This window comes from Rhizobium sp. CF080 (genome assembly GCF_000282095.2).
GTDB lineage: Bacteria > Pseudomonadota > Alphaproteobacteria > Rhizobiales > Rhizobiaceae > Neorhizobium.
In genome coordinates, this window is the sequence record NZ_AKKC02000004.1 from 855,506 (window position 1) to 970,848 (window position 115,343).

At 61.5% G+C, this 115,343-nt stretch carries 100 protein-coding genes and 1 pseudogene (2 of these 101 running past the window's edge); 51 read left to right on the plus strand and 50 right to left on the minus strand.

Going from position 1 to position 115,343, the window contains the following annotated elements:
* From PMI07_RS11115 to PMI07_RS11135, 5 genes are all read right to left on the minus strand, one after another.
* Window positions 1-226, minus strand: partial view of an ABC transporter permease gene (locus PMI07_RS11115; protein ID WP_007770172.1) — the start only. Its footprint begins 587 nt before the window's first position; 226 of the gene's 813 nt are visible here — the first part of the coding sequence; the start codon lies at window positions 224-226; its stop codon lies beyond the left edge, outside the window.
* Window positions 208-972, minus strand: coding sequence for an ABC transporter permease (locus PMI07_RS11120; RefSeq protein ID WP_007770170.1), 765 nt, complete (start codon window positions 970-972; stop codon window positions 208-210). The genes PMI07_RS11115 and PMI07_RS11120 overlap by 19 nt, the downstream gene beginning before the upstream one ends.
* Window position 973: 1 nt before the next feature.
* Window positions 974-1,828 (minus strand): ABC transporter ATP-binding protein, encoded by an 855-nt coding sequence (locus PMI07_RS11125; protein WP_007770168.1) that lies wholly within the window; start codon window positions 1,826-1,828, stop codon window positions 974-976.
* Window positions 1,829-1,832: 4 nt separating this feature from the next.
* Window positions 1,833-3,641, minus strand: coding sequence for a thiamine pyrophosphate-binding protein (locus PMI07_RS11130; protein ID WP_024163737.1), 1,809 nt, complete (start codon window positions 3,639-3,641; stop codon window positions 1,833-1,835).
* Between the two features lie 111 nt (window positions 3,642-3,752).
* On the minus strand, window positions 3,753-4,688 hold the full coding sequence (locus PMI07_RS11135) for a LysR family transcriptional regulator (RefSeq protein ID WP_007759305.1): 936 nt from the start codon (window positions 4,686-4,688) through the stop codon (window positions 3,753-3,755).
* A gap of 131 nt (window positions 4,689-4,819) precedes the next feature.
* Between PMI07_RS11135 and PMI07_RS11140 the strand changes: the two genes are divergently transcribed.
* The 10 genes from PMI07_RS11140 to PMI07_RS11185 all read left to right on the plus strand — a co-directional run bounded on the left by PMI07_RS11140 (window position 4,820) and on the right by PMI07_RS11185 (window position 17,105).
* Entirely contained in the window at window positions 4,820-5,833 is a 1,014-nt protein-coding gene (locus PMI07_RS11140; protein ID WP_007759303.1) for an amidohydrolase family protein, read from the plus strand.
* A 2-nt stretch (window positions 5,834-5,835) separates the two neighbouring features.
* Window positions 5,836-7,494, plus strand: coding sequence for an FAD-dependent monooxygenase (locus tag PMI07_RS11145; protein WP_007759301.1), 1,659 nt, complete (start codon window positions 5,836-5,838; stop codon window positions 7,492-7,494).
* A gap of 21 nt (window positions 7,495-7,515) precedes the next feature.
* Window positions 7,516-8,472: an ABC transporter substrate-binding protein gene (locus tag PMI07_RS11150; RefSeq protein ID WP_007759299.1), complete on the plus strand. Its 957-nt coding sequence runs from the start codon at window positions 7,516-7,518 to the stop codon at window positions 8,470-8,472.
* 83 nt (window positions 8,473-8,555) lie between these two features.
* Window positions 8,556-9,602, plus strand: a complete 1,047-nt coding sequence (locus tag PMI07_RS11155; RefSeq protein ID WP_007759297.1) for a hypothetical protein — start codon at window positions 8,556-8,558, stop codon at window positions 9,600-9,602.
* 53 nt (window positions 9,603-9,655) lie between these two features.
* Window positions 9,656-10,378: a class II aldolase/adducin family protein gene (locus tag PMI07_RS11160; RefSeq protein ID WP_007759288.1), complete on the plus strand. Its 723-nt coding sequence runs from the start codon at window positions 9,656-9,658 to the stop codon at window positions 10,376-10,378.
* Between the two features lie 51 nt (window positions 10,379-10,429).
* Window positions 10,430-12,469 (plus strand): tripartite tricarboxylate transporter permease, encoded by a 2,040-nt coding sequence (locus PMI07_RS11165; RefSeq protein ID WP_245277124.1) that lies wholly within the window; start codon window positions 10,430-10,432, stop codon window positions 12,467-12,469.
* A gap of 668 nt (window positions 12,470-13,137) precedes the next feature.
* A complete protein-coding gene (locus tag PMI07_RS33535) occupies window positions 13,138-14,067 on the plus strand; it encodes an ABC transporter substrate-binding protein (RefSeq protein ID WP_245277125.1) in 930 nt (309 codons plus the stop codon).
* Between the two features lie 47 nt (window positions 14,068-14,114).
* Window positions 14,115-14,900, plus strand: a complete 786-nt coding sequence (locus tag PMI07_RS11175) for a class II aldolase/adducin family protein (protein WP_007759279.1) — start codon at window positions 14,115-14,117, stop codon at window positions 14,898-14,900.
* A 50-nt stretch (window positions 14,901-14,950) separates the two neighbouring features.
* Window positions 14,951-16,150 carry a M24 family metallopeptidase gene (locus PMI07_RS11180; RefSeq protein ID WP_007759278.1) on the plus strand — a complete coding sequence of 400 codons (1,200 nt, stop codon included), beginning with the start codon at window positions 14,951-14,953 and terminating at the stop codon, window positions 16,148-16,150.
* A gap of 10 nt (window positions 16,151-16,160) precedes the next feature.
* A complete protein-coding gene (locus PMI07_RS11185; protein ID WP_007759275.1) occupies window positions 16,161-17,105 on the plus strand; it encodes a D-2-hydroxyacid dehydrogenase in 945 nt (314 codons plus the stop codon).
* 259 nt (window positions 17,106-17,364) lie between these two features.
* On the opposite strand, the gene PMI07_RS11190 is transcribed toward PMI07_RS11185, so the two are convergent.
* From PMI07_RS11190 to PMI07_RS11205, 4 genes are all read right to left on the minus strand, one after another.
* Complete coding sequence (locus PMI07_RS11190; protein WP_024163738.1) at window positions 17,365-18,144, minus strand: ABC transporter permease; 780 nt, start codon at window positions 18,142-18,144, stop codon at window positions 17,365-17,367.
* Window positions 18,141-18,890 (minus strand): ABC transporter permease subunit, encoded by a 750-nt coding sequence (locus tag PMI07_RS11195; protein WP_007774630.1) that lies wholly within the window; start codon window positions 18,888-18,890, stop codon window positions 18,141-18,143. The genes PMI07_RS11190 and PMI07_RS11195 overlap by 4 nt, the downstream gene beginning before the upstream one ends.
* Entirely contained in the window at window positions 18,887-19,738 is an 852-nt protein-coding gene (locus PMI07_RS11200) for an ABC transporter ATP-binding protein (RefSeq protein WP_007774627.1), read from the minus strand. The genes PMI07_RS11195 and PMI07_RS11200 overlap by 4 nt, the downstream gene beginning before the upstream one ends.
* 227 nt (window positions 19,739-19,965) lie before the next feature.
* Window positions 19,966-20,358: a RidA family protein gene (locus PMI07_RS11205; protein ID WP_007774625.1), complete on the minus strand. Its 393-nt coding sequence runs from the start codon at window positions 20,356-20,358 to the stop codon at window positions 19,966-19,968.
* A gap of 332 nt (window positions 20,359-20,690) precedes the next feature.
* Here PMI07_RS11205 and hpaD point away from each other — a divergent pair, with 332 nt between their 5' ends.
* The 8 genes from hpaD (at window position 20,691) to PMI07_RS11245 (ending at window position 29,312) form a co-directional block, all read left to right on the plus strand.
* Window positions 20,691-21,701: a 3,4-dihydroxyphenylacetate 2,3-dioxygenase gene (hpaD, locus tag PMI07_RS11210; RefSeq protein WP_024163739.1), complete on the plus strand. Its 1,011-nt coding sequence runs from the start codon at window positions 20,691-20,693 to the stop codon at window positions 21,699-21,701.
* A gap of 81 nt (window positions 21,702-21,782) precedes the next feature.
* Entirely contained in the window at window positions 21,783-23,078 is a 1,296-nt protein-coding gene (locus PMI07_RS11215; RefSeq protein ID WP_007757696.1) for an FAD-dependent monooxygenase, read from the plus strand.
* A gap of 96 nt (window positions 23,079-23,174) precedes the next feature.
* Window positions 23,175-24,218 (plus strand): amidohydrolase family protein, encoded by a 1,044-nt coding sequence (locus tag PMI07_RS11220; RefSeq protein ID WP_007757695.1) that lies wholly within the window; start codon window positions 23,175-23,177, stop codon window positions 24,216-24,218.
* Window positions 24,219-24,329: 111 nt separating this feature from the next.
* Window positions 24,330-25,784, plus strand: coding sequence for an NADP-dependent succinate-semialdehyde dehydrogenase (gabD, locus tag PMI07_RS11225; RefSeq protein WP_007757694.1), 1,455 nt, complete (start codon window positions 24,330-24,332; stop codon window positions 25,782-25,784).
* Between the two features lie 18 nt (window positions 25,785-25,802).
* A complete protein-coding gene (locus tag PMI07_RS11230; protein WP_007757693.1) occupies window positions 25,803-26,672 on the plus strand; it encodes a fumarylacetoacetate hydrolase family protein in 870 nt (289 codons plus the stop codon).
* Window positions 26,673-26,674: 2 nt separating this feature from the next.
* On the plus strand, window positions 26,675-27,478 hold the full coding sequence (gene hpaH, locus PMI07_RS11235; protein WP_007757692.1) for a 2-oxo-hept-4-ene-1,7-dioate hydratase: 804 nt from the start codon (window positions 26,675-26,677) through the stop codon (window positions 27,476-27,478).
* Between the two features lie 9 nt (window positions 27,479-27,487).
* On the plus strand, window positions 27,488-28,297 hold the full coding sequence (gene hpaI, locus PMI07_RS11240; protein WP_007757691.1) for a 4-hydroxy-2-oxoheptanedioate aldolase: 810 nt from the start codon (window positions 27,488-27,490) through the stop codon (window positions 28,295-28,297).
* 136 nt (window positions 28,298-28,433) lie between these two features.
* Entirely contained in the window at window positions 28,434-29,312 is an 879-nt protein-coding gene (locus PMI07_RS11245) for an IclR family transcriptional regulator (protein WP_245277160.1), read from the plus strand.
* On the opposite strand, the gene PMI07_RS11250 is transcribed toward PMI07_RS11245, so the two are convergent.
* Complete coding sequence (locus tag PMI07_RS11250; protein ID WP_007765106.1) at window positions 29,309-30,538, minus strand: DUF3500 domain-containing protein; 1,230 nt, start codon at window positions 30,536-30,538, stop codon at window positions 29,309-29,311. The two genes, PMI07_RS11245 and PMI07_RS11250, sit on opposite strands and share 4 nt — an antisense overlap.
* A gap of 150 nt (window positions 30,539-30,688) precedes the next feature.
* Between PMI07_RS11250 and PMI07_RS11255 the strand changes: the two genes are divergently transcribed.
* From PMI07_RS11255 to PMI07_RS11280, 6 genes are all read left to right on the plus strand, one after another.
* Window positions 30,689-31,393: a GntR family transcriptional regulator gene (locus PMI07_RS11255; RefSeq protein WP_024163741.1), complete on the plus strand. Its 705-nt coding sequence runs from the start codon at window positions 30,689-30,691 to the stop codon at window positions 31,391-31,393.
* 1 nt (window position 31,394) lies between these two features.
* Window positions 31,395-32,252 (plus strand): IclR family transcriptional regulator, encoded by an 858-nt coding sequence (locus tag PMI07_RS11260; RefSeq protein WP_007767816.1) that lies wholly within the window; start codon window positions 31,395-31,397, stop codon window positions 32,250-32,252.
* Window positions 32,253-32,404: 152 nt separating this feature from the next.
* Window positions 32,405-33,133: a dienelactone hydrolase family protein gene (locus PMI07_RS11265; RefSeq protein WP_007767813.1), complete on the plus strand. Its 729-nt coding sequence runs from the start codon at window positions 32,405-32,407 to the stop codon at window positions 33,131-33,133.
* A gap of 35 nt (window positions 33,134-33,168) precedes the next feature.
* Complete coding sequence (locus PMI07_RS11270; protein WP_007767810.1) at window positions 33,169-33,951, plus strand: SDR family oxidoreductase; 783 nt, start codon at window positions 33,169-33,171, stop codon at window positions 33,949-33,951.
* Window positions 33,935-34,351 (plus strand): nuclear transport factor 2 family protein, encoded by a 417-nt coding sequence (locus PMI07_RS11275; protein WP_007767809.1) that lies wholly within the window; start codon window positions 33,935-33,937, stop codon window positions 34,349-34,351. Before PMI07_RS11270 ends, PMI07_RS11275 begins: the two co-directional genes overlap by 17 nt.
* A 40-nt stretch (window positions 34,352-34,391) precedes the next feature.
* Window positions 34,392-35,246 (plus strand): fumarylacetoacetate hydrolase family protein, encoded by an 855-nt coding sequence (locus PMI07_RS11280; protein WP_024163742.1) that lies wholly within the window; start codon window positions 34,392-34,394, stop codon window positions 35,244-35,246.
* Window positions 35,247-35,318: 72 nt separating this feature from the next.
* On the opposite strand, the gene PMI07_RS11285 is transcribed toward PMI07_RS11280, so the two are convergent.
* From PMI07_RS11285 to PMI07_RS11380, 20 genes are all read right to left on the minus strand, one after another.
* Window positions 35,319-36,098, minus strand: coding sequence for a siderophore-interacting protein (locus PMI07_RS11285; RefSeq protein ID WP_007760748.1), 780 nt, complete (start codon window positions 36,096-36,098; stop codon window positions 35,319-35,321).
* A gap of 620 nt (window positions 36,099-36,718) precedes the next feature.
* Window positions 36,719-39,274, minus strand: coding sequence for a TonB-dependent receptor (locus PMI07_RS11290; RefSeq protein ID WP_024163743.1), 2,556 nt, complete (start codon window positions 39,272-39,274; stop codon window positions 36,719-36,721).
* 157 nt (window positions 39,275-39,431) lie between these two features.
* The gene (locus PMI07_RS11295) at window positions 39,432-40,424 is read right to left on the minus strand and encodes a FecR family protein (protein WP_007769155.1); all 993 of its coding nucleotides are present in this window, start codon (window positions 40,422-40,424) and stop codon (window positions 39,432-39,434) included.
* A 67-nt stretch (window positions 40,425-40,491) separates the two neighbouring features.
* Window positions 40,492-40,995, minus strand: a complete 504-nt coding sequence (locus PMI07_RS11300; protein ID WP_007769158.1) for a sigma-70 family RNA polymerase sigma factor — start codon at window positions 40,993-40,995, stop codon at window positions 40,492-40,494.
* 293 nt (window positions 40,996-41,288) lie between these two features.
* Entirely contained in the window at window positions 41,289-43,259 is a 1,971-nt protein-coding gene (fhuB, locus tag PMI07_RS11305) for a Fe(3+)-hydroxamate ABC transporter permease FhuB (RefSeq protein ID WP_024163744.1), read from the minus strand.
* Between the two features lie 13 nt (window positions 43,260-43,272).
* The gene (locus PMI07_RS11310) at window positions 43,273-44,157 is read right to left on the minus strand and encodes an iron-siderophore ABC transporter substrate-binding protein (RefSeq protein WP_007760628.1); all 885 of its coding nucleotides are present in this window, start codon (window positions 44,155-44,157) and stop codon (window positions 43,273-43,275) included.
* A 64-nt stretch (window positions 44,158-44,221) separates the two neighbouring features.
* Window positions 44,222-46,378 (minus strand): TonB-dependent siderophore receptor, encoded by a 2,157-nt coding sequence (locus tag PMI07_RS11315; protein WP_051484120.1) that lies wholly within the window; start codon window positions 46,376-46,378, stop codon window positions 44,222-44,224.
* 163 nt (window positions 46,379-46,541) lie between these two features.
* The gene (locus PMI07_RS11320) at window positions 46,542-47,426 is read right to left on the minus strand and encodes an AraC family transcriptional regulator (protein ID WP_007760641.1); all 885 of its coding nucleotides are present in this window, start codon (window positions 47,424-47,426) and stop codon (window positions 46,542-46,544) included.
* Window positions 47,427-47,581: 155 nt separating this feature from the next.
* Window positions 47,582-48,769 carry a hypothetical protein gene (locus PMI07_RS11325; protein ID WP_007760643.1) on the minus strand — a complete coding sequence of 396 codons (1,188 nt, stop codon included), beginning with the start codon at window positions 48,767-48,769 and terminating at the stop codon, window positions 47,582-47,584.
* Between the two features lie 5 nt (window positions 48,770-48,774).
* Window positions 48,775-50,004 carry an amidohydrolase family protein gene (locus tag PMI07_RS11330; RefSeq protein WP_007760646.1) on the minus strand — a complete coding sequence of 410 codons (1,230 nt, stop codon included), beginning with the start codon at window positions 50,002-50,004 and terminating at the stop codon, window positions 48,775-48,777.
* A gap of 14 nt (window positions 50,005-50,018) precedes the next feature.
* Window positions 50,019-50,504 (minus strand): GAF domain-containing protein, encoded by a 486-nt coding sequence (locus tag PMI07_RS11335; RefSeq protein ID WP_007760648.1) that lies wholly within the window; start codon window positions 50,502-50,504, stop codon window positions 50,019-50,021.
* 12 nt (window positions 50,505-50,516) lie between these two features.
* Window positions 50,517-51,491, minus strand: coding sequence for an oligopeptide/dipeptide ABC transporter ATP-binding protein (locus PMI07_RS11340; protein ID WP_007760651.1), 975 nt, complete (start codon window positions 51,489-51,491; stop codon window positions 50,517-50,519).
* Complete coding sequence (locus tag PMI07_RS11345; RefSeq protein ID WP_024163745.1) at window positions 51,484-52,461, minus strand: ABC transporter ATP-binding protein; 978 nt, start codon at window positions 52,459-52,461, stop codon at window positions 51,484-51,486. Before PMI07_RS11345 ends, PMI07_RS11340 begins: the two co-directional genes overlap by 8 nt.
* 57 nt (window positions 52,462-52,518) lie before the next feature.
* Complete coding sequence (locus tag PMI07_RS11350) at window positions 52,519-53,463, minus strand: succinylglutamate desuccinylase/aspartoacylase family protein (protein WP_007768280.1); 945 nt, start codon at window positions 53,461-53,463, stop codon at window positions 52,519-52,521.
* A gap of 47 nt (window positions 53,464-53,510) precedes the next feature.
* Window positions 53,511-54,356 (minus strand): ABC transporter permease, encoded by an 846-nt coding sequence (locus PMI07_RS11355; RefSeq protein WP_007768275.1) that lies wholly within the window; start codon window positions 54,354-54,356, stop codon window positions 53,511-53,513.
* Window positions 54,357-54,361: 5 nt separating this feature from the next.
* Window positions 54,362-55,342 carry an ABC transporter permease gene (locus tag PMI07_RS11360; RefSeq protein WP_007768272.1) on the minus strand — a complete coding sequence of 327 codons (981 nt, stop codon included), beginning with the start codon at window positions 55,340-55,342 and terminating at the stop codon, window positions 54,362-54,364.
* Window positions 55,343-55,376: 34 nt separating this feature from the next.
* On the minus strand, window positions 55,377-56,549 hold the full coding sequence (locus tag PMI07_RS11365; protein WP_024163746.1) for a Xaa-Pro peptidase family protein: 1,173 nt from the start codon (window positions 56,547-56,549) through the stop codon (window positions 55,377-55,379).
* A 10-nt stretch (window positions 56,550-56,559) separates the two neighbouring features.
* The gene (locus tag PMI07_RS11370; RefSeq protein WP_007753538.1) at window positions 56,560-57,735 is read right to left on the minus strand and encodes a Xaa-Pro peptidase family protein; all 1,176 of its coding nucleotides are present in this window, start codon (window positions 57,733-57,735) and stop codon (window positions 56,560-56,562) included.
* Window positions 57,736-57,830: 95 nt separating this feature from the next.
* Window positions 57,831-59,366, minus strand: a complete 1,536-nt coding sequence (locus PMI07_RS11375; protein WP_007753539.1) for an ABC transporter substrate-binding protein — start codon at window positions 59,364-59,366, stop codon at window positions 57,831-57,833.
* 45 nt (window positions 59,367-59,411) lie between these two features.
* The gene (locus PMI07_RS11380) at window positions 59,412-60,449 is read right to left on the minus strand and encodes a GntR family transcriptional regulator (protein ID WP_007753541.1); all 1,038 of its coding nucleotides are present in this window, start codon (window positions 60,447-60,449) and stop codon (window positions 59,412-59,414) included.
* A 181-nt stretch (window positions 60,450-60,630) separates the two neighbouring features.
* On the opposite strand from PMI07_RS11380, the gene PMI07_RS11385 reads away from it, so the two are divergent.
* Entirely contained in the window at window positions 60,631-61,605 is a 975-nt protein-coding gene (locus PMI07_RS11385; protein WP_007753542.1) for an aldo/keto reductase, read from the plus strand.
* A gap of 124 nt (window positions 61,606-61,729) precedes the next feature.
* On the opposite strand, the gene PMI07_RS11390 is transcribed toward PMI07_RS11385, so the two are convergent.
* Entirely contained in the window at window positions 61,730-62,371 is a 642-nt protein-coding gene (locus tag PMI07_RS11390) for a 3-oxoacid CoA-transferase subunit B (protein ID WP_007753543.1), read from the minus strand.
* Complete coding sequence (locus PMI07_RS11395) at window positions 62,371-63,084, minus strand: CoA transferase subunit A (protein WP_007753544.1); 714 nt, start codon at window positions 63,082-63,084, stop codon at window positions 62,371-62,373. The genes PMI07_RS11390 and PMI07_RS11395 overlap by 1 nt, the downstream gene beginning before the upstream one ends.
* A gap of 85 nt (window positions 63,085-63,169) precedes the next feature.
* On the opposite strand from PMI07_RS11395, the gene PMI07_RS11400 reads away from it, so the two are divergent.
* The 3 genes from PMI07_RS11400 (at window position 63,170) to PMI07_RS11410 (ending at window position 67,704) form a co-directional block, all read left to right on the plus strand.
* The gene (locus tag PMI07_RS11400; protein WP_155956438.1) at window positions 63,170-63,766 is read left to right on the plus strand and encodes a PAS and helix-turn-helix domain-containing protein; all 597 of its coding nucleotides are present in this window, start codon (window positions 63,170-63,172) and stop codon (window positions 63,764-63,766) included.
* A 140-nt stretch (window positions 63,767-63,906) separates the two neighbouring features.
* Window positions 63,907-66,027 (plus strand): carboxy terminal-processing peptidase, encoded by a 2,121-nt coding sequence (locus tag PMI07_RS11405; protein ID WP_007753551.1) that lies wholly within the window; start codon window positions 63,907-63,909, stop codon window positions 66,025-66,027.
* Between the two features lie 339 nt (window positions 66,028-66,366).
* Window positions 66,367-67,704, plus strand: coding sequence for an MFS transporter (locus tag PMI07_RS11410; protein ID WP_007753552.1), 1,338 nt, complete (start codon window positions 66,367-66,369; stop codon window positions 67,702-67,704).
* 42 nt (window positions 67,705-67,746) lie between these two features.
* Here PMI07_RS11410 and PMI07_RS11415 read toward each other — a convergent pair whose 3' ends face one another.
* Window positions 67,747-70,605 carry a winged helix-turn-helix domain-containing protein gene (locus PMI07_RS11415; protein WP_197032485.1) on the minus strand — a complete coding sequence of 953 codons (2,859 nt, stop codon included), beginning with the start codon at window positions 70,603-70,605 and terminating at the stop codon, window positions 67,747-67,749.
* A gap of 316 nt (window positions 70,606-70,921) precedes the next feature.
* Here PMI07_RS11415 and PMI07_RS11420 point away from each other — a divergent pair, with 316 nt between their 5' ends.
* The 8 genes from PMI07_RS11420 to PMI07_RS11455 all read left to right on the plus strand — a co-directional run bounded on the left by PMI07_RS11420 (window position 70,922) and on the right by PMI07_RS11455 (window position 79,156).
* Complete coding sequence (locus PMI07_RS11420; RefSeq protein ID WP_024163748.1) at window positions 70,922-71,803, plus strand: helix-turn-helix domain-containing protein; 882 nt, start codon at window positions 70,922-70,924, stop codon at window positions 71,801-71,803.
* Window positions 71,804-71,949: 146 nt separating this feature from the next.
* On the plus strand, window positions 71,950-73,065 hold the full coding sequence (locus PMI07_RS11425) for an SMP-30/gluconolactonase/LRE family protein (RefSeq protein ID WP_007756887.1): 1,116 nt from the start codon (window positions 71,950-71,952) through the stop codon (window positions 73,063-73,065).
* Window positions 73,066-73,205: 140 nt separating this feature from the next.
* Window positions 73,206-73,964, plus strand: a complete 759-nt coding sequence (locus PMI07_RS11430; protein ID WP_007756889.1) for an alpha/beta hydrolase — start codon at window positions 73,206-73,208, stop codon at window positions 73,962-73,964.
* Window positions 73,965-74,213: 249 nt separating this feature from the next.
* A complete protein-coding gene (locus PMI07_RS11435; protein ID WP_007756891.1) occupies window positions 74,214-74,423 on the plus strand; it encodes a 2TM domain-containing protein in 210 nt (69 codons plus the stop codon).
* 45 nt (window positions 74,424-74,468) lie between these two features.
* Window positions 74,469-75,728, plus strand: coding sequence for an MFS transporter (locus tag PMI07_RS11440; RefSeq protein WP_007756892.1), 1,260 nt, complete (start codon window positions 74,469-74,471; stop codon window positions 75,726-75,728).
* Between the two features lie 79 nt (window positions 75,729-75,807).
* Window positions 75,808-76,503: a RibD family protein gene (locus PMI07_RS11445; protein ID WP_007756893.1), complete on the plus strand. Its 696-nt coding sequence runs from the start codon at window positions 75,808-75,810 to the stop codon at window positions 76,501-76,503.
* Between the two features lie 62 nt (window positions 76,504-76,565).
* Entirely contained in the window at window positions 76,566-77,576 is a 1,011-nt protein-coding gene (locus tag PMI07_RS11450; RefSeq protein WP_007756894.1) for an aldo/keto reductase, read from the plus strand.
* Between the two features lie 425 nt (window positions 77,577-78,001).
* Window positions 78,002-79,156 (plus strand): hypothetical protein, encoded by a 1,155-nt coding sequence (locus PMI07_RS11455; protein WP_024163749.1) that lies wholly within the window; start codon window positions 78,002-78,004, stop codon window positions 79,154-79,156.
* A 150-nt stretch (window positions 79,157-79,306) separates the two neighbouring features.
* Here the strand turns inward: PMI07_RS11455 and PMI07_RS11460 are convergent, their stop codons facing one another.
* Genes PMI07_RS11460 through PMI07_RS11470 form a run of 3 tightly spaced genes read right to left on the minus strand, consistent with a single transcriptional unit; the run spans window position 79,307 to window position 83,737 of the window.
* Window positions 79,307-80,437 carry a siderophore-interacting protein gene (locus PMI07_RS11460; protein WP_024163750.1) on the minus strand — a complete coding sequence of 377 codons (1,131 nt, stop codon included), beginning with the start codon at window positions 80,435-80,437 and terminating at the stop codon, window positions 79,307-79,309.
* 14 nt (window positions 80,438-80,451) lie between these two features.
* Window positions 80,452-81,576 carry an ABC transporter substrate-binding protein gene (locus PMI07_RS11465; RefSeq protein WP_007759899.1) on the minus strand — a complete coding sequence of 375 codons (1,125 nt, stop codon included), beginning with the start codon at window positions 81,574-81,576 and terminating at the stop codon, window positions 80,452-80,454.
* Between the two features lie 10 nt (window positions 81,577-81,586).
* Entirely contained in the window at window positions 81,587-83,737 is a 2,151-nt protein-coding gene (locus PMI07_RS11470; protein ID WP_007759897.1) for a TonB-dependent siderophore receptor, read from the minus strand.
* A gap of 157 nt (window positions 83,738-83,894) precedes the next feature.
* Here PMI07_RS11470 and PMI07_RS11475 point away from each other — a divergent pair, with 157 nt between their 5' ends.
* Entirely contained in the window at window positions 83,895-84,536 is a 642-nt protein-coding gene (locus tag PMI07_RS11475) for a TetR/AcrR family transcriptional regulator (RefSeq protein WP_007759895.1), read from the plus strand.
* Between the two features lie 64 nt (window positions 84,537-84,600).
* Here PMI07_RS11475 and PMI07_RS11480 read toward each other — a convergent pair whose 3' ends face one another.
* Together PMI07_RS11480 and PMI07_RS11485 are read right to left on the minus strand one after the other, a co-directional pair.
* Window positions 84,601-85,350 (minus strand): glucose 1-dehydrogenase, encoded by a 750-nt coding sequence (locus PMI07_RS11480; protein ID WP_007759894.1) that lies wholly within the window; start codon window positions 85,348-85,350, stop codon window positions 84,601-84,603.
* Between the two features lie 239 nt (window positions 85,351-85,589).
* Window positions 85,590-87,290: an FAD-dependent oxidoreductase gene (locus tag PMI07_RS11485; RefSeq protein ID WP_007759892.1), complete on the minus strand. Its 1,701-nt coding sequence runs from the start codon at window positions 87,288-87,290 to the stop codon at window positions 85,590-85,592.
* A gap of 816 nt (window positions 87,291-88,106) precedes the next feature.
* On the opposite strand from PMI07_RS11485, the gene PMI07_RS11490 reads away from it, so the two are divergent.
* The 4 genes from PMI07_RS11490 to PMI07_RS11505 all read left to right on the plus strand — a co-directional run bounded on the left by PMI07_RS11490 (window position 88,107) and on the right by PMI07_RS11505 (window position 91,508).
* On the plus strand, window positions 88,107-88,880 hold the full coding sequence (locus PMI07_RS11490; RefSeq protein WP_007759890.1) for an IclR family transcriptional regulator: 774 nt from the start codon (window positions 88,107-88,109) through the stop codon (window positions 88,878-88,880).
* Complete coding sequence (locus tag PMI07_RS11495) at window positions 88,877-89,698, plus strand: IclR family transcriptional regulator (RefSeq protein ID WP_007759888.1); 822 nt, start codon at window positions 88,877-88,879, stop codon at window positions 89,696-89,698. Before PMI07_RS11490 ends, PMI07_RS11495 begins: the two co-directional genes overlap by 4 nt.
* Window positions 89,699-89,955: 257 nt before the next feature.
* Entirely contained in the window at window positions 89,956-90,663 is a 708-nt protein-coding gene (locus PMI07_RS11500; RefSeq protein ID WP_007759887.1) for an EthD domain-containing protein, read from the plus strand.
* 83 nt (window positions 90,664-90,746) lie between these two features.
* The gene (locus PMI07_RS11505; protein ID WP_197032486.1) at window positions 90,747-91,508 is read left to right on the plus strand and encodes a sulfite exporter TauE/SafE family protein; all 762 of its coding nucleotides are present in this window, start codon (window positions 90,747-90,749) and stop codon (window positions 91,506-91,508) included.
* Window positions 91,509-91,707: 199 nt separating this feature from the next.
* On the opposite strand, the gene PMI07_RS11510 is transcribed toward PMI07_RS11505, so the two are convergent.
* Window positions 91,708-92,658: an MBL fold metallo-hydrolase gene (locus PMI07_RS11510; protein ID WP_007757906.1), complete on the minus strand. Its 951-nt coding sequence runs from the start codon at window positions 92,656-92,658 to the stop codon at window positions 91,708-91,710.
* A gap of 324 nt (window positions 92,659-92,982) precedes the next feature.
* Here PMI07_RS11510 and maiA point away from each other — a divergent pair, with 324 nt between their 5' ends.
* The 5 genes from maiA to PMI07_RS11535 all read left to right on the plus strand — a co-directional run bounded on the left by maiA (window position 92,983) and on the right by PMI07_RS11535 (window position 98,870).
* Window positions 92,983-93,612: a maleylacetoacetate isomerase gene (gene maiA / locus PMI07_RS11515; RefSeq protein ID WP_007757905.1), complete on the plus strand. Its 630-nt coding sequence runs from the start codon at window positions 92,983-92,985 to the stop codon at window positions 93,610-93,612.
* A 579-nt stretch (window positions 93,613-94,191) separates the two neighbouring features.
* On the plus strand, window positions 94,192-95,385 hold the full coding sequence (locus PMI07_RS11520) for an ABC transporter substrate-binding protein (protein ID WP_007757904.1): 1,194 nt from the start codon (window positions 94,192-94,194) through the stop codon (window positions 95,383-95,385).
* A gap of 46 nt (window positions 95,386-95,431) precedes the next feature.
* A complete protein-coding gene (locus PMI07_RS11525) occupies window positions 95,432-96,355 on the plus strand; it encodes a branched-chain amino acid ABC transporter permease (protein ID WP_007757903.1) in 924 nt (307 codons plus the stop codon).
* Between the two features lie 3 nt (window positions 96,356-96,358).
* Entirely contained in the window at window positions 96,359-98,137 is a 1,779-nt protein-coding gene (locus PMI07_RS11530; RefSeq protein ID WP_007757902.1) for a branched-chain amino acid ABC transporter ATP-binding protein/permease, read from the plus strand.
* A 10-nt stretch (window positions 98,138-98,147) separates the two neighbouring features.
* Window positions 98,148-98,870, plus strand: a complete 723-nt coding sequence (locus PMI07_RS11535) for an ABC transporter ATP-binding protein (protein WP_007757901.1) — start codon at window positions 98,148-98,150, stop codon at window positions 98,868-98,870.
* 37 nt (window positions 98,871-98,907) lie between these two features.
* On the opposite strand, the gene PMI07_RS11540 is transcribed toward PMI07_RS11535, so the two are convergent.
* On the minus strand, window positions 98,908-99,342 hold the full coding sequence (locus PMI07_RS11540; protein ID WP_007757900.1) for a MarR family transcriptional regulator: 435 nt from the start codon (window positions 99,340-99,342) through the stop codon (window positions 98,908-98,910).
* A gap of 57 nt (window positions 99,343-99,399) precedes the next feature.
* On the opposite strand from PMI07_RS11540, the gene hmgA reads away from it, so the two are divergent.
* Window positions 99,400-100,755 carry a homogentisate 1,2-dioxygenase gene (gene hmgA / locus PMI07_RS11545; RefSeq protein WP_007757899.1) on the plus strand — a complete coding sequence of 452 codons (1,356 nt, stop codon included), beginning with the start codon at window positions 99,400-99,402 and terminating at the stop codon, window positions 100,753-100,755.
* A gap of 8 nt (window positions 100,756-100,763) precedes the next feature.
* Complete coding sequence (gene fahA / locus PMI07_RS11550) at window positions 100,764-102,071, plus strand: fumarylacetoacetase (protein WP_024163752.1); 1,308 nt, start codon at window positions 100,764-100,766, stop codon at window positions 102,069-102,071.
* A gap of 48 nt (window positions 102,072-102,119) precedes the next feature.
* On the opposite strand, the gene PMI07_RS11555 is transcribed toward fahA, so the two are convergent.
* From PMI07_RS11555 to PMI07_RS11600, 10 genes and pseudogenes are all read right to left on the minus strand, one after another.
* On the minus strand, window positions 102,120-102,773 hold the full coding sequence (locus PMI07_RS11555) for an EthD family reductase (RefSeq protein WP_007762457.1): 654 nt from the start codon (window positions 102,771-102,773) through the stop codon (window positions 102,120-102,122).
* A gap of 304 nt (window positions 102,774-103,077) precedes the next feature.
* Window positions 103,078-103,443, minus strand: a pseudogene (locus PMI07_RS35600) (methyl-accepting chemotaxis protein); the annotation flags it as partial.
* The gene (locus tag PMI07_RS11565) at window positions 103,444-104,112 is read right to left on the minus strand and encodes a cache domain-containing protein (RefSeq protein ID WP_007762454.1); all 669 of its coding nucleotides are present in this window, start codon (window positions 104,110-104,112) and stop codon (window positions 103,444-103,446) included. It abuts the pseudogene before it with no gap.
* A 139-nt stretch (window positions 104,113-104,251) separates the two neighbouring features.
* Window positions 104,252-105,010 (minus strand): ATP-binding cassette domain-containing protein, encoded by a 759-nt coding sequence (locus PMI07_RS11570; protein ID WP_007762452.1) that lies wholly within the window; start codon window positions 105,008-105,010, stop codon window positions 104,252-104,254.
* On the minus strand, window positions 105,007-105,948 hold the full coding sequence (locus PMI07_RS11575) for an iron chelate uptake ABC transporter family permease subunit (RefSeq protein WP_007762451.1): 942 nt from the start codon (window positions 105,946-105,948) through the stop codon (window positions 105,007-105,009). Before PMI07_RS11575 ends, PMI07_RS11570 begins: the two co-directional genes overlap by 4 nt.
* Complete coding sequence (locus PMI07_RS11580) at window positions 105,941-106,918, minus strand: iron chelate uptake ABC transporter family permease subunit (protein WP_007762449.1); 978 nt, start codon at window positions 106,916-106,918, stop codon at window positions 105,941-105,943. Before PMI07_RS11580 ends, PMI07_RS11575 begins: the two co-directional genes overlap by 8 nt.
* The gene (locus tag PMI07_RS11585; protein ID WP_007762446.1) at window positions 106,915-107,817 is read right to left on the minus strand and encodes a siderophore ABC transporter substrate-binding protein; all 903 of its coding nucleotides are present in this window, start codon (window positions 107,815-107,817) and stop codon (window positions 106,915-106,917) included. Before PMI07_RS11585 ends, PMI07_RS11580 begins: the two co-directional genes overlap by 4 nt.
* Window positions 107,818-107,868: 51 nt before the next feature.
* A complete protein-coding gene (locus PMI07_RS11590; protein WP_007762443.1) occupies window positions 107,869-108,168 on the minus strand; it encodes a DUF2218 domain-containing protein in 300 nt (99 codons plus the stop codon).
* 98 nt (window positions 108,169-108,266) lie between these two features.
* On the minus strand, window positions 108,267-109,877 hold the full coding sequence (locus PMI07_RS11595; protein ID WP_007762438.1) for an alpha/beta hydrolase-fold protein: 1,611 nt from the start codon (window positions 109,875-109,877) through the stop codon (window positions 108,267-108,269).
* Window positions 109,877-112,051 (minus strand): TonB-dependent siderophore receptor, encoded by a 2,175-nt coding sequence (locus PMI07_RS11600; protein ID WP_155956441.1) that lies wholly within the window; start codon window positions 112,049-112,051, stop codon window positions 109,877-109,879. Before PMI07_RS11600 ends, PMI07_RS11595 begins: the two co-directional genes overlap by 1 nt.
* Window positions 112,052-112,264: 213 nt before the next feature.
* Here PMI07_RS11600 and PMI07_RS11605 point away from each other — a divergent pair, with 213 nt between their 5' ends.
* From PMI07_RS11605 to PMI07_RS11615, 3 genes are all read left to right on the plus strand, one after another.
* On the plus strand, window positions 112,265-113,140 hold the full coding sequence (locus PMI07_RS11605; protein ID WP_007762433.1) for an AraC family transcriptional regulator: 876 nt from the start codon (window positions 112,265-112,267) through the stop codon (window positions 113,138-113,140).
* Window positions 113,141-113,705: 565 nt separating this feature from the next.
* Window positions 113,706-114,626, plus strand: a complete 921-nt coding sequence (locus PMI07_RS11610) for an ABC transporter substrate-binding protein (protein WP_007762431.1) — start codon at window positions 113,706-113,708, stop codon at window positions 114,624-114,626.
* A gap of 1 nt (window position 114,627) precedes the next feature.
* Window positions 114,628-115,343, plus strand: the 5' portion of a protein-coding gene (locus PMI07_RS11615; protein WP_007762429.1) for an ABC transporter ATP-binding protein. Its footprint extends 79 nt past the window's final position; only the first 716 of its 795 coding nucleotides appear in the window; it begins with the start codon at window positions 114,628-114,630; its stop codon lies beyond the right edge, outside the window.

A 115,343-nucleotide genomic window follows, 5' to 3' on the forward strand; every position in this document is an offset into this window, starting at 1 on the left:
CCAGCAGGTTGGCATAGAATGGGGAACCCGACAGCAGCCTGACCAGTGCTGCGGCGAGCGTCGCGATCGAAGGGATGACGTCCTTGAAGAACAGCCCGGAATGACTGGCTCCCTCCCACAGTGCCAGCATCACGACAATGATCGCAATGCGGATCGCCATGACCTTCGCCCTGTCGGTCGCAAGCAAGCCGCTCCGGGCCTCGACGCCTATCTTTGCGTAAGCCATTTCTCGATCCATTCGGTAAGCGTGAAGGCAAGCATGCTGACGGCGATCACGAAGATGATCGCGGCATAGGTGCCGGCGAGATCGTAACGTTCGGCAAGCTCGTTGATCAGCTGGCCAAGCCCGCCGAAATTGATCAGGAACTCCACGCCGACGATCTTCACCAATGCGAAGATCAGGCCGAGCCGGATGCCGACAAAGATGCTGGGGATTGCCGAGGGCACCATGATCCGCCAGAAGATCTGGCGGCGCGTCATGCTGTAGGCACGCCCGACATTGATGAGCACCTTGCGCGTCGCGGCAAGGCCATCGACCGTCTTCAGCACCACCGGCGGAATGCTGCCGATGACCGCAAGCGCCACGATGGCGCTGGCATTACGGCCAAAGAGCACCAGGAAAAGCGGGTAGGCGAGCACGATGGGTGCTGCGGCAAGCGCGCTGAACCAGCTTTCCGTCGCCTTGCGGACGAGGGGATTGCGCTGCAGCAGCACGCCGAGCGGCACGCCGATCGCGACGATCAGTACCAGCGAAGCCAGCGTCTCTCCGGCGGTGACCAGGAAGCGCTGGAACACGGCCTCCTCGCGGATGATCCTCGGGATCGCCGCGAAGACGTCGGACGGGTAGGGCATGATATGCGGATTGAGGATTTCCGCCCGAAGCAGAAGCTCCACGATGGCAACCGCCGCCGCCAGGGAGGCGATGCCGGTTGCCGCGGGGAGGAAACGGTCGGATCTGAGAAGCGACGCCATGTTACCGCCTCGCGCTTTCCGCATCCGACATGCCGCGCGTCGCTTCCTCGCGAAGATCGGCCCAGATTTCGGCGACATAGCGGCCGAAGGCCTCGCTGCCCACCACGTCGGCGGTGCGCGGCCGGTCGAGCTTGATGTCGAGGATCCGTTTTACCCGACCGGGGCGGTAGGTCATGATCAGGATGCGGTCAGAAAGCTGCACGGCCTCGCTGAGGTTGTGGGTGATGAGCAGGGTGGTTTGCTTCAGCCGCTGCTGGATCTCCATCACCTTTTCGCCGAGCAGCAGCTTGGTCTGTTCGTCGAGCGCGGCGAATGGTTCGTCCATCAAGAGGATGCGCGGTTCGTAGGCAAGCGTGCGGGCAATCGCGACGCGCTGCCGCATGCCGCCGGAAAGCTGCGCCGGCATGTGTCTTTCGAAGCCGGAGAGCCCCACCATGTCGATGAAGTGGCGCGCCCGGTCGAGGCGCTCGCTCTTGCCCATCCCCTTGAGCTCCAGAGGGAAGGCGACGTTGTCGATGACGTTGCGCCAGGGAAAGGTCGATTCCTCCTGGAAGACCATGCCGATCGATTCATGCGAGCCGGCGATCTTCGATCCGTCGATCCTGACCTCTCCCTCATAGTGACCGAGAAGCCCGCCGATGATGTTGAAGAGGGTGGACTTGCCGCATCCGGAAGGCCCGATGACGGTAAACACCTCGCCGGGCCGAACCGAGAAGGAGACATCGTCCACCGCCGTGACGCTCTGCTCGCCCAGATTGAATTTCATCGATACCCGCTCGACGACCAGTACGGGATCAGGCTCCGGCTTGGATACCTCGTTCACGTCGATCCGGTTCATGGATGCTGCAACCTTCATGTCCTCAACCTTTCGAGGCTGAACTGGGATTGGTCGAATTCGCCGCCGCTCCGCCTTCGTAACCGGGCGCCACCCGGACATCGACCACCGCGACGCCGCCGGCCTCGACCGTCGCGATGGCCTGTCTCAGGGCATTTTCGAGCTGGGCGTGGTCGGTAACCGGACCGAAGCCGGTCGCGCCCTGGCTTTCGACGAAGGCGGAAAGATCGATTGGCGGATCGGTGAGCCGCTGGCCGATCCAGCGGTTTTCCACCGGCCGGCCGCGAGTGCGGGCGACCCGTTCCTGGTGGATCTCGTCATTGTAGTAGGACTGGTTGTTGGCGATCACGATGAGCAGCGGCAGGTCGTAATGGACTGCCGTCCAAACTGCTGTGCCGCCCATCAGGAAGTCACCGTCGCCGAGGATGGCAACCGGCAGGCGGCCGGTTCCCTTGAGTGCCAGAGCACCGCCGACGGCCATGCCCGGCCCGCTCGCCAGCCCACCGCCGCCGTCGCTGCCAAGATAGTCGAGCGGATGCCGGAACGGCCATGAACGCGGATCCCAGGAGAGCGGCAGGCGGATGAGGCAGGTATCGCGATCGCCGACGGCGGTTCTCAAAGTCCTGCCGAGTTCCGATACGGTGATCTGCGGACCAGCCGATGCGGCAAAACCTGGCTCGCTCCGGGCGGCAATCTGTTTTCGCTCCGGCAATTCCTGCTGCAGCAGGGCTTTGACAAAGAGGTCCGGGGCGCAGGCGACATGCAGGTCGACGGGGGCGAGCGCCTGATGATCCAGGCTCCAACCATTGTGGATCGTGTGGTCGAGGCTGACATGCACCATATGGGCGCTCGCCGCCTTGCCGTATCCCAGCGCCGCGGACAGCGTGCCGGCGAGATCAACCCATTCGAAGGCGACGATGACGTCGGCGGACTTGATGGCTTCGGCAAGTTCCGGGTTCATGAACTTGAACGGCGTCGTCATGTGCAGGCCGTGGTCGGTCGGGAAGGCGGCGCCCACCTTGAGATCGGTTGCAACTCTTGCGCCGACGCGTTCCGCAAGCTCGATACGATTTGCCCAATCCGCCTCGCTGCGAGAAACCCGCCCCATCAGGAAAAGGACGTTGCCTGCGTTCCGCAGCCGCTCGGCGACGTCGTGCACGGCGTGAAGGGAAGGGCCTTGATCGACAGGCGAGCGATAGCGTGGTGTCTCGAAATCCGGCAGCGGCGCATCCAGCAGGGCTTCCTGCATCTCGCTGTCGAGATTGATGTAGACCGGCCCCTTTGGAAGTGTTTCGGCTATGCCGACGGCGCGGACGAGCGCTTCGCGGGCGGCACCCGCTGAGGCCGGCTGGTCGTCCCATTTGAGGAAGGGGCGAACGAGTGCGCCCTGATCGCGAGAGGTATGGATCCAGTCGATCCATGGCCGGCGACGCATCGCGTCCACCGGCCCCGTGGCGCCGATGACGAGCATCGGTTCGCGGTCGCACCAGGCGTTGTAGATTGCCATGCTGGCATGCATGAGCCCGATATTGGCATGCACGGCGGCGGCCATCAACCGGCCGGTGACCTTCGCATACCCATGCGCGATGGCGATCGCATGTTCTTCATGCAGGCAGACGAGAAGCCGAGGCTCCTCGTTGCCGAGATAGTTGACCAGGCTGTCGTGCAGGCCGCGGAAACTCGATCCAGGGGTGAGTGCGACGAATTCGATGCCCAGGGCGCGGATCGTCTCGGCGATGACGTCGCTTCCGTATTGACGGTTATCGGCTGGCCAGCGGACCGGTTGCTCGACGGCAAATGTGGTTTGCTGGCCCGACAGGGCGACAGTCTCCAAAATTCCTCCTCGCACCGGCGGTAACCAGTGTCCTCATTCCTCTTGTGGGAACCTATGGGGGGATCGAGAGCGCGGCAAATACAGATTTTCTTCGGAAGCTATTCAAGGAACTTATAGCTCGGCTTCCTGCTCCGCCGGTTCCCATCCGAGATCGCCACACTTGATCCGCTGGGCGACGGTGGTCTTGATCGAACGAAGAAGATAGGAACTGAAGGAATCCGGCAGGCCGGCGCGGATGGCGAGCTTCATGTTGCGGACGATCACCGGATTGCAGATCAACCGCGCCCGTACGCGATTCAGCTGGATTTCATCGAGGAACAGCCCGTAAGGGGCCACCGTGCAGCGGCGATGATGGACGATCATCTCCCGCTTCAGGTTGATCGGCTCCAGGTCGATGATATCCGGCTGCGGAAGTTTCTTGGCGAGGATGATCTGGTCGAAGACCTGACGAATGGTCTGAAAGCGGTTGTCGAGCAGCAGCGGCAGCTTCACGAGTTCGTCGAAATCGATCGGATCGGAAGAGGCGCCGATCAGTTCTTCCACGCCGATCCCCATCAGCGGTTCCCGGTAGAGCGGCACGAGGCGGATGCGTTCGGTCGATGGCGGATCGTAGCAGAAGGCGAGATCCAGATGGCCGGACATCACCTCGCTCAGCAGTTCGTTGCTCATGCCCTGACGTAAGGTGACATGCAGCCGCGTTTCCTCCGCGACGAGCTTCAGGAGTTCCGGCGCCAGCGCCCGGCCGGATGTCGGGGTCACGCCGATCGTGATGTCGCCGACCAGCTGGTTGCGGAAGCCGTCCATCGCGGTTTGCGCCCGCTCGACCGCTTTGAGGACGTCCTCGGCATGGCCCAGCAGCGCCTTGCCGGATTCCGTCATCGTCACGCCGCGTGCACCGCGCAGCAGCAGTTCGGTGCCGAGCGCATCTTCGAGCTGCTTGATCTGATAGCCGATGGCCGGCTGGGAAATATGCAGGACGCGCGAGGCCGCCACGAAGCTGCCCGACAAAGCGACGGCCTTGAAATATCGTAATTGCCTCAGGTCCAAGCTCGCCTCCCCTCGATCTGGTCCGAGGGCAAGCTATAGATGATTTTTATACCTTGCTACAAAAAACGGTATTTGTGCGAGGCGTAAACCAGCTCCTACGATCGGCGCATCCTTCAAATGGGAATATATTCATGCGCTATATCGATGCTTTCAACCACTTCTTTCCGAAACAGCTGTGGGACAAGATGTTGTCCTCCGGAGGGAATGCCAAAGACATCGGCAAGAGAATGCGCGGCGTGCCCGCCATCTACGATATCGACGAGCGGCTGCGCGTCGTCGATCGTTTCGACGACTACACCCAGGTCCTGTCGCTCGGCATGCCGCCGCTGGAATCGCTGGGCACCCCTCTAGAAACAGCGGAATACGCGAAGCTCGGCAATGACGGTCTTGCAGATCTGGTCGCCCGCTACCCCGATCGTTTCGTGGGCTTCCTGGCTTCGCTGCCGATGAACGACCCCGATGCTTCTGTACGGGAAGCCGAAAGGGCGTTCCGGCTCGGCGCCAATGGCCTGCAGATCCACACCAACGTCAACGGCGCGCCGCTCGACGAGGAGCGCTTTTTCCCGATCTTCGAGACGGCTGCGAAACACGGCAAGCCGGTCTTCCTGCACCCGTCCCGCGCCTCCGACATGCCGGACTACAAGACCGAGGACAAGTCGCGATACGAGATCTGGTGGACCTTCGGCTGGCCCTACGAGACGAGCGCGGCCATGGCGCGCCTGGTGTTCTCGGGGCTCATGGACCGGCTTCCGGAACTCAAGGTGCTCGCCCACCATCTCGGCGCCATGGTTCCCTATTTCGAGGGCCGCGTCGGCCCGGGATGGGACCAGCTCGGCAAGCGCACCTCCGACGAGGACCTGACCGAGGTTCTCGGCAGGCTGAAGAAGCGCCCGTTCGACTATTTCAAGGATTTCTATGCCGATACCGCCGTGTTCGGCTCGCGACCGGCCACCCTTTGCGGCCTCGATTTCTATGGCGCCGACCGCGTTCTCTTCGCGTCCGATTGCCCCTTCGATCCGGAAAAGGGACCAGGCTATATCCGCGACACGATCGCCGTGCTGGAATCGATCGACATGTCGAACGAGGATCGCGAGAAGATCAGCTTCAGGAACGCGCAGTCCCTGTTCGGGCTTGAACGGGTGTGACCATGACCGACGTCGATGTTTTGATCGTCGGAGCAGGGCCGGTCGGACTGACGCTGGCGCTCGATCTCGGCCGCCGGGGCGTTTCCGCCATGCTGACCGAGCAGAAGGATGCGCCGCAGTTCCTGCCGAAGATGGAGCGCTGCAACGCCCGCACGATGGAGATCTATCGCCGCCTCGGCGTGTCGGAAAAGATCAGGGCGGCCGGTTTTCCGTCCGACATGCCGATGGACGTCTTTGTGGTGAAGACGATGGTGGAAGAGCCGCTGCTGCATCTTCCCTATCCGTCGGTGGATGAGGCGCGCGCCAGGATAAAGGCCACCAATGACGGTTCGGAACCGCTCGAACCCTATCAGCTCGTGTCGCAATACACACTGGAGCCGCTGCTCAAGGAGGTCGTCGAAACCTTGGCCAGCATCGACGTTTCCTACGGGCACAGGCTGATCGACTTTGCCCAGGACAAGCATAAGGTCATCGCCCGCTTCGAGCGCAGCGATGGCAACGAAGTCAGCGTCAGCGCAAAATATCTGGTCGGCTGCGACGGCGGCGGCAGCACCGTGCGCAAGCAGCTCGGCTTCAAGCTCGAAGGCGACAGCAATCTCCTGGAGCTGTGGCAGGCGCTTTACCGCTCCGACGAACTGTTCGAAAAGATCCCGATCGCCAAGGGCCGGCACTATCACGTCGCCGACGACAAGGCGACCTTCCTGATCGTCCAGGACGACCTGAAACACTTCACGCTGCATTCGGTGGTGGAGACGCCGGAGGACATGAAGACGATGTTCGAAAAAGTCGTCGCCATGCCGGTCAAATACGAGATGCTTTATGCCGGCAAATGGCGGCAGAACCTGATGCTCGCCGACCGGTATCGCGACCGCCGCGTGTTCCTGGCCGGCGATGCGGCGCATCTCGTCATCCCGACGGGCGGGCTGGGCATGAATACCGGGGTCGGTGACGCGGTCGACATTTCCTGGAAGCTTGCGGCGACGCTGCAGGGCTGGGGCGGCGAGGGGCTGCTCGACAGCTATGAAGTCGAACGTCGCCAGATCGGCGCGCACAACGTGGCCGCTTCCCGCTTCGCCTCGCAGGGGCGACGGAAATGGCGATCCCAGTACCGGCCGGAAATGTACGAGGACACGGCCGCAGGCTCGGCCCTGAAGCGGGAATTCGTCGAGATCGCCGACCGGGAGCAGCGCAAGACCAACGAGATGATCGGCGCGGAACTCGGCTATCGATATGCGGCGAGCGCCATCATCACCGAGGAGGACGGCACGCCGCCGGAGCATGATTACATGGCCTACCAGCCGACGACCTGGCCGGGTGCGCGTCTGCCGCATGTCTGGCTTGCCGACGGAACGCCGATCCAGGACCGGATCGGCAGCGGCTATACGCTGCTTCGGCTGGACGGTAACGCAACGGCAGGCGATTCCTTTGTGGAAGCCATGCGAAATCGAGGCGCGCCGATCGACATACTGGACATCGACGATGCGACCGCCAAAAAGGTCTACGGACGCAGCTACCTCATTCTTCGACCGGATATGCACGTTGCCTGGCGCGGCGATGCGTTTCCCGATGACGTGGGGGCGCTTGCGGCCATGATTACCGGCAACGGCACGGCAAGGAGCGCGCAGGAGGCTCCGCCCGTTGGCCGGGCCATCAACAGTTGAACATGGATAGGGAGGAATGACATGTTTGCGTTAGGTAGGTTTTCCGGATTGATGCTGTCGCTCGCGCTCTGCGGGCTGGCAGGCAATGCGCTTGCGGCCGACAAGTTTGTCGTTGCCGTCGGCAACCAGGGCAACTGGGAGAATTCCATACCGGAACTCGGCCAGAAGCACGGCATCTTCGCCAAACATGGGCTGGATGTCGATGTGCTCTATACTCAAGGCGGGGCTGAATCGCAGCAGGCGGTGATATCGCGAAGCGTCGATATCGGCGCCGGCATCGGCCCGGCGGGTGCAATGGCGGCTTTCGCGCAAGGGGCGCCGATCCGCATCATCGGTTCGTCGCTGACCGGACCGAACGACCAGTTCTGGTACGTGCGCGCCGATTCCGCCATCAAGAAGCCGGAAGAGATGGCCGGCAAGACGGTGTCCTATTCGACCTCCGGCTCTTCGACCAACAGCGTTGTGCTCGCCTTCAAGCAGCGCTTCAAGATCGATTTCAAGGAAACCAAGACCGGTGCGGCCGCCGCGACCTTCACCCAGGTCATGTCGGGACAGGTCGATGTCGGCTGGGCCTCGCCGCCCTTCGGCCTCGAAGAGATCGACGGCGGCCGCATCCGCGTCGTCGCGAGGGCAAGCGACATACCCGAATTCCAGAACCAGACGGTGCGCGTGCTGATCGCCAATCCCGACGTCATGAAGGAGAGGGCGGATGTGTTCAAACGCTTCTTCACGGCCTATCGCGAAACGATCGACTGGATGTATTCGGACCCGGAAGCCCTCAAGCAATATGCGGCGATCGCCGGTGTTTCCCCGGCAATGGCGAAACGCATCCGCGACGAATTCCGCGACAAGAAGACCATCGAACCGGCGCAGTTCAGCGGTGCCGACGACATCATGAAGGACGCGATCAAGTTCGGCTACCTGAAGGCGACGCTTTCGCAGGACCAGCTCGGCAAGCTCGTGGAACTTCAGAAATAAGGCAGTTGCATGTGCGAATAGTCGGGCTTTCGGGATCCTGAGGAGGAGGCCTGAAAGCCGCCAGCGAAAAGGGGAGGAAGGAAATGGGTCTCTATTCCAGACTGAGCGGAGCCGCCGCGGCGATCGCCGTCGCTTTCGGTTTTTTCGCCGGCGCGCCAGCGAAGGCCACCGCCGACGATGCTGCAATCGCGAATTTCTACCGCGGCAAGACGATGGATCTCATCATCGGTTATTCGCCGGGCGGCGGTTACGACCAATATGCCCGCCTCGTCGGCCGGTTCCTCGGCAAACATATTCCCGGCAACCCCTCCATCGTGCCGCGCAATCTGCCGGGCGCCTCCAGCCGCACGGCGGCGGCGTTTCTCTATGCCAAGGCCCCGCAGGACGGCACGGTGATCGGCACTGCCGACCAGTCGCTCGCCTTGGCGCAGGTGATGGGCGACTCGACGCTCAGGGATATCGACACCGGCAAGTTTGGTTATGTCGGCAGCCCGACGATGGAGAACAACATCGTCATCACCTGGCACAAGTCGAAGGTCACCGATGTCGAGAAGGCGCGCCAGATCGCGGTGCCGATCGGGGCGACCGGCGGTTCGACGTCGTCGCAATATCCACTGATCATGAACAACCTTCTCGGCACCAGGTTCGAGATCATCATGGGATATCCAGGCGGCAACGACATCAACATGGCGATGGAAAACGGCGAAGTGGATGGCCGCGGCAGTGTCAACTGGGGTTCGGTCAAGCCGCTCGGCTGGGTCGACAAGAAGATGATCAACATCCTCGTCCAGGTCGGGCTGCAGCGGGAGAAAGAATTGCCGAACGTGCCGCTGCTGATGGATTTCGCGGCCAAGGACGAGGACAAGCAGATGCTGCGCCTGATCTCCGCACCGACCACCATCGGCCGTCCGATCTTCAGCACGCCGAACGTCCCGCCGGAGCGTCTGGATGCATTGCGCAAGGCCTTCGATGCCATGGTCAAGGATCCGGAATTCCTGGCTGCGGCGCAGAAAGAAGGGCTTCTCGTCGAACCGATCAGCGGCAAGCAGCTGGAGCAGATCGTCACCGAGATCGTCAGCACGCCGAAGGACGTGGGCGCCAAGCTTGCGAAGCTGATCGGGGTCCAATAGCGCCCGCTCCGAACGAAGAATGGTCGCAGCGACATCATGGGAGAAGAGCGTCAATGAGTGACAAGGCAAGACTTGCGCAGGAGATCGCCATGGCGACCCGCCTGCTCGTGCAGGAGGAGATCGTCGACTACAGCGGCCATATCTCGTCCCGTATTCCGGGTTCGCCGAATATCCTGATCCAGACGGCGACCCATTCCCGGGCGGAGTTGGCGCCGGATCACATCCTCGTCGTCGATCCTGAGGGGAACGTTGTCGAGGGGGAGGGCAAGGCGCCGCTTGAAGTCGTCCTCCATACGGAAATCCTGCGCGCCCGCCCCGAGGTGAACGCGGTGCTGCACAGCCATCCGGAAAAAGCGATCGCCTTCACGATGATGAAGGATACGCCGCTTTCCATCATGCGGGCGCGCGCCTTCGTCTTCGCGAGCGGCATTCCGACCCATAGCGATCCGCGGCTCATCCGGCGGGTCGAGCAGGGAAGGGCGCTGGCGAAGACGCTTGGGGTCCACAATGCGGCGCTGATCCGGGCGCATGGCATCGTCATGGCGGCGGAATCCGTGCCGGCGCTCTTCGTCGATGCGGTCCACTTCAAGGAAAACCTCGACATCAACATGCTGGTGCTGCAGGCGGGCAGGGAGCCTGCCCCGCTGACGGAGGAAGAAATCGCCGGGATCGACAGTCCGCGTGAATTCCACATCGACAAGCTCTGGAACTACTACGTCCGACGGGGGATGGCCGCCGGGCTCATTCCGCCGGAATGGAATTTGAACCTCTCCTGACGATCGGTCCTCCGGTACTCCAGCGAAGACGGAAATCTTATGGAAGCGAGCATGTTGGCGGCCGCCGCCGAAGCATTTGCGGTGCTGATGGATCCCTTGCGCCTGCTGCTTCTGGCCGGCGGCGTGTTGATGGGCCTCTTCCTCGGCATCGTGCCGGGGATCGGCGGACTGGCGGGAATGGCGCTGCTTCTGCCGTTTACCTATACGAGGGATCCGTACAGCGCCTTTGCCATGCTGCTCGGCATGGCGGCAGTCACCGGCACCAGTGACACGATCCCGGCCGTTCTCTTTGCCGTGCCCGGCTCGGCCGGGGCGCAGGCGACAGTCATGGACGGAAATCCCATGGCCAAACGCGGAGAGGCAGGCCGGGCGCTCAGCGCCGCCTACACGTCGTCGCTGATCGGCGGCCTGTTCGGCGCGCTCATCCTGGCGCTGACCATTCCGGTCCTTCGGCCGCTCATGCTGCATCTCGGCTCGCCGGAACTTCTCGCCTTGTCGATCTTCGGCATTTCCATGGTCGCCATCCTATCCGGCACCGCGCCGCTGCGGGGGCTGATCGCCGCCGGTCTCGGCATCATGCTGTCGATGATCGGTTCCGACCCGCAGACCGGCACGCTGCGCTGGACGCTGGACACGTTGTATCTCTGGGAAGGCCTCCCGGTCGTTCCGGTCGTGCTCGGGCTCTTCGCGCTGCCGGAACTCGCCGATCTGGCGATCAAACGGCAGGCGATCGCCTCCGACGCGAAGATCGACGTCCGCAGCGGCATGGTTCAGGGAATGAAGGATGCGCTGAACAACTGGTGGCTGATCGTCCGCTGCAGCGGCATCGGTGCGGCCGTCGGAGCCATCCCCGGGCTCGGGGCGTCGGTCGTCGACTGGATCGCCTACGGGCATGCGATGCAGACGGTGAAGGGTGCCAACGAAACCTTCGGAAAGGGGGACGTGCGGGGTGTGATCGCGCCGGAATCCGCCAACAACGCCATCACCGCCGGCTCGCTCGTGCCCACGATCGCGTTTGGCGTTCCCGGCTCGGCCTCTATGGCAATCCTGCTTGGCGTGTTCCTGATCCACGGCCTGATCCCCGGCCCCGACATGCTGACGAAGAACCTCAGCATCACCTATTCGATGATCTGGTCGATCGCCATCGCCAATATCCTCGGTGCAGGCATCTGCTTTGCCTTCAGCGGCCAGTTGGCCAAGATCGCGCTGCTGCGCTACACCGTCATCCTGCCGGGCGTCATCACCTTCGTGTTCATCGGCTCCTACCAGGCGACGCGCGACTGGGGTGATCTCTACACGCTGATCCTGTTCGCGATCCTCGGCTGGATCATGAAATTCCTCAAATGGCCGCGGCCACCCTTCATCCTGGGCTTCGTGCTGGGGGCGCTGATCGAGCGTTACATGTTCATCACCGCCACGCGTTATGGCTATGGCTGGTTTTCGAGGCCGATCGTGGTGATTTTCCTGGTGCTGTCGATCCTGCTGATCCTGAAGCCGGTGTTCCAGCACTGGCGCTCCATGGGCGGCCTGAAAGGCATCTCGGCCAATTTCGGCCGGCCGAAATTCCATTTCTCCGACCTGCTGCACGTCTTCGTCATTGCGCTGCTTGTCGCCATGTTCGTGCCCGCCTTTGCATGGCCCTTCGGAGCGGCCGTCGGTCCTCTCTTCGTTGGCGGGGTGAGCCTCGTCTTCGCGGTGGTCAGCCTGCTGAACCAGATATTTTCGCGGACGATCGTCACCAGCCGGGAAGAGCGCGGCGAACTGCAATCCCACACGATCCACATGGATATGCAGGTGAGCTATGAAGAGATGTCGCGGAAAGAGCTGGCGCTGAGGGTCGCGACCTTCTTCTTCTACCTCGTGCTTTTCCTCGTCCTGATCGCTGCGGTCGGTTTCATTCTGACGATCCCGATCTTTACCGCTCTCTACATGTGGTTCGAGGGTCGTGAGAACTGGAAGCCGATCCTTGGTCAAGCCGTCGGGATGACGGTACTGATCTACGTGGTGTTCGATACCGTGCTTCACGTGCTTTGGCCCGGGAGCCTTCTCGGCCAGCTGGTTCCGGCACTGCGCGTCATTCCTGCCGTCTGATACGGAGCGGTCGCGTGGTGCCGACACCGGAGCAGCAACAATCGTCGCGCGGGGCGGGGATGAATTCGCCCTGCGCGGAAGAAATTCCTGTTCTGTTTCAGGGGCCGGGCCGTGGAAATTTCTGCGGTCCGTCCCCGTCTTGCGGTTCGCTTCCATAATGGCGACGTCATCGGGCAGGGAGCCGGGTCGCGAACCGGTCTCTCCAAGGGGAGCAATCCGGCGTCCGGTGATGGTCGTTCAAGGCAGGTGAAGCGCCGTCAGGGCGCCAACCGCCGGAAGACAGTGGTGTCGCAATTCGGACCCTCCGGCACCTGGTCTTCTGGAAACGCTGCGGCGATCGGGCAGGCGGAATGCCTGACAATCCCATACCCAATACCGACTGCCTGCCCATCCCACCCCCCAACCGTGGCAAACCCTTTTGCCGCGGCCATCCGGCGTGCCTACGGTTGTCCTCACCGGCAACGGCAACGGCTTTTTCCGCAATGTGAACGATTTGACGGCCTTCTATTGCAATCGGACACTCGCTCGGGAACCTGTATGCGACAGGCGGTTCGATCTCCGCCCGGAAAAGAGGCCTCGATCAGGCGGCGTCACGCGCTGCGCATCAGAAAGCCCGTCCGGCGGAATCGATGCCCACTGAATGCAAATCGGCATCCTGGGAGGAGACCATGCCTATGCGCCTGAACGGATTATTCCATCGCCTGCCGCTTGCGGCCATCATCTGCCTCGGCATGGCGCTTCCTGCCATGGCACAGACCAAGGTGAAGGTCGCCTATCTCTTGGGCTCGCATTTCGACCTGCTGTTCGTGGCGAAGGACAAGGGCATGTTCGAGAAGAACGGCCTCGATGTCGCGCTCACCAACATGAACAAGCCGTCCGACCATCCGGCCGCGCTGATCTCCGGCAGCATGGACATCGGTTATGCCTCGCCGCTCGCCATTCTGCAGGCAAACCAGAACGGTCTCGATCTGGTGGCGCTCGGCGCGGTGGCGCGCGAGACGCCGGATCATCCCGATGTCGGCGTCGTCGCCCGCAAGGGATCCGGCATCACATCGCCGCAGGACCTGGCCGGCAAGAAGGTCGCCGTCTCGGGCATCAACAGCAACATGCACCTGATGCTGATCTACTGGCTGAAGCAGAAGGGCGTCGACACGTCGAAGATGCAGTTCGTCGAAGTGCCGATGGCGAACGGCGCCGATGCTCTGCGCGGCGGCAGCATCGATGCCATGGCGATCATCGAGCCCTTCCTGACGAAGGCCACGGCGGGCGGCGCGGGCGAGCTTCTCGCCAACTACATCGCGCAAGTTGAGCCGGGTGCGCTGATGGGTGTGTGGACCACGACCCGCCAGTGGGCGGAAAAGAACCGTGACACCGTCAAGAAGTTCAATGCGTCAATGGTCGAGGCCCTGAAATATGTCGAGCAGCATCCGGAAGTGATTGCCGAGGTCGAGAAGAAATATAACGGCTTCGTCTCCTCTTCCGCCCCGAGCTTCATCCTCGATTTCAAGCCGGTGGACTTCAACATCTGGATCACGGTCGGCAAAGCCGGCGGTGCGCTCAAGAACCCGCCGAACCCGGATACCCTGGCCTTCCAGTAAGGGCCAGGCCGGGAAATCTCATGCGGTCAACCGCCAGGAAGTCGCCGATGCTGCGTTCGGAAGATGTGAAGGGTTCTCGCTCGAGCGAGACGGTGGCGGAACTCGTGGCCGCAAACCACGTGCTCGCCATGCTGGGACTGGTGGATGCCTTCGGCCATATCTCGATGCGCGCTCCCGACAATGCGGACCACTTCCTGATGGCCCGTTCCATGGCGCCGGCGCTTGTGACCGAGGCGGATATCATCCGCCTCGGTCTCGATTCCAGACCGCTCGACGAGGCTGCCGGCAGCGCCTCGATCGAGCGGTTCATCCATGGTGAAATCTACCGGGCGAGGCCCGACGTCCTGTCGGTCGTGCACACCCATTCCCCGACGATCATCCCCTTCAGCGTCAGCCGCACGCCGCTCCGGCCCGTCTCGCATGTCGGTGCGTTCCTGTCGCCCGAGGTGCCGGTCTATGACACGCGGGACACGGTCGGCGCCAGCAATCTCCTGATCTCCGACAATATGCTCGGAAAGGCACTGGCGGAAAAGCTCGGGCTCGGCACCGTCGTACTGATCCGCGGCCACGGCAATGCGGTCGTGGCGCCGACGATCGGCATGGCCGTCTACCGTGCCTATTTCACGGAAAAGGGCGCGGAACTGCTGATGCAGGCCCGCCAGCTTGACGGGCCGATCGCCTACGTGCAGCCCGACGAGGCCGAACTTGCCAACAGTCTGCGCAACAACGGTTACGTCCGTCAGTGGGAGCTGTGGAAGGAAGAGGCGAACGTGAAGGGACACCGGGCGCAGGCGTTGCGCATCACCTGCACCTGCGGCGTCGCCCATACCTGAAGGCGCCGCCGCCCGGCGCCCGCCATCCAGCCACGAGAGGAAAACAAGCGATGGTAAGACCGCTCGACCGCGTTTCCGACGCCGTTTCGGAGACCGAACTGGAGCGCCGATGGACGGCGCTGCGCGAGGTCATCCGCGATGCCGGCGTCGATGCGCTGCTGGCCCAGGGCGCCAACCACGTGAACGGCGTCGGCGGTTATTCCCGCTGGATCACCGGCGGCGCTCTCTACGGTTCCTATCCCGAAACGACGATCTTCCCGAAGGACGGGCTGATGGTGAAGGTCGGCCATGGCCCGTTCGGCGGCGAGGCGGATTTTGGTGGCCGCAACCGGACCCAGCCGGGCACCGGCAGACGGCTTTCGACACCAACCTTCCCGGCCATCTCCTATTGCGACGCCTATGACGCGGAGCTCATCGCCAAGGAGGTCCGCCGGCTGGGCTTGCGCAGGATCGGGCTGGTTGGCCCGGGCACGATGTATTGGGGTTTTGCCAACGCGCTCTTCAAGCTGCTCGACGATGTCGAATTCACCGATGTGACGGATGCCGTCGATCACCTGCGCGCCGACAAGAGCCCGGAAGAGATCGACCTGATGCGCCGCGCGGCCAGGATGCAGGACGATATCTTCGCCAAGGTGCCGGAATTCTTGCAACCCGGCCTTCGCGACTACCAGCTGATGGCCCACGGCCAGTTCCACGGCGCATTGCAGGGCGGTGCGTCCGGCTATTTCCTCGGCGGCTCCGCCCCCGTCGGCGAGCCCGTCGGCATGAACCCGCGCCAGATGCAGGGCCGCGTCATCCAGGACGGTGACGTCGTCGTGTTCCAGCCGGAAAACTCCGGGCCGGGCGGTTATTTCGTGCATGCCTGCCGCATCTATGTGCTCGGCAAGGCGCCGCAGGAGCTTGTCGATCGCTGGGGCGACATGGTCGAGGCGCAGGATTTCACCGTCGGCCTGTTGCAGAACGGTGCCGACTGCGCCGAGATCTTCAGGCAATACAACGATTACATGCAGGCGCGGGGCTTCTCCCCGGAAGACCGCCTCTTCGCCCACAGCCAGGGCTACGACGTCGTCGAACGGCCGCTGATCCGCCAGGACGAAAGAATGGCGATCGGCCCGAACATGAATATCGGCATCCATCCGCGTTATGCCAACGAGCGGGTCTTCGTCACCGTCTGCGACAATTTCCTGACCCATGCGAGCGGTCCGGCCGAACGGCTGCACCGGACGCCGCGCGAAATCTTTGAACTCTGAGGCCCTTGTCATGACGAATGTCCTGATCTTCCCCGGCAAGGGCGGCAATCCGCATCTGGCCGGCCTGTTTCGCGCCGCCCATCCAGAACTCGATATCACCCATGTCACCAGCCTCGACGAGGCGGAGGCGAAAATCGGCGATGCGGAGATCTTCATGAGCTGGGGCCTGCCCCGCGACATCTTCGCCGGCGCGAAACGGCTTCGCTGGGTGAGTTCGCTCGGCACCGGCGTCAACGGCCTCGTCGATGCACCGTCGCTCCACCGCGACGTGATCGTCACCGCGACGCGCGGCATCCACGGCACGCCGATGTCGGAAGCGGCCTTCCTGATGATGCTGGCGCTGGCCCGCAATTTCGTGCGATCGGTTCGCCAGCAGGACGGCCAGGAATGGAAGCGTTTCCCGCCGCAATTGCTGAAGGGCAAGACGGTCGGCGTGGTCGGCACCGGTGCCATCGCCCAGGATTTCGCGCCGCGCTGCAAGGCGTTCGGCATGCGGGTCTTGGGCTTTTCGCGCACCGAGCGGCCGATCGCCGGTTTCGACGAGGTCCGCCGCCGCGAGGAACTGGCGGAACTGGCCGGAACGCTGGATTTCCTCGTGCTGCTGGTGCCGCTGGAGCGCGACACGCGCAACCTGATCGACGCGAAGATCCTGGCCGCCATGAAGCCGACCGCCTTCCTGGTCAACCTCGCCCGCGGCGCAATCATCGATGAGCCGGCACTCGCTGAAGCGCTGACTGCAGGGCAGATTGCCGGCGCGGCTCTCGATACGTTCGTGGAAGAACCGCTACCGAAGGGCCATCCGCTCTGGACCGCCCCGAACACGATCGTCACCGGCCATCTCGGCGGGTTTTCCGACGAGACCGAGCCCGGCATCGTCGCCCAGTTCTCGCAGAACCTGACGCATTTCCGGAACGGCGATTTTCATTTGATGAGCAATCGGGAAAACCGCAGGTAAATACGTGGGTTGCCCCGCACCTGGATCCTCGGGTCAAGCCCGAGGATGACGACCGAGGGGCGTGCCGTGCGCCAGAAAGGGCACGGCGTAAAGGTTTGTGCGACGAACGAGCAGGATGCTGTTGCGGATGCCTTCGGGACCCAAGAACTTCAAGCGGGTGGCGACGCTTGTTGCAGCGTCGACCCACCCACACGCTCCGTCATCCTCGGGCTCGACCCGAGGATCCATCACTTCCCGCTGCGAGGGGGCACGGCCACGGTTACCGGCTCGGCCGCCACCGCAGCAGCCGGCGGTCCATCATGTCCAGCAGCAAATTGCTGACGAGGCCGATCAGGCCGATCAGGATCACGCCGGCATAGAGGTTCGGCGCGTCGAACGAGCGGGCGGCAAGCAGGATGCTGTTGCCGATACCCTCGAGCCCCATCAACATTTCGCCGACAATGGTGAGGATCAGCGAGATCGTCAGGCCGAGCCGCATGCTGGCCAGGATATCCGGCACGGCGTTGGGCAGCGCGATCTTCCAGATCGTCTCCAGCCGCGACAGCTTCAGCACATGGCCGACTTCCGTCAGACGGGGATGGATCGCCGCGAAGCCGTGGATGGTGGCAAGCAACATCGGCCAGATCGTGCCGAACGCGATCAGCACCAGAACCGAGGCGTTGGAAAGGCCGAACAGCGTGATGGCGATCGGCGCGATCGCCGAGGCGGGCAGCGGCCTGATGAATTCCAGCGTCGGCCCGAAATAGCTGCGGGCAAGCGCCGAACTGCCGATCAACGTGCCGAGCGCCACGCCGAGAATGGAAGACAGTACCCAGCCGTAGATCATGCGTTCGACGGTGAGCAGAAGCTTGCCGCCGAGTTCGCCCGATTCGAAACCGGTGACGGCGGCATCGAAGGCGCGGTCCGGCCCCGGCAGGAAGACCGGCGAGATCAGCCGCATGTTGGCGATCAGCTGCCAGCCGGCAATCAACGCGGCCGCGAAGGCGAGGCTGGCGAGGAGCCAGAGGATTTTACCGGTGCGGGTCGTATTCTTGTTCATGAGCGGGCTCCGACGAGGGCGGCGCGGCCGAACAGGCGGTTCTGGGCAAACAGCAGGAAGGCGTTGAAGCTCCAGCCGATAATGCCGATCCACAGCAGCATGCCGAACATCAGGTCGGGCCGGAACGATTGCTGCGCGAACATCACCGCGTAACCGAGGCCGTAGGGATTGGTGGCGATCTCCACCGTGACGGCGATCGTCAGCCCGACGCCGGCGGCAAGTCGTAAGCCCACGAAGAGACGCGGCAGGGCTGCGGGCAGGAAGATCTTCCAGATGCGGGCGACCGGGCCGAGCTTCAGCATCCGGCTCACCTCCATCAGGCGCGGATGGATGCCGCGGATCGCCGCCCGCGTCATGATCAGGATCGGCCAGAAACAGCCCTTGGCGACGATCACCAGTTCCATGCGGTAGCCAAGCCCGAAGATCAGAAGCGCGATCGGGATCAGCGCTACCGACGGCACGGGGCGCAGGAACTCCAGTGAAACCGTGAGCAGCCGGTCGATCGGCTGAACGAGGCCGATGAGGAGGCCGAGGAGCAACCCGAGGGTGCCCCCGATGGCAAGCCCGCCGAGCGTCGTGCTCAGCGTATGGGATGCGGCCGTCAGCACGGTGCCGTCGAGTGCGGCGGTCCATGCCGCCTGCAGGACCGAGACGGGCGAGGCGAGGTTGTCGCTCTCTATGCCCCAGACCATCGCCAGAATTTGCAGGGCGACCAGCGCCACCAGAGGAAAGACGAGGCCCTTCACGCTTCCGACTCCTGCACGAAATCGAAGATCTTGCGGCGCAACCTCAGGAATTCGGGATCTTCGCGGGTGGTCAGCTGGTTGCGCGGCCGCGGCAGCTTGATGTCGAAGACTTCCGCAACGCGGCCCGGATTGGGCGCCAATGCAATCACCCGGTCGGCGAGGTAGATGGCCTCTTCGAGGTCGTGGGTGACGAAGAAGACGGTCGTGCCGCTCTGGTCCATGATGCGCAGCACCTGGTCCTGAAGATGCTGACGGGTCATCGCGTCCAGCGCGCCGAACGGTTCGTCCATGAGCAGGACCGAGGGCTCCTGCGCCAGGCAGCGAGCGATCTGCAGGCGCTGCTGCATGCCGCCGGACAGTTCGGAAGGGTAGGCTTCGCCGCGATTGCCGAGGCCCACTTTTTCGAGCAGGGCCGCGATGCGGTCGGGCCGCTCGGTGCGGGGCACGCCGGCCGCTTCCAGTGCCAGCGAGACATTGCCGGCGGCGGTGCGCCAGGGCAGCAGCGCATTGGTATAGTCCTGGAAGACGACCGCGATGTCGCGCGCCGGTTCCCTGACCGGCTTGCCGTTATAGACGATCTCGCCGGAGGTCGGCTGCAGCAGGCCGGCAATCAGCCGCAGCGTCGTCGTCTTGCCGCAACCGGAAGGCCCGACCACGCAGACGAATTCCTGGCGGCCGATCGACAGGTTGATGTCCTGAAGGATGCGCCGCCCGACGAAATCCAGGCACACGTTGCGGAAGGTGATCAGCGGTTCGGCGCTCTTCATGCCCTTGTCAACCTCGGTACCGGTAAAAAGCTGTTCCGAATTCTTGAGCTTCCTTGCTGAAGCCTGGTCGAAAGCAGTCATCAAAGCCTTCCTTGTGGTGTCTTGCGGAGGGAGGAGAAAGAAGCCGACAGAACGGGGACGCGAGCGCCCGGTGCGAAACCGGGCTGCGCGATTGTCCTTTCGTATCGTCCTTCTGGCTCCTCCCGCAGACGCATGCCGATAGCAGCATGATCTTGGTTTAGGGTGCGGCGCACTGGCAAGCCCGTTGTCCGTGGACTTTCACATTGTGAGAGCGGACCTGACATTCATCAATCGCCGTCGACGACGGCGATGAAGTCGCACTGGATCAGCATGCCGCTTTCCAGCTCGCCCTTCATGGCGTGGCGGGTGGGGCGGTGGGCCGGATCGGGAAACATCGCCTCCCAGTAGGGATTGACGAAGTGTCGTTCGGAGCGGTTCTGCATCCAGAGCGTCATCTTGATGATATCGCCCGTCGTGCCGCCCGCCGCCTCGATGATCGCGCGCACATGCCCGAACATCAGTTCGCACTGGCGATCCATGCCTTCGGCGGAAGCGAGCCCGGTCTTCGGGTCGAGCCCGTGGATGCCGCTCGAATAGACCATGTTGCCAATCCGGCAGGCGGCCGGCACCGGGTTTCGATGAGCAAAGCTTTCCACATAGATGCTGCGTCGCTTCTGCACGATTGTCTCCTCTGCATATCGCCGGGCGGGTCGCCTAAGTCATCGCGCCCATCGTCGTATTCGCGAGAAAAGAAGCACATTCGCCGATCTGCAACGCGAAAGGCCGGCAACTTTCACATTACGGAATGTGACCCGCCGCTTTCGCATGAAGAAGCCGGCGACAGGCCGTCCGGAGGCGGACAATCGGCCGCCGGGGCGGGAATTTTCGCTATGTGAACAAATCCGCGGTGCTTCCTTGCCCTCGACCGCGCTTGGCTCCAAGCCTCATCCTGGAAAGTCGAAATGACGGTTCCTGCCGCAAGACGGGAGCCGTTCGATGAGGGAGAAGAACAATGGCTATGGACGACTTCGTATTGAATCCGCCGTTCAACGTGACGCGGGCGAGCCATGTCGTGCTGACGGTCAGGGACCTCGATGCCAGCAAGGCATTCTATACCGATCTCGCCGGGCTGGTGGTCAGCGATGAGGATAGCGATGCCGTCTATCTTCGCGGAATGGAGGAAAACTGCCATCACAGCCTCGTTCTGCGCAAGGCCGGCAATACGCTGTGCAAGCGCATCGGCCTGCGCATGCAGACGGACGACGACCTGAAGAAGGCTGCGGATTATTTCGGCGCCCGGGGCGCGGAAACGCAGTTCGTCGATACGCCCTACCAGGGTCTGACGCTGCATGTGCGCGACAGCCAGGGCATGCCGCTGGAATTCTGCGCCACCATGGAATTCCGCCCCCGCCTGATGACGGCCTATGACCAGTATCGCGGTGCAAGCGCCCAGCGCCTCGACCATTACCAGATCCAGTCGAGCGACGTCCGCCGTGCCTATGATTTCTACCAGCCGCTCGGCTTCCGTACCAGCGAGTACACCTATTCGAAGAATGCCGACGGGACCGAGAACCTCTGGGGCGTCTGGATGCAGCGCAAGGGCAATCCGCACGATATCGTCTTCACCAACGGTCCCGGTCCGCGCCTGCACCATTTCGCCTACACGCTGCGCGATGCCAGCGACATGATCCGCGCCTGCGACGTGGCCGGAGCGCTTGGGCTCGGGCAGCGGCTGGAGCGCGGTCCCGGCCGCCACGGCATCAGCGGCGCGATGTTCGTCTACTTCCGCGATCCGGACGGCCACCGCATCGAGCTGTTCAACACCCATTACCAGCATATCGACATCGAGCCACCGATCGCCTGGGATCTGGCGGACCCCAAGCGGGCCGACCAGTGGGGCCTGCCGGCGCAGGAGAAATGGTTTGCCGAGGCGACCGCCTTCGAAGGCGCGGACATCGTGCCGCCGACGCTCAGCATCGAGCCGCCGACGCTGGAACGCTTCCTCAAGATCAAGGCGGCCTGAGGCACGGGCCGGCGATCCCACGAACACCGAAATCGAATGCGCCGCGCTGCGCGCGTGGCGGCCATAAAGGAGGAATAGTCGATGTTGAACATCGCAATCATCGGCGCGGGTCCCGGCGGTCTCGCTCTTGCGCTCAGGCTGCACCAGAAGGGCTTCAAACCGACGATCTACGAAGGCGTCAGGGAGCTGAAACCGCTCGGCGTCGGTGTCGACATCAAGGTCTACGGCGTCAAGGAAATCACCGAGATCGGCCTGCTGGAGGAGTTCCAGGCGATCTCGGTCGAAGCGATCGATTCGCTGTTCTTCACCCGCTACGGCCAGATGATCTACGGCGAAAAGTGCGGCAAGCACATGGGTTATCCGCACGAGCAGCGCTTCGTGCACCGCGGCACGCTGCAGATGATGTTCTACGACGCCGTCATCAAACGGCTCGGCCCGGAGGCGGTCGTGCATGGCGCCCGCTGCACCGGCTTCGAACAGGACGAGACCGGCGTCACGGTGCATTTCGAAGAGGCCGAGGGCGTTCCGAAATCGGCCCGCCATGACCTGCTGATCGGCGCCGACGGCATCAAGTCGGTGGTGCGCAACCAGCTTATTCCGTCCTCGGAAGGCAGCCATTATTCCGGCGTCGCCATGTGGCGCGGCGTCACCGTCATGCCGCCCTTCCGCAACGGCGGCACCATCCTTCATCTCGGCGATCCGATTGCCCAGGGCAGCATGATTGTCTACCCGATCCGCAACAATGTCGACGGCAAGGGCAACCAGCTCGTCAACTGGGTGGTCGAGCAGAACGGCAAGCCGAAGTCGATCGAGGACTGGAACCAGCGCGTCAGCCCGGACGAGATCGCCCACAAGTTCGACGAGACCAAGCTCGATTTCGTCGATGTCGGCGAGATGATCCGCAACGCGCGCGAAGTCTATCTCTACCCGCTGATCGACCGCGATCCGCTGCCGCAATGGTCGTTCGGCCGTGTCACGCTGATCGGCGACGCCGCACACGCCATGTATCCGCGCGGCGGCAACGGGCTCTGCCAGGCGCTGGTCGACTGCCGGGTGCTGGCCGAAAAACTTGCCGAAGTCGACGATCCGATCGAGGCTCTCGAGCAATACGAGGGCGCGCGGCGCGAATTCGTCAACCGCATCGTCATCGCCAATCGCGGCGAGGGGCCGGAAGTGGTCCGCCGCATCGTCGAGGAACGTTCGGGCGGCAAGCCGTTCGAGGATATCGAGACGATTTTTCCGCTGAAGGAATGCGAGGCGATCTTCCTCGAATACCACCGCATGGCCGGCATGCAGCGTCCCGACGACGCGGGTCCGGTCGGTTTCCGCGAAACCTTCTTCAGTGAAGACCAGGCAAGGAAGACCATCGTCCGATAGTGCCGCCGGCTGGTTTGCCAGCCTTTATTCGCCGTGGATGCGGTCATCGGACCGCCACCATGCGCACCCCATTGTTTGTTTCTGAAAGGACAAGACATGACAATCGTTGATGCCAACATGCACTGGCTGCCGGACACGCTGTTCACCGACCAGAAGCTGCAGGACGCCATGATGGCCTGCATTCCGCGCCAGCATGGACTGCATGCCCGCGTCGAGACGGTCGAAGGCAAGAACATCCGCCAGATCATCATCGAAGAGCCCAAGGGCTATGCGAACATCAATTACGCCGAGGGCCAGTACAATATCGAAAGCCAGCTGGAGGACATGGACAGGGCCGGCGTCGACAAGGCCGTGTTCCGCATTCCGGTCTGGCAGGAATGGCTGGACCTCGAATGCTCGAAACAGATCAACGATCGGCTGGCCGATTATGTCTCGCGCAGCAACGGCCGCTTCACGGCGCTTGCCGTGGCGCCGCCTTGGGGTGACCAGGCCTCGATCCGCGAAGTCGAGCGCTGCATCAACGAGCTCGGCTTCAAGGGCGTGCAGATGGCCTGCAAATATGGCGACATCTACCTCGATAACGAGGCGTTCTTCCCGTATTTCGAGTTCCTCAACGACCTGAACGTGCCGATCGTCGTGCACCACACCCCGTTGCCGGTGGACTACGGTTCGATCCTCGACTTCAACAACCAGCGCCGCCAGTACGGTCGCTGCATCGCGCAGGCAACCGCCGTCGGCCGCGAGCTGTTCTCCGGCCTGTTCGATCGCTTCCCGAACCTCAAGCTCAGCCATTCCATGCTCGGTGGCGGCTTCTTCGCCTTCGTCGACATGCTGGTGCCGAAGCCGAAGCACTCTTACGGAGATGCCGTGGACCGCTTCGATACGGGCCGGACGAGCCTGCGCGACCAGCTGCGCAAGAACCTGTTCTTCGACATTTCCGGCGCGCCGCAATGGGGCAAGGCGCAGCTCGAATGCGCCATCGAAGTGCTGGGCGAGGACAACATCCTCTACGGCGCCTCCTATCCGATCCGCAAGGACTGGTTCTTCGACGGCGTTGGGGCAGTGAAGGAACTCAACGTCTCTGACGAGGTCAAGGCCAAGGTCCTCGGCCTCAACGCCATCAAACTCTTCAATCTCTGAGCGACCCATGATTGCCGGCGGCTGGAAGATCCGGGCGCCGGTGATATGTTTTCCTTTGGAAAATGCGGCGGTGAGAACCGCCGCGGGGAAACGAGCCAAGGGAGATGACCTATGCAACTGAATGATCCGACCCTGTTCCGCGAAGCCGCGCTCATCGGCGACCGCTGGATCGATGCCGATCGATCGAACGCGATCGAGGTGAACAATCCCGCGACCGGCGAGATCATCGGCCTTGTGCCGAAGCTCGGTGCGGCGGAAACGCGGGCGGCGATCGAGGCGGCGCAGGCCGCCCAGAAGGGCTGGGCCGCGAAGACGGCCAAGGAGCGGTCCGGCATCCTGCGCAAATGGTTCGAGCTGATGATTGCCAACAAGGACGATCTCGGAAAGATCCTCACGCTCGAACAGGGCAAGCCGCTCGCCGAGGCGACGGGCGAGATCGTCTATGGTGCAAGCTTCGTGGAATGGTTCGCGGAAGAGGGACGCCGCATCTATGGCGACCTCATTCCCGGCCACCAGCCGGACAAGCGCATCCTGGTGATGAAGCAGCCGATCGGTGTGGTGGCGGCGATCACGCCGTGGAACTTCCCGAATGCGATGATTACCCGCAAGGCAGGCCCGGCGCTCGCCGCCGGCTGCGCCATGGTGCTGAAGCCCGCTTCCCAGACGCCGTTCTCGGCCATTGCGCTGGCAGTACTGGCCGAACGCGCCGGCCTGCCGAAAGGCCTGTTCAGCGTCATCACCGGCTCGGCCCGCGAGATCGGTGCCGAGATGACCGCCAATCCGATCGTCCGCAAGCTGACGTTTACCGGTTCCACCGAGATCGGCGCCGAGCTCTACAAGCAGTCCGCGCCGACCATCAAGAAGCTCGGGCTAGAGCTTGGCGGCAACGCGCCCTTCATCGTCTTCGACGATGCCGATCTCGACGCGGCCGTGGAAGGCGCGCTGATCGCCAAATACCGCAACAACGGCCAGACCTGCGTCTGCGCCAATCGCCTCTACGTGCAGGACGGCGTTTATGACGCCTTCGCCGGCAAGCTCGCGGCGGCAGTGGCCAAGCTGAAGACCGGCAACGGTTTCGACGAGGGTGTCGTCCTCGGTCCGCTGATCGACAAGGCGGCGCTCGACAAGGTCGAGGAACATGTGACAGACGCCGTCTCCAAGGGTGCGCGGGTCATCAGCGGCGGCAAACGCCATGCGCTCGGCGGCACGTTCTACGAGGCGACGGTGATTGCCGACGTCACCAAGGACATGGCCATGGCGCGTGAGGAGACGTTCGGGCCGGTCGCGCCGCTGTTCCGCTTCACCGACGAGGCGGATGTCATCGCCCAGGCCAACGACACCGAATTCGGTCTCGCCTCGTATTTCTACGCCCGCGACCTGTCGCGCGTCTTCCGGGTCGCGGAAGCACTCGAATACGGCATGGTCGGCGTCAATACCGGCCTGATCTCGACGGCCGAAGCGCCGTTCGGGGGCGTCAAGCTTTCCGGTCTCGGCCGCGAAGGCTCCCGCTACGGCATCGAGGAATTCACCGAAATCAAATATGTCTGCCTCGGCGGCATTGCATAGGGAGCGTTCAGGATTGCAATGACTTATCCAAGATTTGCCAGCTTTTCTGGCCCGCGCGGCGATGGCTACGGCCTCGTGACCGACAAGGGTATCGTCGATCTTGCGGGCCGCTACCGCGACCGCTGGGCGACCCTCAAGGACGTCGTCGCGGATGGCGCACTGACGCGGTTGGCAGGCGAAGCCGGCGGTCTTGGTGAGGATTTCGGCCTCGGCGATGTCCGCTTCGCGATCCCGATCCGGACGCCGGAAAAGATCATCTGCGTCGGGGTGAATTTCCCCGACCGGAACGAGGAATACAAGGACGGCAAGGCCGCGTCCTCCTATCCGTCCCTGTTTCCCCGGTTTCCGGGTTCCTTCACCGGCCACGGCCAGCCGCTGATCCGTCCGCCGGAAAGCGCCCAGCTGGATTACGAGGGCGAGATCGCCATCGTCATCGGCAAGAGCGGCCGGCGCATCCCGGAGGCAAGCGCGCTCGACCATGTCGCGGCGATCACGCTCGCCAACGAAGGCACGATCCGCGACTGGACGCGCCACGGCAAGTTCAACGTCACGCAGGGCAAGAATTTCGACCGCAGCGGCTCGATCGGTCCCTGGCTTGTGCCGTTTACCGACGAGGCGCAGCTGGCCGACATCCACCTCGAGACACGGGTGAACGGCGAACTGCGGCAGGAGGATCGGACGAGCCGCATGACCTTCTCGTTCCGTCACATCCTCGCCTACATCTCCACCTTCACGACACTTGTTCCGGGCGACGTCATCATCACCGGCACGCCGACCGGGGCTGGCGCGCGCTTCGATCCGCCGCGCTGGCTCAAGCCCGGCGACGTCATCGAAGTCGAGGCCGACGGGATCGGCATCCTGCGCAACACCGTCGCCGACGAGGCCTGACCATGCTCTCCGAAAAAGATATCGCCACTGCGGCGGAAGACCTCGACCGCGCCGAAAGAACCCGCGAGCAGATCGGCATTCTCTCGCTGAAACACCCCGGCATGACCATGGACGACGCCTATGCGGTCCAGGCCGCCTGGGTGAAGAAGAAGATCGCCGATGGCCGGCGGGTGGTCGGCTGGAAGATCGGGCTCACCTCCAAGGCGATGCAATATGCGCTGAACATCGACATTCCCGATTCCGGGGTGCTGTTCGACGACATGCTGTTCGAGGACGGCGCGACCATCCCCAAGGACCGCTTCATCCAGCCGCGCATCGAGGCGGAGATCGCCTTCGTCATGAAGGCGCCGCTCAAGGGTCCGAACATAAACGTCTTCGACGTGCTGAACGCCACGGACTATGTCACGCCGGCGCTGGAAATCCTCGACACCCGCATCCTGCGCGCCGATCCCGAGACGAAGAAGGCCCGCACCATCGTCGATACGATCTCGGACAATGCCGCCAACGCCGGCATCGTCATCGGCGGGCGGCAGATGCGGCCCGACCAGGTCGACATGCGCTGGATGGGTGCTATCGTCTCGCGCAATGCCGAGGTGGAGGAGACCGGGCTCGGCGCCGGTGTGCTCAACCATCCGGCGCGCGGCATCGCCTGGCTTGCCAACCGGCTTTCCGCCTATGGCGACCACATCGAAGCCGGCCAGATCGTGCTCGCCGGCTCCTTCATCCGGCCGATCGAGGCGCGGCACGGCGACACGATCACTGCCGATTTCGGCCCCTATGGGACCATAAGCTCCTTCTTCGCCTGAGGTTTTGCAATGCCCGCTCCAAAAAACAGCTTCAAACAGGCCCTGTCCGAAGGCAGGCCGCAGATCGGCCTCTGGCTGGCGCTCGCCAATCCCTATACGGCCGAGATCCTTGGCGGGGCCGGTTATGACTGGCTGCTTCTCGACGGTGAGCATGCGCCGAACGACGTGCCGCTGCTGACCGTGCAGCTGCAGGCGCTGGCCCGTTCCGAAAGCCATGCGATTATCCGGCCGCCGATCGGCGAGACGTGGCTGATCAAGCAATTGCTCGACATCGGCGCACAGACGCTGCTGGTGCCGATGGTGGAGAGCGGCGAACAGGCTGCGGCGCTTGTAAAAGCCGTACGGTATCCGCCGCATGGCGTCCGGGGCGTCGGCGCCGCACTTGCCAGGGCGTCCGCCTTCAACCGCATCCCCGACTACCTGCAGACTGCCAATGACGAGATCTGCCTCCTCCTGCAGATCGAAAGCCGGGCGGGCATTGCGGCGCTCGACGAGATCGCCACCACGGACGGCGTCGACGGCGTGTTCATCGGCCCGTCGGATCTCGCCGCCGACATGGGCTATCTCGGCCGGCCGGGTGCGCCGGAAGTGCAGGCGGCCGTGGAGGATGCGATCCGGCGCATCCGAACGCACGGCAAGGCGGCCGGCATCCTGACCGCCGACCAGGCCTTCGCCCGCCGCTGCCTCGACCTCGGCGCGACCTTCGTCGCCATCGGCAACGACGTGACGATGCTCGCAAACGCATCCTCGAAACTGCTCGCCGATTTCAAGGCGGAGGCATCGGTCGCCGTCACGGCAGCGAAGGACCCCTACGGCTGAAACGCAGGCCGCGCATTCACCATGTCGTCATTCTCGTCCGCCCTGCTCGGGGCACGGACATATTGTTCTTGGAAAAAAGCGCATTTCTGGCGCATTATGGCGGCATGAGGCAAGGAAGGAGGAGTCTTTGTCCCGCGTGCCGTTCGACTATCCGTCCCATGCCGATGATCCCGGTGAGGAGGCGCTGCTTGAAAATGCCGAGCCGGCCACCCGCGAGGATGCGTCGGGTGCGCAGAGCATCCATCGTGCCATGCAGGTGATGCGCATCCTTGCCGCCGAAGGCGAGGATGGTTTGCGGCTGACCGAGATCGCCCTTCGGCTGCAGCTGTCCTATCCGACCGCCCATCGCATCCTGAAGGCGCTGGAGCTGGAGGGCGTCGTCGAGCGGGCGCACGGATCGCGGCGTTATACGATCGGCACCGAAATGATGTGGTTCGGACTGCGCGCCTCCACGCGGTTTCCCATCAAGGCGGCGTCTGCCCAGACGCTCGACCGGCTGTCGGACGAGATCGGCGATACCATCCTGCTCACCGTCCGCAGCGGCCACGATTCCGTCTGCGTCGACCGCCGGGCGAAATCGTCGGCCGTGCACGTGACGGCCGCAGCCATCGGCTCCCGCCTGCCGCTCGGCGTGACGCCGGGAGGCCGGGCGATGCTCGCCTTCCTGCCGGAGCGAATGTCGCAATCCATCATCGCCGCCAACGCGCCGCATCTCGATGCCTATAATTCGTCCGAAATCAGCGTCGGCGAATATCTGAAGGCGACCAAGGCCAAGGGCTATGGCATCTGCGAGGGGCTGACGGTGCGCGAAACGCTCGCGCTCACCGTTCCGGTCTTCGATGCGGGCGGCGTACCGGTTGCGGCGCTCAGTGCGATCACCGCAAGGCGCCGCATGCCCGATCACCGGCTCGGCGAGGTCGTCCGGGTGCTGAGCCGGTCCGCCAAGGAAATTTCCAACGCGCTCCTGCGCAGCAATATCGAGAAATCGAAACTGGCCGGTCTGGCTGTCGGTTAAGCCTTGTCGCGATAAAGCTTCAGCAGCGCCTTGCCATAGTCGTTGCCGTTGGGGATGCGGCTGATGACGTGGATATGGTATTTGGCCGGTTCCTCGTTGGTCAGCCACATGCCGTTGTGGTGGTCGAATTCCAGCATGATCACCGGGCTCTGGATGCGGAAATAGAAAGGGTCCTCATCGCCTGACCCGCCGATCCAGCTCCACCATGTCTCGTCGAGATGGCTTGCGATCCGCTTGAGCTGTGCTGCGCGCGGCGCGTCGGGCAGGTGCTCGATGAAGGTCTCGATCAGCTGCATCAGCTTGGTCCGCTGCGCTGTCGTGAATTCCGAGGCGCGCACGCCTTCGAGCGGGATGACCCGGTTGTCCTGAAACGCACCGCCGAGATGGCGCTGGTCGGCGAAGTTGAAACGGCCCGGCGGCATGGCCGGGTCTTCCATCAGTTTGTAGATCGTTGCGCGGTCACGCAGCTCCGGTGCGAGCGACTGCATGAGTTCCAGCCCCAGCCGCTCCTCATCCTCGAAAAGCGTGAAGCAATTGCCGTTGCCGCGGTCGATGATATTGGGTTCGACGCCCATGAAGGTCGGCGAGATGACGATCTGGCGGCCGATGATGAAGCAGTTGAAGCCGACATGGTGACCATAGATGCTCCAGCCCCAGGGCTCGGTTGGCGACGGTTCTCCGAACATCAGGAAGTGATAGGTCCACTCGCTCATGATGTTGCGCAGGTCGTAGAGCTCGCCGAGATAGAGATTGGCGGAGAGCAGGTTTCTGATTTTCACGAAACCCTTGGCACTGGTGCAGGCCGCCAGCAGGCCGAGAAAGGCCGCGTGTGATTGCTCGGACGTATTTTCCAGCCGGATTCCATAGTCGTTGAACGGGATTTCCGGATTGTACCAGCCGCGCCACTGGGGCGCATCGACCGCATGGCTGGCCTTGTCACGCTGGTTGGCATCGAGCGTCGCAAGAAACGCTTCGGCGGCCTTCACGGCGCCTTCCACCGTAAAGCCTTCGTCGGCGAGTTCGAAAAGGCCGGGCGTCGCATTGCCATCGGCGGTGATGCCGACGAAGGGTTCGGAATAACGGGTCTGCCATTCGGCGTTGAGCGCGATTGCCCGCGGCGTTTCCAGGATCGGTTTCGCATACGTAAAGGGATCGAGCCCGCGCGCCGAGAGGATGCGCGGAGAATCCGTCGGGAGAAGATTGTCGCGAAAATCCTTGGGCGTCATGGCTCCATCCTCCTCATGCGAGCGGCCGCGACGATGGCGTTGCTGCCATCGCGGTCGCCGACATTTATCGGAAAAAATCTATTTTACAAATAAAATCTTTTTTCTTTCGTTTCCTCGGTTTTATGCTAGAGCTTGGCCGTGGAGGCGCGCATGGCAAACAGCAAGACGGCGGAAGTTTACGAGACGCTGAAGACCGAGCTGCTGGACGGTGTCCACGCGCCGGGAGCCAAGCTTGCGATCGACCAGATCGCCGAGCGCTTCAGCGTCAATCCCGGCGCGGTGCGCGAGGCATTGTCGCGGCTCACCTCGGACCGGCTGGTGATTGCCCAGCCGCAACGCGGGTTCGTGGTCGCGCCGGTTTCGGCCGGCGACCTTCTCGATCTGACGGCCGTTCGTATCGATATCGAGACCCGTTGCCTCAGGCATTCGATCGAGCTGGGCTCGATCGAATGGGAGGGCAGGCTGCTGGGCACCTGGCATCAGCTGTCGCGTACCCAGGCGGTCGGCGGCGGGCATGCCAATCCCGAATGGGTGAAGCTGCATGGGCAATTCCATGACGATCTCATCGCGGCCTGCGATTCCGTCTGGTGGCTGCGGCTGCGCGAGGCGCTCTACATGCAGGCCGAACGCTATCGCCGGATGATCCTGCCGCAGGCGCGCGGTGGCCGCAATGTCGAGGCCGAGCACCGGACCATCCTGGAACTCACGCTGTCGCGGGATGCCGAGCGCGCCTGTGCGGCTCTCACCGAACACCTGAACACGACGGCGGAAATCCTGCTGTCTTCCGGCGCGGACCTGCTCGGAGAAGCGCGGTCCGGGCGCGGGGCTCTCAAGAAACAGTTGGAGGAGAACTGACATGCCCTATTCCAAGCCAGACGACTTCGAACTCGATGACATGGAAATGGCCGCCAACGATCCGGCGCCGAAGCGCAGTACCCGCCGCGACGAATCCGGCACCCAGTGCATCCACCGCTCGCTTGGCGTCATGCGCCTTCTCGCAAGCGGTTCGCGACACGGCCTGAAGCTCGTCGATATCGCCGCGGCACTGGATCTTTCGCATCCCACCACCCACCGCATCCTCAAGGCACTGGAAGAGGAAGGTGTGGTCGAACGGGTGCATGGCTCGCGCCGCTATACGGTGGGCGCGGAAGCGGCCTGGCTCGGGCTTGCCGCGACCGACCGCTTCCCGATCAATGCGGCGGCCGCTCCCGTTCTCGACGGGCTTTCCAAGGCGATCGGCGACCCGGTGTTTCTCGCGGTCGCAAGCCGGCACGACACGATCTACGCCGACCGGCGGATCGGCGCTTTCCCGTCGCAGACGGTAAGGTTGTCGATCGGCGCCCGGCGTCCGCTCGGCGTCAGCATCGCGGGCCGCACGATGCTCGCCTTCATGCCGGAGCGGAAGGTGGACGAGGTGCTGACCACGAATGCGCCTCGTTTCGACGCCTATCAGTGCAATGCCGGCATCATACTTGAGGGCATGCGGGAGGCGCGCAATCGCGGTTACCTCTGCGCCGACAGCGTCACCGCCAGCGAGAACCGGGTGATTTCGGTGCCGGTGCTCAACATGGTCGGCGCGCCCGTCGCGGCAATCAGCATCATCGCCCCGCATCACCGCCTGCCCGCCTCGCGCATTCCCCGGCTGGTGCCGATGCTGCGCGCCGCCGCCCAGGATATTTCGCGCAGCCTGACGGAGAAGGCGAAGGTCGCCTGAACGGTTTGCGGATGGGCGGGGGAGGTCATGTCAGCCGACTTTTCGCAATGTGAACAAAGGCCGACTGCTTCGTTGCGCCGGGACCCGGCTCGCGAAATGGTGGGGTGAACCGGTCGCAGCATCTGACCCGCACCGGAGCATCCGGGTGAGGCATGACGCAGTTGCAGAGGCAGGACATCGAATATTTCCATGACGGCGTACGCATGGTCGGGGCCTTCCGGTCACCGGCGAACGATGGCCGGTCACGGCCGGGCGTGCTGGTGGTGCATGGCGCCGGCGGGCTGAACGAGCACGTCATCGGCTGCGCGGAACGCATTGCGGCACTTGGTTATGCGGTGCTGGCAATCGATCTCTGGGGCGACCGCCGGCTGCTGACCAATCCGGCTGACATCGGCCCGATGCTTGGCCGGTTCGCCGGCGACCGGGGTCTCTGGATGGGACGCTTCGAGGCGGCGCGCGTGGCTCTGGCATCCCAGCCGGGCGTCGATGAGGCGCGGATCGGGGCCGTCGGTTATTGCTTCGGTGGGGCGACGGTTCTTGAGCATGTCCGCACGGCCGGCAGATTGCAGGGCGTCGTCAGCTTTCACGGGGGGCTCGATCTCGTCGCCGACGACTGGTCTTCCGCCGGTCGCGGGACCGCCGTGCTGATCTGCACCGGCGCCGAGGACCCGATGGCAAAGCCTGCCGATCTCGACCGGGTCCAGCATGCCATGACCGGGGCCGGCATCCGCTGGGAGGCCGATCTCTACAGCCATGCCAAACATGCGTTCACCGAACCGGACCGGCCGGGCATGCCGCCTTTCGCCGCCTATGACGCACGGGCCGATCGCCGGTCCTGGAACGCCATGCGGTCGTTTTTCGAGGAAGTCTTCGCCGGCTGAAGGGCTGGGGATTGGAACAGGGAAGAGGAAACGGGATGGATCTCGGGATCAAGGGGCGCACGGCGCTGATATGCGCCTCGTCGCAGGGGTTGGGCCTTGCCTGCGCCAGGTCGCTGGCGCGCGAAGGGGTTTCCGTGACGCTGAACGGGCGGGATGCGGCCAAGCTCGAAACCGTCGCCGCGGGTCTCCGGGCCGAAATCGAGGGCGCGGCGGTGGATTTCATCGCCGCCGACCTGACGACGACCGAAGGACGCGCCGCGATCCTCGCCGCCAGGCCCGATGTCGACATTCTGGTGACGAACAATGCGGGTCCGCCGCCGGGCGGGCTTGAGGACTGGGACGAGGCGGCGATCCTCGGCGCGGTCGGCGCCAATTTCCTGCCGGCCATCCAACTGATGCGGGCCTATATTCCCGGCATGCAGGCGCGGCGTTTCGGCCGGATCGTCAACATCACCTCGGCCATGGTGAAATCGCCGCATTACATGATGGGCCTGTCGACCTCGGCCCGCGCTGGCCTGACGGCGATCAGCAAGGCGATCAGCCGGTCGGTCGTCGCCGACAACGTGACGATCAACAATATCCTGCCCGAACGCATCGACACACCGCGCCAGGAATTCATGGCGCAGCGGCTGATGAAGCAGCATGGCATCGACCGGGACGAGGCGCGCCGGCGCAGCGTCGAGACCATCGCCGCCAAGCGTTTCGGTCGGCCGGAGGAATTCGGTGATGCCTGCGCCTATCTCTGCAGTGCCCAGGCAAGTTTCATCTCCGGCCAGAACCTGCAACTGGATGGGGGCTCCTATGACGGCCTCATCTGAAAATCCGCGTGACGACGACATCGCGGAGATCGAGGAGACGGAAAAGGCCCGCCAGCGTGCGCTGACCTCGCTGGACGTTCCTGCGCTGGAATGGCTTCTCGCCGACGACCTGATCCATGTCCACAGCACCGGCATGGTGCACGACAAGCGGCAGTTCATCGCGCATGTGCAGCGCATGGGCGGGTTCCGGTCGATCAAGCGCGGGCCGCTGGATATCCGCGTCGATGGACCTATCGCCCTCGTCACCGGATCGACGGTCAACGGCGTGCGCTCGCCCGAAACCGGCGAGAATGTCGATCTGGAAGGGTTTTCGACGATCGTCATGCGCCGGGGCGAACCGGGATGGCAGATCGTGCTTTCGCAGCTCACCCTTTTCCGCAAGGCGCCGGGCTCGACATGAGCGGCAGCATCCGGATATTCAATCGAGGAGGAATACCATCATGAAGCTGGCTCGTTTCACCGAGGGCGGCCGCACGCGCATCGGCAAGGTCGTGGAGGAGAATGTCGTCGACCTGTCGGGGATCGAAGGCGTCGGGTCCTCGATGCGGCAGCTGCTCGCCGATCTTGACGGCCTCCGTCCGGCGCTGGAAGCCGCGACGGCTCCGGCCTTGCCGCTTTCGACGGTCACGCTGGAAGCGCCGGTCGGCGACCCGCAGAAATTCCTCGGCATCGGCATGAACTACCGAAAACATGCGGAAGAGGCGCGGGCCGCCGGCATCCCCATTCCGACCAGCCAGCTCTGGTTCAACAAGCAGGTTTCCTGCCTCAACGGCCCGTTCGGCACGGTCACCAAGCCGTCCGTATCGGAAAAGATGGATTACGAGGTCGAACTCGGCGTCGTCATCGGCCGCCGCTGCCGGCATGTGACGAAGGAGGACGCTCGCTCCGTCATCGCCGGTTACCTGATCGTCAACGACGTCTCGGTGCGCGACTGGCAGCACGCCACCTTCACGCTCGGCAAGTCCTTCGACACCCATGGCCCGACCGGCCCGTGGATCACCACCGACGACGAGATCGCCGATCCGCTGGCGCTCGAAATGATGTCGATGGTCAATGGAGACGTCCGTCAGCAAGAACTGACCGATGGCATGATCTACAATATCTACGAGCAGATCGCCTATCTCTCGACGATCATGACCCTGGAGCCGGGCGATATCCTGGCGACCGGCACGCCGTCCGGCATCGGCGCGCCCACCGGACGCTTCCTGGTGCCGGGCGATGTCGTCCGGATGGAAATTACCGGGCTCGGTCATATCGAGAACCGCGTCGTCGCGGAAAAGGCGGCTGCGGAATAACAATGCCGGGCAGAAACAGCAAACCGCGCCGCCGGGTCCGGGCAGCGCGGTTTTGCGTTTTGGTGAGGTCCCTCAGTCGCCGATCGTCTCGTGGGCGTCCGCCTTGCCCTTCGCCCAGTAGCCGGAGGCCTTGATCCAGCCGAGCGGGAAGCCGCGTTTTTCGAGCAGGTGGGTCTTGACCGCGCGCGCGACCGAAGCCTCGGCTGCGATCCAGACGAAGGTTTCCGGCTCCAGCGTCACCCTTTCGAGCGCCGCGATCACGCCGGAAGCGTCCGTCGCCCGGGAAAGCGGCCGATGCACCCAGATCGTCTCGAGATTGGCCCGGGTTTCGAAGACCTGTTCTTCCTCGGGCCCGGCGACCATGCCGATGCTGACGATCGAAACGCCTTGTCCGGTTTCCTCGATGCGGCGGCCCATTGCGGGGAGGGCGGTTTCGTCGCCGATGAGGATCCAGCGCCTGATCCCGGAAATGACGGCCGAGCCGCGGGGCCCGCCAACGGAGAGCTTGTCTCCCGGCTTTGCATCAATCGCCCATTGGGTCGCCGGGCCGGCTTCGTGAACCGCGAAGTCCAGCACCAGCGAGCGGGCCTGATTGTCATAACGGCGCGGCGTGTAATCGCGCCGTTCCGGTTCGCCGACCGCCACGGGCAGGAAAATCTTGACGTGGTCGTCCGCCCCGGCGCTGACGAAATCCGCCAGATCCTCGCCGGTCAGCGTGATGCGCAGCATTTGCGGGGTGACGTGGTCAACGCTGGTGACAGTCAGTTCGCGCCGCTTGATTTCGTGGCGCACCCGCTCGATCTGCGGCAAGGAGGCCGTTGCCGCCAGGGCTTGCGTCGAAAGATCGTTCATCTGTGTCCTTTCATGGAATTCGGCGCTCGGTCCGCCGGATGGGACCCGCGCAGCCCGATCATCGCGTCGAGTAGCTTGACCTCCACGGTCTGCCTCACGCAGTCACAAAGGTGACAGTTACATACTTGAATACGAAGGGCACAGGCAATGGTTTCGTGGATTCTGAACGCCAATGTCCACCAAGTGGAAGATGCGCTTTTTTGGAGTCCGTTCGGCGTGACAGTCGGTCGGCTTGAGCGTCAGATTGCGTAACGATCGGGCCTTCGCGAGATCAAATCCGGGAACGAAGCGTCGCCGGAGGGCGGGCGAGGTGTCCACGATGATCCGCAATATGGCTTGCGTTCCAGAAAGTCGAAATACCAATAAAATGGCATCCCTTGCTAGCCCGCCAGAGTTAGCTCTGCGGTGTAACGCGATTGAGGCAAGCGACTGGATTCCGGACTCCAGTCGCAAGGCGGGACCATTGCTGATGGTGGGGGTCTTCCCGCACCGCCATCATGGTTTGCTACTGGTGATTCGTATATCCACCAGACGATCTATGTTTGCGCTGATAAGAACGGCGCCCGCCTGCCGCACGCTTTACGGCGCGGCCGGCTTCCGCAAATGGCCTCGCCCACGCTCTAGAAAGTCGCCGTCAGGCCAAGCTTGAAGGTTCGGCCCGGAGAGGGAACCAGACCGAAGCTCAGCGGCTCGATGTAGTAGACATCCGTCAGGTTCTCGATGCCGAGGTCGAGCGTCATATGATCACCGACCTTGTAGCTCGCGAAGACGTCGATGAGCGTATAGGGGTTCCATGGCATGGCGCGGATGAAGCTCGATCCGCCGCCGCCGGGAGTTTCGGCGTCCGCCGCCCGCGGGCCGATATGGCTGATCCGGCCGCTCACCGTCAGCTTTTCGTCGAAGAAAGACTTGCTCAAGGTCGCGACCAGCGAATATTCCGGCGGAACCTGATTGGTCGCATAGTCGGCGGCCAGCGAACTGTCCACGCAGGTATCCGCCGTGCGGCAAAACTCGACATTGGTGTAGTAGTTTGCCGAAAGATCGGCCGTGAACGTGCCTGTCTCGTAATGCGCCGACAGTTCCAGCCCCTCGAATTTCGCCCTGTCGATGTTGTAGATCCGCATCGAGAAGGTCGAGGTGTTGTAGCGGCGGCTGATATAGTCGTGGATGTCATTGTGGAAATAGGCGAGCTTGACGCCCAGCCGGTCGTCGGATGTCAGGAGGCCTTGACGGTTGACGTTGACGCCGAGTTCGAAATTGTGCGCGGTTTCCGGACCGAGCCCGGGGTCTGCGCTCAGGAGGAAGCCGCGTGTTCCTTCCATCAGGGACGGAAGGCGGGACGCATCGAAATAACGACCGAAGACGCTGATGCCCTGGAAGGGTTCGACCGTCACGCCGAGGTTGAAGCCGTCTGTCGTTCCGTCGCGCTGGCTCTGGCCGTAGAACTGCGAAAGATCGGCGATCTCGTAGCTCTGGTAACGCAGTCCGCCGTCGAGGGCCAGCCAGTCGAGAGGCTTCCAGTTGGCCCGGATGAACAGGCTTTTTTCGGTCCGTTCGCCCTCCCTGGACGGAATGCCGTTCCAGATCTCTTCTTCAGGACCTGTCGCCTCTTCGAGATAGGCGCCTCCGTACTGGAAGGACAGGTCGCCGAAACTGGTGGCGAAGCGCGAGATGTTGGAAATATCCGCGCCGGTGGTCTTCACCCACTTCACATCCCCCAGATAGCCGCCTGAGATCGGCGTCTGTTCGACAAGGTCGGTTTTCCAGACGGAGGCCCGCAGGTCGACCAGCTCGCTTTCCGGGTCGTAGTGATAACGGACCCCATAGCGTTTCAGGTCGACGTTCGAAAGTGACTGGGCATAGATCGTGTCGATGCCGGGCTGAATGTTCTGCGGATAGGTTTCGCCGTATTCACTCCGGTAGCGCGATGCGTTGAATTCAATCTCGTGATCGTCGAGGTGGACGGTCGCCTTGCCCATGGACGACTCGGTGTTCTCGGACGTGTTGAGGACTTCCTCACCCGGCAGGTAACGGGTGATGCCGGGCGTGTACCAGCCGACATAGGGTGCGCAATCGGCTGGCGTCACGCTGCAGGAGGCCGGGGCTGATGTTTCCTGCGGCGCGTCGTCTCCGTTGGAGCCCGCATGGTAGTTTCCGAACCTGCGGCGCGAATAGCCTGCCAGCAGATCGAGATATTCCGTCTTCATGGCACCGACAATGCTTCCCGACCCTGCGGTGGTGTCGAGAAAGTCGGGCCGCTCGATGTCGGTCAGGATGCCGTTGTTGGGCTGCAGCATGCTGCGCTGGGTGCCCTTGCCGTATGACGTCGTATTCCCCGCGGCATCGCCCTTGATCCGCAGCCCGAAGATGTTCCCGTCTTTGACGATGTCGTCCGCATTGATCGTGCGCATTTCCACCAGGCCGCCGATCGCGCCGGCGCCGGCCGGCCCGCTCGATGCGCCTTTCTCGATATTGACGCCGCCGATGAAGTCGGGATCAACGAAGGTCCGGTTGCCGACGCCTTGATAGCCGCGATAGACTGAGGTGGAGTTGATGGTGCCGTCCACGGTCACCGGCACGCGGCCTTGCCCCTGCATGCCGCGGATGTTGACATCGAGGCTGCCGCTGTTGCGGCTTTCTCCCGAGAGGACGCCTGCCGTGTTCTTGAGCATGTCGGCCGGCGCCGTCCCGCGGTAGCGATCGATCTGCTCCTCGGAAATGAAGGCGACGGAGCCGGGCGTTTCATAGACGCCGTCTCCGCCGCCGTCCCAGCGCAGCCTGCCGCGCTTGAGCGTGATCGGGGCGAGAATGGTGTCGCCCGAAGCGGCTTCTGATCCGGAGGCGGCGAAGATCGCGACCGTGGTGGCATTGCTGAACTGATACTGTACGCCGGTTCCCGAAAGGAGCTGGGCAAGCGCCTGTTCCGGCGACATCCTGCCCTTCACCGGCCTGCCGACCCCGGCGATCGGGTTGTTTTCGCGGTAGACGACGGCAAGGCCGGCAATCCGGGCGATATCGTTCACCGCCTTGGCAATCGGCGTCGAAGGAATGTCGAAGTCATATTGTCTCGCTGCCGCCGATTGCTGGGCATGGGAAACCCTCGGATTTCCTTCCGCGACCGCAAGCACGGCGGCCACCAGAAATGCCAGGCGAGCCGGCCCCTTCCATTTACTCATTGCAACATCCCCTTGTGCGCAAAACATGCAGGCACGCGCGTCACCCCTGCGCGTCCTCACATTCTTCACGTTCGAGATGCCCACTCACTGAACCGGCGCGCCGCCAATTTTCTTAAAAAAATTGCAAGCAATTGAAAAATATGGATTATATCCGGTTTTATGGCGCGATGACCGTCAACCACCGGCCGGCTCCGAGCAGCCGGAAGCCGACGCTTGCCTGCAGGGACGCAAGCGCTGCTTCCGGATCGGCAAGCGGAAGGCTACCCGTTACTCTTTCGTCGGAAAGCGACGGAGACACGACGATGATGCGGCCGCGCCGGTAACGCTCGATCTCCTTCAGGACATCGCCCAGCCGGGCCCGGTAGAAGATGAACCGGCCCTCCCGCCATGCGAGGGCATCGTCGAGGTTGACCGCCTGCACGGGACCGATGCCGGCCTGCCCGAAATGCACCTGCTCGCCCGGCATCAGGATCGTTTCCCCCGGTGACGTGTCGTGCGTGACGGCCACCTTGCCGTGATCGAGCGTGACGATGCCGCCGTCGTCGACCAGCCGGACGTCGAAGCCTGTGCCGAGGACCTTGATTTCCCCACCGGCGGCGGAGACGATGAAGGGAGCGGCGCCGGGCACCACGTCGAAGAAGGCCGCACCGCCCAGCAACCGGACACGGCGCTCGCCCGGCCTGTAATCCTCGGCAAGCGCGCTGTCCGCGTCCAGCAGGACCTTCGAACCGTCAGGCAGCGTTACCGCCCGCCGCTGGCCCCGGTCGGCGACATAGTCCGCCTCGAAGGTCCGCAAGAGCCCGGGGCTTTCAAACGCGACGGCCCCGGCCACCATCGCCGCGAGGACGATGCTGACGACGGTCAGCCGTCGCCCGGTCCTGCGCTGCTTGCCGGCGCGCTCCATGGCCTTGAGATAGACCGCGAGCTCATCGGCCTCCTCGCGTGCCAGCCTCTGGCCCGGCTGCTCCGTTTCGTCCCAGAGATCGGCGATCCTGCCGAAGGCCTCGGCGTGGGCGGGGTCGGCATCGCGCCAGGTCTCGAATTCCCGTCTGTTGGCCTCGCTCGGATTGCCGAGCAGACAGACGAGCCAGTTTCTGGCCTGTTCCCTGATCTCGTCATGCGTCTGCGACACCGTTTGCTGTTCCGTCATGAGCAGGGCCGGCCCTCGAATGCGTGGCCGAGGACAATCATCTTACGGTCGCCGCATCGAAGCCGCATCAGGCGGAGCCATCCATCAAGGCGGCCTCGCAGGCCGCGACGGCCCGGGCCATGTGCTTGGCCACCATGCGCTCCGATATGCCCATTGCGGGGGCGATCTCGACGAAGGTCTTACCGTGGATCCGGTTGAGCAGGAAGACATGCCGTGTCTGCTTCGGCAGGCGTGCCAGCGCCTCGTCTATCCTGCCGATGCCCTGTCGGGCGACGAGGACGTCATGGGGAGAGGCCACCGGCGCAGCATACTGTTCCTGGGTCAGGCCGATGAAGAAGGCGGTGCGCACCTTTTCCGAACGGAGGTAGTCGATCGATGCGTTTCGGGCGCAGCGGTTGAGAAAGGCGTGGGGGTTGCCGCTCTGCTCCGTCGCCCTTTCCCACAGGCGCAGGAAGACGTCATGGACGATGTCGCGGGCGGCAAAGGAACCGACCTTCCGTTTCACCTGCCTTTCGAGCTGGGCGGACCGATCGACATAGAGCTTGGAGACTTCTTCGGATCTTGCGGTCATGAGGCATGAGGTTCGACGATAGGTCACCTTGCCTGCCTAGTGAATTGTGTAAGCCACTGCAAATGCGGAGATTTAGAGCCGTTCCAGACTATCTTGGCAGGCAGTAGAATACATGACAAAAGAAGTCATGTTATGTGTTGATTTTGTTGGACTCCGTGTGGCTTCGGCATGCCGTGGAGGCGGTCACGGCGAGCGAGAGTTTCGGTGATTTAAACGCAAAATGTTGCAATTGTGCCACGCAGCAGGAGCCGACGCTAGAACGGCAATGCCGGACAGCGTGAAGCGTTCTGCCATCATGCGGATCGTTCCTTCCCTCCAAGCAGCCAGAGAAGATAGGGCCCGCCGATCAGCGCCGCGAAGAGGCCGACCGGCACCTGATAGGGATAGATGACGACCCGCGACAGCCAGTCGGCCATCACGAGCACGCCTGCGCCGATCAGGATTGCTGCGGCAAGCTGATGGTGCGGCTTCTGGAAACCGATCAGCCGGGCGAGATGCGGCGCGATCAGTCCTGCCAGGCTCAAGGGACCAACGAGAAACGAGGAGATCGCCGTCATCAATGCCGCAAGGACGGCGAGCACAAGGCGGGACGGCAGGACGCGAAGGCCGATGCTGCGGGAAACACCCGTGCCGAGCGGCAGGATGGTGAGCCAGCGGATCATCAGGAAAAGCGGCGCCGTCAACACCACGAGCGTGATCATCGCCGTCCAGGCTTCGAAGGCGCCGGCGCGATTGGTCGATCCGGACATCCAGGTGAGCAGGATATAGCTGCGCATGTCGCCCTGGGCGAGCACCATGCTGACGATCGCCATGCAGAAGGCGCTGATGGCGATGCCGGCAAGCAGCAGCCGTTCGGCCGAAAACCCGGAGCGGCCCGCAATCGCGATCATCACCAGGAACGCGGCAAGCGAGCCGAGCGCCATGCCGAGAAGCATGATTGCAGGTGACGGGAATCCGAACAGGAAGAGAGCGACCGTCAAGCCGGCACCGCCGCCGCTCGAAACACCAAGCACTTCGGGGCTGGCGATCGGGTTGCCGGTCACGCGTTGCATGATGAAGCCGGCTGCTCCGAGCATGGCCCCGGCACCGCCGGCTGCCAGGATACGCGGCAGGCGGAAGGGCAGAAGTTCGGAAAAGAGCGGGCCGAGTGCAACGCTCCAGCCCTTATCCGTCGGGCTTAGCGTTAGGACGAGGGCGAAGATGATGGCAAGGGCCGCTGCCAGAAGCGACAGCGCGGCAGCAGGCTTTCGAAGCTGCCGTAAGGCGGCATCGGCCGTTGCGGTCACCGCAGAAAACCCGTGGACGCGCGGCAGGAGCAGGAGAAGCAGCGGTCCGCCGAGCAGAGCGGTTGCGGCACCTGTCGGCACGAGATCGGAAAAACCCGGCCCCAGCAGCTGGGTCAGGCAATCTGCGAGGAAAAGCACCGCGGCGCCTGCGAGAGGAGCGGCCATCATCACCTGTCCGGTTGTGCGCGCGCCGCAGAACCTGGCCATGGTGGGTGCCGCAAGCCCCAGGAAGCCGATGATGCCGACCGTTGCCGTGACCGAGGCGGACAGCCAGACGGCGAGGACGAGGATCGAAAACCGGACCCCATGCAGCGCGACGCCCAGGCTTCTGGCACTGGAATCGTCAAGCGCCAGGACATTCAGCGGCCGCAGCAGGAGTGCCGCGGCGAGGATGCCCGCCGCCAGCCGCGGCGCGAGCGAGATGACGCCACTCCAGTCCTGCTGGTTGAGCGCGCCTGCTCCCCAGATATGGATCGACATGGCGTATTCGCCGCGCGCCAGAACCAGCGTCACACTGAGCGAAGCCGCGATCAGGCTGACGATCATGCCGGAGATCGCCACCGTGACCGGATCGAGCCCGCGCCGCCAGCTCAGCGCCAGCACGATCGCCACCGCGGTAAAACCTCCGGCAAAGGCAAGCAGTTCGCGGGAGATGCCGGTGAGAAGCGGTAAAAAACCGAGGCCGAGCGTCTGCGCCAGTTCCGCACCGGACGCAATGCCGAGGGTCGAGGCATCGGCAATCGGATTGCGCAGCACCCGTTGCAGCAGCGCGCCGGCAAGACCGAGCGCTGCGCCGGCGATCAAAGCGATCGCAGCGCGCGGCAGAAGGCTGTTCCACAGCAGGATTGCATCGAGCACCGCGGCAGTCCCTGGCTCCCCGGGGACGTGCGGGCGAAACGCCAGAAGCAGAGTGAACGAGACAATGCAGGCGATGCCGAGCGCGGCGGCAGGGAGAAGATGGGGCAGGCCCGTGCGCATGGGCGTATGAAGGCTAACCGTTCCGGACACGGGAAAACCCTTCCGCCAGGAAATCGGCAAACCGGCTTGCGGCCGGCAGAGCCCCATAGGGATTGATCGATCCGACCGCCAGCACGCGATTTTCCCGCACTGCGGGCAGGGCCTTCCAAAAAGCGCTTTCGGCCAGCGCTTCAAAGGCATCCTGCGGATGCGGAGGAATGAGGACGATCCAGGCGTCGGGCATGGAAGCCAGCGTCTCGATGCCCATCGGCGCCATGGCCGAATAACTGGTCGCGCCCGTCCACGCATTGGCAAGCCCGACGCGCTTCAGCACCTCGCCGAACATGCTGTCGGAACCGAAGACCCGGTAATGGCGCGCATCGCCAAGGTTGATCGGCAGGACGGGGCGGCCGTCACCCCTGGCGAAGAGGTTCTTGTAGCGATCGAGCCGGGCAGCGAGCTCCTCGACCATCCTGCCGGCCGCCGGCCGCTGCAGCCGCTCGCCGATCGCCAGCGTCGCCTGTTCGGCAAGGAGGTAAGGACTTTCGCCGGGTTTGTAGATCGGATGGCTTTCGACCGGCGCGATACGGCTCATCAGCGGATCGGCCCAGGCGTAGAAATTCGAGTTGAGGATCAGGTCCGGGCGGGCGAAACGCAGCACCTCGAAATTCGGCGTGCCGCGCAGGCCGAGATCGGCGACGCCCTCCGGCACATCGGGCTTGATCGCAACCTGGCGGAACTGGCGAAGCTCGGTCGCCGCCACGACATTGGCGCCGATCGCAAGCAGCGTTTCGAGGAGTGCCCAGTCCAGCGTGGCAACCCGCGGTCCCGCTTCCTGCGCCCGCGGAACGCGCGCCGCCGCCAAGACGGCGGCGGCTGAAAGCACGGTTCTGCGGGTGAATTGCTGCACTCTCGACATGTCTCCCAAGGCACAGGAAGGCCCGAAACGGGCCTTCCTGCAAAACTTGTCTCAGATTGTCAAATTACCAGACCTTGCTGATCTTGAAATTGACGGTGCGTGCCTCGCCGTAGCCGCAAAAATACTGGGTGTTGCAGCCTGCGACATATTCCTTGTCGAACAGGTTGGTGACGTTCAGGGACGCCTTCCAGTCGTTCTTCTCGTAACGGATCGCCGCGTCGAAGACGGTCGCATCCGGAACGCGCAGGGTGTTCGCATTGTCCGCCCAGGATTTGCCGCGATAACGGACGCCGGCGCCGAAGCCGAGCCCTTCCAACGGCCCTGCCGTGACGGTGTAGTCGAGCCAGAGCGAGCCAAGAACGTCAGGCACGACATTGGGCGTCTTCCCGATCAGCGTGGGATCGTCCTTGGTGATTTCGATATCCGTATAGGACGCTGCCGCGATGACCTTCCAGTTCTGATCCAGATTGACCTTGCCTTCCACTTCGACACCCCGCGAGCGGACTTCGCCGAGCTGGCTGGTTACCGGGCCGGTGGTGATCGTGTAGTTCTGTTTCGTGATGTCGAAGACGGAGGCCGTCAGGCTGCCGTCGAGCCAGGTAGGCTCGTATTTGACGCCGGCCTCGAACTGGTAGCCTTCCTCCGGTTTCGGCGCAGCGCCGCCCGTCAGGCCAACGATCGGGCTGAAGAAGGTCGCGGCGCTGACATAGGGCGTCAGGCCGTTATCGAACTCGTATGCCAGGCCCGCGCGGCCGCTCCAGGCGCGGTCGTTGCTGGAATAGTTCTCCGTTCCTCCCGGCATGAGATCTTCGATCTCGTTATGAACGTAGTCGTAGCGGCCGTTGAACGTGGCGATCCAGCCGTCACCGAACTTGATCTGGTCCTGCGCGTAAATGCCGACCTGGTTGAGCGTGTAGACCTGGTTCAGGTTGCGGGCGAGAGTGATCGGCGAGCCATAGACCGGATTGTTGGGATCGAACGAGTCCGGAAAGAGTGGGAAGGGGGTTGCGAGCTGGTCTGTATGCAGCCGATAATAACGGTAGTCCAGGCCAGCCATGATCTTATGCGAGGCGCCCCCGAATTCGAACTCGTTTTCGATCCGGTTGTCGACATTGAAGGCATTGGCGGTCGAGGTAATGTCTTCGCCGTAGCGGCCTACCACGTCATCCGTCTGGTCGAAGTCGAATGGGTAGACATATTTCTCATGCTTGAACAAATGGCCGTAGCGAAGGTTCTGGGTGAATTTCCAACCGCCTTCGAACTCGTGTTTGAATTCGTAGCCGACCATTTTCTGGACGACCGTGCCGTTGTCGAAATCCGGTTCGCCGAGGAACTGGTCACGCGGGATCGTGCCGAAGAACGGGTTACTGACGACTGTGCCGTTATATGGCAGCAGGCCGTTGGTTGTGTGGACCTGGTCGAGGCCGCTGATATAGGCCCAGACCGTCAGGCTGGTGCCCGCGTCCGGCGAGAAGGTAAACTGCGGCATGATAAAGCCGCGCAGGTCCTCGCTGTAGTCGGTATAGTTGTCGCCGCCGGCGATCTTGCCGGTCAGGCGATAGCTGAAGGTGCCGTCGGGGGTGATCTTGTCGGAAAGGTCGAAGCCGAAGTAGGCGTTGCCGTTCGTGTTGATGCCGGTCTCGGTGTAGTAGTAGGGCTCGTCGGTCGGGCGCTTGCGGATCAGGTTGACGACGCCACCGGCATTGGCGCCGCCGAGCAGGACGGAGGCCGGTCCCTTGAGGACCTCGACGCGCTCCAGCATGAACGGATCGAGCTGGAAGCCGCCATAGGCGTGACTGGTGAGCGCGAGGCTGTCGAAGAACACGCCCGTCTGCGAAGCATTGAATCCGCGAACATAGATCCAGTCGGTGTCGGGGTCCGAGCCGTAGGGCTGGCCAAACACGCCGGGCGTATAGAGGAGAACCTGGTCGATCTTGCTAACGGCGCCGCGGTCGTCCATTTCCTCCCGGCCAATGACCGACACGGACTGCGGGATTTCCTTGAGCGGCGTATCGGTCTTGGAACCGGTCGTCGACTGCCTCGCGACATAACCTTTGACCGGGCCGGTTCCGTCGCCTTCGCCCTCGCCACGAATGACGATCGGCGCCAACGTCGTATCGGCGTCCTGGGCATGAGCCGTCCAGGCGCTGCAAAGGGCGATAAGCGCCACACCTGCACGCAATCCGAGCCTTGCCCCCAAGGCTGTTTCTCTCTTGTTCATTCCAGGCCCCACTCACACGGACTTCTTCGCCGCTTGCAGGAAGCGGCATTACGATAAGGTGAGCAGTTAACTCATATTTAAAGTTTCGGCTTGGTTCGATCGGCGACAATTGGACGTTTTTGGGCAATTTCAAAATGAGTGAGCAAATATTTGCAAAAATGCATCACTGCTGCCTGGCCTTCCGCCAGCGGGCCGGGGTGGTCCCCACATGTTTGCGGAAGACCTTGGTGAAATGCGCCTGGTCCGAGAAGCCGGTTTCGGCGGCGACTTCGGTCAACGGATAGAGGTCCGACACCAGCAAAGCTTTTGCACGTTCCAGCCGGGCATTCATCTGCCAGTCGTGGGGCGCCATCCCGGTCGATGCCTTGAACGAATGGCTGAAATGCGATGGCGACAGGCCCGTCAGGTCGGCGAGTTCCTGCAGGCGGATATTGCGCATGCAGTTTTCGGTGATGAAATCCGTAGCGCGCCGCAGCTGCGAGACTGCCAGCGTTCCCCGCCGCCGGGGCGGTGCCTTCACCATCTTCAGGACATCGATGACGAGCGCCAGAGCGAGCCCGTCCCCATAGAGATCATGCAGCGGCTCCGGATTGGAAATCTCGGCGGCGATCAATTCGGCCAGCGCCATGACGCGCTGGTCGGAGAACAGCAGCTGGGGGTCTTTGAGCTTTTTTGGGTTGATGTCTTCCATCAGCCGGCGGCCGAGGATGTCCGCGTCGAAGTGGATATCGAGGTGGCGCACATACTGCACGTCGGCAATATCCATCCACAGGTCCATGTCGGCGGGAATGTAGGAGATCGGGCTCTGACTGCTGTCCTGTGGCGCGCCGCGGGATTTCGGCGAAAGCTTGACGATAGGACGTCCGTGGCCGCGCTGGTCGAGCAGGATGAACAGTCGTGGATCCCGCGCCACGTAGTGGCCGCCCGCATAGGGCGCGCATTCCACATCCCAGAGGTCGGCGGTGATACCGTTCCAGTAACGGCGCTTCAGCCCGCCGATGACCGAAAAACCCTCGATCCTGTTCTGCATCCGCGGCTGGAAGGTCATGCAGTTATCCTGAAAAAGCTAAACCTGCATGATTTTATCAACTTTGATGCGGCGCATCAATCCCGCCGGCGGGGTCGGTGCCCCGTCATCCCGATCTCCGTACGTACATCTATCGCCGGCCTGATGCCGATCCTCCGGCGAAGGTTCGAATCCCGTCAAGACCGGCCACTATTCCAGTGTTTCGCCAATGTACCCGGTGTGTGCATGTTGCCGTAAAGGTTGCCCCAAAATTCATCCCTTTCTTCAACCGCCGTCTTCGACCAGGCCGAATCGACGGCCATTTCTCCGCACCAGTATGCGTATACGAAGGGTGCACGCAGGCCGTGACGAAGAAAGGCGAGGCGGGATCGGGTGACGTCGGGAGACTGCAGGGAGGCCGCCGCGATATCCGGTGCGACCGCATCGAACGGCCTGCCTTCACCGAGCACCTGCCAGGCGGCGCGGCACCGGAGCGCCGAACGAAGACGCTGCAGCAGGTGGCCGAGATGATCCTCGGGCGTTTCGATCCAGTCGAGAAACTGCAGGCCGTTGTCGGCGATGCCTTCGAAAATGGCCGAACTCGCCGAACTCGTGACGACCTGAGCCGCATCGAGCGGCATGAGGCCTTCCGCCACGCGCCTCTCGCGCAGTTTCAGATGAACGAGATGGCCCGGAAAAGCTTCGTGCACCGCCAGGTGCTTGAGGCTGAACGCCGTGTAGGGAAAATCGACATTGAGCAGCAACCGCCTTTCGGGGAAATCGCAATAGGCCGAATACGGGACATTCCGCTGACCGATCGGCTTGAGCCATTCGCCACCGAGCCAGTCAGCCTTCAGCGCGGTTGCGAGAGCCCCGCATCGCGCCCGCGCCTGACGCTGAAAGTCCGCCAGCACGTCCAGCACTTTGTCGGCAGGTATTCGTGCACGCTCCTCCCAGCGCGCAAGATCTTCCGAGAGGTTCCCGCCGCGGAAGCCGAGTTCGTCCAATGCCTCGCGGATCCCCTTGTGATAGCTCGCGATGATCTCTTCGGGGATATCGCGCACATCGACGCGGATCTGTCGTTCCAGTCTTTCGGCAAAGCTGATCGTATCGCCGCGGAAGGTGGTGATCAGGGCGAGCAGTGAATCCGACATCTCGTCGAGCCAGTCCCGACGCAGTGCGTTTTCCGCTTGCCCGAGGCGGTCGCGCAAGGATAGGAGTGCGCTCTCCGCCTCCTCGTAGGTGCCGAATGGACGCGGCGAAACTTCGGCGACGGCGACCGGTATCAAGCCTTCGGCATCGAGGATACCGGCATTGCCATTGCGACTGCGATAGAGCAGGTCGAGACCTGCCGTTATCGCCGCCATCTCTCTTCCCAATTCCATCCACGTTACCCCTGATTTTTCACGAAAATCCCGCCCCGGACGATGATCGGCATATGGGCGCCCTGATGTGTGAGCAGCGACATGTCGTCGAGCGGATTGCCATCGACCACGACCAGGTCAGCGAAGGCGCCCGGTGCGATGCATCCGATCCTGCCCTCCATCCTGAGCAGTTTTGCTGCGACATGCGTTGCGGAGGCGATGACCTCATGGGCGGGCAGGACGCGTGTGCGGATCACGAATTCCTCTGACTGATGACGGTGCATTTCACCGAGCAGGTCGGTGCCGTAAGCCATCGGCAAGCCGGCGTCGCGCATGATCGAGAGCGATTCCATGCCGGCCAGCCGCACGGAATCGACTTTGGCGACAGAGGCGGGCGGCAGGCCGAGCGCCGGCCCCTCGACGCCGAGCTTCTCGTAAGTGACGAGCGTCGGCACGGAGATGCAGCCGTTTTCGACGGCGAGCTTGGCGGTCTGCGGGCGAATCAGGTTGCAGTGTTCCAGTGAATGGATCCCGCATTCGATCGCCCGCTGGATCGCCTTGTCGGTATAGAGATGCGCCGCGACATAGGTGCCGGCATTCTCCGCCTCCTCGACGGCGGCGACCAGCTCTTCCCGCGAGAAGCCGAGAAAGTGGATCGGGTCGGTCGGCGAGGCGATGCCGCCATTCGCCATGACCTTGATGAAATGGGCTCCCGATTTCAGTTCTTCGCGGGCGGCCTTGCGGACTTCTGGCACCCCGTCGCAGATGCGCCCGAGATTGCCGAGCGTATGGCCGGTCTTCGGCGTCGGCGTGTCGTCATAGGGGCCGCGATAGTCCGTATGGCCGCCGGATTGCGAGAGCGCCTTGCCGCAGATATTGAGCCGGGGTGTTGGCCAGGGCGCCTCCTGCGCGGCGGCCAGCAGGCCGGAGGTCGCGCCGCCCAAATCACGGACCGTGGTGAAGCCGCGCATCAGCATGTCGCCCATGATCTTGAAGGCGCGCACGGTGACGATCGGATCCGGAAGTTTCGCGTTCTGGCCGAGGTTCGCCATGCCGGCGATGACATGCACATGGGCGTCGATCAGGCCCGGCATCAGCACCTTGCCGGCAAGGTTGATCCGCTGCGCGCCGGCACTGTTGATGGAGGGCGAAACCTCGCGGATCAGGTCGCCCTCGACGAGCACCGAGACCGGCTCGCTCGCCTGAGGGCTGGTTCCGTCGACAATGCGGGCGTTTTCGAAGAGATAGGAGGTCACGGTCTTGTTCCTTTTCAATCTCTCGGCGCACTGCCGGCGCGGCGGGCTTCGAGGAAGGCGGGGATCAGCAGCGGAGCGAATTTCCTGGCGATCTCGACATGCGTTTCCTCGTAGAAGAATTCCTCGTGCAGCAGGTTGATCGTGCCGATTGTTTCGCCGTCATAGACGACCGGGATGTTGATCGCCGCATTGAGGCCGATGCTGGCGATCAGCTCGTGATCGAAGAAGGCCCATTTGATGGCCTCTCGGTCGCGGCCGAGAAAGGGTTGCTGCCGGCGCAGCACCAGATCGCCCCAGGGCGTGAGGCCCATCGGCTTGCGGCCGAAGACGGGATAGACGTCCGGCATGTTCGAATAGACGCGCGCCACCTCGTCGCCATCCGTGTAGAGCAGCGTCAGCAGGCGGTGGCCAACGTGCCTGGCGAGAGCGGCGTCCAGCGCATCGTAGAAGAAGTTTGGCTGGCCAGGTTCTGCCAGAAGCCCGATCAGGTCCTCGATCATCGTGAAACTCCTCTATCGGTGATGGCAGGCAACGGAATGGCCGTCGGCCTTCCGTTCCAGCCGCGGTTCGATTTGGCGGCAGATATCGGTCGCGAGGGGGCAACGGGTGTGGAAGGCGCAGCCCGCAGGTTTTCGCGTGGCGCTCGGAATGTCGTCGCTGACGGCGCTGAACTTGTGACGCTGGCGCGGATCATGTGCCGGCGCCGAGCGCAGCAACAGTTCCGAATAGGGGTGAAGGGGTTTCGTGAAGATCGCCTCTTTCGACCCGGTCTCGACGATCTTGCCGAGATACATGACGGCGACCCGGTGCGAGACGTGTTCGACCACGCCGAGATCATGCGAAATGAACAGGTAGGAAAGGCCGAGTTCCTTCTGCAGGTCGGCGAGCAGGTTGAGGATCTGTGCCTGTACGGACACGTCGAGTGCAGAAACCGGCTCGTCGCAGACGATGATGTCGGGCTTCAGGGCCAGCGCCCGGGCAATGCCGATCCTCTGGCGCTGGCCGCCGGAGAACTGGTGCGGGAAATTGTCGGCCTGGTCGGGCCTCAAACCCACCAGCGACATGAGCTTGGCGACCTCGGCCCGCCGTTCCTCGGTCGCGCCGATGCCATGGATATCGAGCGGCGCACGGATGATGTCGCGCACCCGCTGGCGCGGGTTGAGCGAGGAGAAAGGATCCTGGAAGATGATCTGCATGCGGCGGCGGTAGGATCGCGGGATGCTCCGCATTTGCGTGACGTCCTCGGCTCCCTGCATGGCGATGTGGCCGTCCGTGGCCTTCACGAGGCCCATGAGGGCGAGCCCGGTGGTCGACTTGCCGCAGCCGCTTTCGCCGACAAGGCCGAGCGTTTCGCCCGGACCGATCGAGAAGGAAACGCCGTCGACGGCCTTCACCTCGCCGACCTGCCGCTGGAAGACGCCGGAGCGGATGGCAAAATGCACCTTGAGGTTCTCAACGGAGAGGAGAGGGGCCGCAGCATCAGGCATTGTCATGCTCCCAGCAGGCGGCAAAATGACCGGGTTTCTTTTCGATGAAGGGTGGGCGTTCCTCCAGGCAGCGGGCCGAGGCGCCGGGACAGCGGGGCGCAAAGGCGCAGCCCTTCGGCAGGTCCCAGAGCGGCGGCACGGTGCCGGGAATATCCGTCAGCCGTTCCGGGGCGGCTTTGCTCCTGTCCCGATGGGGGACGGCGCCCATCAGGCCGATCGTATAGGGATGGATCGGGTTTTCGAAGAGTTCGTAGACGCTGCATTCCTCCACCCGCCGGCCGGCATACATGACGATGACGCGGTCGGCGATTTCGGCAACCACGCCGAGATCGTGGGTGATCAGGATCTGGGCGGTGCCGAGCCGCTTCTGCAGGTCGGAAATCAGTCCGAGAATCTGCGCCTGCACGGTGACGTCGAGGGCCGTTGTCGGCTCATCGGCGATGATGATCTTCGGCTCGCAGGCAAGCGCCAGAGCAATCATCGCGCGCTGCCGCATGCCGCCGGAGAGTTCATGGGGATATTGCCGGGCGCGGCGTTCGGGGTCCGGCATCTGGACCAGTTCCAGGCATTTGACGGCGCGCGCAAAGGCCTCGCGTCGCCCAAGCCTTCGATGCTGGCGGACGGATTCAGCGATCTGTTCGCCGATCGTCAGCACCGGGTTCAGCGCCGATAGCGGTTCCTGGAAGATCATGGCGATCTTGTCGCCGCGGAAATCCTCGACCTTGCGTCGATCCATGGCGAGAAAGTCCTCGCCATGGATCCTGATCGAACCGGATGCGACGCGGGCGCCGTCGGGCAGGAGGCGCAGCAGCGACAACGCGGTCATCGATTTGCCGCAGCCGCTTTCGCCGACGATGCAGACCGTCTCGCCCGGGCGCACCGAAAGGCTCATCTCCGAGACGACGGGAAAAGCCCCGTTCTCCCCGAGGATCTCGACATTCAGGTCGCTGACGGCAAGCGCCGGTTCCATCGTCTTTTCCATGGCTCGATCTTGCATCCGTTCATTCCATCTGCCGGAGGGATCCGATCAGTCGGTGGACCCTTCGATATTGCCGACCATGAAGCCATAATCGCCCGCCTCGACGAGGTTGCGGGTCAGGTGCTGCATGACCATGATGCCGGTTTCGAAGGGCGTGGGGATTTCCTCGATCGTCTCGAAGTCGTAGGGGCTGACGACGCGGCCGAGCAGCGAGCCGCCCTTGATGATCTCGCCATTCGCCGGAGAAAGCGGCTCCAGCCAGCCGCCATGCTTCGGGCGGATACCGACGAGTTCGGTGACCACGACCTGTTTCGGATTGGGCTTCACTTCGCCGTCGATCGAGCCGATCAGGCGAAGCTGGTTCATCAGGCCAGCGACGGTGAGCTCGACATAGGGGGTTTGGTCGACGATGCCCCCGCCGAGTTCGATCGTCACGACCTTGGTGCCATGGCGGTCCATCGAAACGGATTTGCTGGTGCCGGAATAGACCGTACCGGCCTTTCCGGCCATGGGGCGATAAAGGATCTTCGAACCGAAGGCACGCGACAGCGGCTCGTCATTCCAGATGTAGACATAGTCGACGGTCGGCCGGTCCGTGCCGGAATGCAGGTCGAGATTGTAGTCGATCTTGGCGTAGAACTCGTGTGCCAGCGCATCGGCGAGCTGCTGGCTGTAGGTACCGCGCGGATCGCCGGGGAATTCGCGGTTGAGGTTCAGCTGGTCGAGCGGATTGTGACGATGGTTGACGGCGAAGGAACGCGGGTTGGCGACCGGCAGGAGAATGATGCGGCCCTTGAGCGGCATGTCCTTGATGATGCGGTAGAGTTCCAGGATCGCCTGCGAGCCGGTGTTTTCGTTGCCGTGGATGGAGGCGGAAATCCCGACGGTCGGGCCGTCCTGTTCGCCCACCAGTTCGTGCATGAAGATCACCGCGTCGCTGCCGTCCGCGTGGGTGGTGAATTTGGGACGAAGCTTGTTGATCGACTTGACCATGGATGTTTCCTTTCAGTGTCGTTGTCGTCTTGATCCTGAGGGTTTGGTTATTTCTTCTTGCCCGCAGAGCGCGAGAGATGCCGCGGGTCGAGCACATCGCGCAGGCCGTCGCCGAGCAGGTTGAAACCGAGCACCGTCACCATGATCGTGGCGCCCGCTATGATTGCCAGCCACGGCTCGTCCCGCATGAAGCGTGTCCCGTAGGCGAGCGTCCAGCCCCAGGTCGGCGCCGGCGGCGGCAGGCCGAAACCGAGGAAGCTGAGCGCCGATTCCGAGATGATCGCGGTGCCGAAGCCGAGCGAGGCGAGCACGATGATCGGCCCTATCGCATTGGGCAGGATTTCCTTGACGAGGATGCGGACCGGATGGGCGCCGAGCGCCCTCGCGGCCTGCACATAGTTCTGCTCGCGCAGGACCAGCGTCGTCGCGCGAACCACGCGTGCATATTCCGTCCATGCGACCACGATGATGGCAATCGCCACGTTGACGATGCCGGGGCCGAGCACCGCGACGATGGCGAGTGCGAGCACGATCGCCGGAAAGCCCAGGAAGATGTCGGTGATCCGCATCAGGATCAGGTCCGTCCAGCCGCCGAAATAGCCGGCGGCGAGCCCAACCGTCGTGCCGATGAGAGCCGACGCCGTGACCGAGATGCAGGCGATGGTCAGCGAAACGCGTGCGCCGTAGATCAGCCTCGTCCAAAGGTCCCGCCCGAAATTGTCGGTGCCGAGCCAGTGGGTGAGCGTCGGGCCGGAGAAGCGGTTGCGCATGTCCATCTGCTCGATGCCATGCGCCGACAGATAGGGCGCAAAGACGGCGCAGATGACGATCGCCAGCACGATCGACATGCCGAGGATCAGGGAGATATTGCGGAAACGCCTGGATAATCTCATGAGCCTCAACCCAAACGGATGCGCGGATCGACGACCGCATAGAGAAGATCGACGACGAGGTTCACCAGCGCGAAGATGATCGCGAAGGTGAGCACGATGCCCTGGATGAGCGGCAGGTCGCGCTGCGAGATCGCCGTGATGGTCAGTTGACCGAGGCCCGGCCAGGCGAAGATGGTTTCGGTCAGCACCGCGCCGCCGAGCAGGGCGCCGAAACGCAGGCCGACGACGCTCAGCACCGGGAGGAGTGCGTTGCGGAATGCATGGCGAAGGATGACGCGCTGGCGGCGCAGGCCCTTGGCATAGGCGGTGCGGACGAAGTCCTCACGCAGCACTTCGAGCATCGCCGTGCGCACGAGCCGTGAGATGATCGCGGCGGAGTTCGCCGCAAGTGCCACTGCCGGCAAAAGAATATGCGCGAAACTGTCGATGAGAACCTGCGGCCGACCGGTCAGAGCGGCCCAGAGCGCTTCGGGGAAGGGCGCACCGCGGCCGATTGCCGGAAGCCAGCCGAGCGTCACGGCAAAGAGCAGCATCAGCAGCAGGCCGAGCCAGTAGACCGGCATCGAAACCCCAAGCTGGGCGAAAATCATCGATACGGTATCGACGATCGAGCCTTGTCTCGTGGCAGCCAGCACCCCGAGCGAGATGCCGACGAGACAGGCAAGGATCAGTGCGACAACCGCAAGCTCGATGGTCGCGCCCAGCCGACCGGCGACGATTTCCGACACCGCCTGATTCTGGAAGATCGAGCGGCCCATGTCGCCCTGCAGCAGGCGGGCGAAATAGGCGCCGAGGCGGACATACCAGGGATCGTTGAGGCCGAGCGCGTTGCGCAGGTTGTTGATCGCTTCCGCCGACGCCTCCTGGCCAAGCAGGACGGAGGCCGGATCGCCGGGGATCAGCAGCAACAGGCCGAAGGTGACGACGACCATGCCGGCCGCCATCGGGATGAGCAGCAGCAGACGGCGGACGATATAGGCTAGCATGGGGCGGCTCCCCTTGGCTGTGCCGGAGCGAGGGTCATGACAGCACGATCTCCTCGAAGCGGCGCGGGAATTTCGTGAGTGAATCCGGACCTTGCCCGGTGACGAGAACCGTGTCGGCGAGGCGAAAACCGCCAACCTCGGGCACGTAGAGCGCAGGCTCGCTCGAACAGATCATCCCTTCCCGGAGAATAGTCTGGTCGCCGGCCTCGACCCAGGGCGGTTCGTGGAAGGCAACGCCCATGCCGTGGCCGACGCGGTGCTTGAGATAAGGACCCATCCCCTGTTCGCGGATATAGGTAAGCGCGGTGATATCGGCAGAGGCGCAGGTGCGGCCGGCGACGAGGCCTGCCGTGCCCAGCCGCTGCGCTTCCTGGGCGATGGCGTAATATTTCTCGTGATCCTTGCCGGGTTCGCCGAGCACGAACGTGCGCTCGCTTTCCGCCGAGCGGCCGCCGACCCGGCAACCCAACGACAAGATAAAGCTCTCGCCCGGCTGGATGCGGCGGTGAGAAATGATGCCGTGCGGATAGGCCGAGTTCGGTCCGCCATAAACCAACCCACCCGCCAGCGTCGGGACATTCATGATGTCCTCGTGCTCGTTTTCCATGATGTCGAGCGCATCACGCACCACATGCGCCTCCAGCACTATCTCGCTCGGCAACGGCTTGCCGGCCCGGAAGGCTTCGGTGACGAGATCGACGCCCGCCTGGACCATGGCGTCGGATATGCGCGCCGCCTCGCGATGCAGCCGCAGCTCCTCGGGATATTTCACCTGCCGCATCCTGGCGACGATATCCGTCGGCATAACGCGGTTGTTCGGAAAGAGGCCGGCGAGCTCCGCCGCCCGTCCCACCGAAAGCCCGTGGGAATGGGCGATATCGCCTGTGATTTCGCCGATCGAACGCGCGAGCAGCGAAAAGGCCCGGTCTACACCCGGAAATTCGAAATAGACGAGGGTTTCGGCCGCCACGTCCTGACGGTCGGCGTGCTCGCGCTCCAGTTCGGGGATCAGCAGGATCGCATCCGTTGCGGTCAAAGCCAGCGCTACCGGCCGCTCGTTCGGTCGGAATGAAAAGCCCGTCGTGTAGAGTACGTCGTCAGCAGCATCGAGGATCAGCAGGCCCACGCCCTTTTCCTCCATGCGGGCACGGATATCGCGATGGAGCCGCTGGTAGAATTCCGGTGCTAGACGCTGGCTGAAACCCATTTTCCGAACCTCAGGCGATGATGACGTCTTCGAGCTTGCGGGGATAGAGCGTCATGCTGTCCGGCCCTTCGGCCGTAATCAGCACGGTATCGGCGATGCGGTAGCCAGCAAAGCCCGGCACGAAGATCGCCGGCTCGCTGGAGGTGATCATGCCGGGCTCCAGGATCGTCTGGTCGCCGCCTTCCACCCAGGGTGGCTCATGGAACATGATGCCCATGCCATGGCCGACGCGATGGAGCAGGTATTTGCTCATGCCGCTGTCGCGGATATAGGCGAGCGCCAGGTTGTCGGCGGAAGCACAGGTATGCCCGGCGATCAGTGCCGCAGTCGCCATGCGCTGCGCCTCGTAGGCGACGGCATAATGCTCCCGTTGCAGCTTCGACGGTTCGCCGATGAAGAAGGTGCGTTCGCTTTCCGAAGCGCGAGCGCCAACCCGACAGCCGAGCGACAGGATGATGCTTTCGCCGATCTTCACCGGATTGCCGGTCGGCATGCCGTGGGGGAAGGCGGAGCGGGCGCCGGAATAGACGAGCCCGCTCGCCAGTCCCTGCACCAGCAGGACGTCCTCATGCTCCTCGTGCATGGTGCGCATGGCGTGGCGCGAAACGTAGGATTCGATCTCGACCTCGCTCGGCAACGGGCCGCCCTTCCGCATCGCCTCGCGGATCAGCTCGACGCCGACCTCGACCATCCGGTCGGACAGGCGCGCGGCCTCGCGGTGCAGGGCGATTTCTTCCGGATGTTTCCGGAGCCGCATCTGTTGGACGATATTGCTCGGGATCACCCGTTCCGCATTCGGAAAGGCGCTTTCGATGGGTTTTACCCGGGCAAGCGAGATCGCGTGGCCATAGGCGACCGTTCCCCTGAACCCGGCAAACTTCCGGCCAAGCACCGCGTGCCACGGGTCGATCCCTGGAAACTCGAAATAGACGATCGCCTCTGCGGCTATGTGCTGGTGTGCCGCGTGGGTACGCTCCAGCTCCGGAAGCAGCAGGAAAGCCTCCGTCGCCGTGATCGCCACGACGACCGGCCGCTCTGTCGTATAATGCGAAAAGCCCGTCGTGTAGATGACGTCGTCGTTGGAATCGAGAAGCAGCAGATCGATGCCGGCCGCCTCCATCCGTTTGCGGATGTCGGCCTGAATTTTCGCATAGAAGTCCGCGCCGAGACGCTGTGAGAAAGCCATCGGGTCACCCTGGAACACGATATGGGAACTGCAATTTCGGTCATGGCGCGCGGGCCGGCCTCCAATACTGGATTGGCGGGCCCGCGATCTGAACATCAGTCCTTGAGGCCGATCATGCCGCGCATGTTGCCGCGCGAGGTCGCCTGCACCTCGAAGGGCAGTTTCTTCGAGTAGAAGAGCTGGTAGCCCTGGTAGGAGACGATGTAATAGGGCAGGTCGCTCGCCAGCAGCGTTGCGGCCTTCCGGTAGGCTGCGGTGCGATCCGCCTGGGTGGTTGCCGAACGGCCCTGCTTCAGGAGATCATCGACTGCCGGATTGGAATATCCGCCCCAGTTGGTCGAGCCGCCGGTGGTCAGCTGGGCGAACAGGAGACGGTCGGGATCGACGATGTTCAGCCAGCCGAGCAGCGCGATCTGGTGCTGGCTCTTCTGCACGTAATTGGTGGAGAAGGAGGGCCAGTCGCTGATCTGCGTCTTGGCATCGACGCCCGCGGCCTGGAAATTCGCCTGCATGAATTCGACCGTCTGAACGCGGTTGCTGTCTTCGCTATGAGTGGACAGAACGATACTCAGCGGCTTGCCGCCCTTGTCGAGGATACCGTCGCCATTGGTGTCCGCCCAGCCTTCTTCCTTGAAGAGCTTCTTGGCACCCTCGACGTCGAAGCCCGGCTGCTTGATGTCCTTCGAATAGGCCCAGGACGAGGGCAGGACGATCGAGGAAGCCACTGCGTCGACACCCTGATAGATGTCGTTGACGATTGTCTTCTGGTCGATCAGCATCGAGAAGGCCTGCCGCATCTTCGGGCTAGAGAGCAGCGGATCCTTGGTGTTGAAGTTGATGTAAGTCACGCCGAGGCCCGGCTGAACGACGGCGCCGAAGCGCTTGTCCGCCTGCAGGCGCTTGATGTCCTGCGGTGCCAGCGGCGACTGGATAATGTCGAGGTCGCCGGCTTCGAAGGCCTGGGCGCGGGCCGAGCCGTCACCGATGATCTTGATGGTGACCTTGTCCACCTTCGGCTTCTCGCCCCAGTAATTCGGATTGGGCTCGAGCTGGATGGCGCTGCCGCGTGTCCAGGAGGCGAATTTCATCGGGCCTGCGCCGACCGGCTTCAGCGCGATGTCCGTGCCGCCTTCGACCAGCGCCTTTGAAACGATGCCGATGTCGAGATAGCTGAGCAGCGGTGCATAAGGTGCGGAAAGCGTGAATTTCACCGTCTGGGGATCGACCGCCTCCACGGCCGAAATCGGCGTATAAAGCGCCCGCATCGGCGCGTTGAAATCCTTGTTCAGGATCGAGCTGAAGGTGAAGACGACGTCGGCGGCCGTCAGCGGGCTGCCGTCCGAGAATTTCAGGTTCGGGCGGAGCTTGAAGATCCAGGTCGTCGGATTGGGCGTTTCCCAGCTTTCGGCGAGATCCGGTTTCGCTTCCAGGCTCGGTGTCGTGTGGATCAGCCCGGAATAGATGAGGTCGATCACGCGGTAAGCGGTCGTGTCGCGCGAAAGGCGCGGGTCCAGCGTGCCGGCATCGACGTCTGTCCCGATGGTGACGGTGGCGGCCTGCGCGGACGAAAGGGCGGTGAAGGAAAGTCCTGCAAGCAGGAACGCGGCTGTGATCGATAGTGCTTTGCTCATGTCTGTTCCCCTTATTGGTTTGGTTCATTCAAAGCGTTGCTCGTATCAGCGGGTCTTGGTCCTCCGCGATGCGAGTTCGGAAACCCTGGCCGGCGCTTCGCCGTCCGTGATCTTGTTGTGGCGCAGTTCGGCAAGTGCCGGTGCAAGAAGGTTCTCGAGCACGCCGGGATCGGGCGAATGGCGGTACTCGAAGCAGCGCTTGTTCGGTCCGGCGAGATCGGCGACGTGGTCGGCGCCGGAGGCGAAGATGACGACATCACAACGGGCGATGATGTCGGCGAGATCGTCGGCATAGGACCATGCGACCGTAATGTCGGAAATATGCGGTGCGAACTCGCGCACGCTCGGGCGCATGATGGCGATGTAGTCCTTGAGTTGGGTGACGGCGGCGACCCGGGTGCGCGGATCGAGAAGTGCGAGCGACTGCCGGGTCCGCTCCGACGGGATGAAGCGGATCGCCAGGATATTGGCCTCCGGCACAAAACCGCGGATCTCCACCTCGCGATGCACGAAGGTGAGCACGAGGTCGGCATTGCGGCACTGCTCGCGGACTTCGGCGCTGTCGCGTACCTGATCGGCGGTGACCAGGCTGATCACGTCATTCGCCGCAAGCGTCGGGCGGATCTGCTCGACATAATCGCGCGCCGGCGCCTCGAAGATGCCGACGAAGACGATGTTCAGATGAACCCGCGGTTTCCTGAGCCGCGCCTGGGCCTGGACCATCGAGGCGAGCGTGACCGGCGAAATCCCGAGCCGTTCGGCCTTTTCGAGCAGGCTGTCGATATCCGCGCTCAGCACGTTCGCCGGCGCCCCGCGACCGATCTGCCGGTTCGGCTCATAGACGGTAAAAGCCCCGAGGCCAGCCCGGATCTCCACCAGCCCCTCGGCCCGGAGCTGCTTGTAGACTTCGGCCACGGTCATCGGCGCGATGTCGAGTTCGGCGGCCAGCTGGCGCACCGACTGCAGTTTCACGCCCTTCGGCATGTCGCCAAAGGACAGCATATAGGCCAGCAGTCCGTAGAGCTGCTTGCCGACCGGAACCGGGAGGGAGCGGTCGATGCTGGAGGCGTCGATGGTGAACATATGTGTATTACTCGTTTGATACACCAACCGTAACACGGGCTACGCCAATGGCAATCCCCTGGATAAAATTTTGCACATTTTGGCGGCAAGGCAATTGAATGCCTTGAAAGATTCCAATTATATAGCTTTTCCCAAGCGGTCCGCGCGGCAGACGGTCCTTCTTGAATGGTGAGGTGTATCAATGGATTATGTCAATCTTGGCCGGACTGGCCTGAAAGTCTCGCGTCTCGCGCTCGGCTGCATGACTTTCGGATCGAGCGAATGGGCGCCATGGGTGCTGGGTTTCGAAGACAGCGCCAAGATTCTCCGCCAGGCGGTCGATCTCGGCATCAACTTCTTCGACACGGCCGACATGTATTCGCTCGGCAAGAGCGAGGAGATCACCGGCAAGGTGTTGCTGGACCTTGTTCCCCGCCACAAGCTTGTGATCGCCACCAAGCTTTTCCATCCCATGAGTACCGACATCAACGACCGCAGCCTGTCACGCAAACATATCCTCGACGCGGTCGACGGCAGCCTGAAGCGCCTCGGTACCGACTATATCGACCTCTACCAGTTGCACCGTTTCGACTACGGCACGCCCTTGGAGGAGACGCTGGAGGCCCTGAACGATGTGGTGCGAGCCGGCAAGGTCCGTTACCTCGGCGCGTCCTCCATGCATGCCTGGCAGTTCATGAAGGCGATCGGGATGCAGAGGCAGAATGGTTGGGCGCCGTTCGTTTCGATGCAGCCGCACTACAACCTCATCTATCGCGAAGAAGAGCGCGAAATGCTGCCGCTCTGCCTGAGCGAAGGCGTCGGCGTCGTGCCGTGGAGCCCGCTTGCCCGTGGCCGGCTGGCAGGTCGGGCTGATGGCGAGACGACCCGCGGGCAGACAGACAACACGGCTCGGTCGCTCTACGACCGGACCAAAGCCGCCGACGATGCGGTGATTGCCGCCCTCAAGGCAGTCGCGCAGCGGCACGATAGACCGATGGCGCAGGTCGCCTATGCCTGGGTCGCGAGCCGTCCGGTGGTGACGGCACCGATCGTCGGAATCTCGAAGCCGGCCCAGTTCGAGGATGCCGTCAAGGCGTTGGACATCAGCCTCACCGCCGAGGATGTGGCGGATCTCGAGCGGGGCTATCTGCCGAAGCCGATTGCCGGCCATGTCTAACCGCGGACAGGTTCGACAAAGGTGAAATTGCCGACCACTTCAGCGTCGTCGAAACAAAGGCTATCGCTGGATCAGCTCCGGCTTGGGAGGATCACATCGCGGATGTGATCCTCCCATTCGCCAGTTAAAGACCGACCTTGAATTCGGCTTTGGTCTTTGCCTTGATTTCTTCCAGGGTGACCCCCTCGGCCAGTTCGATCAGCACCATTTCCGGGGCGCCGGTCCTTGCGATCGTGAAAACGCCGAGATCGGTGATGACGAGATCGACGACCCGCTTGCCCGTCAGCGGAAGATCGCATTCGGGCAGAAGTTTGGACTCGCCCTTGGCCTCGTGCTCCATCAGCACGACGACGCGCTTGACGCCGGCGACGAGGTCCATGGCGCCGCCCATGCCCTTGGCCATCTTGCCCGGGATCATCCAGTTGGCGAGGTCGCCATTGCTGGCCACCTGCATGGCACCGAGGATCGACAGGTCGATGTGACCGCCGCGGATCATCGCGAAACTGTCGGCCGACGAAAAGAAGCTCGTCATCGGCAATTCGCTGACCGTCTGCTTGCCGGCATTGATGAGATCGGCGTCGACTTCGTTCTCGAGAGGGAAGGGGCCGATGCCCAGCATGCCGTTTTCGCTCTGCAGCACGACATCGATCCCGTCTGGAATGTGGTTGGCCACCAGCGTCGGAATGCCGATGCCGAGATTGACGTAGAAGCCGTCCTGAAGCTCGCGCGCGGCGCGCGCGGCCATCTGATCGCGTGTCCAGGCCATTACACCGCCTCCGTCTGTGCGGATCTGACGGTCCGCTGTTCGATATGTTTCTTCGCATCGGGAACATGGAGAAGTTTCGAGACGAAGATGCCCGGCGTATGGATATGGTCGGCATCGATCTGGCCGACGTCGACGAGGTGTTCGACCTCGGCGACAGTGAACTTGCCCGCCGTCGCCATCATCGGATTGAAATTGCGGGCCGTCTTGCGGTAGACGAGATTGCCCTCGGTATCGCCCTTCCAGGCGTGGATGAGGGATACGTCCGCCAGCAGCGCCATTTCCATGACATACTGCTCGCCGCCGAACTCCCGTATCTCCTTGCCTTCCGAAATGATCGTGCCGACGCCAGTCTTTGTGAAAAAGGCGGGGATGCCCGCGCCGCCGGCGCGGATCCGTTCGGCAAGCGTGCCTTGCGGATTGAATTCGAGTTCGAGTTCCCCCGACAGGAATTGCTGCGCGAACAGCTTGTTCTCCCCGACATAGGAAGAGATCATCTTGCGGATCTGGCGGGTTTCCAGGAGCAGGCCGAGGCCTATTCCGTCCACCCCGGCATTGTTTGAAATGACGGTGAGGTCCTTGACGCCGGAAAGCTTGACCGCCTCGATCAGGGTTTCCGGTATTCCGCAAAGGCCGAAGCCTCCCGACATGATCACCATGCCGTCCTTCAATACGTCTGCCAGCGCCTCAGTGGCGCTCGATACTATCTTTTGCATCTCGTCCCATCCGCCTCCTACGAAATTGCCGATGGTGTGAAAGTAAGGCTTGATGGGCCGTAGCAGCTAGCCGTATTTATACTGCATGTCTGCTTCTCAAACACCAACTTCTTTTCCTGATCCGGATCAGAGCCATCGCTTCTTGCTGGCGGAGATGCCGGTGCCCATGGTCTATGCGCGGCATAGGATCATTCGCGATTGCAATGTCGAGTTTGCGACGCTTTTCGGGCTCCGCCGGGAGGAGATCCTGGATCGGAGTTTTGCGCGCCTCTATCCGAAAATCGCCGACTTTGTCCGTATCGGCCATCTGTGGCGCAGCCATCTGCCCGGCGGGCAGGTCTTTTACGACGAGCGGATCATGACGCGGGGCGATGGCGGACGCTTCTGGTGCAGGGTGAACGGCCGAAGCCATCATCCGACCGATCCGTTTGCCGAGGCGCTCTATTGTTTCCAGGCCATCAACCGGCCGATCAAAAGCGCCAGTCCCACCTTTACCGACCGGCAGCACCAGATCATCACTCTGGTCGCGCAGGGGAAGAACAACGCGATGATCGCTGACGAGCTCGGGCTTTCGAAGCGCACGATCGAATCTCACCGCGCACGGCTTATGCGCGCGATCGGCGTGCGGAATTCGGCCGAACTGGTCGCCTGGTTCGCGGCAGGTCATAGACGGCAAGAATAGTGGCGGATTGGAACCGCATGTTCCCTGTCCTTGACCATGGCTGAGAAATGTAGTGCATCCATTTGGTTGCTAAACCACCATATTTGCTCCACCAACTTCCCGCACTATAGTCTCGACATCGCAAATGGGATCAAAGCTGAATGCGCATACAACACGGTTTTCTCGGCATTTTCCTTGCAATTGCCTCGTCGGCATATGCTCTGGAGGTTGGGCCGCCGCCGGTTTTGTCGCCGCTACAGAGCCAGGCGCAAGCTGCGCATTTGAGTGCACAATTGCTGACGCGCTATGCCTATAAGCCCGTTCCGCTCAACGATTCCCTGTCGGCCAAGATTATGAACCGGTTCATCAAGTCTCTGGATCCGGACCGCGTTTTCTTTCAGCAAGCCGACGTCGACAAGTTCATGGCCGGCAGCGCCAAGATCGATGACGCCATCGTCCAGGAAGACCTGGATATTCCGTTTTCGATTTTTAACGTCTATGCGCAGCGTGTGATCGACCGCATGACGTATGCGCGCGACTTGCTCAAGCAGAACTTCGATTTCAGCGTGCGGGAAAACTACTCTCTGGTGCGCGACGAGGAACCTTGGCCGCAATCGGAGCCGGACAGCAATGAATTATGGCGTAAGCGCGTCAAGAGCGACTGGCTGCAGTTGAAACTGGCGGGCAAAAACGATGCGGCAATTCGCGAGACGCTCGACAAACGCTATCAAAACATCCTCGATCGGGCCTACAAATACAAGAGTGACGATGTTTTCCAGTCATTCATGGCGGCCTATACAACATCCGTTGATCCGCACACCGACTACTTCGGTGCCGCCGCTTCGGCTGAATTTGACATTTCCATGAAGCTCTCGCTGGTTGGTATCGGTGCGGTATTGCAGGAACGCGATGGCTACACGACGATCCGTGAGCTCGTACCGGGTGGGCCGGCGCAATTGTCCGGGAAGCTGGCGGTCGGGGATCGCATTATCGGTGTCGGTCAAGGCGATGATGGCGCGGTAAAGGAAGTCGTGGGCACCCGCCTTGATGAAGTCGTGCAATTGATACGCGGGGCGAAGGATTCCGTCGTTCGCCTGGACATCTTGCCGGCAGACGCCGGGGAAAATGGCAGCCATCGCCTCATCAGTCTGGTGCGCGACAAGATCAGCCTCGAAAAGCAGGCCGCAAGGAAGACCATCCTCTCCGTGAAGGACAGCGGTGGCACGCGCAGAATTGGCGTCGTTACCCTGCCGGCGTTTTATGAGGACTTCGAAGCGCGGCGAAAAGGTGACAGAAACTACAGAAGCGCCAGCCGCGACGTTGCCAAGCTTCTTGGTGAACTCAAGCGGGAAAACGTCGATGGCGTCCTGATCGACTTGCGCGACAACGGCGGGGGGTCCTTGGCCGAGGCGATTGATTTGACAGGCCTGTTTGTCGGAAAAGGCCCTGTGGTCCAGCAGCGCGATGCAGAAGGTAAGGTCGAGGTAGCAAGCGACGATCTGCCCGAACCTGTCTGGGCAGGTCCGGTCGGTGTCCTGATCAATCGCGGTTCGGCGTCGGCTTCCGAGATTTTTGCTGCAGCGATACAAGATTACGGTCGGGGCGTGATTGTCGGCGACCCGAGTTTTGGCAAGGGCACCGTGCAGACTGTTATCAACCTTGACAATGTCGCCCACAACAGCAAGCCGAAATTCGGTGAGCTGAAATTGACGATCGCGCAGTTTTTCCGCGTCAACGGCGGTACGACACAGCTGCGAGGCGTAACGCCCGATATCAGCTTGCCGGGCCTTTCGGACCCGAAGACCCTCGGCGAGAGTAGTTATGACAATGCGTTGCCGTGGACTGAGATCAAGCCGGCAAGGTATACGTCTGCGGGCGACATGAGGGCGTTGCTGCCGCAACTGCAGAGCCGCCACGATGCTCGGGTCCGGAACGATCCGGATTTCCAACATTTTGTCGAAGACGCCGCCGAACTGAAGGCCCTTCGCGAGAAACGCGTCATCTCCCTCAATGAAACCGAACGGCGTAGTGAACGGATTGCTCTGGCAGATCGTCTCAAGGCGCGCGAGCAGGCAAACGGCGATCTGGTTCGCGGCGGAGACGATGGCCTGCAAGCCAATGAGCGTAGCCTGAGTGCCGATATCGCCATTGAAAATGCCCGCAAAAACGCAAAGGACGTCTTGCAGAACGAAGCTGCCTCGATCGTTGCCGATGAGGCGGATTTGCTGGAAGGCGGGTCAAAGGCCGCGACACAGCGAACCGGTAATGCCAACGACAGATAGTCATCTCCTCAAGGCGAATAATATAAGCCGCCCACGAAGCCGCGGCGTAGGTCATTCTGCGTAGGTGAAGGTCGAGCGCCTCCATCAGTCAGTTCTGAGATGAGCAGTTTGCAAATATTGCTGTTTTGTTGATTTGGCTTGCTATGTCTTGGCGCTTCCACAGCCGTCCGCCCAGCGCGCGCTTGTTGCAAGTGGCCGAGTGTGCCAGGACTAGGCGCCAGTTGGGTTTCCGCTAGCCTTCGGGCAGAATGACGCCCTTCAGCGATGCGATGGCGATCCGTGGCGTGGTAAATCAGTGGCTGTCTCAAACGCAGTTCGCGGTAGGGAAGACGAACGGGAATGAGCAATTCGGCGACATCCCACATCCGTTCGTCCCTGGAGCCGTCGCCATCCGCAGTGACCGGCTGGTATGCGGTGGCGGTGCTTTGTGTCGCCTTGCTGGTCTCTTATACCGACAGGCTGATCATCAATCTCGTCGTCGATCCGATCAGGGGCGACCTCACTCTGACGGACGTGGAGATCAGCCTGCTTCAGGGGGCCGGATTTGCCGTCATATTTGCGATTGCGGGCCTCCCAAGCGGACGGCTGGCGGATTCCGTCAATCGCCGAAACCTGATTGCAGCCGGTGTCCTGCTTTGGTCGATGGCCACCGTCGCCTGCGGGCTCGCCCTCGGCTTCTGGAGCTTCTTTGGCGCCCGGGTGGCCGTGGGGATGGGCGAGGCGGCGCTTGTGCCGGCGGCATCCTCGTTGATCATCGACTTCTTCTCGCCGCGCCGGCGGGGCACCGCGCTTGGAATTTTCTCGCTCGGGGCAACGTTCGGGGCGGGAGGCGCGCTGTTGATCGGCGGGCTTATTCTGGGCTGGATCGGAGCTGGATGGTTCAAGTCGGCGCCTCTGATCGCCGAATTGGCGCCATGGCGGCAATTGATGATCCTGGTTGCCGTTCCCGGCTTTGCCTTGCTGCCCTTCCTCCTGTCGATCCCCGAGCCCATGCGGCACAGCAGATCCGGCCTGCTTCCGCTCTCGGCGGTTTTCCAGCGCCTGATCGCGGATAGGGGGACGGTTTTGCGCGTCTGCCTGGTGAAGGGCGTTCTGTCCGTGGGCGACAACGGCCTTATCGCCTGGATGCCGACGCTGCTGCAGCGCTTCTACGGCATGACGGCGCTCGAAGTAGGTGCGCTTCTAGCCCTTTCGGTCTCGGTCAGCGGGGCAATCGCGTCCGTCTTGGGCGGGGCGCTGTCCGACTGGTTTGCGCGTCACTGGGGTGTGTCCACGCGGATCGTGTTGCTGTTGGGTTGCTACTTGCTGACCGTCGCGGGCGCGACCACGGTTTTCTTTGCAGGCACCGGGCATCAGGCTGCGCTAGCCCTTGGCATATGGGCGTTCGGGTCCATCGGCGGTTATGTCATCGGGCATGTGGTGATGCAGGAAAGCGTCCCGAGCGAGATGCGGGCGACGACGATTGCCTTGTCACTGACGTTTATCGGCCTGATCGGGATTGGCCTCGGGCCGACCCTCGTGCCCCTGGTGGCCAAACACGGGTTCGGCGGCGAAGAGGCGCTGCAGCCGGCGATGGGTACGGTCAGTTTGCTCGCTGCCCTGCTTGCGTTCGGCGTCATCTGGCCGCCCATTCGGGTCGGCATCGTTGCCTTGAGATCGCGGGAAGCCAAGTCCTAGACGCTGTGGGGAATGGCTGGAACGATCAGGTTGATCCGACTTTCACAAGGCCCGTCGAGTGTCGAGCAGCGCGCGGGCACGCCTGAGATCGCCCGTCGAAAACCCTTCCTGGAAACGGGCGTAGGCGGAAGCCAGCATGTCCTCAGCCTCGTCGCTACCCCCACGTTCGCGCGAAAGCTTCACCAGGCTGATCGCGGTACGCAGTTCCCAGGACAAAGCGCCGTCGCGGCGTGCGAGTTCGATCGACTTCCGATAACACTCGGTTGCCTCGTCTCGCCCGGCAGGATTCTGGAAGCGAATGACATTGCCCTTGATGCGCAGCATTTCGGGGATGCCGACGACCTGTCCGCGGCTTTCCGAGATTTCCATCGCCTCGTCGATGGCTGCAAGTCCGCCCGCAAGGTCGCCTTGGCGGGCAAGCGCCTCGCCGTAATTGGTGAGATAGTTGGGGTACCGCATGCGGAAACCGCCATCGCGCACCTCGGCAAGTGCATCGCGGTAAGCTGCCAGATCGAAGTGGCGCCCGGTATAAAGGTTCAATCGGCCGCGCGTACACATTCCCATATTCCGCCAGATCGACAGGCCATGCCTGGTCGCATGTTCGAGGCCGCTGTCGAGATAACCCCAGGCCGATTCGTAATCGCGGACATACATGGCGATGATGAGCGAGCCGTGCAGAAGTGCGTAGCAGAGCGAAACGGCGTAGTTGGAGGCCTCGGCTTCTTTCAGTTGCCGCTCAGCCACCGCGGCCGCCTGGTCCGGAAATCCCTGCAGCCAGAGAACCGTCGCCAGCGCGCCCTGTGCGGTCAGCCGCTGGTCGAACTCGAAGCGGGCGACGTCCGAGCGTAGATTTTGAGTAACAGGTCTTCGGACGATGTTCTCGAGCTGGTGCCGGGAGGCGGCCAGTGCCCCCAGCCAGGAAAGGGCGGACCCGGCTTGCGCATTGGCGTCGCCTGCGGCCTCCTCATGTCCTGTTTCGAGCGCCCGGATTCTCTTGGCGACGGCAATCGCCGAATGGGAGTCGCCGGTCCATAACTCGTATTCAGACAGGCCCCGAAGGCAGGCCACCTGGAGATCCGTGTCGTTGAGCTCCTCGGCGAGGCCGAGCGCCTTGGTCAGAGCCGACTTGACCTGCAGCAGGGGACCGCGCGTGTGCAGCAATGTCGCCCCGAGCGTCAGGTTCAGCATCAAATCGTCCCGGATGCTTCGATGGGCACGAAAGCGGTCGTCCAGTGCCCGTTCGACCGCCATCCGGCATTCCTCGACCAGCGACACCTGCTTGCCGAATGGAATGGCCGCCACCGTCAGCCTCACGCCGAGCGCGGCGGTGGCGGGGCCAGTAAAAGCCCACCGCATCGCATCACGCAGATCGTCGGTCTTGGCGCCATAGCGGGCGAGCCATTCGGCACGCGACAGGCGATCCGCATCGGCCTTTGCCAGCGCGACGAGATCGAGGCAGTGTTCCGCGTGGCGCAGTCTGGCGCTTTCGAGTTCGTCGTTCGCGGCCAGCTTTTCGAGTGCATAGGCGCGGGTGGTGTCGAGCATTCGATAGCCCACTTCGGTGTCGAACACCTCGGCGGTCAGCAGCGACTTGGCAACCAGGCTGGCGATATCCTCGATGACCCTAACGCGATCGATATGCTGATCAGTGGCGACGGCGCAGGCCGAGTCTAGGCTGAAGACGCCGGCGAATATGGCAAGCCGGCGCATGACGGCGCGTTCGCTTTCGGAGAGAAGGTCGTAGCTCCAGTCGATCGTTGCCGTGAGCGTGCGATGGCGTTCAATACCGCCCCTGTGGCCCTGCAGCAGCCGGAAACGGTCATCGAGCTGCTCCAGCAATTCGGCAATGCCGAACGCATCGACGCGGGTCGCGGCCAGTTCGATGGCGAGCGCCAGACCGTCGAGCCTGCGGCAGATTTCCGCGGCAAGCGGCGCATCCGCGTCGCTGAGACTGAAGGATTCGAGCCGGTCCACCGCACGGTCGACGAACAGCTGGATGGCCGGGAAAGCCAGTGCGGCCTCCGCCCTGAGTTCGCGCGTCTCGGCCGGAGTGGCCAAACCCGGCAACCTGCGAACCCGCTCACCCTTCACCCGAAGCGGTTCACGGCTGGTCGCCAGAATTTTGACGCCAGCCGCGTCCGTCAGAATCCGGTCGATGCTAGCGGCGACGGCGTCGATGATATGTTCGCAGCTGTCGAACACGAGCAGCATTTCGCGGTCACGGAGAAATCCGCTCAGCGCCGCGAGCATGTTGGCGGAATGCGCCGCAAGGCCTATGGCCGTGGCGATGACGTTCGGGACAAGGGTCGGGTCCTTGAGCGGGGAGAGGTCGATCAGCCAGACACCGTCTCTGGAAAGCCCCACCGAATGCTCGGCGACCGCAAGGGCAACGGTCGTCTTGCCGATCCCGCCGGCGCCGACGATCGAGACGATACGGGCATCCTGCAATTCCCTGAGGATCGCGTTGATCGCATCCTGCCGGCCGACGATGCGGGTGGTTGCGGTCGGCAGGTTGTGGTTGCGTGGTGCCGTCAGCTCGGCATCAGGTGAGAAGAGAGTCGAGCCGGAATACTGGACCGGCGCGATGAACCGATAACCTCGACCGACGACGGTCGCGATATAATGCGAGCTGTCCTCACCCTCATCCAGCGCTCGCCTCAGCGCGGCCATGTTGACCTTGAGATTGCCTTCCTCGACAATCGTGTCCGGCCAGACGCGGGACAGGAGTTCGCGCTTGCCGACGACTTCTCCGGGACGTTCGACCAGCACCGTCAGGATATCCAGCGCTCGCCCGCCAATGCGAACGGGCGTCTTGCCACGCATCAGCAACTGGCGTTCGGGGAGCAATTGAAATGGCCCGAAGAGGAATGACCGCGAATGCCGCGGCGCAAGATCGCTCACCACATCGTCCCCCTTCATTCGAAGTCAATTGTCCCGGCTGCCTGAATAACATGCCGGGAGCCCGCCATGGAAACAAAAGCTCTTAAAGGGGAAACGCCATGGCGCAACTATGCCTCACCAAGCTGCATCGCTTTTAACCGGAATTAACTCGGCGGACGACGATCGGCATGGCAAGATCCCCACCGGTTTCAAAGCCCGATTTCCAGCACTCAACGGCTCTCGCCCAGATGGATCTCCGCCAGCAAGGCGGAGATCCCTGTTGGCTTGGCTGCCGGGCTGCCGGCTCGATCAGGGCAGCAATGCTGAGGATGCCTGAATGCCGCTGCTCACTCACGGGGATCGAAAATATCACCCCACTACGCTGATCGGCGATGCGGCCGAATGGGAGGCGCTGCGCGTCGAGCACAGGCATATCCGGTCTGGAGCGCAGAATTGCGTCAGGCCGGAATGCACGGAATTCGTCCATATCCTGTCAGGCCAGGCGAGGCTCCGGCGCATGGGCGACGGGCAGGTGCAGGAAGGTATCGCACGGCCGGGAACGAGCTGGCTGGTGCCGGCCGGCACCCACGAGACCCTGCTCGAGCTCGATGGCCCGGTCGAATGCCTGCTTGTCTTCCTGCCCGCCAAATTGCTCGAAGACACCGCACTCGCCGACTACGGGATCGATCCGGACAGAACCCGGCTGGCTTATGCTGGCGGTTTTACCGATCCCATGCTGGTGCAGATCAGCGCGAGCCTGTATGGCGTGCTCGGTCGCGACGCCCAGCCTGTCGTTCGTATCTTCGCCGATGGCCTGCGCACCGCGCTCGCGGCACACCTCCTCGGCAACTATACCGTCGATCGCTGGCGGCCGTCGACACGGGCGCCTTCGCTCGATGCGAGGCGGCTGCAGCGAGTGCTCGATTTTATCGAGGCGAAATTGGGGGACGACATCGCGCTGGACGATCTGGCCCGCGAAGCCTGTCTCAGCCCATTCCATTTTTCGCGTCTTTTCCACGACACGACCGGACTGCCGCCGCATCGCTACGTGATCGAGCGCCGCATTCGGGCCGCTCAGCAGATGCTCTTGTCCGGACGGTCCAGCATCGCTGAGATCGCTCTCGATACCGGCTTCGGGTCGCAGGCCAATTTTGCCCGCACGTTCCGAAAGGTGACCGGGGTAACGCCGCGCCAATATCGCGAATTGCCCGCGTGCTGACGGGCAGTGGTCCACGCTCGTGGTGCAGAACAGCAATATCGGCGCAGAGCTGCGCAATATTTCGAAATACCGTCACCCTTTCCACGCTCTAGAAGTCGCTCACGGGGTCGCAGGCTGCTCGACCCGCTCGGATCCGGAGGCATGAGGTGAGGGCGAAGATTATTCGAAGAGTTGCCGGCGCCGTCGCGCTCCTGCTTGTCGCGGCAGCTGTCTACCTCTGCTTCTGGCCGGTTCCCGCGACGCCGGTGTCGTGGCCGGCTCCAATTCCGCCCGGTTATACTGGCGCTCATGCGGTCAACACGCGTCTCTCCGGCCTGCGCAAGATCGACATCGGGACCGAATTCGGCCCGGAACACATGGCGATCGGACGGGACGGCAAGCTCTATGCGGCCATGACCAGCAGCAACCTGCTGCGCATGGATGCCGATGGCGGCAACAGGGAAGTGTTTGCCAACACGGGCGGGCGGGTTCTCGGTTTCGACTTCGACGCCGAGGGGCGGATGATCGCCGCGGACGCGATGAGGGGATTGCTCGCCATAGACACTGGCGGAACGGTGAGTCTGCTGGCCGACCGCGTGAGCGCGGGTGACCCGATCGGCTATGCCAACTCCGTCGTCGTCGCGTCGGACGGAACCATCTATTTCACGGAATCGTCGACGCGGTTCTCTCCGGTGAAATGGGGCGGGACCCTGGAAGCGAGCGTGCTCGACATCATCGAGCAATCGGCGAGCGGTCGGGTGCTCGCCTATGATCCCGCAACCGGCAGAACGCGGATCGTCGCTCGCGGTCTCTCGTTCGCCAATGGAATTGCCCTTTCATCTGATGGGCAGAGCCTGTTCGTCAACGAAACGGGCCGGTATCGGATCTGGAAGATCGATGGCCATGCAAATGACCTGGCCGTCGGCAGCGGCTCGCCGCAGGCCCGCGTCCTGCTCGACAATCTGCCGGGCTATCCGGACAACCTGATGCGGGGACGCGACGGGCGCATCTGGGTCGGCCTGTTCAGGCCGCGCAACCCGGCGGCGGATTCACTTGCGGAGCGGCCGTTCCTGCGGAAGATCCTACTGCGGTTGCCACGATCCTTCCTGCCGACCGGCGAGCTCTACGGGCACGTCTTCGCGATCAACGAGGAAGGCCGCGTCACCGAGGACCTGCAGGATCCCAAAGGCGCCTATCCCGAGACGACCGGAGCGACCGAAACGGCCGACCGTCTGTACATCCACAGCCTGCACGCGCCTGCAATCGGCTGGTTGCCGCGATAACGCGCCGATCATTTGCGGACCGGCAGTCATTCTCAGTGGCGTTCAACGCCGGCGGAGGACGGGTGCGGTACGTCGATCCATCAATTTTGACATCGTGGCCCCGCCGCTTGGGCCGGGCCATCTAGCAAAGGAGAACTGCCATGTCGTTCAAGCATGTCATCGCAGCGGCCGCCATCAATGCCGCGGGCCTGATGTCGCCAACCTGGGCGGCCGACGCGCCGTCGATCTTGCTGGTACACGGAGCCTGGGCCAACGGATCGAGCTGGGCAAAGGTGGTGCCGCTCCTGCAGGCGCGGGGGCTCGATGTCGTTGCCGTGCACAACCCGCTGTCTTCGCTCGAGGCGGACGTCGCGGCGACGCGCCGGGTCATCGACGATCGGCAGGGCGATGTGATCCTGGTCGGTCACTCCTATGGAGGGGCGGTGATTACCGAGGCCGGCAACAGCAAAAAGGTGCGCGCGCTGGTCTACGTAGCGGCCTTTGCACCATCGCCGGGGCAGTCGGTCAACGCGATCGTTGGAGCGGCACCCCGGCCGCCGGAATGGTCGAAGGAAATCCACGCCGACGCCAAGGGCGCGCTCACCTGGTCGGCTGCGGGAATGGCACGCTATTTCGCGCCCGATCTTCCAGCCGGCGAGGCGGCATTGCTGGCGGCGACCCAGGCGCCGCTTTTCGCCGGCGCTTTCGACGGCAAGGTAACATCCGCCGCCTTTACCCAGAAGCCGAGCTGGTTCGTCATCGCCGACAACGACCAGATTATTCCGGCAGCCCTGCAGCAGGTTTTTGCCCAGACGATGAAGGCGACGACCAGCCATGTGGCATCGAGCCACGTGCCGATGCTGTCGCAGCCGCAGGCGGTGGCAGATGCGATTTTTGCGGCTGTCGACGGTACGAAGTGACCGCGTTGCTCGTCTCGATGCTCTTCCGGCGGGAGAACGGCCGGTCTCCGAAAAGGAGCAATCAGGTTCAAACAAACAGCAATATTCGCAAAGAGTGCGATCCCCCATCGGGCTAACCTGCTGATCATAAACAGAGCCCGCCATCGCAGCATCCGGTTGGATCCGGATGCAATCTGGCATGGCAGTCCCTTCACCCGTGGGCGCAGTCGCTCCGGGATATCGTCAATTCCAATGCTGTTGGAGAGCATTATGAAAAACGCCAGCCCCGCGCAGAGGCAGCTCGGCCTTCGCATCCATGCCATCGTTTTCGTTCCGGTGATCATCGTACTTGTCATCGTCAACCTGTTGATCGGCTCGCCCTATTGGGTTCACTGGGTTCTGTTGGGCTGGGGCGTCGGCCTGATTGCCCATTGGTGGTCCGTCCGCCGCCAGGACGCTGGCAAGACCGGAACCCCTTGAGGTTTTCAACGCGCGATGACGTTTCCAGAATAAAGGAGGTGAACCATGTCTGTTTCGAACGATGCCGAAATGGTGGAGGCAGCTGCCGGAGCCGTCAGCGAAAGTGCCTCTCCCGTCGATGAAGCCGTCGCCGCCCCCGCAGCAAGATCGGGCAGGCTGACCCTGCTGGCATTGGCCTTGGGAACGTTCTGCATCGGCACCACCGAATTTGCCAGTATGGGGATTATCCAGCTTTTCGCAGCGACCCTCGGGGTCGACCTGGCAACCGCAACCCATGCGATCACGGCTTACGCGATCGGCGTGGTGGTGGGCGCTCCGGCGCTTACTCTCGCGGCAGCTCGGCTGAACCGTCGTTCGCTGCTGCTTCTCCTGATCGGCGTTTTCGTCGTCGGCAATATCCTGTCCGCGCTTGCCGATGGGTTGGGTCTTTTCGTCGTCGCACGCTTCATCAGCGGCCTGCCGCAGGGCGCCTATTTCGGAGCGGGGGCGGTTGTGGCCTCCCATGTCGTCGGCCCCGGGCGCTCCGGCCAGGCCTTTGCGATCGTCATGACCGGGCTGACGGTTGCGACCATTTTCGGCTCCCCGCTCGCAACCTTCCTCGGGCAGACCCTCGGCTGGCGTGAAACCTATCTGTGTATCGCGGCGCTCGGCATGATTTCTTTCCTGTCGATCTGGGTCTTTGTTCCCCGCACCGCGGAGCTCGACGGCGCCTCGATCATCCATGAACTGAACGGCCTTCGCAGGGGCCGGGTGTGGCTGATGATGGCGGTTGCGGCACTCGGCATCTCCAGCATCTTCGCCGTCTATACCTTCATCGCACCATTTGTGACGGATCTGGTGATGCTGCGCCCGGAAATGATCCCCGTCGCCCTCGCCATCTTCGGAATCGGAATGACGGCCGGCAATCTCTATGGCGGGCGGCTGGCCGACATGTACCATAGCCGCGGCATCGTCGCGGGTTATGGATGCGCGCTGGCGGTACTCGTCGTCCTGGCGCTCTGGGGCACGAATTCCTGGCTGCTCTTTTCGGCGATGTTCGGGGTGGGGGCGACGATGATGGCGGCGATCCCGACCATTCAGGTTCGGTTGACAAGCCTCGCCCCGGAGTCCGCCACCTTGATGGGCGCGATGAACCTGGCATCCCTCAACGTTGCCAATGCGCTCGGCGCATGGGCGGGCGGCATCACGATCGGCGCAGGGCTGGGCCTTCTGTCGACCGTCTGGGCGGGCTTCATCCTGACGTCGGCCGGGCTGATCCTGTTCATCACGACAATGACCGCCGAGCCTGCCGGCGTAGACACGTGACGATCCGGCTGAGGCGACGGATGCGGATCCGCCGGGTCTGCCGCGCAACGGCGTAGGAGAGCGATTTTTCGGAGCGACCATGAGACCTCGGGTAACCTTGCACATGATGTCCAGCATCGATGGTCGGATCGCCACCGCAGGCTGGCCGATTTCGGTCGACGCCGGCGAGGCCTATGAGATGCTGCACCGGGACCTGCGCAGCGACGCGTGGCTCGTCGGGCGGACCACAATGGCGGCGTTTGCGGACGGCGAAGCCCGTCCTGTTGTCACCGACCAAAGCTATCCGCGCCAGACCTGGAAGGCGGCAGGCGCGGGAATGGCCCCCTATGCCATCTATCTCGACAGGTCGGGGCACCTGCATCTCAACCGGGAACGCGTGAACGGCGACGCCTTGATCGCGGTCCTGACCACGGCTGTCTCCGACCACTACCTTGCCGAACTGCGCAGGGACGGTATCTCATACATCTTTGCCGGTGAGGCCGATCTCGACCTGAGCCGAGCGCTGCATATCCTTCGCACCGAGTTCGGTATCGAAACTCTGCTGCTGGAAGGTGGCGGGGCGATCAACGGAGCTTTCCTCGGGGGCGACCTGATCGACGAAGTCAGCCTGCTGATCCTGCCGATTGCCGATGGCAAGCCGGATGTGCCGACCACGTTCGACGACAATCTCGAGGGAGCGCGGCCCTTGGACTTCATTTCGGCAGAAAACCTCGATGGAGGTATTCTGCATTTGCGCTACAGGGTTTTGTCCGGCCGCCCGGGCACCAGTACGTAAGCACCGGCATAGCTGGACCTATTCAGACGGCCCGCCATCGACAGCCAGGAAGGAAACTGAAAATGCCACTCAAGGATATTCTCCCCAGCCGACTTGGATTCGGTGCCGCGCCGCTCGGCAACATGTTTCGCGCCATTCCCGAAGACGAGGCGCTGGCGACGGTGGAGGCGGCCTGGAACGACGGGATCCGTTATTTCGACAATGCGCCCTTCTACGGCGCGGGTCTTGCGGAAATCCGCATGGGTGAGGCGCTCGCGGACAAGCCGCGCGGCGAATACGTGATCAGCACCAAGGTCGGCCGGCTCGTGCTCGACGAGATCGAAGACGTCAGCGACAGCGGCTTCGGCGAGAACGGCGTGTTCAAATACGGCCGCGCCAACAAGGTCGTGAACGACTATTCCGCCGATGCGACACTGTGTTCGATCGAGGGCAGCCTCGAGCGGCTGAAGACCGATCATATCGAAATCGTCTGGGTGCATGACGTCGCCCAGGATTTTTACGGCGACGAGTGGCTGAGCGTGTTCGAGAGCGCCCGCACCGGTGCGTTCAAGGTACTCGATCGACTGAGGGACGAGGGCGTCATCAAGGCCTGGGGTCTCGGGGTGAACCGTGTCGAGCCGATCGAACTCCTGCTCGGGCTCCAGGAGCCGCGCCCGGACGGGTTCCTGCTCGCTGGCCGCTATTCGCTGCTGGATCATGATCGCGCGCTTCAACGGGTGATGCCGATGGTCGCCGAGCGCGGTCTCGGCATCGTCGTCGGCGGGCCCTATAGTTCCGGCGCCCTCGTCGGCGGCCCGAACTTCGAATATGCGCCTGCGACACCGCAGATCCTGGACAAGGTTGCCCGGATCAAGGCGATCGCCGAGCGCTACGGCGTCAGCATGAAGGCCGCCGGCCTGCATTTCGCGCTGGCCAATCCAGCCGTTGCCGGCGTCATTCCAGGCGCCAGCCGGCCGGAACGCATCTCGGAAGATCGCGTAGCCTTCGCGGAGCAGGTGCCGGCCGACTTCTGGCGCGAATTGCGGCAGGCGGGCCTCGTCAATCCCTTAGCCCCAGTGCCGGCGGCGGATTGAATCGAGGGCCGGATCTTTCGAAGGCTCGCGGCCGGACAAGGCCAGAATGTGCATCGACGCGGCAACATCCGAGATCGCAATCCAACTCAAAAAAACGGCAGTATCGACGCAAATGCCATCATTGGTTTAGTCAATATTTCGGGCTATGGTGCGCCGAAAATTTCTAGAAGTTCTTTCCGAACCCGGAACCGGTGAATGCACTCATCGGCAATGCATTGCCCACTTAGCGCTTTTGGAGAGCCTATTGAAGCATGTCAGCCGGCCGGTAAAGCCGCCTTTTCTATACGTCCATGGGAGCGAATTCGCCTTTGCCATGACGCAACCATTTGTCATCAATCTGTCGGCCGCGTCTGGCTCGGAGAGCCCGTCTTCCGGCGCTTTTAAAGTCTCAATTTCCTGACAGCATTCAATCCAAGGACTTGAACATGTTCGCTGCTTTGCATGAATCGCGCCGCGGGCCGCTCTTTGTAACAGGGACGGTTATTTCGCTGGCGGCCGCGACCACATCCGCACAGGCCCACGTCAAGTGGTTCGCGCCCTATATCGTCGGCGCGGCCCCGGAGCCGATCCCTTCGACCCTCGTCAATACATGGTTCTGGGTGGGGATCGTACTGGTCCTGGTCTTCTTCGGCCTGACGCGCGCTGTCGAACGAAGCGTCTATGGCGGCATGGCGCTGGACATGCTCGACAAGGTGACCGGACCACTGTGGCAGCGGCTGGACGACTATATCAGAGCCATTATCGGGTCATTTTTCGTCGCGATATTCGCCGTTGGCGGCGTCTATCTGACCCCCGATCTCAAGACGCCGGCGGAATGGGTTTCCTGGCTCCAGCTGGTCATCGCCGGCATGATCTTCTCGCGCCGGACCATGCCGATTGCCGGGCTCGGGATCATCGCCCTGTGGATACTGGCGCTCCGGGACTACGATCTTTTCCATCTCTTCGACTACCTCGCTCTCGGCCTCGGCGTTGCCGCCTATCTGATCCTCGAACCGTCGAAGCGCGAGAATTGGCGGGTTCACCGCTTCGAGGCTCTTCGCTGGGGCCTGGCGATCGCACTGATGTGGTCCAGCCTCGAGAAGTTCGCCTTTCCCAGCTGGTTCTATCCGCTCGTCATCGAAAAGCCCTTCCTGACATTCGGCTTGCCGCGTGACGTCTTCATCCCGATGGCGGGCGTCACCGAATTCACCCTGGGACTCGGCCTCGTCTGGACGCCGCTGATCCGCCGGCTGTCGGCGATCGCGCTGCTGGTCATCTTCACGGCAGCTGTCTGGCCGTTCGGGCGCGTCGACCTGATCGGCCACGGGCTGATCATGGCGATCCTGCTCGCCGTCGCCGCGGATCACAGTCGGGAAACCCATTTCCTTCCCGAATTCAAGACGAAGATCCGCCATATCCCGGCAGGAATAGCTGCCGCCTTCGTGCTCTACGGCTCGGCCTATTGGGGATTGCATTACGCCTTTTACGGCCCCGACGGATATGTTGGCCCTGCGGGTGTGGACAAGGCGACGCATTCCCACAGTCCTGAATATCCGCACGGGCCGCAAGCCGGCGAGATCGGCGCTCCGCCGAGCAGATGAGCGAAGCGCATCCCGGGAAATTATGCGTGCTCCGATGCGCGATCCGGGCTCTGCTGCATATGTGGTCTGACCGCACCCGTTGTTCGGTCTTGAAGACGCTCGAGTTTGGCTGTCTTTGCTCGGACCTGTCTTCTCCTCACCTTCTTGCAATCACCGGTCTGGATCGGTGGGCAGGTAAGCTTCGGCGCCGCGAGCGATAATGCCCTCTTCGCTCAACGAGCGGTGCCAATGCGAGTAGAATACAAGCCGGTCCCGGTCCAGGCCGATCTCGCGTCTCAGGTGACGATAGATGCTGCTGAACGCCTTGTGTTCGCAGCCGCCCCAGAACAAGGCGCCTTGAAGATCCTGCGGCCATGATACCGTTTTCACGGCGGTCTCTAGCAAGGCCGTAGTGCCGGCGGTTGCACCGTTGCGATGAAGCCATCGGATCGACATGCCGGCGGGGTGGAGCAAGGCCAATTCATCGGCGTGTGATCCGACTTCGATGAAGGCATGACCGGTGGAGTTGGATGGAAGCGCTTCGAGGATACGGGCAATGCCGGGCAAGGCCGTTTCGTCGCCGGCAAGCACATAGAAGTTTGCCTCCTTCGGGCCGTTGCCGGCCGGTCCCAGCATGCCGACGAGATCGTCCCGACGGGCATTCATCGCCCACCGCGTGGCAGGTCCCGGGTTGTCATGCAGGGCGAAATCGATAGCGATTTCCTGCCGCTCGAGGTCGATATGCCGGATGGTATAGACGCGCGTCGGTATTTTAGCGTCGTCCGGCCAGACGACGTGGCCATTGTCATCCAGCATCGGCCACTTGGGTGCGATTGTGCCGCGCTCCTGAAAGATGAGCCGACAGTGCAATTGATCTTTGCGATCGTATCTGTCGAGGTTTGCTCCCCGAAACGTGACCCGGCGAAGGCGAGGCGACAGGTCTTCCGTGCGGATGACATGCAGGATGCGTAAGTCGTCGGGAAGCGTCGGCTCCGTTCGGTCGCCCGTCCACGAGATATGCGGCATTTCCTTCGCGGTGATAAAGGCGATCGGTCCGACCAGTGCATGCTTGAGGCGGTTCAAGCCTGCAGCATCGGCGGCTTCCGCTGCCAGCCGAAGGCTTCCTTCTCCGGCTTCGAGTTGAGCTCTGCCGAAAGGCGAGCTGACTTCGTAAATTCCGTCCCTGTTGTCGACCGCCATGTCGTGGGTGGCGATGGAGTCCACGATGGCGGCAAGATAGTTATCGAGCCCGGGAAAGGGGACGATCGCCGTTGCACGGTACCGTTTTTTTGTTTCTCTCACGTCCTTGGTCCTTTTCAGATCGAGGCCCAGAGGGGGCCCTCAATGGGAAAGGCGGCAAATTCCCGATTAATGGTCTCGAGAATGCGTGCGGGATCGATGTCAGCGCCCCGCTGCGGGTGAAGCCATTTCGCGGCGATGGCCACGAATACGATATTGAGTGGCGCGTTGGTGATCAGTCCCGTCCAGATCCCATGAACGCGTCTGTCGCGGACGCTGGCCAGATGATCAAAGCCCGGCCTTGCTTCGATGAGCCGTTTCAGGCTTTCGCTGCCTTTCTTTTGGTCGATGCCAGGACCGATCGCTGGGCGGCTGCCGGACGACCAGCCGCCGCCGCTCGCAATGTAAACCTCATGCGGCGCGGCAAGCAGATATTCGAGGGAGAGCTTCTGGAACCATGGCGCTTTCACCTCTGGCAGCGGCTGGCCGCCCGCTATCGCCAGCAGGTCCCCCCAGACCTTCCTTCCCGCTGCCCAGCAGCAATCGTCCACCGTTGATTGGACCTCGAAATAGGTGGTGACGGGCTCGGCGCCTTTCAGGTGGGCGGTGATATCCGCCAGTTGCCGGTCGAAAAAAGCAAGGAACGACTCGGCCTTGGCCTGTGCGCCGAGCAGCGTACCCCACATGCGCATCGCCACTCTAAGGTCGCCGACAGGATCGGTTGGAGCGATCTCCTTTTGGGCATTGCTGGAGGCGTCGCTGAAAACGACCGGAATGCCAAGCTCCTGAAACTGCTGCAGCAGTGGATCGTTGGCACCTTGAGGCGTCATGAAGGCATTCGTCACGACGAGATCCGGAGCAAGCCCGATCAATCCTTCCAGGGACAAGGTATCGGGTGTCTGTTTTCCGACGGCCGAGATCGAATGCCCGTTGAGAAGGCGTTTTTGCAATATCTCGCTGTCGATCCGGTCGACCGCCGCCCAGCCGGCGACGATCGAGGCGGGATCCGAATGGAGCAGCGACATGGTGACGAGGTCCCGTCCTTCGAAGAGGACGATCCGTTTTGGTCTGGCGGGAAGATGAACGGTCCGCCCGGCCAGATCGATGACCGTGATCGCTTCTTCCGCCGAGGCCGCGCCCGTCAGGCTCGCAAGGCCTGCCAGAACCGCGGAGGCGCATAGTGCCCGTCTGGTTATCACCACTGATTTGATCTCACCACTTGTAACGAAGCCCCGCCAATACGGTCCGACCGTTGCCGTATTGGCAATAGGTGTTGGAGCTGCAGCTGGAATAGTATTCCTTGTCCAGCAGGTTTGTGCCGTTCAGGGTCGCTTCGAGGCCTTTCAGATCCGGGTTTTGGGCGCCGAAGTCATATCGAACGGCGGCGTCGAGCAGGGTATAGCCATCGGCCCTGATGTTATTGGCGTCGTCGGCGTAGCTCGACCCCACAAAGCGAACGCCTCCACCAATCGTCAAACCTTCCAGCGGGCCGGTATCGACCAGATAATTTGCCCAGAGCGAGCCATAGTAGGTCGGCACGGCTTGTGGGCGATTGCCGATCACACCGGCGGTCGTCGACCTGGATACCTCGGTATCCAGCAACGACAATGCCGCGATCAATTCGATATTCGAACCGAGCTTGCCTCTGGCCTCGAACTCCAGGCCGCGGGAATGGATCTCGCCTTGCTGGACGTTGAAACCGGGGACGCTTCCGGGCGTCAGCACATTCTGCTGCCGGATATCAAAGGCCGCCAGCGTCAGCAGCGCGTCGAGGCCGGAAGGCTGATATTTGATGCCGATTTCATATTGCTGTGCTTCGGTCGGCTTGAACGGGCTACCGCCTGCATCCGTTCCGACCACCGGTTCAAACGATGTCGCATAGCTGGCATAAGGCGCCAGGCCGTTGTCGAAGAGGTAAAGCAGGCCGGCGCGATAGCTCGTCGCCTCGCTTGACTGCCGGGACGATGTCGAAGCCAGATTGTTGTCGGTATCCTGAACGGTCCAGTCATGGCGGACGCCAAGGACGGCGCGAAGCCGGTCGATTTCGATCTGATCCTGAACGTAGACGCCGGTCTGCCGGAGCGACTGGTCGCTGTCTATCACCGAGGCAAAAGGACCAATTGGCTGACCATAGATAGGATTGGATACATCGATCGAACTCGCGCCACCCAGCAGATATTCCCAGCTGCTGTCGGAGCGTTGAATATCGATTCCAGCTATGACTTTGTGCTTCGCTTGGCCGGTTTCGAAATCGAACTGAACGTGATTGTCGAACGATATACCCGAAGCATCTTCGATGGAGTGGACGGCCCAGCGCGGTATGGTCCCGGCCGGGGTGAGGGGACCGTTCATCTGCAGCGATTTCATGTCGATATCGACGCCGGAATAGCGAAAGTTCGAACGAAACGTCACCAGATCGTCGAAGCGGTGCTCGAACTTGTAGCCGATACCGTACTGGTCACGTTCGAAGGAGTCGAAAGACGGATCGCCGATGTTGAAGTCGCGGTCGAGAGCGCCGGCGAACGGAGCCGAGGCCAGAAACTTCGGATAGATCGAATTGAAATATCCGCCTTCCGGATCCCGCTGGTAATAACCGGAAATGGTCAACGATGTATCTGCATCGGGTTGCCACCCGATCGCTGGGGCGATGCCGATACGACGTTCATCCACATCGTCGTAGCGCGTTCCAGATGACCTTCCCACGATCCCGATGCCGTATCGCCACGTGCCATCGGAGGAAACGGGGCCGGAGGAATAGAGCCCACCCTGAACCCGACCATAGCTTCCTGCCTCAAGGCGGACTTCGTTTGTCGACACGGGGGAGGGCTCACGGCTGACCTGGTTCACGAGACCGCCGGGGTTGACCTGTCCATAGAGGAGGGCGGACGGTCCCTTCAGGACGTCCACGTGATCGAGAAAGAAGGGATCGATCGATGGCGTGGCGAATGCCTGGCCGCGTGTGAGTTTCAGCCCGTCGAGATAGCTGACGTAGCTGGTTGCGATCCCGAATGCGCCGAATCCTCGTAGAAACACCGAGTCGTAGCGGGAATTGGAGTCCCTGTCCGCCAAAACCCCCGCGGTATAGCGAAGCGACTCGCTGACTGTCTGCGGGTTCTGGTCGTCGATTTGCTTGCGCGTCACGGTCGTGACCGATTGCGGGGTCTCCGCGACGGGGGTCGTGGTCTTGGTCGCCGACGCCGTCGATTTCAGGAACAGGCCATTTGACGTGTCACTGCCATTGCCTTCGCTCTGGAGAACGATCGGAGCAAGCTGGGTGTCCGCCTGCTGGGCGAACGTGCTGTCAACGGCGACCAGAAATGTGGTCGCCATCAGGAAATTTCTGGCGAAGAGACGCTGCTTCATGAATGCCCCCGTGGTCGAAGCTTACGATTTCTGGTAAGCTCCATAAATCAAACGGGACCGTCCTGTCCAGATAATATGAGCTGAATTATCCACTTTCACGGTGGCAAATTTTATCGCCTGCCTTCAGAAGATGGTGCATTCGTCAATGAGGAAGCAAATGACGTCACATGAAACCGGGCAGCCAACGAAAGTCGGGCGCCCCCCGAAACGAGAGAAGGATGCCGCTGAAAGCCGGATCATTGCTGCGGCAACCGAGCTTTTTGCCTTTAACGGATTCGCAGGCACATCCATGGAGCAGGTCGCATCACGCTGCGGTGCCGGCAAGGATACCGTCTACCGCCGATTTCCTTCGAAAGTTGCCCTATTCGAGGCTGTAGTAGGCAGTGCCCACAAGCGTGCGATCGAGCGCGTTGAGCAACTTCCCGAGATCGAGGGCGATGCGCTCGAACAATTGCGCGGATTGATGTTCGAACTCCTGCTTATCAACATGGAGCCGGATTTGATTGCGCTGAAACGCATAACGTTCAGCGAAGCTGTCGTGTTCGGAAAAAGCGCTCCGATTCCACCTCAGCCCGACCCGTTGATGCAACGGTTGATCAACGCTATCGCGTTAACGCAGAAAGCCGGCATGATCGCAGCAAGTGATCCCGCTCGTCTCGCCAACCATTTGATCCACTGTCTGGTCGCGCTGCCCACGTCGGTGGCAATGATGGGAGGCGATGAGTTCCAGCCGCAAAAGGCCATACAGGATCATTTCGACGAGACTTGGAACTGGCTGATCAACGGCTTGAAACCGTAATTCGGGTCTGCATGGGCGCAGTTGAACGACCCTTGCGTGTGCCCTCTCCTCAGGGCCAAGCAGATCAGCAGGCCAGATAACCTCCGTCTACGACAAGCGTTGTACCGGTCACGTAGGTCGACATATCCGACGCCAAAAAGACCGTCGGGCCGATGAGTTCGTGAGGTTCGCCAAAGCGGCCCATAGGGATTCGCGACAGGAAGCGTTCCGAGCGTTGCGGGTCATTCCGCGTCGCCGCAGTCATTGCCGTGTTGAACGTGCCGGGAGCAATGGCGTTGACGCGAACACCGTCCTTTGCCAGTTCCTGGGCAAGATTTTGCGTTAGCATCCGTACCGCAGCCTTAGAGGTGGAGTAGCTGATGGATGTGGAGGTGGACACGAAAGACGCGATAGACGCCATATTGATAATCGTACCCTTGGTAGCTCGCAGCGCTGCCACGAAAGCGAGGGTGACATTCAGTGTTCCATCCAGGTTGACAGAAAGTGCTGCATCCCAGGAACTGCGGACATCGGGACTGTCGATTGTGTTGCGGGGGCAGATGCCGGCATTGTTGACCAGAATGGAGACTTGTCCGATCGTTGCCTCGACCTCTCTGGCGATCTCCAGGGATCTCGCCGCATCGGCGACGTCATGAGCGAACGACCAAGCTTGACCGCCCTTCGCGATGATTTCCTGGGCGGTCTTTGCCGCAGCATCGCCATTGATGTCCGTTGCGACAATTCGAGCGCCTTCCGCAGCGAGGCCGTGGGCAATGGCTGCGCCATTTCCTTGGCCAGCGCCGGTGATAAACGCAATCCGATCTTTGAGTAGCATGAATTTCCTCCACTGATGTACAGACTACGCGCGGCCTGATGCGCGAAAGTATCTCAATTTAACGAATATATTCGTATTTAGCGAATATAACTTGGTGGGCCATTATGGTTTTCACGAGGCAATATGTTTCATCCTGGCGAAAGTTTGGGCCAAACTCTGGGAACCTCCCGCGCCATCACAGAACCAAGTGAGGCCGTTGGTAAGACTTGCCTCACTTGGTCTGCACGGCTCAGTTCACGTCAATCGTTTCCACCGGCCATGTGGCGGGCGGCGATATAGCCAAACGTTATGGCTGGACCCAAGGTAATGCCGCCGCCGGGGTAGTTACCGCCCATAATGCTCGCAGCGTCATTGCCTGCGGCGTAGAGCCCGGTGATCGGCCGTCCGCTCCCATCGAGAACCTGCGCGTTTTCATTGGCTTTCAAGCCCGCATAGGTGCCGAGGTCGCCGACATAGAGCCGAACCGCGTAGAACGGGCCTTTTTCGATCGGCGCGACGCAGGGGTTTGGTTTGTGGTCGGGGTCGCCGAGCGAACGGTTGTACGCCGTCGATCCTTTGCGGAACTCTGGATCGTCGCCAGTTCGCGCATGCCTGTTGAACTCCGCCACGGTGCGCTCGAGCTGCTCGCCGTCAGCGCCAAGCTGGTCTGCAAGATCGCGCAGGGTCTTGCCTGAGATCAGATAGCCGTTCTCGATCAGCTTGCCATACGGCACTGGTGCAGGCTTTGCGAAGCCGAGCCCGTATTTCCGAAAAGCCCGATGGTCTGCAATAAACCAGGCGGCCAGTTCGCCGCCTTCCTCGTTGCAACGCTTGATCATCGCTTGGCAGAAGTCGTGGTAGGAATTTGCCTCGTTGACGAAGCGCCGGCCCGAACGGGTAATGGCAATGACGCCAGGCTTCGAGCGATCGACGAAGTGTGGGAAGGTTCCGAGTGTACCATCCGACTTGAGCGGGCGGGAGATCGGGACAAGGGCTACCGCATTTGGCAGGCTGGTATCGACCACGGCGCCGATCTGCTCTCCCATCCGCAATCCGTCTCCGGTATTGCCGGGAGGTGCTGGAGACACATGTTCGTGCCCCGACGGTGAATGCGGCAACAGCTCCTTCCTGCGGATTGCGTCCTGCGGAAAGCCGCCAGCTGCCAAGACGACGCCCTTTGCGGCATACACTTCGTACTGGCCGCTCGGGGTATCAACGCGCGCGCCGACAATCCGTCCGCTGTCATCTTTGATCAGGCTGCGGACCGGGCTCGACGTCCAGATCGGGACGTTCTTGTCCATGCACGACTTTGCAAGGCGACCGACAAGCGCGTTGCCGTTCAGAAGCCGCATCGGTCGACCGTGGAACGCCATGTCGCGCACGAACTTTGCGAAAAGCTTCGCGACGTACCACATCGAGACCGGCGACCGAGTGACGTTGAAGAAGTGCAGCAGTTCTTTGCCAGACCCGATCATCATTCCCAGAAACGTAATCTCCCATAGCGGCGGGCGAAGTCGCTTGATCTCTTTTCCAAGCTCGCGCCCGTCGAACGGCTGCGCGACGATCGAACGTCCTCCGGGCATGCCCCCCGGTGCATCGGGATGGTAATCTGAAAAGGTCGGGCCAAGATCGAATTTGAGCGCGGTCTTCTGCTCGAAGAAGTCGACCGCCTTCGGGCCGGCTTCCAGAAACGCGTCGATCCGCGCGGCATCGAAATGCGCGCCAGTCTCATGCTGGAGATAGATGCGCGCCTTTTCCGCACTGTCTTCTATTCCGGCTCGTTTTGCAGGCGCATTGGCCGGGATCCACATCCATCCACCAGAACGCGCCGTGGTTCCGCCGAAGACAGGCTCTTTTTCGACAACAAGCACCTTCAGGCGTCGGTGCGCGGCAGCCACGGCGCTGGCAAGGCCGCCTGCACCAGAGCCAACAACCAATACATCACAGTCATAGCGCTTCATAATAGGGTCCTTCGTTGAGCGGCTTGGGAGCCACTACTGACCAACGCATGCGCGCCGGTCGCGTAGATCGATGAATGAAAGGGTGCAATCCAGCATCGGCCCGGCGGCCCCTTGGAGCGTCCGCATTTTTCCGGAGGTATGTCAGCCATCGGGCGACCCCTGCCAATTCGAGGTTTCGATGCGTGTCCTCGGGGGATCGCGATCATGCGTTTTGCACGCGAACCAATCCATGACGCCACATAGATCGGTTTACCTGAGTTTTGGCGCGGTCTTGCGCGCGCTTTGAAAGAACTGGCATCCGATAATAGCTGTGGATTTGTAGAGCGACCCAACCGATCGACAGCGCCTCGATCGGCTGTAGTCGGGCAGGCTGGGCGCCTGCTCCATGCGTCAACTTTCCGGTCGCGCTGCGAGTGCGTCGGCGAAGGCAAAGCAGGGTGTGCAGCAGACCAAAGCACATTATCGCGGGGGAAGGGCGCCAACGTCATCTCCCGCCAATTCTCTCGGAATGAGCGCGAAGCTCTCCGTTAAGCGCGTTCTTGAGCACGCAGAACGTTCGGCCGTATCTCGACATGGATGTTCCTCCTTGCGCGTGCCTTCGCCGACCACGCCCTTTCCGGTAGCAGCGCGCTCCCGCCGCGCTACGTATCCAAGGGCGCAAGTTCCGCCCCTTGGTGCTGGAATATATTCTTTGATAACGAACAGATTTGTCAATAGAAAATTTCTGATCGTTTTTTGCTGAGTTGACCCGGGCGGCGTCCTGCGTTTTAAGTGAAGCCAGTGGGATCGAAGCCAATTCTTCGAAACGAGGGTTTAATGAGTAAGGGGGAAGGGCGCGGGATTCAGTCGATCGACATCGGCGGTCGATTGCTATCGGCGCTCGTAAATGCGGACGGGCCGATGATGCTGCGTGACCTGGCAGCTGTGGCTGACTTGCCGCCAGCCCAGGCCCACGCATATATCTCGAGTTTCCGGCGGCTCGACCTCATTGAGCAGGACGTCGCAACCGGCAGATACCAGCTTGGTCCGCTTGCCATGCGCCTCGGGCTTGTGCGTATCTCCAGTTTCGCTCCGTTGCGGGCGGCCCGCGACGCAACAGTTCAACTGGAGCTCGAACTGGGTCTGATGGTTGCCCTGGTTGTTTGGGGCGTGAAAGCCCCGACGGCTGTCCAGGTGCAGACCGGAAATTATCCTCTCAACGTCAATCTACGACCCGGCATGGCTCTTCCGATTTTGGGTTCTGCCGCGGGGCGCGTTTTTGCGGCATTCGGAAGTCCGCACGGCATCTCAGCGATTGTAGATGAAGAGTTTTCCGCGTTGCCGCCTGACAAAAAGGCGGCGAAAGCGGCGCGAAAGACCTTTGATGCTGAACTCGATGTTATTCGAAGCGCCGGATACGCGGTTACCAAGAGTGAGCCTGTTCCTGATATCGACACGATAGCCGCCCCCATCCGCGGTGCCGATGGGGAAGTGTTCGCCGTTATTACGGTCGTCGGCGATTCAATCAACCTTGATCTCAAGCCTGAAGGAGCGCCACTTCGCGCTCTTCTGAAGATCACGGAGCAACTGTCGCGAGGCGAAACGCGATGAACGAGAAAGTTCAACCTCGTAACGGCACCGATGCGCGAGGTGTACAGTCCGTTGAAGTCGGACTAGGGATCCTACTGCCGTTTCTCGATGCCGAAGGTCCGCTTAAGCTGCGCGAGGTTGCCGAGAGGGCAGGTGTGCCCCCCACAAAGGCCCATGCCTATATGGTCAGCTTTCGCAGGATGGGTCTCGTCGAGCAGGATGAAAAGTCCGGCCGATATCGCCTCGGCCCCTACGCTCTGCTTCTAGCGATTGCGCGCATGCGCAGTTTCGACGCCATGAAGGCTGCGGCTACAGCTGTCGAGGCATTGTCGGAAGAGACAGGCCACACGGTTGCAGTGACTGTTTGGGGCTCCTTTGGACCAACCGTCGTGCTCATCCGCAAGGGTGTGGATCAAAACTACATCAACACGAATGTCGGCACGGTTTACTCAGTATCCGGAACCGCCGCCGGCATGGTCTATGCCGCCTACATGCCCGAGGCGACGGTCAAAGCTGCGATACGGGCTGAAGTTCGTGAGGCGGGCAAGACGCTTCGCGTCGGCAAGACCCGCACCTTTGCCGATATCACCGCGGAAATCGACATGATCCGCAGCCGCGGCTTTGCGACGATCTATCCTCGCCCGGTGCCAGGCATCGCCGCCGTCGGCGCGCCAGTCATTGATCATACCGGCCAGATTCAGATGGCTGTTACGCTGATAGGCACGGAGGCTCACTTGGACGTTGATCCCAACGGCGCGACCGTCAAGAAACTTCTGGCGGTGACCCAGAGGCTTTCGTTCGAGCACGGTCATGTCGACCCGGCGTTTAGCGGCGCATAGCTCTACAGTAGCTGCACGCAATCCATTTCAGCTGGTGGGCGATTGAGCCTATTCCGACACAATGTCGTTGAACCGAACGGTTGCGCCGACCGATGGCCGGTGAGCGATCTTGTCACCGTGGCGTATCGCAAGCGAAAAGCAGCAATATGTTATTGACATATGCATTCGTTTTAGTCGAATGTGTCTTCCGACGGTGATGCCCGGTGGCGTCCCGCTCACGGGCATGGGAGATGCCTTCATTCAACGAGGAGTTCATCATGATAGTTCGTTTCGGCCTGCTGACGCGGCGCCAGGATCTTACGCCCGAGGCATTTGCCGACTATTGGCGCGGCACTCACGCTGGTATCGTCAAAAAACACATGCCGAACCTCCACGGATATCTTCAGAACCGTGTTGTCGACCGCACTCAGAAGGGTATCGACTACAAGCGCGGCTCGGTCGAGGTCGATGGCCTGGCACAATTGTTTTTTCCTTCGCTGGCCGACATTCGCGGGTTCGGCGACGAAGCGACGTTGAAGGCCCTCAAGGAAGACGAGGACCAGTTCCTGGGCGGCATTGCCATCTTGACGGCATTGCAAAACACCGTCGTGACGCCACCAACCAGCGGCACTTTCGTCAAGCGCATGTCTTTCCTGCGCAAACGTCCGGACATTTCGATCGAGCAATTCCAGGACGAATGGTTCAACATGCATTCGATCCTGGTGAAGAGGATTCCTGGCCTCCTGGGCTACCGCCAGAACCTCGTGATCGACCGTCAGACCGACCGGTTCAACGCCGCGGACACGGGCGCGGAAGTCAATGTTGACGGTGTCGTCGAGCTCTGGTTCGAGAGTACCGATGCGATCGAAAAAGGCTTCCGCTCGCCGCGTGGCATCACGACCATGACCCATGCCCAGGAGTTCATCAGCGAGATCTCCACCTACATGGTGGAAGTCACCGAGATTATTCCGGAACCGAAGGCCTGACATCTGTCCTTGGAATCATGCGCTGACCCGCCGCTTCCACAGCGGCGGGTCAGCGCATGAGCCAAATGCAAGGGATTACAAGATTGGACTGGCTTTCCTATACAGTAGCGGGTGTGGCCGTTGTCATCCTCGGTCTGTCCAAAGGCGGATTTGCTGGGGTCGGCATGATCAGCACGCCGCTCCTCGCACTGGTGATCGGCCCCGTAAACGCCGCCGGCTTTATCTTTCCAATCCTGCTTATCCAGGACGCCGTGGCTGTTTGGATGTACAAGCGGGACTGGAGACGGAAAATCATTCTGGTGATGGCTCCGGGGGCGGCGCTGGGAGTCGTCGCCGCTTATCAGCTTGCATCCACGGTTCCAGAATGGATCGTCGAGATATCGCTCGGCGTGATTTCCCTCGTTTTTGGCTGCCGTCAGCTTATTCTGTCGCTGCGAACCCACCAGGTGGAACCTGGCTCACCGAGCGCGGCATTGGGTCTTTTGAGCGGCGTGGCGTCTGGGTTCACCAGCATGATTGCCCATGCGGGGACGCCTCCGTTTCAACTGTATGTCCTGCCCCAAAAGCTGGTCAGAGACACGTATATAGGCACCAGCGTGATCTTCTTCGCATTGCTGAACTGTATGAAAATACCCGCTTTCGCAATGCTCGGACAACTCAATCGTGAGCACCTCGTCTCGGCACTGATCTTTGCACCAATCGCGATTGCGTCGAGCTGGCTTGGTGTTCATTTGGTAAGGAAGGTGGACCTCGTGCGGTTCAATCTGATCATAACCATCATTTTGGTCGGCGTCAGCATCACCCTCATCGCCCAGGGCATTCACGGGGGCGGATCCCTCGGCTGACGTTGTCGGTCAACAATGGTAGCTGGACAGCGAAGACCCGCGTGACCTCGGGCTAAGGCGTGGGCCGGTGTGGGAGGCGCTGGGTAAAGGCTGTCGGGTGAAACCGGTTGGGCACGCTTCCGGTGCCGCTGGTAGCAACGCGCGGCGTCACTTTGGGCTTCGGCGATGCGAGAGGCACGACCGAAGCCCTCAGCTGTGTTTACTGGGCGAGCGCTTCCCACATTTCGCGATCGCGGGCCGCAGTCCAGATGCGCGGCGTGTCGATCCCACGTGCCTCGTCATAGGCGCGCGAAACGTTGAAGGGGAGGCAGTGTTCGTAGATCGCATAATCTGCGAACTTCGTATCGCATGCCTGGCGGCACGCATCCCAAGCTTCCTTCAAGCTGCCGCCGCGTGCAGCAACCTGTACAATCGGTTTGTAGGTGCTTTCGAGAAAATCGGTTGTGCTTGCAATGGCTTTTGCGACCATATCATGCCCGACGAGGGCATCGCCGCGGCCTGGTACGATGGCTGCGGGATTGTAAGCCAAGATATTTTGAAGGGTCTGAGGCCAGTCCGTAAAATGCGCGTCGCCGCAGTAGCAGGCGGAATGATATTCGACGATGTCGCCTGTGAACATTACCTGTTCGTCGGGTACCCAGATGATAGCGTCGCCGGCGGTATGGGCACGGCCGACATGCATGATTTCCACTTTCCTCTTTCCGAGGTACACGGTCATCTTGTCCTTGAATGTGGTGGTGGGCCAGGTTAGGCCCGGGATCTCCTCATGGCCTTCAAACAGGCGGGGAAAACGCCCGAATTCGGAGTCCCAATCTTCGGCGCCACGCTCTTCGACCATGGCACGGGCTTTTTCGCTCATGATGATCTCGTTGCTGCCGTAAGCCGACGCACCCAGAACGCGCACGGCGTGATAGTGGGTCAACACAACGTGGGTGATCGGCTTGTCGGTCACCGACCGTACGCACTCCACCACCTTTCGCGCAAGACGCGGGGTGGCTTGCGCCTCGACAATCATGACGCTGTCGTCGCCGATAATTACGCCAGAGTTTGGATCTCCCTCGGCGGTGAAGGCATAGAGGCCTCTCCCGATCTCGGTGAAGGTGGTCTTCTTCTCCGTTAGATCGCCTTGCGATGCAAACTTCTTTCCCATTGGTCTACTCCTGAATTTCTTTCTCACCAGGCGCGTTTTTCGAAGACAATTTTTGAAGTCGGACATACACACGCTACTCAATTGTCTGTCGGTCTCGATCGCGACAGGTCCAGATGGCGCCGATTTCCTCAAGCCGAGATAGTTGAACGAGACCTTGAGGCACCAGCCGCAGGTCCCAATTCCACCACTCGAAAGAGTCAGAAAAGATAGCCTCCCACCACAGGACAAAATCGCATTTGACAAATGCATTCGCCTATAACAAACATAACGGCAATTCTCAGGGGAGGTCAAGCCTTGGGCCGGGTAGATTTGATCGGAGGCCGTATGGCGGCGGTATTGTACGATTATTGGCGCTCATCCTCATCCTATCGGGTCAGAATCGCGCTGAATCTTGCGAAGATTCCCTTCGAGGGCCGCACGATCAACCTTCTCGAGGGCGAACAGCGAGCAGCCGACTATCTGATCGTCAACCCGCAAGGTTTCGTGCCCGCTCTTCTGATCGACGGAGAGACGTTCACCCAGTCCTTGGCGATCATCGAGTATCTCAACGAAACGAGGGGTCTCGAAATTCTTCCCGCCGCGCCCAAGGAAAGAGCGCGGGTTCGAGCTCTCTCTTATGCGATTTCCATGGATCTCCATCCCGTATGCAACATCTCGGTGGCGAAGCATGCGGTTGAAGCGTCGGGCGGGCAAATCGCGACGGAAAGGTGGATGAGACACTTTATCGAGAAAGGGTTGGCGGCGTTCGAAGAGATGCTCGCTCAGAAGTCCACAGGCCCACTTTGCCACGGGGACACCGTCTCGATGGCCGACATCTGCCTGGTGCCGCAAGTATACAATGCGCGCCGCTGGAGTGTTGATCTGAGTGGATGGAGGAGGATCACGGAAATCGTCGGCCTGTTAGAGGAGATTCCGGAAATCGCGGCCGCGCACCCCGACTATTATAAGCCGTGACGCGAGTACAGCTAACTTGACGTTGCCTACCGTCTTTGGGAGCCTTCCGATGCATGTGTTATTCCTCAGCATGCATATCGCAAGAACGTGCCGTAAGTTGCCATATGCGAACCAGTTTTCCTAAAAGAGGTTCTCGACCATCTGCCCTCCGGGTGCGGAGGTTGCCCAGTTGGTCTGGTTATCGCCAACCCTTGCCGGGATCTCACAGCGTCAAGAAAGGCGGCTGATCTTCATCGAGTACACAGATGCCGGATTGAGACACGCCCGAGCGTGAAACACGTTCATTTTCGAGTGAAAATTCCGGCCTCCGAGGCTTTCAACAGCTTTGTGTTTTGTTTGTCTATTGCAAATCAATTCGTCATGGTATACATCCTCAGATGTTCCCAGCGATGAAGCGGGAAAGTTACGCCGGCTTGGAGGAGCAGCGGTTAGTGGAGGTTAACGCCGTCGGTTTCGACCTGGTATCCGACGCTTTCTGTGCGACGCGCACGGTTCGCCGTATCGCTCTCCTTCACGTCCAAGGGCCACAAGACGTGCATTCGATGCACAAGCACTTGTTTTCCATAATGGGAGGAGACAATGACATTGACCACAAATGCTCTCAAGGCAGCACTGCTCGCCAGTACTCTTGCGATCGCATCAACGGCGACGGCGCAGGAGATCAAGCTCGGCTTCAACGGCGATCTTTCGGCGTCGCCTTCGGCCCAAAGCGGGCAGGCAGGCGTTCTCGGCATCCAGGCGGCAATTGAAGATCTCAATGCCGCTGGTGGTGTGCTCGGCAAGAAGCTGTCGCTCGTTGTTCGCGATGATCTTTCCCAGCCGCCGAAATCCATCCAGAATATGAGCGATCTGATCGACAGCGAGAAGGTTGTCGCGGTCTTTGGACCAACCAATTCCGGTAACGCACTCGCTTGGAAGCACATTCCCAACCAGCGCAAGAACCCATCCCTGGGCTGCATCGGCTCGGCAACCGACATTACCAAGCCGGCTGGCGGCGCAGACAATTACATGTATCGCGTGTCGATGGTGGACCGTGCCCAGATCGCCGGTATCGTGGCCTATACGAAGAACCGGCCGCAATCCAAGAACGTCGGCTTTTTGGTGGAAACGACAGGTTATGGTCAGGGTGGTCTGAAAGATCTCGAGGCGCTTGCCAAGGCTAAGGGACTGACCCCAGTTGCCACCGAAAAGTTCGGCGTCAACGACACGGACATGACCTCGCAGCTCAACAAGATGAAGTCTGCGGGTGTCGATACCGTGCTCGTCTGGGCGCAGGGCACCCCGATTGCCCAGCTTCTGCGCAGCATGGAGAAAATCGACTACTCGCCGGTGACGCTGACCTCCTGGGCCGCGGACAATGCCAGCTTCTTTGACACGGCGGGCAAGACACTTGCCGAGCGTCCGATTTTCATGCGGACGATCACCGAAGACAGGACGCCCGTCCAGCAAAAGCTCTACGATCGCCTGGCGCCCAAGCTTACTTCGAAGAGTGCGTTCAGCTTTTCCGCTCACTGCTATGACGCAACGCTGATTCTGGCAGCGGCGATCAAGCAGGCGGGCGGCACCGATGGCGCAAAGCTCAAAGAAGCGCTGGACAATCTTCAGGCTCCCGTCGCGGGCATCATGAAGACCTATAACAAGCCGTTCACCCCAGATCAGCACGAAGCGTTGACGGCAGCCGACTATCGCTGGACACATTGGAAAGACGGAAAGCTCGTCACCTACACCGACGCGACGGTCGAGTCCCTGAAGCCGGCGGATTACGCAGAGTAGTTCCGGAACCTTCATCCTTTCTGGATCGATCACTATTGGAGCGGTCATGCTGGCAACTTACATCCAAACTCTCGTCAGTGGCTTGGCCATTGGAGGCGTTTATGCCCTCATCGCGCTGAGTTTCAGTATTACGTTCACGACGACCAAGACGATGAACTTCGCCCAAGGAGAGTTCATCTCCTTTGGTGCATTCATCGGTGTGGCCGCACTTCTTTTGCTCTCAGGCCTCGCCGGCGGTCTGACAGCCATTCCCGGGGAAGCAGCGGCAGGATGGCGTTATCCTGCCGCCGCCCTCATTGCGACCGTCGTCGCCGGGGTCATGGGCGTCCTCATTTTCCTTCTTGCTGTTCGGCCGTTCGCGGGCAAACGTGGCATGAACTGGGTCATGAGTACGATCGGCTTCGGAGTCATTCTGCAAAGTATCGGACTGACGATCTGGGGACCGGCGCCTGTGATGGTTCCCTCGCCGCTCGGCGACGGCGTTCTGCGCATTGCCGGCGCCGGCGTCCGGCCACAGGAGCTGATCGTTCTGGCGTCTGCGATCGCGATCATGGTCATTTTCGACTTCGTTATGCGACGCACAAGAATTGGTAAAGCCATGATGGCTGTTGCTCATTCGCCTCAGACCGCCAGCCTCATGGGCATCAATGTCAATACGGTGATGATCGGCGCCTTTGCATTGTCGAGCGGCCTCGCGGGGCTTGCCGGCGTGCTCATCGCGCCGATCGCGTCGGCCTCTCTCTTCATGGGGCTGGGTTTTGCGCTCAAGGCGTTCTCGGGTGCCATCATCGGCGGACTGACCAATCCACGCGGCTGCATCTATGGCGGCTTCATTCTCGGCGTCCTCGAGTCCAGCGTTGGGCTCTGGCAGGCGCAATGGAAGGAGATCGTCGTGTTCAGTCTCATCATTCTCGTTCTGGCGTTTCGCCCCCAGGGGCTCTTCGGTCACGCCTCAATCGACAAGGTTTAGTCCATGCGTCATTTGATTGGAGTTGTCGCGCTTGTTGCGATCCTCGCCTTTGCCGCCTCGTTCATCCAGAACGAATTCTACCTGCGCACGCTGTTCATGATCTGCGTCTACTATCTTTGTGCAGCGGGTATGAATGTTCTCTTGGGCTATGCAGGTCAAAAATCGCTCGGGCAGGCGGGATTGTTTGCCGCGGGTGCCTATACAGTCGCCCTGCTGACCACGCTTTACGGTCTCGGTCCCTGGACATCGCTTCTGGTCGCCTGCGTCGTGTCCGGCGTGTTCGGCGTCCTAATCGCAGTGCCGTCTTTGCGGGTGAAGGGCCCGAGCCTCGCCATGGTGACCCTGGCGTTTGGCATCGTCGTCGAGAAGCTCGTTGCCGAAGGGTCTGATATCTTCGGAGGCGCCATGGGTATCTATGCGATCCAGCCGCTAACGTTCGCGGGCGTTCCCTTCACCACTTTGCAATGGGTCTGGTTTGGTCTTGCCCTTTGCCTCGCGACGCATGTCCTTCTTCGCAATCTTCTCGTCGGTCGCTTTGGCCGTGCATTTCTGTCGCTCCAGGCGGATGAAATAGCCGCTGGTGCGGTTGGCGTGCCGGTTTATCGGTACAAGGTGCTTGCGTTTGTCATCGCCGCGGTCACCTGCGGTCTGGCAGGAGCATTGGTCGCGCAGCAGAACCAGTACATCAATTCCGATTTCATCAACTTCAACCTTTCGATCTTCATCCTGCTGCTCGTGCTCTTCGGCGGAAGCGGTTCTCTCTATGGACCACTGCTCGGCTCGGTCAGCCTGGTTATTATCGGAGCGCTGCTCGCACGCTGGACCTGGCTCGAACATTTTGTGAATGGCGCTCTGCTGCTGTTTGCCCTGTTCGCAATGCCGAAAGGCCTCGCTGGCCTCCTCGGCAGCCTAGGCGCCCGCTTCAATCCCGGCCGTAGCTCCGCAGCAACCAAGGTGGTTTCAGATCTGCAGCCCAAATTGCCGACGCGCAATGCGGAAGGTGGCGCGGCAACAACCCTGCTGACCGCCGACAACCTCAACAAGGCCTTTGGTGGTGTGGTCCCGGCGAAGGACGTCTCGTTGCGGCTGACACGCGGCCATATCCATGCCCTTATCGGTCCGAACGGCGCTGGCAAAAGCACGCTCATCAATATGTTGACGGGGGTCATTCGCGCTGACAGAGGTGCCATCAAACTACTGGATGACGACATCACACAGCGCAAAGTCCACGACATCTGTGCCCGCGGCGTCGCGCGAACATTCCAGAACCTAAGACTGTTCCAGGACCTGTCTGTGCGCGCGAATGTCCTGCTCGGCCAGCATTCGCGCATGAAGAACGGTTTCTTTTCCTCGCTTTTCGGCCTGCCTCTTGCCAAGAGAGAAGAAGCCCGTGCGTTGATGAAAGTGAACGCTATCCTCCAGTTCACGGAGCTCTTGCAGCATGCCGACACTTCCGCCGGAAGCCTGGCCTATGGCCTGCAGCGGCGGGTTGAGCTGGCGAGAGCGCTCGCCTCGGAACCGCAATTGTTGCTGCTGGACGAACCGGCGGCCGGATTGAACCCCCAGGAGACGGCCGAACTTGGCCAGCTGCTGGTGCGCATCCGCAACGAGGGGATTACCATCCTGCTGATCGAGCATCACATGGACCTGGTGATGGCTATTTCGGACCACGTCGTCGTCCTTGATTACGGACAGAAGATCGCCGAGGGAGCACCCGAAAAGGTTCAATCCGATCCACGAGTCATGGAAGCCTATCTCGGCACGACCGTTGAAGCCGCTTGAGGAAATTGTCATGTTGAATTTGAAGAACGTCCATCTCGCCTACGGTCCAATCACGGCTGTCCGGGATGCCTCGATCGAAGTACAGCAAGGCGAAGTCGTTGCCATCGTGGGCGGCAACGGCGCTGGAAAAAGCACCTTGCTTAAAGGCATTGCGGGTCTCATGCCGGTCGATTCCGGACAGATTTCCTTTGAGAACAACGACATTACACGGATGCCGCCTCATGTCCGGGTCGCGCGGGGAATTGCGCTTTCCCCCGAAGGGCGACAGGTTTTTTCGGATCAGTCCGTTTATGACAATCTGACTCTCGGGGCCTATTTCCGCCGCCTTTCGAAAGAGGCTCTCGAGGCTGAAATCGAAGAGCAATTCAAGTTGTTCCCGCGGCTGCGCGAGCGGCGGAGCCAGTTGGCGGAAACACTCTCGGGCGGAGAGCAACAGATGCTGGCAATCGCCCGGGCCTTGATGAGCAAACCGAAACTCCTGCTGCTTGATGAACCTTCGCTCGGACTTGCTCCGAAGATCATTCAGGAAATCTTCGCAATTATCGTGTCGTTGCGCAAAGCCGGCATCACGATCCTTCTGGTGGAGCAGATGGCAAATATGGCGTTGGCGATTGCCGACCGTGCCTATGTGCTTGAAACGGGCCGGGTGACCATGACGGGCACCGGTCAGCAGCTTCTCCACGATCCGAAAGTTCGCGCGGCCTATCTCGGCGTGACCCATACCGCCGCATAGTCAGATTGCAGGAGAGACGTCGATATCAATCGGCCGGTTATGAAAACACGCGCTCCAGGCGCGTCAGCAGCAGGAGCACGTCTTCGGCATCGGCATCGGCATCGATCGCTGCAAGAATGCGTCGCTCGAAGGCGAGTGCCCGTGGCACGATATCGTCATAGGCGCGCCTTCCTGGCGCCGTCAGCGACAATATCTCCTCGCGCCGGTCTTCGTCGCTGCCGCGTCGGCGCAACCAGCGCCGGTCTTCCAAGGCTTTGACGGCGCGGCTGACCTTGGTCTTGTGCATCGCGGAGTGGACGCCAATGGCACGGGCGCCCATTTCGTCGAACTGGCCGAGCGTGGCAAGCACCCGCCACTCGGGAATCGTGAGGTCATGATGAGGACCGTAGACGGATCGGAATTCCCCGGAGACGATCGAAGCAAGCCGGTTGAGCCTGTAGGGAAGAAACTTCTCGAGTTCGAGCTTGGCCATTGTTGATAGTTACAAAATTGACAGTTACAGGTGAAACGACATTTAGGAGGAATGATCATGAATGTCCAGAACCCCATGTTGAGATCAGCTGACGAAGTTGCCGCTTCCGCCATTCAAACGGGCTACATGTCGGGCTTCGGCAATGGATTTGAAACCGAGGCGCTTGCCGGTGCGCTGCCGATCGGCCGCAATTCCCCTCAGAAATGCTCCTACGGACTCTACGCCGAGCAGTTGAGCGGGTCGCCGTTCACGGCACCGCGCACGACCAACGAGCGTTCCTGGCTCTATCGCATCCGCCCGACGGTTGCCAATTGGGGCAGGTTCCGGAAAGCTAATATCGGTCTGTGGCGCACGGCGCCGGCGCAGGAAGTCGAGGTGCCGATCGCGCCGATGCGCTGGGATCCGATCCCGCTGCCGGAAGAGAAACTCAGCTTCATCGAAGGGATTCGGACGATCACCACCGCAGGTGACGCCGGCAGCCAAGCGGGGATGGGCGCGCATGTCTATCTTGCGACGCGATCCATGGTCGATGAGTATTTCTACAATGCCGATGGCGAGATGTTGATCGTCCCGGAACAGGGCGAGTTGCGTCTGTGGACCGAGTTCGGGATCATCGACATCGAACCGGGCGAAATCGCGATCATACCCCGGGGTGTCAAGCTCCGTGCGGAATTGGTCAACGGCCCGGCGCGCGGTTATTTCTGCGAAAATTACGGCGGCGCCTTCAGCCTGCCGGAACGCGGACCGATCGGCGCGAATTGTCTTGCCAATCCGCGCGATTTCCTGACGCCTGTTGCTGCTTACGAAGACAAGGACGCTCCGTCCAAGATGTTTGTGAAGTGGTCCGGTTCCCTGTGGGTCACCGACATCGAGCACTCGCCGCTCGATGTTGTCGCCTGGCACGGCAACTACGCACCCTACAAATACGATTTGCGTCGTTATTCGCCGGTTGGCCCCGTCCTCTACGACCACGCCGATCCGTCGATCTTCACCGTCCTGACGTCGCCGTCGGAGACCCCCGGCACGGCAAACATCGACTTTGTCATCTTTCCGGACCGCTGGCTTGTCGCTGAAAATACCTTCCGTCCGCCGTGGTACCACATGAACGTCATGAGCGAGTTCATGGGCCTCATCTACGGCGTGTACGACGCCAAAACAGGCGGCGGATTTGTTCCCGGGGGAATCTCGCTGCACAACACGATGCTGCCGCATGGCCCGGACATGGATGCCTTCGAAAGGGCAAGCAATGTCGAGCTCAAGCCGCATAAGCTCGAAGGGACGCTGGCATTCATGTTCGAGACACGTTTCCCGCAGAAGGTCACAGCTTTCGCGGCAGAGACCCCGTCGTTGCAGCAGGACTACGGCGCATACGGCAAGAAGCTGACCAAGCATTTCAATCCGAACCAGCGTTGAATAGTTATATGAATCAAGTTGATCAGACACATGACCCGAAGCTTCGGAGCTGGATCGAAAGTGCAAATGACGGATCGGATTTTCCGATCCAGAACTTGCCGTTCGGCGTTTTCAGTTGCGGCGACGCCCAGCCGCGAGGTGGCGTCAGAATAGGCGACAAGGTCTTTGACATTTTTGCCGGCTGTTCCTCGGGCCTATTCACGGACCAGGCGGCCGAGGCTGCGGAAGCAGCCTCCGGTCCGCTCCTGAATACGTTCCTGAAATTGGGGCAGGGGCCTCGTCGGGCTTTGCGCGGACGGCTATCTCAGTTGTTCACAACCGGCTCGTCAGAACGACTCCGCGTGGAAAAATGCCTGCTCGATATATCGGATGTGACGATGCACCTGCCGGCGCAGATTGGTGATTACACCGATTTCTACGTCGGGATCCATCACGCCACGAATGTCGGTCGACTGTTTCGGCCTGATAATCCGCTGCTTCCGAACTACAAGTATGTGCCGATAGGCTACCACGGCAGAGCCTCCTCGATTCGTCCGTCCCGCATTCCGATGCGGCGACCTGTGGGGCAACTGAAGGCTGCGGACACGGATGTTCCTCGTTTCGCCCCGACCGAACGGCTCGACTATGAGCTCGAACTCGGCATCTGGGTCGGCCCGGGTAACGATCAGGGAACTCCGGTTGCAATCGGCGAAGCGGCGGGCAGCATCGCTGGCTTCTGTCTCCTGAACGACTGGTCCGCGCGCGATATCCAGGCCTGGGAATACCAGCCACTTGGACCGTTCCTGTCGAAGAGTTTCGCAAGCACGATCTCTCCCTGGATCATCACGCCGGAAGCTCTTGCACCGTTCCGTGTCGCCCAGCCGGCCCGGCCCGAGGGTGATCCTTCGCCGCTTCCCTACTTGCTTGATGAGACGGACCAGCGATCGGGCGCCTTCGACATCGAGCTGGAGGTCTTGCTTCTGACGCAGGGCCTGCGCGAGAAAGGCCTGCCGCCACATCGGCTGGCTCTGTCGAACACGCGCCACATGTATTGGACAGTCGCGCAAATGGTTACCCATCATACGGCGAACGGTTGTAATCTGCAGCCGGGCGATCTCCTGGGAACCGGAACCATTTCCGGGCCTGAATCGGATGCCTACGGTAGCATCCTGGAGGCGACGGAGGGTGGGAAGCATGCCATAGAACTCGCCTCCGGCGAGGTCAGGCGCTTTATTGAAGACGGTGATGAGGTCCTTCTACAGGCCCGCGGACGTCGAGAGGGCTTCGTAACGATCGGGTTCGGCGAGTGCCGTTCGCTTGTCCTTCCCGCTCAATGATGCCTTCGGCGATCAACTCGTTTATTTTTCGCCCCTTTGCGACTGTGATTATAGCGGTAGAACCAGGAATTCTTCGACGACGAAGCCGCCAATGACATCCAAACCATCGCTTGCCTCGACAAGCGATTTTACGAGGTCCGCGTCAGTGTCGTTTTCCGTCCAGATCTCCATGACGATATCGATCACCTGCTTTCCAGCGGAGATACTTTGATCGACGACGATGTCGCGCGCGATGATCGGGTTGACCCTGTATTTCCAGCTTCGGCCCCGTTGGCTCATCACCGTTCGGATACTTTCCGCCAGCGCCTCAGCTGACGCTGCTTCCCCATGCAGAAGGTAAAGAAGCTTCACGCACAGGTCCGCGCCATTGCCAAATTGATGGAAATCACCAGCCTGCTGGATCAACAAGGTGACGTCGCTCAGAAACCCTCGAAGATCGACGATACATGCTTCCTGCTCCGGCGAAGCCATCGAGATATTCATCGACTCGACGTCATCAAAATAGAGCTGCGACATCCCGTCGATACGGTGAAGACCAGATGACTCGTCGGACGACAACCGCTCCAGAACATGATTTTGCGAATAAGCCCGCAGACCGTCGATCTTCACCACCAAGGGTGCATGGCCATTGCGCCAATGGTCAGTGAAGCCGTCGAAGTCTACGCCGTCTCGATTGCGTATTAAGCCGCTTCGGATAATCATCGATTTTCCTTTGAATGGCGCCCGCGCGACGTTGCTGGCGTCTACGGTATGATTGGCCCCGCTGGAAGCAGATCGGTCTTGACCTCTCCCGAAAACACTCACGTGTTTATAAGCTAACGCATGCAACGGCGTCGAACAACAAATCATCGAGGACAAGACGAAGGCTTGGCGGAGACGGATAACATTGTCAGCGTTGCGGCAGCCAAATATTGCGCATGCCGCAAAACCCTGACGTTTTTTCAACAAGACCGCGATCGCCACTGCCGATGGTGCAATGCCTGTTTTGAGGGGCTGAGGTTGGTGATCAAAACTCTTCCCAAGTGTCTTTCACTGCAGCGTTTCCGGTGGAGGCGCTTTTCAGTTGCCTTGTCATCATCGGGACAGGCTGGACGTCACGGTTGTGACGAAAATCGCCGCGTCTTGCTGTCGGAGCCTCCCGATCATGGCCAAGGCGGAATTGGGAGATCAATTCGCGCAACATGGCGCTTTCGTTGGCGAGCGTCGCGCTGGCAGCACTTGTTTCTTCGACCATTGCCGCATTCTGCTGGGTCACCTGATCCATCTGGTTGACGGCGGTATTGACCTCCGCAAGTCCGAGTGACTGTTCCTTGGCGGATGTTGCGATCGAATCCATGTGCTGATTTATCTTGATGATATAGTTCTCGATGGTTCAAGCTGGTGAGTGAAACCGGCGAGTCTCGCAAGATGCATCCAGCAGAGGCGCGCCATCAGACGTGGCGGCCGTCCGCAGCTTCGTCGCGTCGATGTCCTGGCTTGCATCCATCGGGAAGATGTACAGTTCGCCTTCGTCGCTGCTTCCGTCGGTCAGCCGGTCGAGGAACGGCTTCCCAAACCCAAGACCGAATTCCATCGATCCAACAGGTTTGCCTTCTGATGAAATGGGGTAAATGGCCCGAACGCCGACGCCTGCCTGCCCCCGTTCCAGACCGACAACCGGCTTGTGCGTACGATTGGCCTCGATCACGGTCCGGCGGAAAGAGGAAAGATCGTCACCGAACTTCGTGGGACTATGGACTCTGAAGAAGGCATGGGCGTCGGGCGTGTGGAATTGAAGCTGTTCGAAACCGTAGACCGACCTCATGGTGTCAAAGCCGCCGACAAAGGCCTTGCTCAAGGCGTCCCTATCGCCGGCTGCCATCGCTTGTCGAACATCCGGCTCCATGGCGACCAGGGCGGCCAGGCTTTCCGCCTTGGCTATTTCTGCCTCGACCGCCTTGTCGAATTTGCGTTGCATGCCGTTGAGTTCGCGTTCAGCGGCCTGACTGATAAGCTTATTTGCCCCGTAGTAGAGAGGTAACCCCACCGCGGCGGCAGCCATCACAGTAGCTAAAAGGATAAAAATGAAAACGAGACGGATGGCCGAGTATTGTGCCTTGCCACGACGGTCGCCTGGCCACCCTGCATGTGTGCCGCGACGAGTGAAAAACTCGAACGTTGAGTATCGTCAGAAACTGTGTTCACAAGTGATGCAGCACCAGCGGTTTTCCGTCGAACGTCTCCACCCGCATCCGGAACCCGAAGATGCCTTCCAAGACATCCGGGGTGAATATGGCGGCTGGCGTCCCGTCTCCGACGACGCGGCCGCCCTTCATTGCGACGATCCGGTCGGCATAGGCGCTGGCCTGGTTGATATCGTGAAGCACGATGACCACGGTTTTCCCGTTTTCATCGGCAATGGCGCGCAGTGCCTGCATAAGGGTGCGAGCGTAGTACATGTCGAGATTGTTGAGCGGCTCGTCCAGCAGGATATAGTCGGTTCCCTGCGCGAGCGTCATGGCAACCAGCGCACGCTGGCGCTGTCCACCGGACAGCGTTTCCATGAACCGGTCGGCGAAATCGGTAAGGTCAAGCTGCCGAAGTGACTGGTTGACGATGTTGCAGTCTTCCTGCGTCAGTCGCCCACGGCCGTGCGGAAAACGGCCGAAACCGACCAGCTCCCGGACCCGCAGCCGGCTTGCTATGACCGAGTCCTGCCGCAACAGGGCGACGACCTTGGCAAGCTCAGGGCTCGGCGTGCTGTCGACGCCGAGACCGTCGATGGTGATGGAGCCTGTCTGCAGCGGCTGCAGCCTCGCGATGAGCGACAGAAGCGATGACTTTCCTGCGCCGTTTGGACCGATCAGGGCCGTTACCCCGCCCTTCGGAATGGTCAGATCAATGTCGTGCAGGATCGGCGTCGTTCGATAACGGAGCGAAACGTTTTCAATCCGGATCATCTGCGGCTCCCCAAGATCAGCAGCAGGAGGAACAGGATCCCGCCGATAAATTCGATCACGACGCTCAGCGCCGAGCTGTTGCCCAGCGCATGCTGGAAAAGGGTCTGCCCTCCGACCAGCACGACAATCGCGATCAGGGCGGCGGCTGGCAGAAGCACCGCATGCCGTCGGGTATCGACGATACGCTCGGCAAGGGCGACAACCAGCAGACCGAAGAAAGCCACCGGACCGACGAGTGCCGTCGAGACCGCCACTGATCCGGAGACGAGCAGCAGCAGTCCCGTGACGGTCCTGACCCAGGAAATGCCGAGGCTGGTTGCCGCATCGGAGCCCAACGATACGATGTCGAGGATGTGGCGAGCACGCCATGCAAGCACGGCGGCGCCAGCAGTCACCAGGGTAGCGAAGATCAGCAGATCGCTGCGGACGGCATTGAAATTCGCAAAGCTAGCGCTTTGCGCCACCGCAAACTCATTGGGATCGATGAGCCGGGCGAGCAGAGAATGCAGGCTGCGAAACAATACCCCGAGGATGACGCCGGCCAGAAGCATCAACCCCATATCCAGGCGCCGCTTCAACATCGGCAGAAGCAGCGTGCAGGCCAGCGCCATGAGAGTCAGGATCTCGACACCGAATTTCAGCCAGGGGTCCAGCGACACATATCCGATGCCTCCCAAAAGAAAGACCATGAGCATCTGGCCAAACAGGTAAAGGGCATCCAACCCCATGATCGAAGGAGTTAGAATCCGGTTGCCGGTGACCGTTTGGAAGATCACCGTCGAAATCGCGATCGAGACGCCGACTTGAAGAAGCGCTGCCAGCTTGATGGCACGCAGTTCCAGGACAAAGGCGATATTGCCCCTCAATCCGGTGAGGAGGAAAGCGACCATGCAGGCGACCGCGGCGACACCAAGTGCGATGAGGCGACGATCAGGCATGATCGGGACGCCGGAACAGGAGCCAGAGAAAAACCAAGCCACCGACGACGCCCATGACCGTGCCGACGGGAATCTCATAGGGGAAGCGGATAATCCTGCCGATGATATCGCAGCCTAGCACCAGGCCCGACCCGCTTGCCGCAACGCAGACAATTGTCCCTCGCAGATTGTCACCCATGAGGCGGGAAACAATATTCGGGACGACAAGCCCGACGAACGGGATCATGCCGACCACAACGACCGTAAGCGCCGAAATGACCGAGACGACGACGAGACCGAGCTGCATCATACGCGCGTGATTTATTCCCAGTCCGATGCTGGCGTCACGGCCCAGCGCCATGATGGTCAAGCGGTCCGCCACCAGCCAGGCAATGGCGACCGTCAGCGCCGCGAACCAGAGGAGTTCGTAGCGCCCGCGCAGGACACCAGAGAAATCGCCATTCGTCCAGACCGAAAGGAATTGCAGGAGATCGGCATGCCAGGCCGCGAATGTGGCAGCAGCGCCGATGACACCACCATAGACGATGCCGAACAGCGGGACGAGAAAAGGCTGTGTCGGTGGCAACCGATGGGCGGTCATCAGGAATACCGACGTACCGGCCATTGCGGCACCGCTGGCCACGAGCGTCTTGATCGGCAGGGACGCTGCCGGCAAAAGGAGCGTAGCCAGCAGAATGCCGAGTTCCGCACTCTGGGCCGTGCCGGCGGTGGAAGGCTCCACGAAGCGGTTTTGCGCCAGCGTCTGCATGATCAGGCCGGCGATCGCGAGGCCGGCCCCGGCAAGCACGGCCGCAAGCGTCCGTGGCAAGCGGCTTATCAACAGGAGCTGGAGGGCTTCCGGATCGTTCACAACGCGAGCAAGCGAGAACTCACCCACTCCCACCGAAAGGCTGGCCAGAAACAGGATCGCGAGCCCGAGGCCCGCGACCAGTCTCCTGCGTGTCGGGGTATCGACCGAGATGATTGTCATGGGGCGGCTGTGAATGCCTTCTGAATCGTGGCCATCACATGCTGCATGGACTGCACGCCACCGGCGGAGATGTAGAAATCGGCCGGAGGCAGATAGACCACATGGCCTTTCTTCCAGGCAGTCGTCTGGGCAATGAGTTCGTTATCCAGGGTTGCGCGGGCATTCTGCTCGCCGGATCCGACTGCCGCCGCACGATCCAGCACCAATATCCAGTCGGGATTGGCTTTCCTGATGAACTCGAAGGAAACGGCCTCCCCATGTGTCGCGGCCTCGATATCGGCAACGGCAGGCGGGAGCTGAAGCGCCGCATGGATCCATCCAAACCGGGAGCCCGGTCCGTAGGCGGAAACCTTCGGTCCATTGGTCATGACGATCAGTCCATTGCCTTTGCCCGCCACCGCCGCACGCGCTGCCTTCACCTCATCGTCCAACTCGCGGACGGCGGCCGCGGCCTCTTCCGACTTGTTGAACAGCAAACCGTAAGTTCTCAGCCGTACTTTGGCCTGCTCGACCAGATCGTTGCCATCCATCGTCATGTCTATGGTCGGAGCCACCTCGGCGGTTGCTGCGGCGATTGCCGACGACCGGCTGCCGACGATGACTAGATCCGGATTGAGAGAACTCAGGGCTTCAAGGTCCGGCTCGAAAAGATCGCCGATGATTTCAGCGCCAGACTTCAGATGTTCAAGCTCCGGAACATAAAGCTTCTTGGGCACACCCGCAGGCCTGATGCCGAGACGGTCGAGCGTGTCGATTGCGGCAACATCGTAGACGGCTATCTTCCGGGGCGTGTCCTTGATGGCGACCGGTCCCTTGGCCGTCTCGATGTCCACTGCATTCGCCGCAAGCGAAGACAGTAGTAGGGCCACGCCGGTCACGATCGCTCTAAGATGCTTCATTCTCGTCTCTCTTCTTCTGCTAAGGACGGCTGCTCGGCACAAGCAGGGCGATCAGTCGGCCTGATCGCTGTTTTTCCAGTCCAGCGCTTCGAACTCTTCTCGAAAGGCAAACCGCAGGAGATGGGATTCAATGATCGCCTGCGTTTGCCCGAGCTGCTCCGCGTCGACGCTGCTCGCTTCCATTCTCAATCCACTGTCGTCCGCATCGAGAACGCCCGTACCCGAGGCAAAGTGGCACTCGCCATGTGTCTCGTCGTATGTCACCTCGATCCGGTGGGCGAAATGCTTGCACAACTGCGCCAGATATTTCCGACCCTGTGCGGTTTTTAGGTATGCGATGGCCAGAACCACGGCGTCCTTCTCCTTTTCTTGTCGTTCTTGCCGTGCCTTCCGTCAATCATAAATATAACTATATTAGTCATGTTTTCTGATCAAAGGAAGCCCCGGACCTATTTGTGACGGCCCGGAAAGAGTGCGATCAATCCATCCGAGATGATCCCTCGCCAGACGAGGTAGTCATGTCCTCCGGCATATTCTCGATAGAAAACAGGCATCTTCTTTGCGGTCAGCACATCCCGCAGGTGCCGGTTGGTTTCGAGAATTCCGGCTGTCCCGCCGCTTGCGGTCTCGAACAGGCCGGCTGACAAGAAAAACCTCAGAGGAAGATGGGGGCCTTGGGTGAATAGGCCCGCGATATATTCTGACCGCTCGGCCGGTGTCCCGGCAGGGCTCCACCAGAATGAACCCGACATCGAAAGAACATTCCCGAAGGCCTCGGGGTGGCGCATGGCAACCGTTGCCGAAGCGAGCCCTCCATAGCTGGATCCGGCCAGAACGGTACGCCCAGGATCTGGGGGTAGCCCGGTTTCTCTGAGTATGCGCGGCAAAAGTTCCTCGGCCATGAAATCCGCGAACTGATCGTTTGCGGGCAGTTCCCGCGCACGCGCCTCCCGGTCCGGGTTGGCGACGAACACGGCAACGGTCGGCGGGACCACGCCTGCGGCGATCATGTTGTCGAGAATGCGGGGGAGCGGGACCCGTTTTAGATACTCGTCCGCGTCGAAGACGAACAGCAGCACGTTTTCTTCCGTATCCGGCCTGAAGCCCGCTGGTCGATAAATAGTGACTTGTCGTGTGTTGCCGAGCCTGGCGCTGGCCATCGAGAAGCTAGTTAACTGCCCCTGTGGGTTATCCTTGTCCTCGACCCAGGGCTGCGGCGGCGCTTCCGCCAGTTCCAGAACGGAATCCTGGTTGTAGGCATCGATGGCATCGGCAGGCCAGGGGTGATGGTTGAGAGGGTCGGCCTTTGCTGTAGCAAGGATAGCCACACGGCGCTCACGCGCTGTGCCCGGCAGATCGGGCACGTCGAATGCAAGCTGATAGGACAGCCGCGTCGAGGTCGGCACCACGAAACTGCGAAACCAGATATCTGAGCCCGCGAGCGGCAGCAGCTCCTCGTGGTCCCCCGATGGCGCCCCGAAGAGCCGAATATTGCGCTTTGCGCCACGACCCACAAAAGTCACGATCTTATTTCCGCCGAGACCATCTTCCACAAGAGGCGCGCCACGCTGGGTAACAATCTGCCAGAACGCCTCCGTCGACTTTTCCGCCGCGAAGGTCGCTGCGGCATCGGAGACGATCCGGCTGAGATAGCTTGGCGGAGGCGGTCGCTGATCAGCCTGAGCTACTCTCGTATCGACGACGAGGGAGTAGCTACCGTTAGGTTGCTTTGCCGTGACCACCAGCCGACGCTCCGGATCCGCGGCGATGAACTGAAAATCTACCGCCCCACCCGCATCCGCAGCGAACCGGCGCAGATGATCGCCCTTGGCATCGACAAGATCGAGATCGAAACGTCCGGCGCTCACGGCCAGCCGGCCTTTCAGATAATCGCCCGCATCTGCCCGCGGAACGAATACCCGGCGAGCCATATTCGCTTCGACAGTCACGGTAACCGGCTGGCCGGCCAAGAGCGTCAACGGGCTTTCGGCAAGGGCATGAAATGCTTGCATCGAAACGAGAGCCGCAACAGCGGCCCCCTTGATTGTGGTTAGCGACATCACCAGCGCTTCTTCAAGCTGGCAACCACGCTGCGGCCCTCGCCGTAGAAGCAGGCATAGGCGCTGGCGCAGGATGCGACGAACTTCTCGTCGGCAATGTTCTTGACGTTGACCTGCAAGGAAAGCCCCTGCCAATCGAGATTGGCTGCTCCGAAATCGTAGGAGAGCATGGCGTCAAAAAGCGTGACGTCATCGACCTTGAACGTGTTGGTGTCGTTGCCCCAGCTCTTGCCGGTGTAGCGAACTCCACCGCCAAGCGTCAGCCCTTCCAGCGCGCCCTCATGGAAGGCATAGGTTGCCCAAAGAGAGGCCTGGTTCTGCGGTATGCGCGGCGGTGTCTTGCCAATCGTCGAGGCATCGACGGATTCCTTGACCTCGGAGTCGATGTAACTGTAGCCGGCGATCACCGAGAGGCTGTCGGTTAATTCTGCGCGGGCCGAAAGTTCGACGCCGCGATTGTGAATCTTGCCGATCTGGGAATAGACCATGGCGCCTACGCCTGGATCCCATGCGCCATTCACGACGTCGTTCTGAGTGAGATCGTAGTAGGCTGCCGTCAGCAGAAGATTGCTGCCCTCCGGCGCATATTTCACGCCGATCTCGAATTGTTTCGCGGTGGTTGGCGAAAAGGCGCTCTTTCCGGCAGGTGGGGCGTAGAGCGACGGTTCGAAGGAGGTGGCATAGCTGACATAGGGTGCGATGCCGTTATCGAATGTGTAGAGCGCGCCTGCACGCCAGGTAAAAGCTCCGTCATTGTAGGACTGATCATTGTTGGACGCCAGCCGGTCGTCGATATCGGTACCCGCCCGATCATAACGGACGCCCGCAAGCAGGTTCAGCCTGTCGATCTCGATCTGGTCCTGGAGGTAAATACCCGTCTGCCAGGCCTTCAGGGTCTGTAGATCGCTCGTTGAAAGAACCACCGAGCTGTAGTCGAACCCGCCATACTGGGGATCGGCCATATTGATGCTCGGCACCGAAGCCCGGCCCCACTGGTAGTCGCGGTGGCGATATTGGAAATCCATACCACCGAGAAGTGTATGCTGCGCGATCCCGGTGTCGAACTTGGCCTCCAGCTGGTTGTCGACCGTGACCTGGTGCCAGACATCCGTCCCGCCGCTTGCCGAACGACTGACCACCGTGTTGGCGCCGGTCGACGGATCCGCGCTCGCGCTGCCATAGACGAGGGTGTGGTGGAGCCAATCGACCCAATGATAGCGGGCATTCTGCCGGAAGGTGATTTCGTCACTCAGCTGATGCTCGAACTGGTAGCCGATCCAGGCCTGTTCGCGTTCTGCCCGCTCGTAGTTGGGATCGGAGACAAAGAAATCACGTGGCACGTAACCGAAGCCGGCAATGGGATAGACGGTGCCGGCCGCATCCAGGAAGTTACGGTATCCGGCATCCGGCTCATTCTGGTAGCCGCCAAGGATGGTCAGGGAGGTGCCTGCATCCGGAGCCCAGGTCAGCGAAGGGGCAATGGCAACCGATTTCTGCTTGGTGAAATCCTCCTGAAGGTCGCGGGTGAGGCCTGACACCACGAAGCGGTAGGAGAGCGTCTCGTCGATCTTGTCGCTGAGGTCGAGGCCGGCAGAAAAATAGCGGTCCGTACCGACGGAGATTTCAACTTCGTGAAACGGCGTATCCGTCGGCTTCTTACTGACCATATTGACGATGCCGCCGGGATTGGTCTGGCCGTAGAGCACGGAGGACGGCCCGGAAAGCAGCTCTACCCGCTCCAGCAGATAGGGATCGATCTTTGCATAGGAGAGATCGCTGCCGAGGAACAGTCCGTCCAGATATCTCGGGACATAATAGAAGCCGCGGGCAAAAAGCTCGTCCTTGAGATTGGACGCGCCGCGATATTCCGTGAACACGCCAGGCGTGTAGCGAAGCGCCTCCGCCACCGACTGTGCGTTCTGATCCTGCATCTGGTCCTTGGAGACGACGCTGATGGATTGCGACGTCTTGGCAATGGGTGTGTCAGTCTTCGTCCCCGTCAGGCTCTGCCTTGCGACGTAACCATCGACCGGACCATTGCCCTTTTCCGCGCCTTCGCCGCGAATGACGATGGGTTGCAGTTCCGTGTCCTGCTGCGGCTGCTCCTGCGCGGCGGCGACATTCAGAATCACGATGCTCGATGCCGCAAGCAGCACCATACGACGTCTAGCCATAGACGGCGAAGAAATACCCTTCATTGCCCCACTCATATACAGTTCGGGCCGACCTACGGATCGACCGATAAAACATGATTGACATAGTCATGTATATTAGTAGCGTGAGTTCGCTGTCGATCAGAAAGACTTTCGCGCAGGCGGCAAAGATCTACGCGCAGACGGCACCAACGATGCAGCATTCATGGGTAGCGCCATGAAGAAGGGTGAACCTTGAACATCAGGATCAAACCGAACATCCCCGAGCATCTCTTCGTCGGCGCGATGGAAGGTCCGGCAAGCTGCACGCCGGATGACAATCTTTACGAGGTATGGCCGAAATTCCTGGTGATGGTGTTTCTCCAAGGACAGCAGCACTTCATCATGGATGGTGCGCACTTCCAGATAGATGCGGGCAATGTCGACGGCGCCGCCCCTTTGGTCTTCATGCTCAACATCGCAGAGGGCTGCAAACTGCAGTTCATCAACGAAAGCGAGACGCCGTTGCGCAAGGTGATGATCTCCGCGCCCTTGCCTTGGGTCGAACGGCTGATTACTTCCCAGCCGACGAGCATGCCGAGGCTGAGGGAGTTCTTCTCCAGACATCTTGCCGAGTTCCGCTTTCGGCCCAACAAGCACGTCGTTCAGATCGCCGAGCACATCATAAAGCCTCCCATGGCCATGGCCGGCGAGCTACTGACGCTCCATCGCAATGCCCATGCCTTCGACATCCTGTGCCAAGCCTGCACCGCACTCGTTGCAGAAGGAACAGATGTGCGGCACCAGGCGATGGCCCTCAACCACCGGCAGAGCGAAAAGGCCCGTGACTACATCCTCGCCCACGTCTGCGAGGATGTGACGCTGGACGCTATCGCACGCCACGTCGGTATCAGCACTTCATCGGCCCAGAGGCATTTCAAGGAACGGTTCGGCATGACGATCTCCGACTTCATCCGAAGGGAGAGACTGGAGACCGCTCGCACAGCATTGGAACGCGACGGCATTCCGATATCGCAAGCTGCCTATCTCGCCGGTTACAACAACCCGTCCAGCTTCACGACGGCCTTCAAGAGAGCATACGGTGTGTCCCCCAAGCGCCTTCGTGCTTGAAGGTCTTGAAGGAGCCGAATCATCGAGCCGTTCGTGGCCCGTGTTATTCTCGTCGCAAACTCCACCACGACATCGACAAGTGCGGCCAGTCTTGTCATCTTGCGCGACCTCGACGCCAATTCCGGGCGGCAAAGTCGATCGAATCCGGGCGCATCTTCACATTCGGGCTACACGCCTTGCACGTCGCCTTCCACGATGTTCACCCAGGCGGACCTGGGTTTCAATCTCCTGGCGCGGCGAAGATAGAACGGCAACTTCACGTCGCCATCCTCGAGAAACAATTGCGTCGTATTACGCGCCAGCTTTGCGTCCGCTCAATAAATCATTGGGTCTTGCTCGGCAGAAACCCGCCTTCATGGCCACTTTTTGCCATGCCTGAAATTCAGGCCAAAAAAACTTTAAGCTTCAAATTGACACTGCGGATATTCGCTCCTAGGCTAACCTTAATTGAGAAAAACGCGGCGTAGATCGCGTATGGGGATGAAGCATTCGAGAGATCGTTGGCTGCAGCCTGAGCTGCATGTCCGAATTGAATCTTGGCGTTTGTCAAAAAGGTGAGGTTACGATGGAACTGAGAAGCTTGCTCCTGGCTGCGGTCGCGGCCTTTGTTGGTCTTGCCGCAACCGCCAAGGCCGAGCCGGTCGTGATGGCGATCGGTACCGATGCTGCATTTGCACCTTTCTACCTTGCCCAGCAGCGGGGCATCTTCAAGAAACACGGGCTCGAAGTCGAGTTCCTGAAGTTCTCGAACGGCGGCGAAGCGGTCGATTCCGTGATTGCCGGCCAGGCCAATCTTGCCGGTGCCGCCGAGCAGACAACAATGATCCGCATGGCGCGCGGCGCCGATCTGCGCCCCACGACGATCTACGAGGAGTCCGGCAGCTATCTGAAGCTGGCCGTAAAGCCGGGCATTACCGATCCCAAGCAGATCAAGAGCTTCGGCGTCGTGAAGGGCAGCGTCAGCGAATATTCGACCAGCCTGACCATGACCAAATACGGGCTTGATCCTTCCGCCATGAAGATCGTACCGGCAGGTCCGCCGGAACTGCCCGCATTGCTCGCCCGCGGCGATGTCGATGCCTTCTTCGTCTGGGAACCGTGGCCGGGCCTTGCGGTCAAGCAGGGCGCGAAAACGCTGCTGACCAGCGGCGATGTCGGTTACGCCTATACGATGTGGCTCACCGCATCCGGCGCATGGTTCGATGGCCACAAGGACGCGGCAAAGAATGCCGTTGCCGCGCTTGCGGAGGTCAACGCCCAGATTGCTGCCGATCCGGACAAGGCTGCTGCCGAATTCCAGACGATCACGAAACTGCCGGCCGCCGATACGATCGGCTTCCTCAAGTCGACCAACTGGGCCGTTCGGCCCTTCACCGAGGCCGACCACGCGGGCTTCGACAAGATCGTCGAATTCCTCGCGTCGCAGAAGATCGTCACCGCCAAGCCGGACTTCCGCACTGCCATGACCAAGGGCAAGGTGAACTGATATGGCGAAAGGTGTTGGCATAACGCTTTCGGATGTCGCGATTACCTTCGACAGTCACTGCGTGGTTGACGGCGCCAATCTCGATATAGCCGAGGGAGAATTCATCTGTCTCCTTGGCCCCAGTGGCTGCGGAAAATCCACGCTGCTGAACGTCATCGCGGGCTTTGTGCCCGCGACTGGCGCGATCAAAGCCGGTGGCAAGCCGGTCAAGGGGCCGGGCGTCGATCGCGGCATCGTGTTCCAGAGCTCCGAGGCACTGTTCCCGTGGCTCAGCGTGCGGGAAAATGTCGAGTACGGACCCCGCGTCCGCGGTGTCCCTGCCGCAAAACGCAAGGCGTCGGCGCTGGAATACCTTGCCATGGTCGGTCTTTCCCATGCGGCTGACAAATTTCCGGCGCAGCTTTCAGGGGGCATGCGCCAAAGAGCGCAGATCGCCCGGGTTCTCGCCAACGAACCATCCGTCATCCTGATGGACGAACCCTTCGGCGCGCTCGATGCCCAAACCCGTGAAATCCTGCAGCGCGAGGTCGCACGCATCTGGCGGGCTACCGGCACGACGATCGTTTTCGTCACGCATGACATTTCGGAGGCCGTCATCCTTGCCGACCGTGTGGTAACCATGACCGCAGGCCCGCAGGCCAAGATCAAGAATATCGTCTCGGTCGATATCGCGCATCCGCGCGACCTCAGTTCGCCGCGGGCGATCGAACTGCAGAA

Bases quoted from the DNA above. Each gene is read 5' to 3' on its own strand.
- PMI07_RS11120 (WP_007770170.1), bottom strand. From the start codon at position 972: ATGGCGTCGCTTCTCAGATCCGACCGTTTCCTCCCCGCGGCAACCGGC.
- PMI07_RS11125 (WP_007770168.1), bottom strand. From the start codon at position 1,828: ATGAAGGTTGCAGCATCCATGAACCGGATCGACGTGAACGAGGTATCC.
- PMI07_RS11140 (WP_007759303.1), top strand. From the start codon at position 4,820: ATGCGCTATATCGATGCTTTCAACCACTTCTTTCCGAAACAGCTGTGG.
- PMI07_RS11145 (WP_007759301.1), top strand. From the start codon at position 5,836: ATGACCGACGTCGATGTTTTGATCGTCGGAGCAGGGCCGGTCGGACTG.
- PMI07_RS11150 (WP_007759299.1), top strand. From the start codon at position 7,516: ATGTTTGCGTTAGGTAGGTTTTCCGGATTGATGCTGTCGCTCGCGCTC.
- PMI07_RS11155 (WP_007759297.1), top strand. From the start codon at position 8,556: ATGGGTCTCTATTCCAGACTGAGCGGAGCCGCCGCGGCGATCGCCGTC.
- PMI07_RS11160 (WP_007759288.1), top strand. From the start codon at position 9,656: ATGAGTGACAAGGCAAGACTTGCGCAGGAGATCGCCATGGCGACCCGC.
- PMI07_RS11165 (WP_245277124.1), top strand. From the start codon at position 10,430: ATGTTGGCGGCCGCCGCCGAAGCATTTGCGGTGCTGATGGATCCCTTG.
- PMI07_RS33535 (WP_245277125.1), top strand. From the start codon at position 13,138: ATGCCTATGCGCCTGAACGGATTATTCCATCGCCTGCCGCTTGCGGCC.
- PMI07_RS11175 (WP_007759279.1), top strand. From the start codon at position 14,115: ATGCTGCGTTCGGAAGATGTGAAGGGTTCTCGCTCGAGCGAGACGGTG.
- PMI07_RS11180 (WP_007759278.1), top strand. From the start codon at position 14,951: ATGGTAAGACCGCTCGACCGCGTTTCCGACGCCGTTTCGGAGACCGAA.
- PMI07_RS11185 (WP_007759275.1), top strand. From the start codon at position 16,161: ATGACGAATGTCCTGATCTTCCCCGGCAAGGGCGGCAATCCGCATCTG.
- PMI07_RS11190 (WP_024163738.1), bottom strand. From the start codon at position 18,144: ATGAACAAGAATACGACCCGCACCGGTAAAATCCTCTGGCTCCTCGCC.
- PMI07_RS11200 (WP_007774627.1), bottom strand. From the start codon at position 19,738: ATGACTGCTTTCGACCAGGCTTCAGCAAGGAAGCTCAAGAATTCGGAA.
- hpaD (WP_024163739.1), top strand. From the start codon at position 20,691: ATGGCTATGGACGACTTCGTATTGAATCCGCCGTTCAACGTGACGCGG.
- PMI07_RS11215 (WP_007757696.1), top strand. From the start codon at position 21,783: ATGTTGAACATCGCAATCATCGGCGCGGGTCCCGGCGGTCTCGCTCTT.
- PMI07_RS11220 (WP_007757695.1), top strand. From the start codon at position 23,175: ATGACAATCGTTGATGCCAACATGCACTGGCTGCCGGACACGCTGTTC.
- gabD (WP_007757694.1), top strand. From the start codon at position 24,330: ATGCAACTGAATGATCCGACCCTGTTCCGCGAAGCCGCGCTCATCGGC.
- PMI07_RS11230 (WP_007757693.1), top strand. From the start codon at position 25,803: ATGACTTATCCAAGATTTGCCAGCTTTTCTGGCCCGCGCGGCGATGGC.
- hpaH (WP_007757692.1), top strand. From the start codon at position 26,675: ATGCTCTCCGAAAAAGATATCGCCACTGCGGCGGAAGACCTCGACCGC.
- hpaI (WP_007757691.1), top strand. From the start codon at position 27,488: ATGCCCGCTCCAAAAAACAGCTTCAAACAGGCCCTGTCCGAAGGCAGG.
- PMI07_RS11250 (WP_007765106.1), bottom strand. From the start codon at position 30,538: ATGACGCCCAAGGATTTTCGCGACAATCTTCTCCCGACGGATTCTCCG.
- PMI07_RS11255 (WP_024163741.1), top strand. From the start codon at position 30,689: ATGGCAAACAGCAAGACGGCGGAAGTTTACGAGACGCTGAAGACCGAG.
- PMI07_RS11260 (WP_007767816.1), top strand. From the start codon at position 31,395: ATGCCCTATTCCAAGCCAGACGACTTCGAACTCGATGACATGGAAATG.
- PMI07_RS11265 (WP_007767813.1), top strand. From the start codon at position 32,405: ATGACGCAGTTGCAGAGGCAGGACATCGAATATTTCCATGACGGCGTA.
- PMI07_RS11270 (WP_007767810.1), top strand. From the start codon at position 33,169: ATGGATCTCGGGATCAAGGGGCGCACGGCGCTGATATGCGCCTCGTCG.
- PMI07_RS11275 (WP_007767809.1), top strand. From the start codon at position 33,935: ATGACGGCCTCATCTGAAAATCCGCGTGACGACGACATCGCGGAGATC.
- PMI07_RS11280 (WP_024163742.1), top strand. From the start codon at position 34,392: ATGAAGCTGGCTCGTTTCACCGAGGGCGGCCGCACGCGCATCGGCAAG.
- PMI07_RS11285 (WP_007760748.1), bottom strand. From the start codon at position 36,098: ATGAACGATCTTTCGACGCAAGCCCTGGCGGCAACGGCCTCCTTGCCG.
- PMI07_RS11290 (WP_024163743.1), bottom strand. From the start codon at position 39,274: ATGAGTAAATGGAAGGGGCCGGCTCGCCTGGCATTTCTGGTGGCCGCC.
- PMI07_RS11295 (WP_007769155.1), bottom strand. From the start codon at position 40,424: ATGACGGAACAGCAAACGGTGTCGCAGACGCATGACGAGATCAGGGAA.
- PMI07_RS11300 (WP_007769158.1), bottom strand. From the start codon at position 40,995: ATGACCGCAAGATCCGAAGAAGTCTCCAAGCTCTATGTCGATCGGTCC.
- fhuB (WP_024163744.1), bottom strand. From the start codon at position 43,259: ATGCGCACGGGCCTGCCCCATCTTCTCCCTGCCGCCGCGCTCGGCATC.
- PMI07_RS11310 (WP_007760628.1), bottom strand. From the start codon at position 44,157: ATGTCGAGAGTGCAGCAATTCACCCGCAGAACCGTGCTTTCAGCCGCC.
- PMI07_RS11315 (WP_051484120.1), bottom strand. From the start codon at position 46,378: ATGAACAAGAGAGAAACAGCCTTGGGGGCAAGGCTCGGATTGCGTGCA.
- PMI07_RS11320 (WP_007760641.1), bottom strand. From the start codon at position 47,426: ATGACCTTCCAGCCGCGGATGCAGAACAGGATCGAGGGTTTTTCGGTC.
- PMI07_RS11325 (WP_007760643.1), bottom strand. From the start codon at position 48,769: ATGGAATTGGGAAGAGAGATGGCGGCGATAACGGCAGGTCTCGACCTG.
- PMI07_RS11335 (WP_007760648.1), bottom strand. From the start codon at position 50,504: ATGATCGAGGACCTGATCGGGCTTCTGGCAGAACCTGGCCAGCCAAAC.
- PMI07_RS11340 (WP_007760651.1), bottom strand. From the start codon at position 51,491: ATGCCTGATGCTGCGGCCCCTCTCCTCTCCGTTGAGAACCTCAAGGTG.
- PMI07_RS11345 (WP_024163745.1), bottom strand. From the start codon at position 52,461: ATGGAACCGGCGCTTGCCGTCAGCGACCTGAATGTCGAGATCCTCGGG.
- PMI07_RS11350 (WP_007768280.1), bottom strand. From the start codon at position 53,463: ATGGTCAAGTCGATCAACAAGCTTCGTCCCAAATTCACCACCCACGCG.
- PMI07_RS11355 (WP_007768275.1), bottom strand. From the start codon at position 54,356: ATGAGATTATCCAGGCGTTTCCGCAATATCTCCCTGATCCTCGGCATG.
- PMI07_RS11360 (WP_007768272.1), bottom strand. From the start codon at position 55,342: ATGCTAGCCTATATCGTCCGCCGTCTGCTGCTGCTCATCCCGATGGCG.
- PMI07_RS11365 (WP_024163746.1), bottom strand. From the start codon at position 56,549: ATGGGTTTCAGCCAGCGTCTAGCACCGGAATTCTACCAGCGGCTCCAT.
- PMI07_RS11370 (WP_007753538.1), bottom strand. From the start codon at position 57,735: ATGGCTTTCTCACAGCGTCTCGGCGCGGACTTCTATGCGAAAATTCAG.
- PMI07_RS11375 (WP_007753539.1), bottom strand. From the start codon at position 59,366: ATGAGCAAAGCACTATCGATCACAGCCGCGTTCCTGCTTGCAGGACTT.
- PMI07_RS11380 (WP_007753541.1), bottom strand. From the start codon at position 60,449: ATGTTCACCATCGACGCCTCCAGCATCGACCGCTCCCTCCCGGTTCCG.
- PMI07_RS11385 (WP_007753542.1), top strand. From the start codon at position 60,631: ATGGATTATGTCAATCTTGGCCGGACTGGCCTGAAAGTCTCGCGTCTC.
- PMI07_RS11390 (WP_007753543.1), bottom strand. From the start codon at position 62,371: ATGGCCTGGACACGCGATCAGATGGCCGCGCGCGCCGCGCGCGAGCTT.
- PMI07_RS11395 (WP_007753544.1), bottom strand. From the start codon at position 63,084: ATGCAAAAGATAGTATCGAGCGCCACTGAGGCGCTGGCAGACGTATTG.
- PMI07_RS11400 (WP_155956438.1), top strand. From the start codon at position 63,170: ATGTCTGCTTCTCAAACACCAACTTCTTTTCCTGATCCGGATCAGAGC.
- PMI07_RS11405 (WP_007753551.1), top strand. From the start codon at position 63,907: ATGCGCATACAACACGGTTTTCTCGGCATTTTCCTTGCAATTGCCTCG.
- PMI07_RS11410 (WP_007753552.1), top strand. From the start codon at position 66,367: ATGAGCAATTCGGCGACATCCCACATCCGTTCGTCCCTGGAGCCGTCG.
- PMI07_RS11420 (WP_024163748.1), top strand. From the start codon at position 70,922: ATGCCGCTGCTCACTCACGGGGATCGAAAATATCACCCCACTACGCTG.
- PMI07_RS11430 (WP_007756889.1), top strand. From the start codon at position 73,206: ATGTCGTTCAAGCATGTCATCGCAGCGGCCGCCATCAATGCCGCGGGC.
- PMI07_RS11435 (WP_007756891.1), top strand. From the start codon at position 74,214: ATGAAAAACGCCAGCCCCGCGCAGAGGCAGCTCGGCCTTCGCATCCAT.
- PMI07_RS11440 (WP_007756892.1), top strand. From the start codon at position 74,469: ATGTCTGTTTCGAACGATGCCGAAATGGTGGAGGCAGCTGCCGGAGCC.
- PMI07_RS11445 (WP_007756893.1), top strand. From the start codon at position 75,808: ATGAGACCTCGGGTAACCTTGCACATGATGTCCAGCATCGATGGTCGG.
- PMI07_RS11450 (WP_007756894.1), top strand. From the start codon at position 76,566: ATGCCACTCAAGGATATTCTCCCCAGCCGACTTGGATTCGGTGCCGCG.
- PMI07_RS11455 (WP_024163749.1), top strand. From the start codon at position 78,002: ATGTTCGCTGCTTTGCATGAATCGCGCCGCGGGCCGCTCTTTGTAACA.
- PMI07_RS11470 (WP_007759897.1), bottom strand. From the start codon at position 83,737: ATGAAGCAGCGTCTCTTCGCCAGAAATTTCCTGATGGCGACCACATTT.
- PMI07_RS11475 (WP_007759895.1), top strand. From the start codon at position 83,895: ATGACGTCACATGAAACCGGGCAGCCAACGAAAGTCGGGCGCCCCCCG.
- PMI07_RS11480 (WP_007759894.1), bottom strand. From the start codon at position 85,350: ATGCTACTCAAAGATCGGATTGCGTTTATCACCGGCGCTGGCCAAGGA.
- PMI07_RS11485 (WP_007759892.1), bottom strand. From the start codon at position 87,290: ATGAAGCGCTATGACTGTGATGTATTGGTTGTTGGCTCTGGTGCAGGC.
- PMI07_RS11490 (WP_007759890.1), top strand. From the start codon at position 88,107: ATGAGTAAGGGGGAAGGGCGCGGGATTCAGTCGATCGACATCGGCGGT.
- PMI07_RS11495 (WP_007759888.1), top strand. From the start codon at position 88,877: ATGAACGAGAAAGTTCAACCTCGTAACGGCACCGATGCGCGAGGTGTA.
- PMI07_RS11500 (WP_007759887.1), top strand. From the start codon at position 89,956: ATGATAGTTCGTTTCGGCCTGCTGACGCGGCGCCAGGATCTTACGCCC.
- PMI07_RS11510 (WP_007757906.1), bottom strand. From the start codon at position 92,658: ATGGGAAAGAAGTTTGCATCGCAAGGCGATCTAACGGAGAAGAAGACC.
- maiA (WP_007757905.1), top strand. From the start codon at position 92,983: ATGGCGGCGGTATTGTACGATTATTGGCGCTCATCCTCATCCTATCGG.
- PMI07_RS11520 (WP_007757904.1), top strand. From the start codon at position 94,192: ATGACATTGACCACAAATGCTCTCAAGGCAGCACTGCTCGCCAGTACT.
- PMI07_RS11525 (WP_007757903.1), top strand. From the start codon at position 95,432: ATGCTGGCAACTTACATCCAAACTCTCGTCAGTGGCTTGGCCATTGGA.
- PMI07_RS11530 (WP_007757902.1), top strand. From the start codon at position 96,359: ATGCGTCATTTGATTGGAGTTGTCGCGCTTGTTGCGATCCTCGCCTTT.
- PMI07_RS11535 (WP_007757901.1), top strand. From the start codon at position 98,148: ATGTTGAATTTGAAGAACGTCCATCTCGCCTACGGTCCAATCACGGCT.
- PMI07_RS11540 (WP_007757900.1), bottom strand. From the start codon at position 99,342: ATGGCCAAGCTCGAACTCGAGAAGTTTCTTCCCTACAGGCTCAACCGG.
- hmgA (WP_007757899.1), top strand. From the start codon at position 99,400: ATGAATGTCCAGAACCCCATGTTGAGATCAGCTGACGAAGTTGCCGCT.
- fahA (WP_024163752.1), top strand. From the start codon at position 100,764: ATGAATCAAGTTGATCAGACACATGACCCGAAGCTTCGGAGCTGGATC.
- PMI07_RS11555 (WP_007762457.1), bottom strand. From the start codon at position 102,773: ATGATTATCCGAAGCGGCTTAATACGCAATCGAGACGGCGTAGACTTC.
- PMI07_RS11565 (WP_007762454.1), bottom strand. From the start codon at position 104,112: ATGGCTGCCGCCGCGGTGGGGTTACCTCTCTACTACGGGGCAAATAAG.
- PMI07_RS11570 (WP_007762452.1), bottom strand. From the start codon at position 105,010: ATGATCCGGATTGAAAACGTTTCGCTCCGTTATCGAACGACGCCGATC.
- PMI07_RS11575 (WP_007762451.1), bottom strand. From the start codon at position 105,948: ATGCCTGATCGTCGCCTCATCGCACTTGGTGTCGCCGCGGTCGCCTGC.
- PMI07_RS11580 (WP_007762449.1), bottom strand. From the start codon at position 106,918: ATGACAATCATCTCGGTCGATACCCCGACACGCAGGAGACTGGTCGCG.
- PMI07_RS11585 (WP_007762446.1), bottom strand. From the start codon at position 107,817: ATGAAGCATCTTAGAGCGATCGTGACCGGCGTGGCCCTACTACTGTCT.
- PMI07_RS11595 (WP_007762438.1), bottom strand. From the start codon at position 109,877: ATGTCGCTAACCACAATCAAGGGGGCCGCTGTTGCGGCTCTCGTTTCG.
- PMI07_RS11600 (WP_155956441.1), bottom strand. From the start codon at position 112,051: ATGGCTAGACGTCGTATGGTGCTGCTTGCGGCATCGAGCATCGTGATT.
- PMI07_RS11610 (WP_007762431.1), top strand. From the start codon at position 113,706: ATGGAACTGAGAAGCTTGCTCCTGGCTGCGGTCGCGGCCTTTGTTGGT.